At 69.7% G+C, this 115,343-nt stretch carries 96 protein-coding genes, 1 tRNA gene and 2 pseudogenes (1 of these 99 running past the window's edge); 61 read left to right on the top strand and 38 right to left on the bottom strand.

Features of this window, described 5'->3' with window-relative positions; translation table 11 throughout:
- Positions 1-108: 108 nt before the first annotated feature.
- Together OP79_RS25780 and OP79_RS25785 are read right to left on the bottom strand one after the other, a co-directional pair.
- Positions 109-1,482, bottom strand: coding sequence for a M1 family metallopeptidase (locus OP79_RS25780; RefSeq protein WP_425428610.1), 1,374 nt, complete (start codon positions 1,480-1,482; stop codon positions 109-111).
- Positions 1,483-1,744: 262 nt separating this feature from the next.
- Positions 1,745-5,620: a Pls/PosA family non-ribosomal peptide synthetase gene (locus OP79_RS25785; protein ID WP_033323310.1), complete on the bottom strand. Its 3,876-nt coding sequence runs from the start codon at positions 5,618-5,620 to the stop codon at positions 1,745-1,747.
- Positions 5,621-5,981: 361 nt separating this feature from the next.
- On the opposite strand from OP79_RS25785, the gene OP79_RS25790 reads away from it, so the two are divergent.
- Positions 5,982-6,677, top strand: coding sequence for a DUF2637 domain-containing protein (locus OP79_RS25790; RefSeq protein WP_051744928.1), 696 nt, complete (start codon positions 5,982-5,984; stop codon positions 6,675-6,677).
- Between the two features lie 131 nt (positions 6,678-6,808).
- On the opposite strand, the gene OP79_RS25795 is transcribed toward OP79_RS25790, so the two are convergent.
- Positions 6,809-6,893 (bottom strand) — tRNA-Leu (locus OP79_RS25795).
- A gap of 187 nt (positions 6,894-7,080) precedes the next feature.
- Here OP79_RS25795 and OP79_RS25800 point away from each other — a divergent pair.
- The 3 genes from OP79_RS25800 to OP79_RS25810 all read left to right on the top strand — a co-directional run bounded on the left by OP79_RS25800 (position 7,081) and on the right by OP79_RS25810 (position 9,657).
- Entirely contained in the window at positions 7,081-8,406 is a 1,326-nt protein-coding gene (locus tag OP79_RS25800; RefSeq protein WP_033323500.1) for a M20/M25/M40 family metallo-hydrolase, read from the top strand.
- 172 nt (positions 8,407-8,578) lie between these two features.
- A complete protein-coding gene (locus tag OP79_RS25805; RefSeq protein ID WP_033323312.1) occupies positions 8,579-8,812 on the top strand; it encodes a chaplin in 234 nt (77 codons plus the stop codon).
- Positions 8,813-8,952: 140 nt separating this feature from the next.
- The gene (locus OP79_RS25810) at positions 8,953-9,657 is read left to right on the top strand and encodes a chaplin (RefSeq protein ID WP_033323313.1); all 705 of its coding nucleotides are present in this window, start codon (positions 8,953-8,955) and stop codon (positions 9,655-9,657) included.
- An 85-nt stretch (positions 9,658-9,742) separates the two neighbouring features.
- Here the strand turns inward: OP79_RS25810 and OP79_RS25815 are convergent, their stop codons facing one another.
- Complete coding sequence (locus tag OP79_RS25815) at positions 9,743-9,931, bottom strand: DUF5703 family protein (protein ID WP_033323315.1); 189 nt, start codon at positions 9,929-9,931, stop codon at positions 9,743-9,745.
- 47 nt (positions 9,932-9,978) lie between these two features.
- Between OP79_RS25815 and OP79_RS25820 the strand changes: the two genes are divergently transcribed.
- Entirely contained in the window at positions 9,979-10,713 is a 735-nt protein-coding gene (locus OP79_RS25820; RefSeq protein WP_033323317.1) for a hypothetical protein, read from the top strand.
- Between the two features lie 132 nt (positions 10,714-10,845).
- Here OP79_RS25820 and OP79_RS25825 read toward each other — a convergent pair whose 3' ends face one another.
- Both OP79_RS25825 and OP79_RS25830 read right to left on the bottom strand, forming a co-directional pair.
- Positions 10,846-13,176: an ATP-dependent DNA helicase gene (locus OP79_RS25825; RefSeq protein WP_033323501.1), complete on the bottom strand. Its 2,331-nt coding sequence runs from the start codon at positions 13,174-13,176 to the stop codon at positions 10,846-10,848.
- A 17-nt stretch (positions 13,177-13,193) separates the two neighbouring features.
- On the bottom strand, positions 13,194-14,177 hold the full coding sequence (locus OP79_RS25830; protein ID WP_033323319.1) for an aldo/keto reductase: 984 nt from the start codon (positions 14,175-14,177) through the stop codon (positions 13,194-13,196).
- A gap of 175 nt (positions 14,178-14,352) precedes the next feature.
- Between OP79_RS25830 and OP79_RS25835 the strand changes: the two genes are divergently transcribed.
- The 6 genes from OP79_RS25835 to mshC all read left to right on the top strand — a co-directional run bounded on the left by OP79_RS25835 (position 14,353) and on the right by mshC (position 20,061).
- Positions 14,353-15,405: an LLM class F420-dependent oxidoreductase gene (locus tag OP79_RS25835; protein ID WP_033323320.1), complete on the top strand. Its 1,053-nt coding sequence runs from the start codon at positions 14,353-14,355 to the stop codon at positions 15,403-15,405.
- Positions 15,406-15,638: 233 nt separating this feature from the next.
- Positions 15,639-16,427, top strand: coding sequence for a hypothetical protein (locus OP79_RS25840; RefSeq protein WP_033323321.1), 789 nt, complete (start codon positions 15,639-15,641; stop codon positions 16,425-16,427).
- Positions 16,428-16,564: 137 nt separating this feature from the next.
- Complete coding sequence (locus tag OP79_RS25845; RefSeq protein WP_033323323.1) at positions 16,565-17,251, top strand: histidine phosphatase family protein; 687 nt, start codon at positions 16,565-16,567, stop codon at positions 17,249-17,251.
- A 99-nt stretch (positions 17,252-17,350) separates the two neighbouring features.
- Positions 17,351-17,941: a DUF3090 domain-containing protein gene (locus OP79_RS25850; protein ID WP_033323325.1), complete on the top strand. Its 591-nt coding sequence runs from the start codon at positions 17,351-17,353 to the stop codon at positions 17,939-17,941.
- The gene (locus OP79_RS25855) at positions 17,905-18,720 is read left to right on the top strand and encodes an SCO1664 family protein (protein ID WP_051744929.1); all 816 of its coding nucleotides are present in this window, start codon (positions 17,905-17,907) and stop codon (positions 18,718-18,720) included. The genes OP79_RS25850 and OP79_RS25855 overlap by 37 nt, the downstream gene beginning before the upstream one ends.
- 111 nt (positions 18,721-18,831) lie before the next feature.
- Positions 18,832-20,061 carry a cysteine--1-D-myo-inosityl 2-amino-2-deoxy-alpha-D-glucopyranoside ligase gene (mshC, locus tag OP79_RS25860; RefSeq protein WP_033323329.1) on the top strand — a complete coding sequence of 410 codons (1,230 nt, stop codon included), beginning with the start codon at positions 18,832-18,834 and terminating at the stop codon, positions 20,059-20,061.
- Positions 20,062-20,138: 77 nt separating this feature from the next.
- Here mshC and OP79_RS25865 read toward each other — a convergent pair whose 3' ends face one another.
- The 6 genes from OP79_RS25865 to OP79_RS25890 all read right to left on the bottom strand — a co-directional run bounded on the left by OP79_RS25865 (position 20,139) and on the right by OP79_RS25890 (position 27,300).
- The gene (locus OP79_RS25865) at positions 20,139-21,137 is read right to left on the bottom strand and encodes a PAC2 family protein (RefSeq protein WP_033323331.1); all 999 of its coding nucleotides are present in this window, start codon (positions 21,135-21,137) and stop codon (positions 20,139-20,141) included.
- A gap of 157 nt (positions 21,138-21,294) precedes the next feature.
- Positions 21,295-21,966, bottom strand: a complete 672-nt coding sequence (locus OP79_RS25870) for a FadR/GntR family transcriptional regulator (protein ID WP_033323333.1) — start codon at positions 21,964-21,966, stop codon at positions 21,295-21,297.
- A 161-nt stretch (positions 21,967-22,127) separates the two neighbouring features.
- Positions 22,128-23,744 carry a glycerol-3-phosphate dehydrogenase/oxidase gene (locus OP79_RS25875; RefSeq protein ID WP_033323335.1) on the bottom strand — a complete coding sequence of 539 codons (1,617 nt, stop codon included), beginning with the start codon at positions 23,742-23,744 and terminating at the stop codon, positions 22,128-22,130.
- A 50-nt stretch (positions 23,745-23,794) separates the two neighbouring features.
- Entirely contained in the window at positions 23,795-25,333 is a 1,539-nt protein-coding gene (gene glpK / locus OP79_RS25880) for a glycerol kinase GlpK (RefSeq protein ID WP_033323337.1), read from the bottom strand.
- Between the two features lie 118 nt (positions 25,334-25,451).
- On the bottom strand, positions 25,452-26,240 hold the full coding sequence (locus OP79_RS25885; RefSeq protein WP_033323339.1) for an MIP/aquaporin family protein: 789 nt from the start codon (positions 26,238-26,240) through the stop codon (positions 25,452-25,454).
- A 295-nt stretch (positions 26,241-26,535) separates the two neighbouring features.
- Positions 26,536-27,300, bottom strand: a complete 765-nt coding sequence (locus OP79_RS25890) for an IclR family transcriptional regulator (RefSeq protein ID WP_033323341.1) — start codon at positions 27,298-27,300, stop codon at positions 26,536-26,538.
- 291 nt (positions 27,301-27,591) lie between these two features.
- Between OP79_RS25890 and metH the strand changes: the two genes are divergently transcribed.
- From metH to OP79_RS25910, 4 genes are all read left to right on the top strand, one after another.
- The gene (metH, locus tag OP79_RS25895; RefSeq protein WP_033323343.1) at positions 27,592-31,110 is read left to right on the top strand and encodes a methionine synthase; all 3,519 of its coding nucleotides are present in this window, start codon (positions 27,592-27,594) and stop codon (positions 31,108-31,110) included.
- Positions 31,111-31,327: 217 nt separating this feature from the next.
- The gene (locus tag OP79_RS25900) at positions 31,328-32,023 is read left to right on the top strand and encodes an HAD family hydrolase (protein WP_033323345.1); all 696 of its coding nucleotides are present in this window, start codon (positions 31,328-31,330) and stop codon (positions 32,021-32,023) included.
- Between the two features lie 474 nt (positions 32,024-32,497).
- Positions 32,498-34,102, top strand: coding sequence for an ABC transporter substrate-binding protein (locus OP79_RS25905; protein WP_033323346.1), 1,605 nt, complete (start codon positions 32,498-32,500; stop codon positions 34,100-34,102).
- A gap of 94 nt (positions 34,103-34,196) precedes the next feature.
- Positions 34,197-35,780 carry an ABC transporter substrate-binding protein gene (locus OP79_RS25910; protein ID WP_033323348.1) on the top strand — a complete coding sequence of 528 codons (1,584 nt, stop codon included), beginning with the start codon at positions 34,197-34,199 and terminating at the stop codon, positions 35,778-35,780.
- Between the two features lie 93 nt (positions 35,781-35,873).
- On the opposite strand, the gene OP79_RS25915 is transcribed toward OP79_RS25910, so the two are convergent.
- Entirely contained in the window at positions 35,874-36,545 is a 672-nt protein-coding gene (locus OP79_RS25915) for a response regulator (RefSeq protein WP_016639462.1), read from the bottom strand.
- Between the two features lie 14 nt (positions 36,546-36,559).
- The gene (locus OP79_RS25920) at positions 36,560-37,636 is read right to left on the bottom strand and encodes a RecB family exonuclease (protein ID WP_078492008.1); all 1,077 of its coding nucleotides are present in this window, start codon (positions 37,634-37,636) and stop codon (positions 36,560-36,562) included.
- Between the two features lie 183 nt (positions 37,637-37,819).
- Here OP79_RS25920 and OP79_RS25925 point away from each other — a divergent pair, with 183 nt between their 5' ends.
- From OP79_RS25925 to OP79_RS25935, 3 genes are all read left to right on the top strand, one after another.
- Positions 37,820-39,370, top strand: a complete 1,551-nt coding sequence (locus tag OP79_RS25925) for a site-2 protease family protein (protein WP_033323351.1) — start codon at positions 37,820-37,822, stop codon at positions 39,368-39,370.
- A gap of 56 nt (positions 39,371-39,426) precedes the next feature.
- Entirely contained in the window at positions 39,427-40,329 is a 903-nt protein-coding gene (locus tag OP79_RS25930) for a tRNA (adenine-N1)-methyltransferase (protein ID WP_033323353.1), read from the top strand.
- A gap of 191 nt (positions 40,330-40,520) precedes the next feature.
- A complete protein-coding gene (locus OP79_RS25935) occupies positions 40,521-41,096 on the top strand; it encodes a hypothetical protein (protein ID WP_033323354.1) in 576 nt (191 codons plus the stop codon).
- 57 nt (positions 41,097-41,153) lie between these two features.
- On the opposite strand, the gene OP79_RS25940 is transcribed toward OP79_RS25935, so the two are convergent.
- On the bottom strand, positions 41,154-41,459 hold the full coding sequence (locus tag OP79_RS25940) for a ferredoxin (protein ID WP_033323356.1): 306 nt from the start codon (positions 41,457-41,459) through the stop codon (positions 41,154-41,156).
- A 254-nt stretch (positions 41,460-41,713) separates the two neighbouring features.
- On the opposite strand from OP79_RS25940, the gene arc reads away from it, so the two are divergent.
- The 6 genes from arc (at position 41,714) to prcA (ending at position 47,736) form a co-directional block, all read left to right on the top strand.
- Positions 41,714-43,480: a proteasome ATPase gene (gene arc, locus OP79_RS25945; RefSeq protein ID WP_033323358.1), complete on the top strand. Its 1,767-nt coding sequence runs from the start codon at positions 41,714-41,716 to the stop codon at positions 43,478-43,480.
- A 234-nt stretch (positions 43,481-43,714) separates the two neighbouring features.
- Positions 43,715-45,226, top strand: coding sequence for a depupylase/deamidase Dop (dop, locus tag OP79_RS25950; RefSeq protein ID WP_078492010.1), 1,512 nt, complete (start codon positions 43,715-43,717; stop codon positions 45,224-45,226).
- A 165-nt stretch (positions 45,227-45,391) separates the two neighbouring features.
- Positions 45,392-45,610: a ubiquitin-like protein Pup gene (locus OP79_RS25955; RefSeq protein WP_033323361.1), complete on the top strand. Its 219-nt coding sequence runs from the start codon at positions 45,392-45,394 to the stop codon at positions 45,608-45,610.
- 304 nt (positions 45,611-45,914) lie between these two features.
- A complete protein-coding gene (locus OP79_RS57140; RefSeq protein ID WP_245685450.1) occupies positions 45,915-46,091 on the top strand; it encodes an endonuclease domain-containing protein in 177 nt (58 codons plus the stop codon).
- A complete protein-coding gene (gene prcB / locus OP79_RS25965; RefSeq protein WP_033323365.1) occupies positions 46,043-46,888 on the top strand; it encodes a proteasome subunit beta in 846 nt (281 codons plus the stop codon). The genes OP79_RS57140 and prcB overlap by 49 nt, the downstream gene beginning before the upstream one ends.
- Positions 46,889-46,956: 68 nt before the next feature.
- Positions 46,957-47,736: a proteasome subunit alpha gene (gene prcA, locus OP79_RS25970; protein WP_033323367.1), complete on the top strand. Its 780-nt coding sequence runs from the start codon at positions 46,957-46,959 to the stop codon at positions 47,734-47,736.
- Between the two features lie 63 nt (positions 47,737-47,799).
- Here prcA and OP79_RS25975 read toward each other — a convergent pair whose 3' ends face one another.
- Positions 47,800-48,816 (bottom strand): LacI family DNA-binding transcriptional regulator, encoded by a 1,017-nt coding sequence (locus OP79_RS25975; RefSeq protein ID WP_033323369.1) that lies wholly within the window; start codon positions 48,814-48,816, stop codon positions 47,800-47,802.
- A gap of 108 nt (positions 48,817-48,924) precedes the next feature.
- On the opposite strand from OP79_RS25975, the gene OP79_RS25980 reads away from it, so the two are divergent.
- The 11 genes from OP79_RS25980 to OP79_RS26030 all read left to right on the top strand — a co-directional run bounded on the left by OP79_RS25980 (position 48,925) and on the right by OP79_RS26030 (position 60,232).
- On the top strand, positions 48,925-50,184 hold the full coding sequence (locus tag OP79_RS25980) for an MFS transporter (protein ID WP_033323371.1): 1,260 nt from the start codon (positions 48,925-48,927) through the stop codon (positions 50,182-50,184).
- A 9-nt stretch (positions 50,185-50,193) separates the two neighbouring features.
- Positions 50,194-51,555, top strand: coding sequence for a Pup--protein ligase (pafA, locus tag OP79_RS25985; protein ID WP_033323372.1), 1,362 nt, complete (start codon positions 50,194-50,196; stop codon positions 51,553-51,555).
- Positions 51,556-51,664: 109 nt separating this feature from the next.
- Positions 51,665-52,606, top strand: coding sequence for an FKBP-type peptidyl-prolyl cis-trans isomerase (locus OP79_RS25990; RefSeq protein WP_033323374.1), 942 nt, complete (start codon positions 51,665-51,667; stop codon positions 52,604-52,606).
- Positions 52,607-52,669: 63 nt separating this feature from the next.
- Positions 52,670-53,044 carry an FKBP-type peptidyl-prolyl cis-trans isomerase gene (locus OP79_RS25995; protein WP_033323376.1) on the top strand — a complete coding sequence of 125 codons (375 nt, stop codon included), beginning with the start codon at positions 52,670-52,672 and terminating at the stop codon, positions 53,042-53,044.
- Positions 53,045-53,222: 178 nt separating this feature from the next.
- Positions 53,223-54,200: a helix-turn-helix transcriptional regulator gene (locus OP79_RS26000; protein WP_033323378.1), complete on the top strand. Its 978-nt coding sequence runs from the start codon at positions 53,223-53,225 to the stop codon at positions 54,198-54,200.
- A 15-nt stretch (positions 54,201-54,215) separates the two neighbouring features.
- Entirely contained in the window at positions 54,216-55,277 is a 1,062-nt protein-coding gene (locus OP79_RS26005) for a helix-turn-helix transcriptional regulator (protein WP_078492012.1), read from the top strand.
- Between the two features lie 11 nt (positions 55,278-55,288).
- Positions 55,289-55,567: a hypothetical protein gene (locus OP79_RS26010; RefSeq protein WP_033323382.1), complete on the top strand. Its 279-nt coding sequence runs from the start codon at positions 55,289-55,291 to the stop codon at positions 55,565-55,567.
- Between the two features lie 9 nt (positions 55,568-55,576).
- Positions 55,577-55,771, top strand: a complete 195-nt coding sequence (locus OP79_RS26015; protein WP_033323384.1) for a hypothetical protein — start codon at positions 55,577-55,579, stop codon at positions 55,769-55,771.
- 231 nt (positions 55,772-56,002) lie between these two features.
- Complete coding sequence (gene tatA, locus OP79_RS26020) at positions 56,003-56,284, top strand: Sec-independent protein translocase subunit TatA (RefSeq protein ID WP_033323385.1); 282 nt, start codon at positions 56,003-56,005, stop codon at positions 56,282-56,284.
- 47 nt (positions 56,285-56,331) lie between these two features.
- Positions 56,332-57,297, top strand: a complete 966-nt coding sequence (gene tatC / locus OP79_RS26025; RefSeq protein ID WP_033323387.1) for a twin-arginine translocase subunit TatC — start codon at positions 56,332-56,334, stop codon at positions 57,295-57,297.
- A gap of 73 nt (positions 57,298-57,370) precedes the next feature.
- Positions 57,371-60,232 carry a DEAD/DEAH box helicase gene (locus tag OP79_RS26030; protein WP_033323388.1) on the top strand — a complete coding sequence of 954 codons (2,862 nt, stop codon included), beginning with the start codon at positions 57,371-57,373 and terminating at the stop codon, positions 60,230-60,232.
- Between the two features lie 37 nt (positions 60,233-60,269).
- Here the strand turns inward: OP79_RS26030 and atzF are convergent, their stop codons facing one another.
- The 4 genes from atzF to OP79_RS26050 all read right to left on the bottom strand — a co-directional run bounded on the left by atzF (position 60,270) and on the right by OP79_RS26050 (position 67,106).
- Positions 60,270-61,937, bottom strand: coding sequence for an allophanate hydrolase (atzF, locus tag OP79_RS26035; RefSeq protein ID WP_033323390.1), 1,668 nt, complete (start codon positions 61,935-61,937; stop codon positions 60,270-60,272).
- Between the two features lie 173 nt (positions 61,938-62,110).
- On the bottom strand, positions 62,111-65,677 hold the full coding sequence (locus OP79_RS26040) for a 5-oxoprolinase/urea amidolyase family protein (protein ID WP_033323392.1): 3,567 nt from the start codon (positions 65,675-65,677) through the stop codon (positions 62,111-62,113).
- Positions 65,674-66,285, bottom strand: coding sequence for an urea amidolyase associated protein UAAP2 (locus OP79_RS26045; RefSeq protein WP_033323394.1), 612 nt, complete (start codon positions 66,283-66,285; stop codon positions 65,674-65,676). Before OP79_RS26045 ends, OP79_RS26040 begins: the two co-directional genes overlap by 4 nt.
- Positions 66,282-67,106, bottom strand: a complete 825-nt coding sequence (locus tag OP79_RS26050; protein ID WP_033323396.1) for an urea amidolyase associated protein UAAP1 — start codon at positions 67,104-67,106, stop codon at positions 66,282-66,284. Before OP79_RS26050 ends, OP79_RS26045 begins: the two co-directional genes overlap by 4 nt.
- 178 nt (positions 67,107-67,284) lie before the next feature.
- Between OP79_RS26050 and OP79_RS26055 the strand changes: the two genes are divergently transcribed.
- From OP79_RS26055 to OP79_RS26080, 6 genes are all read left to right on the top strand, one after another.
- A complete protein-coding gene (locus OP79_RS26055; RefSeq protein ID WP_033323398.1) occupies positions 67,285-67,908 on the top strand; it encodes a TetR/AcrR family transcriptional regulator in 624 nt (207 codons plus the stop codon).
- Between the two features lie 300 nt (positions 67,909-68,208).
- Positions 68,209-69,840, top strand: coding sequence for a sensor histidine kinase (locus OP79_RS26060; protein WP_033323400.1), 1,632 nt, complete (start codon positions 68,209-68,211; stop codon positions 69,838-69,840).
- Positions 69,837-70,244, top strand: a complete 408-nt coding sequence (locus tag OP79_RS26065; protein WP_033323402.1) for a roadblock/LC7 domain-containing protein — start codon at positions 69,837-69,839, stop codon at positions 70,242-70,244. The genes OP79_RS26060 and OP79_RS26065 overlap by 4 nt, the downstream gene beginning before the upstream one ends.
- Positions 70,241-70,684, top strand: coding sequence for a DUF742 domain-containing protein (locus tag OP79_RS26070; RefSeq protein WP_033323404.1), 444 nt, complete (start codon positions 70,241-70,243; stop codon positions 70,682-70,684). The genes OP79_RS26065 and OP79_RS26070 overlap by 4 nt, the downstream gene beginning before the upstream one ends.
- Complete coding sequence (locus OP79_RS26075; RefSeq protein WP_033323405.1) at positions 70,665-71,285, top strand: GTP-binding protein; 621 nt, start codon at positions 70,665-70,667, stop codon at positions 71,283-71,285. The genes OP79_RS26070 and OP79_RS26075 overlap by 20 nt, the downstream gene beginning before the upstream one ends.
- An 84-nt stretch (positions 71,286-71,369) precedes the next feature.
- Positions 71,370-72,887, top strand: coding sequence for a cytochrome P450 (locus OP79_RS26080; RefSeq protein WP_033323407.1), 1,518 nt, complete (start codon positions 71,370-71,372; stop codon positions 72,885-72,887).
- Positions 72,888-72,894: 7 nt separating this feature from the next.
- Here OP79_RS26080 and OP79_RS26085 read toward each other — a convergent pair whose 3' ends face one another.
- The 7 genes from OP79_RS26085 to OP79_RS26115 form a co-directional block, all read right to left on the bottom strand.
- On the bottom strand, positions 72,895-73,839 hold the full coding sequence (locus tag OP79_RS26085) for an RluA family pseudouridine synthase (protein WP_033323409.1): 945 nt from the start codon (positions 73,837-73,839) through the stop codon (positions 72,895-72,897).
- Positions 73,840-73,843: 4 nt separating this feature from the next.
- Positions 73,844-75,391 carry an amino acid permease gene (locus OP79_RS26090; RefSeq protein ID WP_033323503.1) on the bottom strand — a complete coding sequence of 516 codons (1,548 nt, stop codon included), beginning with the start codon at positions 75,389-75,391 and terminating at the stop codon, positions 73,844-73,846.
- Between the two features lie 205 nt (positions 75,392-75,596).
- On the bottom strand, positions 75,597-76,532 hold the full coding sequence (locus tag OP79_RS26095; RefSeq protein WP_033323411.1) for a LysR family transcriptional regulator: 936 nt from the start codon (positions 76,530-76,532) through the stop codon (positions 75,597-75,599).
- A gap of 323 nt (positions 76,533-76,855) precedes the next feature.
- The gene (locus OP79_RS26100) at positions 76,856-77,566 is read right to left on the bottom strand and encodes a helical backbone metal receptor (protein ID WP_033323413.1); all 711 of its coding nucleotides are present in this window, start codon (positions 77,564-77,566) and stop codon (positions 76,856-76,858) included.
- Entirely contained in the window at positions 77,563-78,126 is a 564-nt protein-coding gene (locus tag OP79_RS26105) for a helix-turn-helix domain-containing protein (protein WP_033323415.1), read from the bottom strand. Before OP79_RS26105 ends, OP79_RS26100 begins: the two co-directional genes overlap by 4 nt.
- A gap of 274 nt (positions 78,127-78,400) precedes the next feature.
- Positions 78,401-81,013, bottom strand: a complete 2,613-nt coding sequence (locus tag OP79_RS26110) for an ABC transporter permease/substrate binding protein (RefSeq protein WP_033323417.1) — start codon at positions 81,011-81,013, stop codon at positions 78,401-78,403.
- Positions 81,006-82,094 carry a quaternary amine ABC transporter ATP-binding protein gene (locus OP79_RS26115; protein ID WP_033323419.1) on the bottom strand — a complete coding sequence of 363 codons (1,089 nt, stop codon included), beginning with the start codon at positions 82,092-82,094 and terminating at the stop codon, positions 81,006-81,008. The genes OP79_RS26110 and OP79_RS26115 overlap by 8 nt, the downstream gene beginning before the upstream one ends.
- A 278-nt stretch (positions 82,095-82,372) precedes the next feature.
- Between OP79_RS26115 and OP79_RS26120 the strand changes: the two genes are divergently transcribed.
- Positions 82,373-83,320 carry a 5'-3' exonuclease gene (locus OP79_RS26120; RefSeq protein ID WP_245685451.1) on the top strand — a complete coding sequence of 316 codons (948 nt, stop codon included), beginning with the start codon at positions 82,373-82,375 and terminating at the stop codon, positions 83,318-83,320.
- Between the two features lie 162 nt (positions 83,321-83,482).
- Entirely contained in the window at positions 83,483-84,322 is an 840-nt protein-coding gene (locus OP79_RS26125; RefSeq protein ID WP_033323421.1) for a siderophore-interacting protein, read from the top strand.
- 564 nt (positions 84,323-84,886) lie between these two features.
- Here OP79_RS26125 and OP79_RS26130 read toward each other — a convergent pair.
- From OP79_RS26130 to OP79_RS26140, 3 genes are all read right to left on the bottom strand, one after another.
- A complete protein-coding gene (locus tag OP79_RS26130) occupies positions 84,887-85,570 on the bottom strand; it encodes a gamma-glutamyl-gamma-aminobutyrate hydrolase family protein (protein ID WP_033323423.1) in 684 nt (227 codons plus the stop codon).
- Positions 85,571-85,595: 25 nt separating this feature from the next.
- Positions 85,596-87,041, bottom strand: coding sequence for an ethanolamine permease (eat, locus tag OP79_RS26135; RefSeq protein WP_033323425.1), 1,446 nt, complete (start codon positions 87,039-87,041; stop codon positions 85,596-85,598).
- 227 nt (positions 87,042-87,268) lie between these two features.
- Positions 87,269-88,015, bottom strand: coding sequence for a FadR/GntR family transcriptional regulator (locus OP79_RS26140; protein WP_051744930.1), 747 nt, complete (start codon positions 88,013-88,015; stop codon positions 87,269-87,271).
- Between the two features lie 77 nt (positions 88,016-88,092).
- On the opposite strand from OP79_RS26140, the gene OP79_RS26145 reads away from it, so the two are divergent.
- From OP79_RS26145 to OP79_RS26160, 4 genes are read left to right on the top strand one after another with little or no spacing between them, the layout of a single operon-like run.
- Entirely contained in the window at positions 88,093-89,457 is a 1,365-nt protein-coding gene (locus tag OP79_RS26145; RefSeq protein WP_033323427.1) for a glutamine synthetase family protein, read from the top strand.
- A gap of 11 nt (positions 89,458-89,468) precedes the next feature.
- Positions 89,469-90,848, top strand: a complete 1,380-nt coding sequence (locus OP79_RS26150) for an aldehyde dehydrogenase family protein (protein ID WP_033323429.1) — start codon at positions 89,469-89,471, stop codon at positions 90,846-90,848.
- Positions 90,845-91,627 carry a 3-oxoacyl-ACP reductase gene (locus OP79_RS26155; RefSeq protein ID WP_033323431.1) on the top strand — a complete coding sequence of 261 codons (783 nt, stop codon included), beginning with the start codon at positions 90,845-90,847 and terminating at the stop codon, positions 91,625-91,627. The genes OP79_RS26150 and OP79_RS26155 overlap by 4 nt, the downstream gene beginning before the upstream one ends.
- A gap of 48 nt (positions 91,628-91,675) precedes the next feature.
- Positions 91,676-92,596 (top strand): DUF2510 domain-containing protein, encoded by a 921-nt coding sequence (locus tag OP79_RS26160; protein WP_033323433.1) that lies wholly within the window; start codon positions 91,676-91,678, stop codon positions 92,594-92,596.
- 40 nt (positions 92,597-92,636) lie between these two features.
- Here the strand turns inward: OP79_RS26160 and OP79_RS26165 are convergent, their stop codons facing one another.
- Positions 92,637-93,839, bottom strand: a complete 1,203-nt coding sequence (locus OP79_RS26165) for an amino acid deaminase/aldolase (protein ID WP_033323435.1) — start codon at positions 93,837-93,839, stop codon at positions 92,637-92,639.
- Between the two features lie 264 nt (positions 93,840-94,103).
- Between OP79_RS26165 and OP79_RS58290 the strand changes: the two genes are divergently transcribed.
- Positions 94,104-95,570 (top strand): hypothetical protein, encoded by a 1,467-nt coding sequence (locus OP79_RS58290; RefSeq protein ID WP_342669554.1) that lies wholly within the window; start codon positions 94,104-94,106, stop codon positions 95,568-95,570.
- On the top strand, positions 95,567-96,784 hold the full coding sequence (mycP, locus tag OP79_RS26175; RefSeq protein WP_051744931.1) for a type VII secretion-associated serine protease mycosin: 1,218 nt from the start codon (positions 95,567-95,569) through the stop codon (positions 96,782-96,784). The genes OP79_RS58290 and mycP overlap by 4 nt, the downstream gene beginning before the upstream one ends.
- Here mycP and OP79_RS26180 read toward each other — a convergent pair.
- Positions 96,781-97,812 carry a serine hydrolase gene (locus OP79_RS26180; protein ID WP_033323437.1) on the bottom strand — a complete coding sequence of 344 codons (1,032 nt, stop codon included), beginning with the start codon at positions 97,810-97,812 and terminating at the stop codon, positions 96,781-96,783. The genes mycP and OP79_RS26180 overlap by 4 nt on opposite strands.
- 150 nt (positions 97,813-97,962) lie before the next feature.
- Between OP79_RS26180 and OP79_RS26185 the strand changes: the two genes are divergently transcribed.
- Positions 97,963-98,694, top strand: coding sequence for an SseB family protein (locus tag OP79_RS26185; RefSeq protein WP_033323508.1), 732 nt, complete (start codon positions 97,963-97,965; stop codon positions 98,692-98,694).
- Positions 98,695-98,749: 55 nt separating this feature from the next.
- Here the strand turns inward: OP79_RS26185 and OP79_RS26190 are convergent, their stop codons facing one another.
- Positions 98,750-99,106 (bottom strand): DUF1844 domain-containing protein, encoded by a 357-nt coding sequence (locus OP79_RS26190; protein WP_033323439.1) that lies wholly within the window; start codon positions 99,104-99,106, stop codon positions 98,750-98,752.
- 424 nt (positions 99,107-99,530) lie between these two features.
- Between OP79_RS26190 and infC the strand changes: the two genes are divergently transcribed.
- From infC to OP79_RS26240, 10 genes are all read left to right on the top strand, one after another.
- Positions 99,531-100,166: a translation initiation factor IF-3 gene (infC, locus tag OP79_RS26195; RefSeq protein ID WP_078492013.1), complete on the top strand. Its 636-nt coding sequence runs from the start codon at positions 99,531-99,533 to the stop codon at positions 100,164-100,166.
- Positions 100,167-100,300: 134 nt separating this feature from the next.
- The gene (gene rpmI, locus OP79_RS26200) at positions 100,301-100,495 is read left to right on the top strand and encodes a 50S ribosomal protein L35 (protein WP_033323442.1); all 195 of its coding nucleotides are present in this window, start codon (positions 100,301-100,303) and stop codon (positions 100,493-100,495) included.
- Between the two features lie 97 nt (positions 100,496-100,592).
- On the top strand, positions 100,593-100,976 hold the full coding sequence (gene rplT / locus OP79_RS26205) for a 50S ribosomal protein L20 (RefSeq protein WP_033323444.1): 384 nt from the start codon (positions 100,593-100,595) through the stop codon (positions 100,974-100,976).
- Positions 100,977-101,117: 141 nt separating this feature from the next.
- Complete coding sequence (locus OP79_RS26210) at positions 101,118-101,960, top strand: TrmH family RNA methyltransferase (RefSeq protein ID WP_033323446.1); 843 nt, start codon at positions 101,118-101,120, stop codon at positions 101,958-101,960.
- Positions 101,961-102,042: 82 nt separating this feature from the next.
- The gene (locus OP79_RS26215; protein ID WP_033323448.1) at positions 102,043-103,188 is read left to right on the top strand and encodes a sensor histidine kinase; all 1,146 of its coding nucleotides are present in this window, start codon (positions 102,043-102,045) and stop codon (positions 103,186-103,188) included.
- Positions 103,189-103,367: 179 nt separating this feature from the next.
- Complete coding sequence (pheS, locus tag OP79_RS26220) at positions 103,368-104,498, top strand: phenylalanine--tRNA ligase subunit alpha (protein WP_033323450.1); 1,131 nt, start codon at positions 103,368-103,370, stop codon at positions 104,496-104,498.
- A complete protein-coding gene (pheT, locus tag OP79_RS26225) occupies positions 104,498-107,008 on the top strand; it encodes a phenylalanine--tRNA ligase subunit beta (RefSeq protein WP_033323452.1) in 2,511 nt (836 codons plus the stop codon). Before pheS ends, pheT begins: the two co-directional genes overlap by 1 nt.
- 203 nt (positions 107,009-107,211) lie before the next feature.
- Complete coding sequence (locus tag OP79_RS26230) at positions 107,212-108,453, top strand: PP2C family protein-serine/threonine phosphatase (protein WP_051744935.1); 1,242 nt, start codon at positions 107,212-107,214, stop codon at positions 108,451-108,453.
- Between the two features lie 283 nt (positions 108,454-108,736).
- The gene (locus tag OP79_RS26235; protein ID WP_033323453.1) at positions 108,737-110,077 is read left to right on the top strand and encodes an NsdA family TPR-like regulatory protein; all 1,341 of its coding nucleotides are present in this window, start codon (positions 108,737-108,739) and stop codon (positions 110,075-110,077) included.
- 120 nt (positions 110,078-110,197) lie between these two features.
- Positions 110,198-110,743 carry an NUDIX hydrolase gene (locus tag OP79_RS26240; RefSeq protein WP_033323454.1) on the top strand — a complete coding sequence of 182 codons (546 nt, stop codon included), beginning with the start codon at positions 110,198-110,200 and terminating at the stop codon, positions 110,741-110,743.
- A 23-nt stretch (positions 110,744-110,766) separates the two neighbouring features.
- On the opposite strand, the gene OP79_RS26245 is transcribed toward OP79_RS26240, so the two are convergent.
- A complete protein-coding gene (locus OP79_RS26245) occupies positions 110,767-111,024 on the bottom strand; it encodes a hypothetical protein (RefSeq protein ID WP_033323455.1) in 258 nt (85 codons plus the stop codon).
- Positions 111,025-111,229: 205 nt separating this feature from the next.
- Positions 111,230-112,102 carry a 3-hydroxybutyryl-CoA dehydrogenase gene (locus tag OP79_RS26250; protein WP_033323456.1) on the bottom strand — a complete coding sequence of 291 codons (873 nt, stop codon included), beginning with the start codon at positions 112,100-112,102 and terminating at the stop codon, positions 111,230-111,232.
- 166 nt (positions 112,103-112,268) lie between these two features.
- Here OP79_RS26250 and OP79_RS26255 point away from each other — a divergent pair.
- Positions 112,269-113,381 (top strand): annotated as a pseudogene (locus tag OP79_RS26255) (glycoside hydrolase family 10-like protein); the annotation flags it as partial.
- Between the two features lie 278 nt (positions 113,382-113,659).
- On the opposite strand, the pseudogene OP79_RS54105 reads toward OP79_RS26255, so the two are convergent.
- The 3 genes and pseudogenes from OP79_RS54105 to OP79_RS26265 all read right to left on the bottom strand — a co-directional run.
- Positions 113,660-113,791: pseudogene (locus OP79_RS54105) on the bottom strand (alcohol dehydrogenase); the annotation flags it as partial.
- Positions 113,792-113,801: 10 nt separating this feature from the next.
- Positions 113,802-114,449 (bottom strand): response regulator, encoded by a 648-nt coding sequence (locus tag OP79_RS26260; RefSeq protein ID WP_033323457.1) that lies wholly within the window; start codon positions 114,447-114,449, stop codon positions 113,802-113,804.
- Positions 114,446-115,343: the 3' portion of a sensor histidine kinase gene (locus tag OP79_RS26265; RefSeq protein ID WP_106972478.1), read on the bottom strand. Its footprint extends 350 nt past the window's final position; 898 of the gene's 1,248 nt are visible here — the last part of the coding sequence; its start codon lies off the right edge, out of view — the gene reads right to left on this strand; it ends in the stop codon at positions 114,446-114,448. Before OP79_RS26265 ends, OP79_RS26260 begins: the two co-directional genes overlap by 4 nt.

Raw genomic sequence — 115,343 nt, forward strand, 5'->3', positions numbered from 1 at the left:
ACCCAGGGGCGCGGGGAACGGCGCGAGCAACCACACTCAACCCGCAGCCGCCCAACCGCCGGAGGCACCCCGCGGGGAACGGCGCGACCAGCCACAACGAACCCGCAGCTACCCCGCGCCACCCGGAGGGTAAGGCGGCCGAGCCGGAATCCCCACGCCGGAGGCGGACGGCAGCGGCGGCAGCGCCGTCTCGTGCAGCCAGGCGGAGAACAGGTCGTCCAGCGAATCGGCCGCGTACCGTGCGACGTGTCGCGTGAACGCCTCCGTCGTCACCGCGCCGCCCCGGTGCAGCGCCCCCCACGCGCGCAGCATCCGGAAGAACGCCTCGTCGCCCAGCGCGCAGCGCACCGCATGCAGCACCAGCCCGCCACGCTCGTAGAGCCGGTCGTCGAACATCAACTTACGGCCCGGATCCGCCAGTTGGAGGTCCTGTGGCAACCCGCTCAGCTTCCGGTGCGCCAAAGCGGCGAGCGCCTGCGCACTGCGTCCGCCCGACCGCTCCGACCACAGCCACTCCGCGTACTTCGCGAACCCTTCGTTCAGCCAGATGTGCCGCCAGTCGGCGATGCTCACACTGTTGCCGAACCACTGGTGCGCCAATTCGTGCGCGACAAGGCGCTCCGAACCCCGCGCACCGTCCACGTGGTTGGCGCCGAACAGGGAAAGCCCTTGCGCCTCCACCGGGACGTCCAGCTCCTCCTCGGTGACGACGACCGCGTACTCACCGAACGGATACGGGCCGAAGACTTCCTCGAACAGCTCCATCATCGCGGGCTGCCGCGCGAAGTCCCGGGAGAACGGGGTGAGCAGATGCGCCGGGATGTGTCCGGCCTGCGGCACACCGCCGAGGCCGGGGTCGCCGAGCAGCACCGTCTGGTACTTGCCGATGGACAGCCCGACCAGGTAGCTGGAGGTGGGTGCCGACTGCTCGTAGACCCAGGTGGTCGTCGAGGCCTTCGTCGTCCGGGTCAGCAGCCGACCGCCCGCCACGACCGAGTACGCGGACGGCGTGGTGATCGACAGCTGGTACGAGGCCTTGTCGGCGGGCCGGTCGTTGCACGGGTACCAGGACGGTGCCCCGACCGGCTGGCTGGCCACCAGCGCCCCGTCCTCCAACTCCTCCCAGCCGAGCCCGCCCCAGGGGCTGCGTACCGGCTTGGGATTGCCCGACCAGTGCACCTCCACCGTGAAGGCGGCCCCGGCCCGGATCGGCTTCGCCGGGCGGATGCGGAGCCGGCCGCCCCGGTGCGTGTAGTGCGGTGCCCGGCCGTCGACCCGTACCCGGCCCACCTTGAAGTCGGCGAGGTTCAGCAGGAACTCGGCGAGCGGCGCCCGGCCCGCTATGGCGTTGAGCCGGGCGGTGCCGGACAGCCGGTTGGGGCCGGGACGGTAGTCCAGGGCGAGTTCGTACCGGTGCACCCGGTAGCGGGCATCCCCGTTCGCCGGGAAGTACGGGTCCGCTGCCACTGTCCGCTGCGCCACTGCTGTGTCCGCTCCCTGCCCTGTGCTCGTACGACGTGCCGGTGCCACCTCCCCGGGCGCCGTACGGGCCGCGCCTAGGGCCTGCCCGGCGGATCATGCCGGAGACGCGGGGTCTGGCACGCACATCTGCCGCGTTGTCGTCAATCGCCGACGCTCCGCGTCGACTCAATCCTCCGCCTTGCAGCTGCACGCACCAGACCCCGCTCACCTCTGCCTACAAGGCGTCCCTTGCTCTCCTCCGACTTGATCCGCCGGACAGACCCTAGGGACGCCATGCTTCGATCGGGTTGCCCAGCCAGCGGGTGTCGTCGGGAACGGATTCCGCCGCCATGACGAGGGATGCGGGTCCCAGTGTGCTGCGGGCTCCGACGGTGCTGCCAGGCAGAACGATTCCGCCCGGGCCCAGGGTGGCGCCCTCACGGAGGACCACAGTATCCGTCCGCAAGATCCGGTCGTGGAAGAGGTGGGTCTGCAGGACGCAGCCGCGGTTCACGGTGGCGGCGTCCTCGAGGGTCACCAGGTCCGTCTCCGGCAGCCAGTAGCTCTCGACCCATACGCCCTTGCCGATCCGGGCGCCGAGCCCGCGCAGCCACAGCGACATCACGGGCGTACCGGCCACGGAACCGGCCAGCCACGGCACGGCCACCACCTCGACGAAGGTGTCGGCCAGCTCGTTGCGCCACACGAAGCCGCTCCACAGCGGGTGCTCACCGGTCCGGTGCCGGCCCACGAGCAGCCACTTCGCCACGATGGACACCAGGCCGGCGACCGCGCCCGCGCCGAGCAGCACCACGCCGCCGAGCAGCCACGCCCACGCGCCCAGCGTGCTGAGCACGGCCACCGTCAGCACGGCCAGCGCGGCCGAGCAGAACACCGGGACGATCCGGCACAGCTCCACCAGACCGCGCGCCCACAGCAGCCGCTTGGGCGGATCGTACGTACGGCTCTGGTCGGCGTCGTTGGTCGCACGCGGCAGCTTCACCGGCGGCAGCCCCAGATACGAGCTGCCCTTCTTGGCCTTCTTCGGCGTCGCGGACAGCACCCCGACCAGGCCGCCGTCCGGCACGGAGCGGCCCGGCGCGGTCATCCCGGAGTTGCCGAGGAAGGCCCGGCGGCCGATCTCCGCCCGCCCGATCCGCATCCAGCCGCCCCCGAGCTCGTACGGAGCGGTCAGTGTGTCGTCCGCGAGGAACGCGCCCTCGCCGACCGTGGTGAGGCTGGGCAGCGCGAGGACGGTGGACACCTCGGCGCCCCGCCCGATCTTCATCCCGAGCAGCCGCAGCCACACCGGCGTGACCAGCCCGGCGTACAGCGGGAACAGCGTCTCGCGGGAGCGGTCCATCAGCTGCGTGACCGTCCAGGCCTGCCAGCCGATCCGGCTGTGCGTGGGATGCGTGCCGGGACGCAGGCCCAGGCTGAGCAGTCGTACGGAGATCAGCAGGAGCAGCGCGTACACGAAACCGAAGGTCAGCGTCGCCGGCACCAGCGCGAGCGCGGCACCCCGCAGGGCCTCGCCGAGCCCGGCGTCCGGAGTGACGAAGACGCTCGTCACGAGGAGGGCGGCCAGCGCGGCGAGCAGCGGCAGCGCCGTCAGGGCGAACCCGGTGGCGCCGTACATGATTCCCCAGTACGTCCCCTTCCGCGGGCGCTCCTTGGGCCAGTCCCGTTTCGCCTTGCCGAGCTTGACCGCGGGAGCGCCCGCCCAGCGCTGACCGGTGGGGATGTGCCCGGACACGGCGGAACCGGGGGCCACCTCGGCCCGCTTGCCGACGCGGGCGCCCGGGAAGAGCATGCCGCGGGTGCCGACCACCGCGCCCGCGCCCACCTTGACCGGGCCGATCTCCAACCGGTCGCCGTCCAGCCAGTGCCCGGACAGGTCCACCTCGGACTCGACGGCCGCACCGCGGCCGAGCTTGAGCATGCCGGTCACCGGCGGCAGCGAGTGCAGATCGACGTCGGGGCCGATCTTCGCACCGAGCGCCCGCGCGTACCGCTCCAGCCAGGACCCGGTCAGCGAGGTCGCACCGCTGAACTCGGCGAGCCGCTCCGCCGTCCACAGCCGCAGATGCACGCTCCCGCCGCGGGGGTAGCGGCCGGGCTTCACGCCCCGCAGCAGCAGCCGGGCACCACCCGCCGCGATCGCGAGACGCCCAGGCGGACTGAAGAACAGCGCCGCCCCGGCAGCGACGGCCCACCAGGAAGTCTGAGGAGCCCAGGGGTACGCGCCGAACCAGTGCAGGGCGTTCCCGAGCGCGGCCAGCGCCACCGTCCAGCGCAGCCCGAGGATCGTGAACAGCGGGACCAGCAGAAGCAGTTGAACGACCTTGGCCCGCAGCGGCACCGGCGCGATCTCGCGGGCGGCGCCGTCGCCCTGCGCGGACTTCTCCAGATGCCGGGCCAGCTTGCGCAGCACGGGGTGCTGATAGATGTCGACCACGGCGGCGCTGGGATAGCGGGTGCGCAGCTTGGTGGTGAGCTGGGCGGCGGCCAGGCTGCTGCCGCCGATCGCGAAGAAGTCGTCCCGCGCGCTGCCCACGGGGATGCCGAGGACCTCGCTCCACTGCTCGGCGAGCCAGGCCTCGGTGCCGTACAGCTGCTCGGCGGGACCGCTCGTCTCCAGTTCGGGCAGCGGCCAGGGCAGCGCGTTGCGGTCGACCTTGCCGGAGGTGCGGGTCGGCAGCTCGTCGACGGGTGCGAGCAGCGGCACCAGAGCGGCGGGCAGTTCGGCGCGCAGCTTCTCGACGGCACTCGCGTGGTCCCAGCCGTCCTGCGTCACCACATAGCCGACGAGCAGCTGATTGCCGCTGCGCGCGCTGCGCACGGCGGCAGCCGCGCCCTGGACACCGGGCAGAGCCTGGAGCGCGGCGTCGACCTCGCCCAGCTCGATCCGCCGCCCGCCGAGCTTGATCTGCTCATCGGCCCGCCCGAGGAAGACCAGCCCCTCCGGCTCGGCCTTGACCAGGTCACCACTGCGGTACGCACGCTTCCAGCCCAACGACTCCAGCGGGGCGTACTTCTCCGCGTCCTTCTCGGGGTCGAGATAGCGGGCCAGACCCACTCCGCCGATCACCAGCTGCCCGCTGGCGCCCATCGGCACCGGCTCCCCGGCCTCGTCGACGACGGCCAGCTCCCAGCCGTTCAGCGGCAGCCCGATCCGGATCGGCTCCTCACCGGTCATCAGCGAGGCGCACGCGACCACGGTGGCCTCGGTGGGCCCGTACGTGTTCCACACCTCGCGCCCCTCGGTCACCAGCCGCTGGACCAGCTCGGGCGGGCAGGCCTCGCCGCCGAAGATCAGCAGCCGTACGTCGTTGAGGGCTTCCGGCTCCCACAGGGCGGCCAGCGTCGGCACCGTGGACACCACGGTGATCTCCTGCTCCACCAGCCAGGGCCCGAGATCGGCGCCGCTGCGCACCTGGGAACGCGGCACGGGCACCAGACAGGCCCCGTACCGCCAGGCCAGCCACATCTCCTCGCAGGAGGCGTCGAAGGCGACGGACAGCCCGGCCATGACCCGGTCGCCGGGCCCGATCGGCTCCTCGGTGAGGAACAGCTCGGCCTCGGCGTCCACGAAGGCGGCGGCGCTGCGGTGACTGACGGCGACGCCCTTGGGCTTCCCGGTCGAGCCGGAGGTGAAGATGATCCAGGCGTCGTGCTCGGTACCGGGCCGCGCGGCGGGAATCTCGCTCTTCTCACCGACGGTCAGCTCGTGCCCGGCCCCGACGACCGCCCGCACTCCGGCCTCGCCGAACACCAACTCGGCCCGCTCGTCGGGGTCTTCGGCGTCCACCGGCACATAGGCGGCGCCTGCGGCCAGTACGGCGAGGATGGCGACGTACAGGTCATTGGTCCCGGAGGGGACGCGTACGCCGACCCGGTCGCCGAGGCCGACCCCGGCAGTGCTCAGGCGTCGCCGCAGGTTCTCGACCTCGACGGCCAGCGCCCGGTACGTCAGGGGGCGACTTCCGTCGTCCAGGGCGAGCTCGTCCGGGTACGAGCGGACGGAGGCCTCGAAGACATCGACAAGGGTGCGGGGAGAGGCCGCGGGGCCCGCGGAGAAACGTGCCGTATTACCGAACTGTTCGCGGATCTCTGCGTCGAGCACACCGAGAGCGCTGCTCTCGTGTATGGCTGTCATCGCGACCTCGCCTCTCGTTCCCGGAAACCTCCGGGGCGCTGGCGGGCCCGCAGGTCTGCCTGGGGTTGTCCGTTTCCAGCTCCGTAACAAGCCGGAAATCCTAGTACGACTCTGGACTCGCCCCTTGCGAGCAGCCACGCGGGAGGTCCGTTCGGGGCTGCCCATCGAAGGCGCCCACCCGCCGTGACCTCACGATCTGCCCCTCGGACGAGAGATCGCCCACACATCGGCCGAAGGCGGACATCTGACGAATCATTAAGCACACCAATATGGGCACATTGCTTTTAAATTGGGCGTATCCAGCTAATTTTCCCCTCGTTGGGGAGTGCATGGCGACGATGAGCACGCAGGGCATGGTGGCATGAGCGGTTACTGGCCTCAGCCCGAGGACGGGTTGGGCAGCACTCGATATCAGTCGGGCTCCTTCGGAGCGGACGTGCTCGACCCCACCGTCCCCGAAGGCCTGCACACCGAGTGGGACTTCGACCATGACCTGACCCGGCTGCTGCAGACCGGTGCCTCCGCCGCACCCGTCTCCGAGACGCCCGCCATCCCGCGCAAGCGGGGCGCCCGTCGCCGGCCGAACCGGCTGGTGCGGAGCGTCCGTTGGTTCCGGAGGCCGTGGCTGAAGGTGCTGAGCCTGTCCATCGCGGCACTGACCGCGGTGACCGTGGGCATGGTGAGCGTGCTCGGCGCGTTGGTCGCCTACGATCCGCTGCGCCGCGTGGCGTCCCCGGGGGCCCATGGGCTGGCCGCATGGTGGCCGCTGCTGGTCTACGGGCCGTGGCTGGTGGCCTCGTTGTCCATCCTGCGGGCCGCGCTGCACTGCCGCCGCGCCGCGCACTCCTGGGCCGTGGTGCTGCTGTTCTCCGCCGTCGCGATGTGCCTGTGTGTCGCCCATGCGCCCAAGACGCCGCTCGCGATGGCGGTGGCGGCCCTGCCGCCGGTCACCGCCTTGCTCTCCTTCCAGCAGCTCGTCCGCCAGCTCACGCTCACCACCCCCGCCAAGCCGGTCCTGCCCCGCCAGCGGCAAGCCGGACGACACGCCACCGACTGACTCCCGCACGCGCCACGCTCCCGGACGAGAGGTCCGGGAGCGGGGTCATTCCGGCTCACCTGCAACCCCGTAAAACAGCTTGTGCGGGCCGAGAATCAGCTCGGCCCGCACAAGTTGGGGTTTACCTTCAGTGTCCGAGGGGGGACTTGAACCCCCACGCCCGATAAAGGGCACTAGCACCTCAAGCTAGCGCGTCTGCCATTCCGCCACCCGGACAAGGTGTTGGTCGTGCGGGAACCACCCCGCGGCGACAGAGGAAACATTACCAGGCTTCCGGAGGCTCCCGATCACGGGCCGGCGGCGTGTGAACCCCGTGTGACGGGCCGGTCCCGGCCTTGGGGGAGGGGCGGTCGGAGAGGGAGGATGAGTGGGAGAAGCAGCAGTGAACCCGGGAGGCAGCAGCGTGAGTGAGTCGGACACGGCCAGGAACATCACCGGTGAGGACGAGGTCGTCGACCTCTGCCGCGAGCTGATCCAGATCGACACCAGCAATTACGGCGACCACTCGGGCCCGGGCGAGCGCAGGGCCGCCGAGTACGTCGCCGAGAAGCTCGCCGAGGTGGGGCTCGAACCGCAGATCTTCGAGTCGCACAAGGGCCGCGCCTCCACGGTCGTCCGGATCGAGGGCGAGGACCGATCCCGGCCCGGGCTGCTCATCCACGGCCACACCGACGTCGTACCCGCCAACGCCTCGGACTGGACCCACCACCCGTTCTCCGGCGAGATCGCGGACGGCTGTGTGTGGGGCCGGGGCGCCGTCGACATGAAGGACATGGACGCGATGACCCTCGCGGTCGTACGCGACCGGCTGCGCAGCGGACGTAAGCCGCCCCGTGACCTCGTGCTGGCCTTCCTGGCCGATGAGGAGGCCGGCGGCAAGTTCGGGGCGAAGCACCTCGTCGACAAGCATCCGGACCTCTTCGAGGGCGTGACCGAGGGGATCGGCGAGGTCGGCGGGTTCTCCTTCACGGTCAACGAGAAGCTGCGGCTGTATCTCGTCGAGACCGCCCAGAAGGGCATGCACTGGATGAAGCTGACCGTGGACGGCACTGCCGGACACGGTTCGATGATCCACCGGGACAACGCCATCACCGAACTCTCCGAAGCCGTCGGCCGGCTCGGCCGGCACAGGTTCCCGGTGCGCGTGACGAAGACACTGCGGCACTTCCTCGACGAGCTGGGCGACGCCCTCGGCACCGAGCTCGATCCGGAGAACATGGACGAGACGCTCGCCAAGCTCGGCGGCATCGCCAAGCTCATCGGCGCCTCGCTGCAGAACACCGCCAACCCGACCCAACTGGGCGCCGGTTACAAGGTGAACGTGATTCCGGGCCAGGCCACCGCGCACGTCGACGGCCGCTATCTGCCGGGCTACGAGGAGGAGTTCCTCGCCGACCTGGACCGGATCCTCGGCCCGAACGTGAAGCGTGAGGACGTACACGCCGACAAGGCGCTGGAGACCACCTTCGACGGGGCCATCGTCGACGCCATGCAGACCGCCCTGTCCGCCGAGGATCCGATCGCGCGAGCCGTGCCCTACATGCTGTCGGCCGGCACCGACGCCAAGTCCTTCGACGACCTCGGCATCCGCTGCTTCGGCTTCGCCCCGCTGAAGCTGCCGCCGGAGCTGGATTTCGCGGGCATGTTCCACGGTGTCGACGAGCGGGTGCCGGTCGATGCCCTGAAGTTCGGCGTGCGCGTACTCGACCGCTTCATCGAGGCGTCCTGAACAATGATGTGTCCCGAATTAACACGCTGAAACGAAACTCCAATAATCGCCTGCGCGTGCGGAGTTGACTGAGAAGGGTGAATGGGCTCATAGGCTCGTAGCTCTATTACTCCCTCCTCGTTACAGGTGGTGCGACCCGTGACCAGGGTCGCATTGCCAACAAGGAGGAATAATGATCAAGAAGATCGTCGCTGCTGCGGCTGCCACTGGTGGCCTCGTTCTCGCTGGTGCGGGAGTTGCGGCTGCCGACGCGGGTGCCCAGGGTGCTGCAGTGCACTCGCCCGGCGTGCTTTCGGGCAACGTCGTTCAGGCGCCGCTCCACGTGCAGTCGAACGTGTGCGGCAACACGGTCTCCGTGATCGGGCTGCTGAACCCCACCTTCGGCAACACCTGCATCAACGCGTGACGTTGTGCCTCACCCCATGAGGGTCTGAGTTCGCGGCCCCGGAGTGCGCGCCACGCGTTCCGGGGCCGCCGACTTTCCGCATTCCGCGTACGTGCACTGGGTGCGTGCGCATTCCTGAAGCAACAAGGCAGGGAAAAGCTATGCGACAGGTCACCCGCAAGGGCCTGATGACCGTGGCGGCAGCCACCGGCGTCCTGGCTGTCACCGGCGGCTACGCGCACGCCGACTCCGGGGCGGACAGCTCCGCCTCCAACTCCCCGGGCGTGCTCTCCGGGAACTCCGTGGAGGCGCCGGTCAACGTGCCGGTGAACGTCTGCGGCAACACCGTGAACGTGGTCGGGCTGCTCAACCCGGCGGTGGGCAACAGCTGCGCCAACGAGGGCGGCGGTTCCGGCAACTCGTCCGGTGACAACTCGTCCGGCGGCGGCTCACAGGCCGACGGACACACCAGTGACTCACCCGGCATCGGCTCCGGCAACCACGTGCAGGTCCCGGTGGACGTACCGGTCAACGTCTGCGGCAACGGCGTCAACGTCGGCGGTATCGGCAACGAGGCCGCGGACAACGACTGCGGCAACACCGGGGGCGGTCACGAGACGACGCCTCCCGGCAACGAGACGCCTCCGGGTGACCCGGAGCAGCCGGGCACGCCGCAGCCGCCGTCCGCGGACAAGGAGCAGGTAGGCGCTTCGACGCCGAACAACCGGGCCGGCGCACAGCCCCAGGGCTCCGCGCAGCTCGCGGCGACCGGCAGCGAGCTGCCGATCGGCCTCGCGCTGCCGGTGGGCGCGGGCGCGCTGCTGATGGGCGCCGTGCTCTACCGCAAGGCACGGGCCGCGGCGTAACCAGGCCCGGAAGGCACCGACCACCTGCTGAAACTTGAGCGGGCCCCGCGGTCGCGGGGCCCGCTCAAGTTTCAGCCACTGCGTGTCACCACGTGGCACGCACCTGGCGGATGATCCGCCGGCGCAACCGCACCCTGCGGCTGCCGTCGGGGTGCAGGCTGAGGCGGTCCAACTCCCAGTGTCCGTACTCCGCATGGTCCGTCAGCAAGCGCGTCGTTTCCTTGCGGGAGACCCCGCGCGGCACGTACACGTCGACAAATTCGTATTCCGGCATCGCATCTATTGTGCGGGCAGAGGCCCGGTACGGATAGCGTCTGCACTATGTCTGATGCTGCGCAGCCCACCGCTGCCGAGGTACGCGCCGCCGCCGAGGCGATCAAGGCTGCGCTCGACCGCCACCTTGCGGCGGTCGAGCGCAGGTCGGGTGAGGACGACCCGGCCGTCTACGAGGCGTTCAACGAGCTGGCTTCGGCCGCCGAGGAGTACGACGAGCTCCTCTACGACCGCTATGACGAGGTCACGCCCTTCGAGATCCCCGGTACGGAAGACACACTGCCGCCGTACACCGGTCCCGAGGAGCCGAACGCGCTGAGCGTGCTGATCCGCCGCGACTACGCCGTCGTGGAGCCGCAGCGGCTGCTGGCGCAGGCCCAGCGGGTGGAGGCCGTGGAGGAGTCGGGGGCGGCGGCCGCGGGCTTCGACGCGGCGGCCGGCACCGTGCACGGTGCGCTGGGCGTCCTGTTCGGCGAGTTCGAGCCGGACGAGATCGCTTCCCGGCACAAGGAGTTCGGCCTGGAGGAGGGCGACTCCACACTGTGGGTCACCGCCGCGGACGAAGCGGCCGAACCCGGCGAATGGCTGGACGCCCCCTTCGAGCAGGCCGACCCCCAGCGGATCATCTGCCGCTTCGACGTCAGCGCGGTCTTCGACGAGGAGACCGACGACGACCTCGACGAGAGCAGCGAGAACGGCCTCGCTCGGTCCCTCGGCCGGGGCCTGGACGACGACGAGGACTTGGAGCCACTGGACGCGGATCGCTTGGACGCGGATCGCTGAAAGCAGGCTGTGCGGGTGGCGGTCACGGGCTGGTCGGCCCGGTGACCGCCACCGGCGTTTTCGGGGCCTCCGCCGGTGGTTCGTGCGGTGCCGGCGGCCCTGTGGGCGCCGCGGTCAGCGCCAGTGCGGGGATCAACCGGCCGTCGGGACCTGGATCTTGAGCAGAGTGGGCAGGCGCGTGGTGCGGGGCTTGGCGGGGATCTCCGCCACCGTGTGGGGCAGGGCCTGTTCGACGCCGTGGACCACGGAGAGGTGGCTTTCGGCGCGGCCGAAGGCTGTGTAGATCCACGGTCTGGTCAGGGTCTGGGCGGCGTCGCCTGGCAGGACCACGATCGCGGCGGGCCAGCGTCGGCCGACTGCCTGGTGCGCGGTGAGCGCCCAGCCGTGGCGTACGGACTGCTCGACCCGCTCCTTCGGTACGACCACGGAGGCGCCCGCGCACTCCAGGTGCAGCCCTTCGGCGTCGGCCTTCACCACGTGGCCGGGCGCCGTACGGCCCGGAGCGGGCGCGTAGGCGATCCGGTCGCCGGGGTCGAAGCCGCCGAAGCGGCCCGGGCCCGGGTTGAGCCGTTCCTTCAGCGCGGCGTTCAGCGCCCGGGTGCCCGCCGCGCCGCCATGGCCCGGCGTGATCACCTGGGTCTGCTCCGCCGGGATCCCGAACGCCCGCGGCACCGAGTCCGCGACCAGCTGCACGGTGCGGTGCACCGCCTCGCCGGCGTCGCGCACCGGGACGATCACCACCTCCTTGCCGGGGGCCTCCACCTGGTTCAACTCGCCCACGCCGATGCCCGAGACCAGCTCACCGATCGGGCCGGGGTCCGGTGTCCGCGAGGCGATCTGCGGGCACACCCGCGCCGCGAGCAGATCGGCGAAGACCCGCCCGGGCCCCGCCGACCACAGCACACCGGGGTCACCGCTCAGCACAAGGCGTGCCCCGTCGGGCAGCGACTCGGCCAGCATCGCCGCGCTCTCCACGTCCAGCTGCGGGGCGTCGAGCACGACCAGCAGATCGGTCCGCAGCATGCCCTCCGCGTCACGGCCAGGGCCCTCGGCCCCGGACAGCAGGCCCGCGACGGTGGCCACGGTTTCGTGGGGCTCGGCTGCCGGCTCCCGCTGCTTGTGCCGCTCCTGCTGCTCGGCCGGCGCGAGCAGTGCTGCGAACCGCTGCCGTCCGTCCACGCTGTGCGTGGCCGCGCACACGCGTAGCCCCACCGTCCGGGCAGCGGCGACCAGGGCCGCTGGTTCCGCGCGGGACGCCTCGCCGCCGGTGTGGAGCACGAGGCCGTGGCCCGCGACGGCGCGAATCAGCTCGGCGGCGGAGCCGGTCGCGGCCGACTCCCAGTCGTCGGCCGAACCACCCTCCTTGGGCAGTGAGTTGACCACGCGCGCGAGCCCGTCGGCGAGGCTCTCCTCGGCGAGCGCGTACCGCTCCAGGCCGATGAGGACGCGTACCGGACGCTCCTGCTCTCCCTCCTCGGCCTCGTCACCGGACTCTCGGGGCGTCACGGGTGTGCCCGGCTCGTCCAGCGCGTCCTGGAAGACCAGCGCGTCCCCCTCGGCGATGGCGCTCTGCACGGCGGCGTCCGGATCCGGCACGGCGCGCTGCGCGAGCGCGGTGCTGAGCGTCGGAGCTTCCAGCGCGGTGTGCCCGACCAGGGCGGCCTGCTCCAGGAGCCATACGGTGACCGCCCGGCCCCGTCGCTCGTCGCCGGGCCCGCACTCCGCGCCGAGCAGCGCCCGCGCGAATCCGTCCGCCTGCTCCGGCCGCACCCCCGCCACGCGCAGCAACTGCCAGGGATCCTCGCGCAGTTGGCCGTGAGCTCCCTCCCCGAGGGCCGCGGTGACCTGCGGTGCGAGCGCTTCGGGTGCGCCGCCCTCGAGGAGTACGGCCCGTACGGCATCGACGGCCTCGGTCGGCACCGGCGCGGCGGCGGACGAGGTCATGGGCTGCGGCCGTCGCACCGGCTCGGGCGCGACCCTGCGCGGCGCCGACTCCGCCTCGCTGAAGACGCTCCCGCCGGGCTTCTCCCCGCTCTCCACCGCTCGCACGGCCGCGAGCAGATCGGCTGCCGTCCCGCTCAGCTTCTTCCCGCTCTCGACGGCCTTCTTCTCGGCCTTCCGCCGCTCGATCCGCTCCCGCAGCTCCCGCTGCGCGGCCAACTCGGCCTCGGCTTCGGACAATTCACCGCCCGCGCCGGATTCCCCCGCAGCGCCAGAGGGGCTCTCCTCGGTATCCTCACGGTCGGTCACGGTGCCGCCTTCACCGGCCGCGCTGTCGGCGGCAGCGCGGCCCTCGACGTCCTCTCGGTCGGCCGCGGCGCCGGCCGGGTCGGCGGCGTCCGCCGCCCCCTCGCCGGAGGCACCCTTCTCGGCTCCGGGGTCCCCGGCCCCGGAGCCCGAGTCGGCCCCCGGGCCGGCGGTCGGCGTCCCGGGCTCGGCTTCCTCCGTGGCAGCGGGCTCCATGCCGGCGGGATCCGTGGTCACAGCGTGCTCCAGTGGTGATCGGGATAGCGGTGCACGGGCGCTGACACGTCGTCGAGCGCTCGGCAGATCTCGTCAGGAAGACTAAGGGCCTCCACTGACAACGCGGCCGTGAGCTGCAGTGCGTTACGCGCGCCGATGATGGGGGCGGCGACGCCGGGCCGGTCGCGGACCCACGCGAGGGCCACCTGGAGCGGTGTGACCGCCAGCCCGTCCGCGGCGGTCGTGACCGCGTCCACGATGCTGCTCGCCGCCTCGTCCAGATACGGCGCGACGAAGGGTGCCAGATGCTCCGACGCACCCCGGGAGTCCGCGGGCGTACCGTTTCGGTACTTGCCCGTCAGTACGCCCCGGCCGAGCGGCGAGGACGGGAGCAGCCCGATGCCCAGGTCCATGGCCGCGGGCAGCACCTCGCGTTCGACGCCGCGTTGCAGCAGTGAGTACTCCATCTGCGTACTGGACAGCCGGGTCCGTATGCCGGGCGCCGCGAGCTGCCAGGTCGCCGCCTTGGCGAGCTGCCAGCCACAGAAGTTGGACACCCCGGCATACCGGGCGCGACCGCTGCTGACCGCGATGTCGAGGGCCTGGAGGGTCTCCTCCAGCGGTGTCTCCGGATCGAAGGCGTGGACCTGCCAAAGATCCACATAGTCCGTGCCGAGCCGTGCCAGCGAGGCGTCGAGCGCGGAGAGCAGATGCCCGCGCGAACCGTCGAAGCGCCGGTCCGGATCCGGCACGCTTCCCGCCTTCGTCGAGATCACCAGATCCCGGCGCGGCACCAGCCCCTCCATGAGCTGCCCGAGCAGATACTCGGCCTCCCCGTCGCCGTACACGTCCGCCGTGTCGACGAGGGTGCCGCCCGCCTCCCAGAACGCCTTCAACAGGTCCGCGGCGTCATGCTCGTCGGTGTCCCGGCCCCAGGTGAGGGTGCCGAGCCCGATCCGGGACACACGCAGGCCGGTACGGCCGAGATGCCTCTGCTCCATGTCGGCTGAGATTACTGGCCCGAAGTCAGTGCGGGGGAACCCTGTGGACAACCAGGATCACCCGAGCCCGAAGCCGTCCCCGAAGCCGTCCCCGCCCGGGCTCCCTGCCACCGGGTCCGAGGGCGCGCTAGGGTGCCGCACAAGGGACGTTACTGATCAGTAAGGGGAATCGGCCATGCAGCTCGGGATCAATCTCGGCTACTGGGGCGCCGGAATGGACGCCGACAATCTCACCGTGGCCAAGGAGGCCGACCGTCTGGGCTACGCGGTCTGCTGGGCCGCCGAGGCGTACGGCTCGGACGCGGCCACCGTGCTCACCTGGGTCGCCGCACAGACCGAGCGCATCGACGTCGGCTCGGCCATCTTCCAGATCCCGGCCCGCCAGCCGGCGATGACCGCGATGACCGCCGCGACGCTCGACTCGCTCTCCGGTGGCCGCTTCCGCCTCGGCCTCGGCGTCTCCGGACCCCAGGTCTCCGAGGGCTGGTACGGCGTCAAGTTCGACAAGCCGCTGGCCCGCACCCGCGAGTACGTCGAGATCATCCGCAAGGCGATGACCCGCGAGCGCCTGTCGTACGAGGGCGAGCACTGGACGCTGCCGCTGCCGGACGGTCCGGGCAAGCCCATCAAGCTGACCGTGCACCCGCAGCGCGAGCACATCCCGCTCTACATCGCGGCGATCGGCCCCAAGAACCTGGAACAGACCGGCGAGATCGCCGACGGCGCCCTGCTGATCTTCCCCTCCGCCGAGCACATGGAGGAGACCACGCTGCGGCACCTGCGCGCGGGCCGCGAGAAGGCCGGCCTGACGATGGACGGCTTCGACGTCTGCCCGACGCTGCCGATCGCCCTCGGCGACGACAAGGACGTGGCCACGCTCGCCGACACCTTCCGCCCGTACACCGCGCTGTACGTCGGCGGCATGGGCAGCCGCAAGCAGAACTTCTACAACCAGCTCGCCCAGCGCATGGGTTACGAGAAGGAAGCCGCCGAGATCCAGGACAAGTACCTGTCCGGCGACAAGGAGGGCGCCGCATCCGCCGTACCGCACGACCTGATCGACAAGACGACCCTGCTGGGCTCGGTCGACCGGATCGCGGACCGGATGAAGTCCTACGCCGAAGCCGGAGTCACCACTCTGACCCTCGCTCCCGCGGGTTTCACGCTCGACGAGCGTCTTGCCTCGCTCCGCGCCGGCACGGAGGCCCTCGAACGCGCCGGACTGTGACACCGGATCGACCGCGGTAGGTTTCTGCGGCCGTGGTGGGGGCTCGGGGGTCTTCCCCGCCACGGCCGTTACGGGAACAACGCGCCGACGGCCCCTGTGGTTACGCGTCGCAGAGGCCTCGGGCGTCCATCGTTCGGCGGATTTGTCCGACACAGGTGTTGCCGCACCCCTGGCAGCGCATTTGACTCGTTCTTTGCGGAGTTCTGGGAGTTCTGCAGAGATTAGGGGCAGTGATGCTTTCGGCCAAGAGTCTGTTTCAGGAGATCCTCGACAACGACGAGTCGTTCCGGCTCTTCTGTTCCATCGCCGCCAGCGGGGAGTCACAGGGGGGCTGGGAGAACGCGCGCATCGCGGCTCTCGTACCGGACAGCGAGCGCGCGCTCGCGCCCAAGATCACCCGCCACGGCGCCGACGAGGACAAGCACGGGCGCATCTTCAACGCCCTCATGAAGAAGCGAGGCCTCGAACCCGTCGAGATCCCGCCCGCCACCGACTACACCATGCTCCTGGAGAACAACGGCATCGGCCTCGCCCACGAGAAGCTCAAGGGCGACCAGGCGCTCACCGTCGAAGACATCATCACCTACCTCGCGCACAGCAGGGTCACCGAGCAGCGCGCCTCCGAGGAGATGGAGCTTCTCCGCAAGCACTTCGCCGACCATCCCGACCTCGGCCGAGCCGTCAAGATGATCTCCAACGACGAGGACAACCACCTCGCGTACTGCCACGAGGAACTGCTGCGTTTCGCGGCGGCGGGCCACGGCCGGTTGATCCAGCGCATCCTGCGCGAGTGCGCGCTCGCCGAGATCCGCATCTACCGGGATGTCAGCCTCGCCGTGATGGCCGGCATGGGGCGCATCCTCGGCTGGTCGAAGGCCAGGTCCGGCGTCCTCGCCGCGGGCATCCACGCCGTCTACCTGTACGAGCGGCTCGGCGGCTGGCGCCGCATGGTCTCCCTGAAGATGCCCGAGCGCCGCGACGCCCTGGGCGGGTCGGCATCGGCGGCCCCCGGGTTCGCGTAACGGCACGATCCACGCGCGCGTGCCGCTCGTACCCGACACGAGTACGGGCACGCGCGTGGAGGCCGACAAGCGACCCTGTGGAACTCCGGTGCCTCCCGGACCGGGACACATCCCGGCGGCGGCTTACGCTGGGCCGCATGCCCACGTTGATCCTTGTCCGGCACGGACGTTCCACCGCCAACACCGAGGGACTGCTCGCCGGGTGGACGCCCGGCGTCTCCCTCGACGAGCGCGGCGCCGAACAGGCCGCCGAGCTGCCCGGGCGGCTCGGCGGGCTGCCGATATCCGAGGTCGTCACCAGCCCCCTGGAGCGCTGCCAGGAGACCCTGCGCCCCCTGCTCGACGCCCGGCCCGAGCTGCGCGCGCACACCGATGAACGCATAGGGGAGTGCCACTACGGCGACTGGTCGGGGCGCAAACTCGCCGAGCTGATGGACGAGCCGCTGATGGAGGTCGTACAGGCGCATCCGTCCGCCGCCGCGTTCCCGGGCGGCGAGTCGATGCGGGCGATGCAGACCCGGGCCGCCGAAGCCGTACGCGAGTGGAACGCGCGCGTGGAGCGCGATCACGGCGCCGACGCCGTGTACCTCATGTGCTCGCACGGCGACATCATCAAGTCCCTCGTCGCGGACGCACTGGGGCTTCATCTGGACCTCTTCCAGCGGATTTCCGTAGAACCGTGTTCCATCACCGCGATCCGCTACACACGGCTGCGGCCGTTTCTCGTACGCCTCGGGGACACCGGTGATTTCGCCTCCCTCGCGCCGCGCGAGGAGCCTCCGGGCGGTGACGCCACGGTGGGTGGCAGTGCGGGCGCACCGTGATCGTCAGCCGCAGTAGGGTGAAGCGGTCGAAGCAGCGCAGCAGTTGTCAGCAGCAGACGCAGTCGATGGCAGAAGCACTCGATCCAATGGAGACAGGACGTGTCCCGTCAGGTGTTCCTCTACGACCCACCGGACCGTTTCGTGACCGGTACGGTCGGGCTGCCCGGGCGCCGTACCTTCTTCCTGCAGGCCACCGCCGGGCCCCGGGTGACCAGCGTGGCTCTGGAGAAGACGCAGGTGGCGGCGCTCGCCGAGCGGATGGACGAGCTTCTCGACGAGGTCGTACGACGTACGGGAGGCAGTGCGGCCGTCCCGGCGGTGGCCCCGACGGAGGTCTCCGACACCGCCCCTCTGGAGACTCCCGTGGAGGAGGAGTTCCGGGTCGGCACCATGGCGCTGGCCTGGGACGGTGACGAACAGCGCATGATCGTCGAGGCGCAGGCGCTCGTCGAGCTGGACGCCGACTCCGAGGAGGACCTCGCCGCCGCCGAGGAAAGGCTCCTGCAGGACGAGGAGAACGGCCCGCCGATGCTGAGGGTCCGCCTCACCGGCGCGCAGGCCAGGGCCTTCGCCAAGCGCGCCCTCGACGTCGTCAACGCGGGCCGGCCGCCCTGCCCGCTGTGCAGTCTCCCGCTCGATCCGGAAGGACACGTATGTCCGCGCCAGAACGGATACCGCCGCGAGGCGTGACGACCACGGCCGAGCTGCTCGCCGAGGGCGAGCTGACGGTGCGCGGCCAGGTGCGTGAGGCCTCCAACGCGGTCCTGCTGTGCGATGTGACGTACGAGGACCGCATCGAGCCCTGCGTCTACAAGCCGGTCGCCGGAGAGCGCCCGCTGTGGGACTTCCCCGACGGCACCCTCGCCCAGCGGGAGGTCGCCGCGTACGAGGTGTCCGAGGCGACCGGCTGGGGGCTCGTCCCCATCACCGTGCTGCGCGACGGGCCGTACGGCGAGGGCATGTGCCAGCAGTGGATCGAGCCGGTGCCCGGCTCTGAACTGCTCGCGCTGGTCGACGGCGAGGAGCCCGGCGAGGGCTGGAAGGCCATCGGGTTCGCCGAGGTGGGTGAGGGGCGTACGGCGCTGCTCGTGCACGCCGACGACGAGCGGCTGCGCAGGCTCGCCGTACTCGACGCCGTGATCAACAACGCCGACCGCAAGGGCGGGCATCTGCTGCCCACCGCCGAGGGGCGGCTGTACGGCATCGACCACGGGGTGACCTTCAACACCGAGAACAAGCTGCGCACGCTGCTGTGGGGCTGGGCGGGGGAGAAGCTCACCCCTGAGGCCGTCGACGTACTCGGAGGGCTCAAGGACGCCCTGGACGGGGCGCTGGGCCTGCGGCTGGCCGAGCTCATCACACAGGCCGAACTGGACGCCACACGCGCGCGTGTCGCCGATCTGCTCACCACGGGACGGCATCCGGAGCCCTCGGGGGAGTGGCCCGCGATCCCGTGGCCGCCCGTGTAGTACGGCCGGCACGGCGACGCACACTGCAGCCGCGTGCGCAAGAAGGCCTTCCCGGCCGCCGGGGTCCGATGCGGTTCGTATACGGAAGATGCGTCCGGTTAGGCTCAAGACATGTATGCCTGGCCCGCTTCTGAGGTCCCCGCCCTGCCTGGACAGGGCCGCGACCTCCGGATCCACGACACCGCGACCGGGGGTCTGATCACCCTCGATCCCGGCCCCGTCGCCCGTATCTATGTCTGCGGCATCACTCCGTACGACGCGACCCACCTCGGTCACGCGGCGACCTACAACGCGTTCGACCTCGTCCAGCGCGTGTGGCTCGACACCAAGCGGCAGGTTCACTACGTCCAGAACGTGACGGACATCGACGATCCGCTTCTCGAGCGCGCCGCCCGGGACGACATCGACTGGGTGGCACTCGCCGAGAAGGAGACCGCCCTCTTCCGCGAGGACATGACCGCCCTGCGGATGCTGCCCCCGAAGCAGTACATCGGCGCCGTCGAGGCGATACCCGGGATCGTCCCGCTCGTCGAGCGGCTGCGCGACGCCGGGGCCGCGTACGAACTCGAGGGCGACGTCTACTTCTCCGTGGAGGCGGACCCGCACTTCGGGAAGGTGTCCGGGCTGGACGCCGCCGCGATGCGGCTGCTGTCCGCCGAGCGCGGCGGTGACCCGGAGCGTCCGGGCAAGAAGAACCCGCTCGACCCGATGCTGTGGATGGCCGCCCGGGAGGGCGAGCCCAGCTGGGACGGCGGTTCGCTCGGGCAGGGGCGGCCCGGCTGGCACATCGAGTGTGTCGCGATCGCCCTCGACCACCTGGGCATGGGTTTCGATGTCCAGGGAGGCGGCTCCGATCTCGCCTTCCCGCACCACGAGATGGGGGCCTCCCATGCGCAGGCGCTGAGCGGGGAGTTCCCGTTCGCGCAGGCGTATGTGCATGCGGGCATGGTGGCGCTCGACGGCGAGAAGATGTCGAAGTCCAAGGGCAATCTGGTCTTCGTGTCGAAGCTGCGGCGCGACGGAGTCGACCCGGCGGCCATCCGGCTCGCCCTGCTCTCGCACCACTACCGGGCCGACTGGGAGTGGACCGACCAGGTACTCCAGGACGCCCTCGCGCGGCTGGAGCGCTGGCGGGCCGCCGTGTCGCGGCCCGACGGACCGGCCGCCGACGCGCTCGTCGAGGAGATCCGCGAGGCCCTCGCGAACGACCTGGACGCGCCCGCCGCGCTCACCGCCGTCGATCGCTGGGCCGCGCTCCAGCAGGAGCAGGGTGGCAGCGACGAGGGGGCCCCCGGCGTCGTATCGCGTGCGGTGGACGCGCTGCTCGGGGTGGCCCTGTAAGGCCGGCGAACAGGTTCGGAAGCTACCGAGGGCGGTGCGCCGCGTGCGCACCGCCCTTGTGGTTCCGCTCTTTCGGTTCAGTCCTCCGACGAGTCGTCAGCCGAGCCCTCGTCATCGGCCCCCGGGCGCTGCGGCTTCGGCGGCCGGGGACGGCCGCCCGGGTTGTCCCTCAGGAACGGGGCGGGATCGCCACTCTCCGTGGCATGCCCGCCGGCCTGGCCCGCCGCCGGGCCGTTGCCGTCCCGCCGCCGCAGATAGCGCTCGAACTCGCGGGCGATCGCGTCGCCCGAGGCCTCGGGAAGCTCGGCGGTGTCCCTGGCCTCCTCCAGCGACTGAACGTACTCGGCGACCTCGCTGTCCTCCGCGGCCAGCTGGTCCACGCCCAACTGCCAGGCCCGCGCGTCCTCGGGCAGCTCGCCCAGCGGGATACGCATGTCGATGAGGTCCTCCAGGCGGTTGAGGAGGGCCAGCGTCGCTTTCGGGTTCGGCGGCTGCGAGACGTAGTGCGGGACGGCCGCCCACAAGGAGACCGCCGGTACGCCCGCGTGTGTGCACGCCTCCTGGAGGATGCCGACGATGCCTGTCGGCCCCTCGTACTTGGTCTCCTCAAGGTCCATGGTGCGGGCCAGGTCCGCGTCGGACGTGACGCCGCTGACCGGGACCGGACGCGTGTGCGGGGTGTCGCCGAGCAGGGCGCCCATGATCACCACCAGCTCCACGCCCAGCTCATGGGCGAAGCCCAGGATCTCGTTGCAGAACGAGCGCCAGCGCATGGACGGTTCGATACCGCGGACCAGGACCAGGTCACGCGGCTTCTCGCCGCCGACCCGGACCACGGAGAGCCGGGTCGTCGGCCAGGTGACCTTGCGTACGCCGCCGTCCAGCCACACGGTGGGCCGGTTGACCTGGAAGTCGTAGTAGTCCTCGGCGTCGAGCGCCGCGAAGACCTCGCCCTTCCACTCCCTGTCGAGATGCGCGACCGCGGTGGAGGCGGCGTCGCCGGCGTCGTTCCAGCCCTCGAACGCGGCCACCATGACCGGGTCGACCAGCTCGGGAACCCCCTCGAGCTCGATCACCCAGCGCCTCCTTCCGACGTGCCCTCACGTACGCCCCAACCTTACGGCGTGCGTACAGGGCGCCCGCAGCCCCCTTGCACGGGGGAGTGAACGCATCACTGCCCCGTTCGCCACCCCGGAACACCCCCAAGTCATCCGAGCTGTGATCGCCCGTCCCTCACAGGGTGCTGCGCAGCCACTGCTCCACGCTCGCGATGTGCACCGTCGCCCAGGAGCGGGCCGCCTCCGCGTCGCGGTCGCGCAGGGCCGCGAGGATCGCGCGGTGCTCGTGCAGGGTGCGGCTGACCGCGTCCTCCTGGGTCAGCCCGCGCCAGATCCGGGCCCGCGTGGTGGGCCCGGAGAGACCGTCGAGGAGCGAGCAGAGCACGGAGTTGCCTGAGCTCTGCACGATGCCGCGGTGGAACTCCAGGTCGCAGGCCACGAGTTCCTCCACCGAGGGCTCGGCGCCCAGCGCGTCCAGCTGGGCCGTGAGCGCGTCGAGTTGCTGCTTGCTGATGCGCAGGGCGGCCATCGAGGTCGCGGCCGGCTCCAGGATGCGGCGTACGGCCAGGAACTCCAGGACCGTGTCGTCGCGGTGGAAGTCGACGACGAAGCTCAGCGCCTCCAGCAGAAGTTGCGGGTCCAGGCTGGTGACGTACGTGCCGTCGCCCTGCCGTACGTCCAGGATGCGGATCAGGGACAGCGCCCGTACGGCCTCCCGCAAGGAGTTGCGGGACAGGCCCAGATCGGCGGCGAGTTCGCTCTCCTTGGGGAGTCGGTCGCCGGGGCGCAGCGCGCCGGAGACGATCATTCCCTTGATCTTTTCGATCGCCTCATCGGTGACTGCCATGGCGGGCCTCCCTGTCGATCAGACATGTCGCTCAGACATCCGATGTCTCATTATGGGGCCTCGATGGCCCTGGTGAGGCCCGTGCGGGACGAGCAAACACGACATGGGGGAGGGGCGGCTCCACCGGGTGGAAGCCGCCCCTCGGGCCGGAGTGCGCGCCCCTACTTCTTGTCGAGAAGATCCTGCACGTGGCCGCGGACCTCGTCCGTCGCGAGCCCGCGGATCGTCAGTGTCGTACGGCGGCGCAGCACGTCGTCCGCCGTCTCGGCCCACTCGTTGTCCCGGGCGTAGACGACCTGTGCCCAGATCTCCGGGGCGTCCGGGTGGACCCGCTCGGCGAGCTCCGGGTCGTCGTTCGCGAGGCGGGCGATGTCGAAGGCCAGCGAGCCGTAGTGCGTGGCCAGGTGCCTGGCGGTGTCCGGCGCCATGCGCGGACCCGGTGCCGGGTGGTCGACGAGCAGGCGGTGCGCGACCGCGCGCGGGTTGGCGACGCCCGGCAGCGGCAACTTCTTCGGCAGCTCGGAGACCGGCTCGAAGTCCTCGCCGAGCGGACGGCCCGGCAGCGACTCCAGCTTCTTCATGACCGTACGGCCGATGTGGCGGAAGGTCGTCCACTTGCCGCCCGCGACGGACAGCATGCCGCCCGCGCCCTCGGTGACGACCGTCTCCCGCCTGGCCTTCGAGGTGTCGCCAGGACCACCGGGCAGGACGCGCAGACCCGCGAAGGAGTACGTGATCAGGTCACGGGACAGCTGCTGGTCGCGGATCGAGAAGGCGGCCTCGTCCAGGATCTGCGCGATGTCCTTCTCGTTGACCGCGACGTCCGCGGGGTCGCCCTCGTACGCCTCGTCGGTCGTGCCGAGCAGCAGCATGTCCTCCCAGGGAAGGGCGAAGGTGATGCGGTACTTGTCGATCGGGGTGGCCAGCGCCGCCTTCCACGGCGACGTCCGCTTGAGCACGAGGTGCGCGCCCTTCGACAGACGTATGGAAGGCGCCGCGTTCGCGTTCTCCATCCGGCGCAGATGGTCCACCCACGGCCCTGTCGCGTTGAGTACAAGCCGCGCCGACACCCCGAACTCGCTGCCGTCGAGGCGGTCGCGCAGCTCGGCGCCGGTCACCCGGCCCTTGGTGAAGCGCAGCCCTGTGACCTCGGCGTGGTTCAGTACGACGGCACCCGACTCGACGGCCGCGCGGACCGTCATCAGCGCCATCCGGGAGTCGTTCATCTGGTCGTCGCCGTACACGGCCACGGCCTTGAGGTTGTCCGTACGCAGCTCGGGCACGTCCTGCGCGGCCTTCGACGGCGAGAGCAGATGCCCGACACCATCACCGAACGCCGACAGTGCGGAGTAGGCGAAGACGCCCGCCCCGAGCTTCGCCGCGCCGTGCGGCCCGCCCTTGTACACGGGGAGGTAGAACGTGAGCGGATTCGCCAGGTGGGGGGCCACCTGGCGGGAGACCGCACGGCGCTCGAAGTGGTTCTCCGCGACCAGCTTCACCGCGCCGGTCTGCAGATAGCGCAGACCGCCGTGGAGCAGTTTGGAGGAGGCGGAGGAGGTGGCACCGGCGAAGTCGCCGGCGTCGACCAGCGCCACCCGCAGCCCGGACTGCGCGGCATGCCAGGCGGTGGAGATGCCCAGGATGCCGCCGCCGATGACGAGGAGGTCGTACGTCGCCTTGGAGAGCCGCTCCCGGGTCTCGGCGCGGCTCGGGTGAAAGCCGGAGGCCGGGCGCGTACCGAGGGCAGGTACGGACTGCAGGGTGGACTGACTGGTCATGCGGATTCTTACTCCTTGTCAGAGCTTCTCGGAGCGCTGGTCAGCTCTCGTCAGCTCTCGTCCTCGAGCCAGCCCATGGTCCGCTCCACGGCCTTGAGCCAGCTCTTGTACTCGCGGTCGCGGGTCTCCGCGGCCATGTTGGGGGTCCACTCGGCGGCCCGGCGCCAGTTGGCGCGCAGGTCGTCGGTGCTGTTCCAGAAGCCGACGGCGAGACCGGCGGCGTAGGCGGCGCCGAGGCAGGTGGTCTCGGCGACCATCGGGCGCACCACGGGGGCGTCCAGGAAGTCCGAGAGGGTCTGCATCAGCAGGTTGTTGGAGGTCATGCCGCCGTCGACCTTGAGGGCGGCCAGTTCGACGCCGGAGTCCTTGGTCATGGCGTCGCTGATCTCACGGGTCTGCCAGGCGGTGGCCTCGAGAACGGCGCGCGCGATGTGCGCCTTGGTGACGTACCGGGTCAGGCCGGCGATCACACCGCGGGCGTCCGGGCGCCAGTACGGGGCGAACAGGCCGGAGAACGCCGGGACGAAGTAGGCGCCGCCGTTGTCCTCCACCGACGAGGCCAGGGTCTCGATCTCGGCTGCGGTGCTGATCAGGCCCATCTGGTCGCGCATCCACTGCACCAGCGCGCCGGTGACGGCGATGGAGCCCTCAAGCGCGTAGACCGGCGCCTGGTCGCCGATCCGGTAGCCGACCGTGGTCAGCAGACCTGAGTACGAGTTGATGATCTTGTCACCGGTGTTCATCAGCATGAAGGTGCCGGTGCCGTACGTCGACTTGGCCTCGCCCTCGGAGAAGCAGGTCTGGCCGAACAGGGCCGCCTGCTGGTCGCCGAGCGCGGAGGCGACCGGGATGCCGCCGAGAAGGTCGCCCAGCTTGCCGCCGGTGATCTCGCCGTACACCTCGGCGGAGGAACGGATCTCGGGCAGCATCGCCAGCGGGACACCGATGGACTCGGCGATCTTCTCGTCCCACTCCAGCGTGTGCAGGTTCATGAGGAGGGTGCGGGAGGCGTTGGTGACGTCGGTGACGTGGTGGCCGCCGTCGACACCGCCGGTCAGGTTCCAGATGACCCAGGAGTCCATGGTGCCGAAGAGGATGTCGCCGGCCTCGGCGCGCTCGCGCAGGCCCTCGACGTTGTCGAGCAGCCAGCGTGCCTTCGGACCGGCGAAGTACGAGGCGAGCGGCAGGCCCGTCTCGCGACGGAAGCGGTCCTGGCCGACGTTGCGGCCGAGTTCCCTGCAGAGGGCGTCGGTACGGGTGTCCTGCCAGACGATGGCGTTGTGGACGGGCTCACCGGTGTTCTTGTCCCAGAGCAGCGTGGTCTCGCGCTGGTTGGTGATGCCGATGGCCTTGATGTCGTCACGGGTGATACCGGCCTTCTCGATGGCACTGGCCACGACCTCCTGGACGTTGGTCCAGATCTCGGCGGCGTTGTGCTCGACCCAGCCCGGCTTGGGGAAGATCTGCTCGTGCTCCTTCTGGTCGACGGAGACGATCCGGCCGTCGCGGTCGAAGACGATGCAGCGGCTGGAGGTGGTGCCCTGGTCGATGGCGGCGATGAAGGGGCCTGCGGTGTGGGCGTCGGTCACGGTGTGCTCCCTGAAATTCCGTGGTCAAAGGGGCGGTCTGAGAAGCTGGCTCACTGCGCTGGTCTACGGTTCGCTTGCGGCTACAAGTGAACGTACGGCGCTGAGGGGCCGTGCCGCTCTAAGCAAAAGCGACGTTGTAGATACCTGCGGCGATCGCTCCGCCGATCAGCGGACCGACGACCGGGATCCAGGCGTAGCCCCAGTCGGAACCGCCCTTGTTGGGCAGGGGCAGCAGGGCGTGGACGATACGCGGGCCGAGGTCACGGGCCGGGTTGATGGCGTACCCGGTCGGACCGCCCAGCGAGAGGCCGATGCTGACGACCACGAGCGCGGTGATCAGCGCGCCGAGGGTGCCGAGGCCCTTGCCCTCGCCGTTCAGGCCCTGGGTGAGGATCGCGAGCACCAGCACGATCGTGCCGATGATCTCCGTGGCGAGGTTCTGCGCGGCGATCCGGATCTCGGGACCGGTGGAGAAGATGCCGAGTACCGGGCCGGCCGCCGCCTCCCGCGCCTCGACGGACTTGGTGTCCTGCGCGCCGGGCCCGCCGACGATCTCGCGGTCGGTGAGGTGGGCGTGGAACTGTCCGTAGTACGCGACCCAGACCAGCGCCGCGCCGATCATGGCGCCGAGGAGCTGTCCCGCCCAGTAGGTGGGGACGTCGCCCCACTCGCCGTCCTTGATGGCGATGGCGAGCGTGACGGCGGGGTTCAGGTGGGCACCGGAGAGGGGTGCCGAAGTGTAGACGGCGGTGAGTACCGCGAAGCCCCACCCGAAGGCGATGGCGAGCCATCCGGCGTTACGCGCCTTGGAGGCCTTCAGCGTGACGGCGGCGCAGACCCCGCCGCCGAGGAGGATGAGTATGGCGGTACCGATGGTCTCGCCGATGAAGATGTCGGAGCTGGACACCCGCGACTCCTTTGTCCTTCGTCCAGGGGAATGCCGAACCCCGGGTCCCTCCGGTGGTCCGTGCTCTCAAGGATGAGAGCGGTGCCGGCCCTTGGCGTCGTCACACTCTAGCGCGTATTGCCGGTAGGTGTTCGACAATGCCGACCGTTGGACGCGAGTCTTGTCCCAGGCTCAGCGGCACGTCAAGAGCTCTGTTGCCGAATCTCTCGCCGACCTCGTGATCGTTACTGAATGAAAGAGGGCCGGGGCATCGTCGATGCCCCGGCCCTGACTCCTGCTGGTCTCCTGTGGACGCTCAGAACCGGGCGGCGCCCAGGTCCCGCGACACGGCGCGGGCGCAGTCGCGCACCGCCGCGATCAGCTCGGGGCGCAGCTCCCCGTTCGCACAGATCCGCTCCACGGCCCCGGTGACGCCCACCGCGCCGACCGGCATCCGCCGCCGGTCGTGGATGGGCGCGGCGACGGACGCGACGCCCTCCCAGGTCTCCTCCACGTCGGCCCCGTACCCACGCGCGCGGGTGATGTCCAGGACCCCCTCGAACGCGTCCAGTTCGGTTGTCGTGCGTGCGGTGAACGCCTTGCGCTCACCCTCCACGACCTCGCTGTGCGCCACCGGGTCGTACGCCGTAAGCACCTTGCCCAGCGCCGTGGAGTGCAGCGGCTGCATGGCACCGACCTCCAGGACCTGACGGCTGTCGTCGGGCCTGAAGACGTGGTGCACGATCAGCACTCCGTGCTGGTGCAGGACCCCGAGGTAGACGCTCTCGCCGCTGGAGCGGGCCAGATCGTCGGTCCAGACGAGGGCACGCGCGCGCAGCTCGTGGACGTCCAGATACGTGGTGCCGAGCCGCAGCAGCTCCGCGCCCAGTTGGTAGCGCCCGGAGGCCGTGTCCTGCTCGACGAAGCCCTCCTGCTGGAGCGTGCGCAGTATCCCGTGGGCCGTGCCCTTGGCGAGACCGAGCGAGGAGGCGATGTCCGACAGGCCGAGCCGTCGCTCACCGCCCGCGAGGAGCCGCAGCATCGCGGCCGCCCGTTCGAGCGACTGGATGTTCCGTGCCATCGCAGTCCTGCCTCCGTCCCCTTCGACCGTCGACATGCGGGCTCCGGTGCCGCCGTTCGACAATGCTGAACACTATCGGTCGTTGCCGACCTCCGCTAATGGGTGGCCGTCAGTTGTCGTCACAGGTTCCGGACAGGTTCCGGCCGGATTCTCACCGGCGCCCCGTCCGTCACGCCCGTCCGTCCTGCGGACTCCCCTGACCGTTCGAACCGCTCCCGGCTACCCTGGCTTGGTGCGCCTTCCGCCGGAAGCCGCATAGCCGACAGCCGTCGCACCACAGGGAGCCCTTTCATGGCCTCGTCGCCAACCCCTTCCGCCGACAGCCGGACCCGCATCACCGCCCTTCGCGAGGCGCTCGCCACCCGTGTGGTGGTGGCCGACGGCGCCATGGGCACGATGTTGCAGGCCCAGGACCCGACGCTCGAGGACTTCGAGAACCTCGAGGGCTGTAACGAGATCCTGAACGTCACGCGCCCGGACATCGTTCGCTCCGTCCACGAGGAGTACTTCTCCGTCGGCGTCGACTGCGTCGAGACGAACACCTTCGGCTCGAACCACTCGGCTGCCGGCGAGTACGAGATCGCCGACCGGATCTTCGAGCTGTCCGAGGCGGGCGCCCGGATCGCCCGCGAGGTCGCCGACGAGTTCGGCGCCAAGGACGGTCGCCAGCGCTGGGTCCTCGGCTCGATCGGCCCGGGCACCAAGCTGCCGTCGCTCGGCCACATCGCGTACGACGTACTGCGTGACGGCTACCAGCAGAACGCCGAGGGCCTGCTCGCCGGTGGCGCGGACGCCCTGATCGTGGAGACCACGCAGGACCTGCTGCAGACCAAGTCGAGCCTGATCGGTGCGCGCCGGGCGATGGATGCCGTGGGCGTGAACGTGCCGCTGATCTGCTCGCTCGCCTTCGAGACCACGGGCGTCATGCTGCTCGGTTCGGAGATCGGTGCGGCACTGACCGCCCTGGAGCCGCTCGGCATCGACCTGATCGGCCTGAACTGCTCGACCGGCCCGGCCGAGATGAGCGAGCACCTGCGCTATCTGGCCCGCCACTCGCGTACGCCGCTGATGTGCATGCCGAACGCCGGGCTGCCCATCCTCACGAAGGACGGCGCGTACTTCCCGCTGACACCGCCCGAGATGGCCGACGCCCAGGAGAACTTCGTACGCGATTACGGCCTCTCCCTGATCGGCGGCTGCTGCGGCTCGACGCCCGAGCACCTGCGCCAGGTCGTCGAGCGGGTACGCGATCTGGCCCCGGCCGAGCGCCACCCACAGCCCGAGCCCGGCGCCGCCTCCCTCTACCAGACCGTGCCGTTCCGTCAGGACACCGCGTACATGGCGATCGGTGAGCGCACCAACGCCAACGGCTCGAAGAAGTTCCGCGAGGCCATGCTGGAGGGCCGCTGGGACGACTGCGTGGAGATGGCCCGCGAGCAGATCCGCGAGGGCGCCCACATGCTCGACCTGTGCGTGGACTACGTCGGCCGCGACGGCGTCGCCGACATGGAGGAGCTGGCCGGCCGCTTCGCCACCGCCTCCACGCTGCCGATCGTCCTGGACTCCACCGAAGTCGACGTCATCAAGGCCGGGTTGGAGAAGCTCGGCGGCCGCGCGGTCATCAACTCGGTCAACTACGAGGACGGCGACGGCCCCGAGTCCCGGTTCGCGAAGGTCACCAAGCTCGCCCAGGAACACGGTGCCGCGCTGATCGCGCTGACCATCGACGAGGAGGGGCAGGCCCGTACCCCGGAGCACAAGGTCGCGATCGCCGAGCGGCTGATCGCCGACCTGACCGGCAACTGGGGCATCCACGAGTCGGACATCCTCATCGACACCCTGACCTTCACCATCTGCACCGGTCAGGAGGAGTCTCGGGGTGACGGCATCGCCACCATCGAGGCGATCCGCGAACTCAAGCGCCGCCACCCGGATGTGCAGACCACGCTGGGCCTGTCGAACATCTCCTTCGGCCTGAACCCGGCCGCCCGTGTCCTGCTCAACTCGGTCTTCCTGGACGAGTGCGTCAAGGCGGGCCTGGACTCGGCGATCGTCCACGCGTCGAAGATCCTCCCGATCGCCCGCTTCACCGAGGAAGAGGTCCAGACGGCCCTCGACCTGATCTACGACCGCCGCGCCGAGGGATACGACCCGCTCCAGAAGCTCATGGCCCTGTTCGAGGGCGCCACTACCAAGTCCCTGAAGGCGGGCCGTGCCGAGGAACTGGCCGCCCTGCCGCTGGACGAGCGCCTCAAGCGCCGCATCATCGACGGCGAGAAGAACGGTCTCGAACAGGACCTGGACGACGCACTCCAGGAGCGCCCTGCCCTGGACATCGTCAACGAGACGCTGCTTGACGGCATGAAGGTGGTCGGCGAGTTGTTCGGCTCCGGCCAGATGCAGCTGCCGTTCGTGCTCCAGTCCGCTGAGGTGATGAAGACCGCGGTCGCCTACCTCGAACCGCACATGGAGAAGGTCGAGGGCGACGAGGCCGGCAAGGGCACCATCGTGCTCGCCACCGTGCGCGGCGACGTGCACGACATCGGCAAGAACCTGGTCGACATCATCCTGTCCAACAACGGCTACAACGTCGTCAACCTGGGCATCAAGCAGCCCGTCTCCGCGATCCTGGAGGCCGCCGAGGAGCACAAGGCCGATGTCATCGGCATGTCCGGCCTCCTGGTCAAGTCCACGGTGATCATGAAGGAGAACCTGCAGGAGCTCAACCAGCGCAAGATGGCCGCCGACTACCCGGTGATCCTCGGCGGGGCGGCCCTGACCCGGGCGTACGTCGAGCAGGACCTGCACGAGATCTACGAGGGCGAAGTCCGCTACGCCCGCGACGCGTTCGAGGGCCTGCGTCTGATGGACGCGTTGATCGGTGTCAAGCGGGGTGTGCCGGGAGCGTCCCTGCCCGAGCTGAAGCAGCGCCGGGTCAGGGCCACCGCCCCCACCGTCGTCGAGGAACGCCCCGAGGAGGGCGCTGTCCGCTCCGACGTGGCCATCGACAACCCCATCCCGGAGCCGCCGTTCTGGGGAACCCGCGTCATCAAGGGCATCCAGCTCAAGGAGTACGCCTCCTGGCTGGACGAGGGCGCGCTGTTCAAGGGTCAGTGGGGCCTCAAGCAGGCGCGTACGGGCGACGGGCCGACGTACGAGGAGCTGGTGGAGACCGAGGGCCGGCCGCGGCTGCGGGGACTGCTGGACCAGCTGCAGACCGGGAACCTGTTGGAAGCGGCCGTCGTCTACGGCTACTTCCCGTGCGTGTCCAAGGACGACGACCTGATCCTGCTGGACGAGGCGGGCAACGAGCGCACCCGCTTCACCTTCCCGCGCCAGCGCCGTGGCCGTCGGCTGTGCCTGGCCGACTTCTTCCGCCCTGAGGAGTCCGGCGAGACGGACGTGGTCGGCCTCCAGGTCGTCACCGTCGGCTCCCGGATCGGCGAGGAGACGGCGAAGCTGTTCGCCTCCGACGCCTACCGCGACTACCTCGAACTGCACGGTCTGTCCGTGCAGTTGGCGGAGGCCCTGGCGGAGTACTGGCACGCGCGCGTGCGGTCCGAACTCGGCTTCGCCGGTGAGGACCCGGCCGAGGTCGAGGACATGTTCGCGCTGAAGTACCGAGGCGCCCGCTTCTCGCTGGGCTACGGCGCCTGCCCGGACCTGGAGGACCGCGCCAAGATCGCCGAACTGCTGGAGCCTGAGCGGATCGGCGTCCAGCTGTCCGAGGAGTTCCAGCTCCACCCCGAGCAGTCCACGGACGCGATCGTCATCCACCACCCCGAGGCGAAGTACTTCAACGCCCGCTGAGGCGGACTCGCGAGGGCACGCCGACGGACGACTGCGAGGGCACCCGACAGGCCCCGAGGGCACGCTGAGATGGCCCCACGGCGGGTCTGGAGTGTGCCCTCGCACACGTCGGTCAAACGCGGCGCTTCCGCGGCGAGAGTCGTACACTGGTCGGTCCAGCGCAGGCCGGTTCCTCACCAGGAGCCGGCCTTCTCGTCCCTCTCGGAGGTGTGCCCGGATGACCAGTACGGTCCCCGCACTCGGTACTCGTACGGCCGAAGGCTCCGCCCTGCAGGCCGTGCTCCTCGACATGGACGGAACCCTGGTGGACACCGAGGGCTTCTGGTGGGACACCGAGGTCGAGGTGTTCGCGCGCCTCGGCCACCGGCTCGACGACTCCTGGCGGCATGTCGTGGTCGGCGGTCCCATGACCCGCAGCGCGGGTTTCCTCATCGAGGCCACCGGAGCCGACATCACCCTCGCCGAGCTCACGGTGCTGCTGAACGACGGATTCGAGGACCGGATCAGCCGCGCCCTGCCGCTGATGCCGGGCGCCGCGAGGCTGCTCGCCGAGCTGTCCGCGCACGAGATCCCCACGGCGTTGGTCTCCGCCTCGCACCGCCGCATCATCGACCGCGTACTGACCTCGCTCGGCCCGGCGAACTTCGGGCTGACCGTCGCGGGGGACGAGATCGAGCGCACCAAGCCGCACCCCGACCCGTATCTGCTCGCGGCCAGGGGCCTCGGCGCGGACCCGGCCAGATGCGTGGTCATCGAGGACACCGCGACGGGTATCGCGTCCGCCGAGGCCGCGGGCTGCCATGTGGTGGCCGTGCCCTCCGTCGCGCCGATCACCCCGGCCGTCCGGCGCACCGTCGTGCCCTCGCTGGAAGAGGTCGACCTGTCTTTCCTGCGCGGGCTGCTGACGGTCTGAGGGACGGCCAGGACTGCTTGTGGACGGGAATGTGACGGGCGCTCACCGCGCGTGAAAAGTTGAATACGAGAGAAAACTGGAAAGCAGTACGTGTGCAGGCCACCCGAGTAATTCAATCTTCATCGGAAGGTTGAATTACGGGGCCGCCCAACCCAGTTGAGCCTGTGATGTTCACCACCCATGGACAGGGTCGACATGGGGGCCGCGATATGCCGTAAGTCCCTTACTGGCGGTACGGAACGTGTCCTTGTGTCCCGTTTGATGGAACCGTGCACGAAACCTTCCGCTGTCGGGTTTTCAGTGCGTCCACGCCCGGTTTCGCAGCGTGATGGGAAGTCAACTCCGGTATTGGCGAGCCCTCCTGCTGGTGCGGACTAATCTCATTGGCGAGAACCTCGTCGTAACACCCGTGACCCGCTTGCGACACCCCGGCATGCCGGGTTCACGGATCGAAAGCTCTGGAGAACTTCGAGCATGAACCGTAAGACCTTGGTGCTGCCGGCCGTGATCGGCCTGCTCGCCCCGGTCCTCGCCGGCTGCGGCGGGTCCATCGGCGGAGGCAGCAGCGATGACGCCATCGTCGTGGGCACCACCGACCGGTTCGCAGCCTCGAAGGAGGCACCCGCCCCGCTGGACCCGGCGTACGCGTACGACGTCGGCACCTGGAACGTCCTGAGGCAGACCGTCCAGACGCTGATGACCCTGCCCGACGGCGGTGGCGACCCCCAGCCCGAGGCCGCCCAGCGCTGCGGCTTCACCGACACCGGCAACGAGCGGTACGCGTGCACCCTGCGCTCGGGCCTCAAGTTCGCGAACGGTGACCCCGTGACCGCGGACGATGTGAAGTTCTCGATCGAACGCGCGCTGCGGATCCAGGCCGACAGCGGGGTCTTCGCACTGCTCTCGGGCATCGACACCGTCGAGACCCAGGGCGACCGCGAGGTGATCTTCCACCTCAAGACCGCCGACGCCACGTTCCCGTTCAAGCTGTCGACGCCGGTCGCGGGCATCGTCAACCCTGACGACTACGACAAGAACAAGCTGCGCGACGGCTTCTCGGTGGACGGCTCCGGCCCGTACACCCTCGAGGCCGAGGTCAAGAACGACGAACTCGTGAGCGCCGTCTTCACCAAGAACCCCAACTACCAGGGGCAGTCGAAGGTGAAGAACGACAAGGTCGAACTGCGCTCCTTCGACAGCGCCGACGCCATGGGTGCCGCGCTGAACAAGGGCACCATCAACGTGATGACCCGCACCATGTCGCCCGCGCAGATCAGGAAGCTCCAGAACGCCAAGTCCACGGACATCGACCTGATCGAGCAGCCCGGCCTGGAAATCCGCTACCTCGGCTTCAACACCAACGACCCGTCGGTGAAGTCCAAGGCCGTCCGTCAGGCGATGGCGCAGGTCATCAACCGCGGCCAACTCGTCTCCGACGTGTACGGCACCGGCGCCGACCCCCTGTACTCCATGGTGCCGACCACCGTCACGGGCCACGCCAACTCGTTCTTCAACAAGTACGGCGAGCCCGACACCGCCAAGGCCAAGGCCCTGCTGTCCGAGGCGAACGTCACCACGCCGGTGAAGCTGACCCTGCACTACACGGACGACCACTACGGGCCCGCCACCAAAGAGGAGTTCGAGCTGCTGAAGAAGCAGCTGAACGACAGCGGACTGTTCGAGGTCGACGTCAAGGGCGAGAAGTGGGCGACGTTCCGCCCGAACGAGCAGAAGGGCAAGTACGAGGTCTACGGCATGGGTTGGTTCCCGGACTTCCCCGACGCCGACAACTACCTCGCGCCGTTCCTCGACAAGAACAACACCATCGGCTCGCCCTACACGAACAACGAGATCCGAGGCGCCCTGATCCCGGAGTCCCGTCGGCAGGCCGACCGGCTCACCGCGTCGCGGAGCATCGAGGAGATCCAGAACATCGTCGCCGAGGACGTCCCCATGCTGCCGCTGTGGCAGGGCAAGCAGTACATCGCCGCACGGGACGACATCACCGGCGCCGAACGGACCCTCAACTCCACCGCCACGCTCCAGCTTTGGGAACTGGGCCGCGGCGTCGGCAGCTGACCCAACACACCGTCAGCAGCCGACCCCGCACGGCGAAAGCGGCTGACCGGAATTCACCGCCGGATTTCTCAGACCAACGACAAGGCACACGTACGTGAACATGCGCACCAAATGGTCGGTTCTGTCCACCGCGACGGCGCTGGCCGGCACTCTGCTGACCGGCTGCGGCTCCCAGGGGGGTGAATCCGGAGGCACCGGCTCGTCCGTCGTCATCGGGATGACCGACGACGTCCTGGCCACCGATCCCGCCTCGGGCTACGACCCGGGTTCCTGGCTGTTGTTCAACAACGTCTTCCAGTCCCTGCTGAGCTTCCCCAAGGGCGGCACAGAACCGGAGCCGGAAGCCGCGAAGTCGTGCTCCTTCACGGACGAGGACACCAGGGTCTACGAGTGCACCCTGCGCGACGGTCTGAAGTTCAGCAACGGTGACGAACTCACCTCCGAGGACGTCAAGTTCTCCTTCGACCGCATGATGAAGATCGACGACGCCGACGGCCCCGCGATCATGTTCCCCATGCTCGACAAGGTCGAGACTCCGGACGAGAAGACGGTCGTCTTCCAGCTGAAGGTCCCCGACGCCACCTTCCCCAGCAAGATCGCCTCCGGCGCCGGCTCGATCGTGAACCACCGGGAGTACGACGCGGACGGGCTGCGCGAGGACGGCAAGGCCATCGGCTCGGGCCCGTACCAACTCGACTCCTTCAGCGAGGACGAGGCTGTGTTCTCGGTCAACGAGAATTACGAAGGCAACGCCGACGTGCAGAACTCCGGCGTGACCCTCAAGTTCTTCCACGGCGACCGCTCACGCCTGCGCAAGGCCCTCACCGACACCAAGGTCGACGTCGCCTACCGCGGTCTCGCCGCCCAGGACGTCGCGGACGTCGAGAACGACACGTCCACCAGCCGGGGCATCGAAGTCATCGAGGGCTCCAGCGCCGAGGTGCAGCACCTGGTCTTCAACACCCAGGACCCGGTCGCTGGCAAGCTGAGCGTCCGCAAGGCGATCGCCCACCTCCTCGACCGCGAGGCCCTCGTCGAGAAGGTCTACGACTCCACGGCGACACCGCTGTACTCGATCATCCCGGCAGGCATCACCGGCCACAACACGGCCTTCTTCGACACCTACGGCGCCCGCCCCTCGCGCACCAAGGCCGAGGACGTGCTGCGCGCCGACGGCATCACCGACAAGGTGAAACTGACCCTCTGGTCCACGCCGACCCGCTACGGCCCGTCCACGGACCAGGAGTTCGAGGCGATCGCCAAGCAGCTCAACGCCAGCGGCCTGTTCGACGCGAGCGTGAAATCGGTCGCCTACGACCAGTACGAGAAGGACATCGAGGCCGGCAAGTACGGCGTGTACGTGAAGGGCTGGGTGCCGGACTACCCCGACCCGGACAACTTCACGGCCCCGTTCTTCGGCGAGGGCAACGTGCTCGGCAACGGTTACACGAACTCCACGGTCACCGGGCGGCTCATCCCCGAGACCGCCGCCCTGAGCGACCGCGCCTCGACCGAGCAGCAGTACGGGCAGCTCCAGGACATCGTCGCCGATGAGGTCCCGGTCCTCCCGATCTGGCAGGCCAAGCAGTACGCGGTCGTCCGCGACAACGTGTACGGCCTGGAGTACTGCCTCGACGCGTCGACCGTGTTCCGGTTCTGGGAGATCAGCAAGGACTGACGGTCTGACGGTTGTGCGTATACGGCGATGGCCGCCCCTGTCTTCGGAAGGGGGCGGCCATCGCCGTAGAGCCGTACAACGGTGCGCCGTCGGTCACTGCGCGCCGGGGCGCACCAGTCCGCTCTCGTACGCGTACACCGCCGCCTGTACGCGGTCACGCAGGCCCAGCTTGGTCAGGACGTGGCCCACATGCGTCTTGACCGTGGTCTCGCTGACGAAGAGGTCCGCGGCGATCTCCGCGTTCGACAAGCCGCGGGCCACCAGCTTCAGCACCTCCACCTCGCGCTCGGTCAGCGTGTGCAGCGTGTCCGGCACCGGCTCGTCGCCCGAGGGCAGATGGCCCGCGTACTTGTCGAGCAGCCGGCGCGTGATGCTCGGCGCGAGCATCGCCTCGCCCGCGGCGACCACACGGATCGCCTGCACCAGCTCGTTGGCCGGGGCGTCCTTGAGCAGGAAACCGCTGGCGCCCGCGCGCAGCGCCTCCACCACGTACTCGTCGAGGTCGAAAGTGGTCAGCACCAGGACCTTCGCGGGGCCGTCCCGGCCGGGGCCGGTGATCTGCCGGGTCGCCTCGACACCGTCCATCCGCGGCATACGGATGTCCATCAGAACCACATCGGGCTGCAGGGCACGTACCTGGTCGAGTGCCTGGAGGCCGTCTCCGGCCTCGCCGACGACCGCGATGTCCTGCTCCGCCTCCAGGATCATCCGGAAGCCGGTTCGCAGCAGCGGCTGGTCGTCGACCAGTAGGACACGGATGGCCACGTAAGTCTCCTTCGCTAGTCCGGCCCTATTCTGCCCTGTTGGGCTCCGCCCGGATCGGCCGCCCTGACCGGCAGCGACTGCATGTCCCGGGGGGCAACCCCCGGACCCCCGGCCGAACCCGGCTCGGCCACCCTCACCGGCAGCGACTGCATGTCCCGGGGGACAACCCCCGGACCCCCGGCCGAACCCGGCTCGGCCACCCTCACCGGCAGCGGATACGGCGGGGGAGTGCCGCCGAATTCCGGGCATACCGCCTGGTGGTCGCACCAGCCGCAGAGCTTGGTGGGCCGCGGTCGCCAGTCGCCCGTCTCGGTGGCCAGCCGGATCGCGTCCCACAGCGCGTGCAGCTTGCGCTCGACCCGCTCCAGGTCGGCGACCACCGGGTCGTACGTCAGCACATCACCGCTGCCGAGATAGACGAGCTGGAGGCGGCGCGGGACAACCTTCTTCAGGCGCCAGACCACCAGGGCATAGAACTTCATCTGGAACAGCGCGCCCTCGGCGTACTCCGGTCTTGGCGCCTTGCCCGTCTTGTAGTCGACGATCCGCACCTCGCCCGTCGGCGCGACATCGACCCGGTCGATGATCCCGCGCAACTTCAGGCCCGACTCGAGCTGGGCCTCCACGAACAGCTCGCGCTCGGCGGGCTCGAGGCGGGTCGGGTCCTCCAGCGTGAACCAGCGCTCCACGAGCTGCTCGGCCTCGGCGAGCCAGCGCGCCAGCCGCTCGCCCGCCGCCTGCTCGTCGGCGTCGGCGAACAACTCGGCCAGCTCCGGCTTCGCCGCGCGCAGCCGGTCCCACTGACCGGGGATCAGCGACTTCGCGCGCGGCACCGTGCGCTCGGTGGCCGGGGCATCGAAGAGCCGCTCCAGGACCGAGTGCACCAGCGTGCCGCGCGTGGCCGCCTCGCTCGGCTTCTCGGGCAGCTTGTCGATCACCCGGAAGCGGTACAGCAGCGGACACTGCATGAAGTCCCCGGCACGCGAGGGCGACAACGAGGCCGGAGGTACAGCCACGGCGGCCCTGGACCCGGTGCCGGAGCCCGTGCCGCTGTCCGGTTGCGCGACGCCGTCGCCGGTACTGGTTTCCATGCCGACAGACCTTACGGCCCGCCACTGACAACGCGACACACAGTGACCTGCGTACGGGCGCGACCGCCCGGGAAACAGTGGGGGTGCCGGGCGAAACGCACCGCGACAGCCGCATACCATCGACGGCAGAACCTCTCGTTCTGCATGATCGTGAGCGGGAGACGCGTCGAACGAGGGGACATCGTGGACGAGAGCGGCGGGAGCGGGCAGCCGCGATCCGGGACGGACGAAGCGACCGAGCACCCCGCGGTGCCGGACGCCACCACCGCACGCCCGGGCCCGGACGCGGAGCCGGCGAGCGGCGACACCCGCCCAGAGCCCACCGACTCCACCGCCCCCAACGGCCCGACGGACACGGTGACTTGGGAAAAACAGCCCACGCCCGCACACCGCTCCGGCACGACGGGGGACACCACGGGGCCCTCGGCCACGGACTCCCTGGCCGGAGGCCCGGACGGTTCGACGGAGCCGGCCAAAGCCCGCCGAGGCGAGGACACGGACGGCCCCGGTGACGGTGGCCCGGACGCGCGGCCCCCTGCCGGAGGCGGCGGCTCCGGACCCCAGCCGCCACCGCGCGGCAAGGGGCCCGGTGGCGGGCTGCTCATGGGCCGTCCCTTCGGGGTCCCCGTGTACGTCGCGCCCAGCTGGTTCCTCGTCGCGGCGCTCATCACCTGGGTCTTCGGCGGCCAGCTCGAGCGTGTACTGCCCGAACTCGGTGGCGCCCGCTACCTCGTGTCCCTCTTCTTCGCGGTCGCCTTCTACGCCTCCGTACTCGTCCACGAACTGGCCCACACGGTCGCCGCCCTGCGCTTCAAACTGCCGGTGCGCCGCATCCAGCTGCAGTTCTTCGGCGGCGTCTCCGAGATCGAGAAGGAGTCCGAGACCCCGGGCCGCGAGTTCATCCTCGCCTTCGTCGGCCCCCTGCTCTCCCTCGTCCTCGCCGGCCTCTTCTACCTCGCCCTGCTGACCGTCGAACCGGGCACCGTCCCCGGCGTACTGCTGGCCGGCCTGATGATCTCCAACCTGATCGTCGCCGCGTTCAACCTGCTCCCCGGCCTGCCCCTCGACGGCGGCCGTATGCTCCGCGCCGTCGTCTGGAAGATCACCGGCAAACCGATGACCGGCACCATCGCCGCCGCCTGGGTCGGCCGCGCCCTCGCGATCTCCGTACTGATCGGACTGCCCCTGCTCACCCAGTCCGGCGCGCTCGGCGGCGAAGCCCAGGACATCGGCGGCATGGACACCGTCATGGACGCCCTGCTCGCCGCGATCCTCGCCGCGATCATCTGGACCGGCGCCGGAAACAGCCTCCGCATGGCCCGCCTCAGGGAACACCTCCCGGAGCTGCGCGCCCGCTCCCTCACCCGCCGCGCCGTCCCCGTGGAGACCGACACCCCGCTCTCCGAAGCGCTGCGCCGCGCCAACGACGCCGGTGCCCGCGCCCTGGTCGTGGTCGACGCCCACGGTGAGCCCCTCTCCCTGGTCCGCGAGGCCGCCATCGTCGGCGTACCGGAGCACCGCCGCCCCTGGGTCGCGGTCAGCGGCCTCGCCCAGGACCTCACCGACGGCATGCGGATCTCCGCCGAACTCGCGGGCGAGGAACTCCTCGACGTCCTGCGGGCCACCCCCGCCACCGAATACCTGGTGGTGGAGGAGTCCGGCGAGATCTACGGTGTCCTGTCCGCGGCCGACGTCGAGCGCGCTTTCGTCAAAGCCATGGCCAGGCCCAGCTGACCTCGGGGCACGCGCGCGTGGTCTACGGCCTCCGCCCAGGCCGGTAGGCTGGTCACATGTCCGAACCGACCGGTGCCGCCCGCCGACGCGGGCCCTTCAAGGTCGGGGACCAGGTCCAGCTCACTGACCCCAAGGGACGCCACTACACGTTCACGCTCGAAGCCGGGAAGAACTTCCACACCCACAAAGGGTCCTTCCCGCACGACGAGCTGATCGGCGCCCCCGAGGGCAGCGTTGTCCGCACCACGGGGAACGTCGCCTACCTCGCGCTGCGCCCCCTGCTCCCCGACTACGTCCTGTCCATGCCCCGCGGCGCCGCCGTGGTCTACCCCAAGGACGCGGGGCAGATCCTGTCCTTCGCCGACATCTTCCCCGGCGCCCGCGTCGTGGAAGCCGGCGTCGGCTCCGGCTCGCTCAGCAGCTTCCTGCTGCGCGCCATCGGCGACCACGGCATGCTGCACAGCTACGAGCGCCGCGCCGACTTCGCCGAGATCGCCCAAGCAAACGTGGAGCGCTACTTCGGCGACCCACACCCCGCCTGGCAGCTCACCGTCGGCGACCTCCAGGACAACCTGAGCGACACGGACGTCGACCGCGTCATCCTCGACATGCTCGCCCCCTGGGAATGCCTGGAGGCCGTCTCCAAGGCGCTCGTCCCCGGCGGCATCCTGTGCTGCTACGTCGCGACCACCACCCAGCTCGCCCGGACCGTCGAGTCCATCCGCGAGATCGGCTGCTTCAACGAGCCGACCGCCTGGGAGTCGATGATCCGCAACTGGCACATCGAGGGCCTCGCCGTCCGCCCCGACCACCGCATGATCGGGCACACCGGCTTCCTGCTCACCGCCCGCCGTCTCGCCGACGGCGTCGAGCCGCCCATGCGCCGCCGCCGCCCCGCCAAGGGCGCGTACGGCGAGGACTACACCGGCCCGAACGCCGACGGAGGCACCGGCCGCTGAGGCGGCCCCGTGCCGCACCCAACGCGCAAGTGCCGTGGTCGAGTTCCCGAAACCCCTCGGGAACTCGACCACGGCACTTTTCTGTTGACACCGCGACAGGAAAGCGCACCCCGCCGTTCCTCCTCACTGTGACGTATGGCACCATGCTGGCCACCCCCACCGGCACAGCCCTCACAGGAGACACATCTCTCGTGCAGCAATCCGCCGTCCCGGAACTGGCACACACCCACGCCCGCCCGATCCACTGGGTCGCCACAGCCACCGCCCTGGCCGGAGTCGTCGCAGCCTCCGCCTTCCTCCAGCCCGACCAGGCCACCGCCGCCCAGCCCGGCCGCGGCGCACAGGCCGCCCCCGCCGCCACCGCGCCACCCGATCCCAGCGGCGTCGACTTCCCCGTGGAGTGCGGCCCCACCAAGGTCGTCGTGCAGAAGAAGGCCTCCGGAGACCTCGACGGCGACGGTCGCCCCGAGACGGTCGCCGTGGTCCGCTGCGACGCGATCGCGGGCGCCCCGCCCAGCGGCGTGTACGTACTCACCCAGGCCGCCGGCACCACCGAACCCCGCATCGTGGCCACCCTGGTCGACCCGAAAGACCGCCTCACCGTCACAGACTTCGCCGTACGTGACGCCTCCGTCACCGCCACCCTGCTCGGCTACTCCTCGCCCGACGTCCCGCGTTGCTGCCCGGACGTGGACGAACGCGCCAAGTGGCAGTGGAAAAACGGCACATTCGTCCGCTCTGTCCCTGCCGGCGCCCAGAGCATGTGACCAAAGAGACATACGGGAGCGGCCCGGAACGCAAAGTGACTTGACGTAACCGTCGAACTACTCCGCGTCCGGGCCGTACACCTCGGTCTTGTCCGAAACCCGACGCACATGGATGCACTCACCCGGGCACTCCTTCGCGGAGTCGGCAACATCACGCAAAAGCGTCAGGGGCACGGGCGTTGAGGCTCCCGGAGCCTGCAACAACTCCTCGCCGGACCCCTTCACATAGGCCAGTCCGTCGATGTCCAACTCGAAAACCTCGGGTGCATACTGGGCACAGATGCCGTCGCCGGTGCAGAGGTCCTGATCGATCCACACCTCCAGGTCCTCGCCGCCGACGCCGGCCTCTTGCTGAACGCTCATGACTCCTGCCGATCCTGTGCCGAGCGAACCGGAATAAAACGCAAGTCGGCCCAGCTCTGACGGGTGTTGAACACTTCGACCCTACCTCCGCCCGCTTCCCAACCATGTTCAGTGGGTATTTCCCTGGCATGAGGGAGAGCGCAAGGGTGAAGATCGGACACACCCCTACCGTCTTTGTGATCTAGGGGTTTCAATCGACACCCACCCAGGTAGGGTCTGGAAGCGTCCAGCTCCCCTTGGAGGAGGTGAGGACCGTGGCAGCCCACGACGACGACATGAACCGCGGCATCCGCCCGGGACGAGGGTCCGAGGACCCCGCCGGGCAGATTGCCTATCTTGAGCAGGAGATCGCCGTCCTGCGACGTAAGCTCGCCGACTCTCCGCGACACACGAGAATTCTCGAAGAGCGGATCGTCGAGCTGCAGACCAACCTGGCCGGCGTGTCCGCGCAGAACGAGCGGCTCGCCAACACCCTCCGAGAGGCCCGCGACCAGATCGTGGCCCTCAAGGAGGAAGTCGACCGGCTCGCACAGCCGCCGGCCGGCTTCGGCGTCTTCCTCGTGGCGAACGAGGACGGCACGGCCGACATCTTCACCGGGGGCCGCAAGCTCCGGGTGAACGTCAGCCCCAGCGTCGAACTCGAAGAGCTCAGGCGCGGCCAGGAAGTGATGCTCAACGAAGCGCTCAACGTGGTCGAGGCCATGGAGTACGAGCGAGTCGGAGACATCGTCACCCTCAAGGAAATCCTCGAGGACGGCGAGCGCGCCCTGGTACTCGGGCACACCGACGAGGAACGGGTGGTACGACTCGCCGAGCCGCTGATGGACGTCACCATCCGCCCCGGCGACGCCCTCCTGCTCGAACCCCGATCCGGCTACGTCTACGAGGTCGTACCCAAGAGCGAGGTCGAAGAACTCGTCCTCGAAGAGGTCCCCGACATCGGCTACGAACAGATCGGCGGTCTGGGCAACCAGATCGAAATGATCCGCGACGCAGTCGAGCTCCCGTACCTCTACCCCGACCTCTTCAAGGAGCACGAACTGCGGCCGCCCAAGGGCGTCCTGCTGTACGGGCCTCCCGGATGTGGCAAAACACTCATCGCCAAGGCCGTCGCCAACTCACTGGCCAAAAAGGTCGCCGAGGTGACCGGACAGGCCACGGGCAAGAGCTTCTTCCTCAACATCAAAGGCCCCGAGCTTCTCAACAAATACGTCGGCGAGACCGAGCGACAGATCCGCCTCGTCTTCCAGCGCGCCCGTGAGAAAGCCAGCGAGGGCACACCCGTCATCGTCTTCTTCGACGAGATGGAATCCCTCTTCCGCACCCGTGGATCAGGCGTCAGCTCGGACGTGGAGAACACCATCGTCCCGCAGCTGCTCGCCGAGATCGACGGCGTGGAAGGCCTGCAGAACGTGGTCGTGATCGGCGCCTCCAACCGCGAGGACATGATCGACCCCGCCATCCTGCGCCCAGGCCGCCTCGACGTGAAGATCAAAATCGAGCGTCCGGACGCCGAAGCGGCCAAGGACATCTTCCAGAAGTACCTCACCGAGCGCCTCCCCCTCCACCCCGAGGACATCGGCGAGCACGGCGGCGACAAGGGCGCCACGGTCCAGGGCATGATCCAGACCGCGGTCGAGCAGATGTACGCCGAATCCGAGGAGAACCGCTTCCTCGAGGTCACCTACGCCAACGGCGACAAGGAAGTCCTCTACTTCAAGGACTTCAACTCCGGCGCCATGATCGAGAACATCGTCGGCCGAGCCAAGAAGATGGCCATCAAGGACTTCCTGGAACACAACCAGAAGGGCCTCAGGGTCGCCCACCTGCTCCAAGCCTGCGTCGACGAGTTCAAGGAGAACGAAGACCTGCCGAACACCACCAACCCGGACGACTGGGCCCGCATCTCCGGAAAGAAGGGCGAACGGATCGTCTACATCCGCACCCTCATCACCGGAAAGCAGGGCGCAGACACCGGACGCTCCATCGACACGGTGGCGAACACCGGTCAGTACCTGTAAAAGACAGGGCGGCTGCGGGTGCCCTCACCGGGTACCCGCAGTCGACTGTTTTTCAGGGCACCACCGGAGCGGAGCAATGACGCAAATGATCTCCCCACCAGCGCAAAGGCGTTCTAGGCTCTTCCATACCGCCGAGTCGCGCAGTGCGGGGACGGGCACCGCACACGCACCGGAGCGCCAGCGGTACTTGAGCGGCGCCCCCGACCGAGGGCGCCGCCGGGCAAGGAGGGCCGCATGACTGTACGGCGAGTAATGGGCATCGAGACGGAGTACGGGATCTCCGTCCCCGGCCACCCCAACGCCAATGCCATGCTCACCTCGTCCCAGATCGTCAACGCCTACGCGGCGGCGATGCACCGGGCGCGCCGCGCCCGCTGGGACTTCGAGGAGGAGAACCCGCTGCGGGACGCCCGAGGCTTCGACCTCGCCCGCGAGGCCGCCGACGCCAGCCAGCTCACCGACGAGGACATCGGCCTCGCCAATGTCATCCTCACCAACGGGGCACGGCTCTACGTCGACCACGCACACCCCGAATACAGCTCACCAGAGGTCACCAACCCACGGGACGCAGTCCTGTGGGACAAGGCCGGCGAGCGCATCATGGCAGAGGCCGCCGAACGAGCGGCCCAGCTCCCAGGCGCCCAGCCGATCCACCTCTACAAAAACAACACCGACAACAAAGGCGCCTCCTACGGCACACACGAGAACTACCTGATGAAGCGGGAAACCCCCTTCTCAGACATCGTGCGCCACCTCACGCCGTTCTTCGTCTCACGCCAGGTCATCACCGGCGCAGGCCGCGTCGGCATCGGCCAGGACGGCCACGAACACGGCTTCCAGCTCAGCCAGCGCGCCGACTACTTCGAAGTCGAAGTCGGCCTCGAGACGACTCTCAAGCGCCCGATCATCAACACGCGCGACGAACCGCACTCCGACGCCGAGAAGTACCGCCGCCTGCACGTGATCATCGGCGACGCGAACCTGTCGGAGATCTCCACGTACCTCAAGCTGGGCACGACCGCCCTGGTCCTGTCCATGATCGAGGACGGCTTCATCGCGGTCGACCTCGCCGTCGACCAGCCCGTACGCACCCTCCACCAGGTCTCACACGACCCCTCACTGAAGCGCCTGATCACGCTCCGCAGCGGCCGCACACTCACCGCAGTCCAACTCCAGATGGAGTACTTCGAACTCGCACGCAAATACGTCGAAGAGCGATACGGCTCCGACGCGGACGAACAGACCAAGGACGTACTCACACGCTGGGAAGACGTCCTCGGCCGCCTCGAAAGCGACCCCATGAGCCTCGCTGGCGAACTCGACTGGGTCGCCAAACGCGAGCTCATGGAAGGCTACCGACGCCGCGACAACCTCGAATGGGACGCGGCACGACTCCACCTCGTCGACCTCCAGTACGCCGACGTACGCCCCGAAAAGGGCCTCTACAACCGTCTGGCGGCCCGCGGCAAGATGAAGCGCCTCCTGAACGACACAGACGTGGAACGAGCCCGCACCAAGCCACCAGAGGACACCCGCGCCTACTTCCGCGGACGCTGCCTCGAGCAGTACGCGGACGACGTCGCAGCCGCCTCCTGGGACTCGGTGATCTTCGACCTCCCCGGCCGGGACTCGCTCCAACGCGTACCAACCCTCGAGCCGCTTCGCGGAACGCGTAATCACGTGAAAGAGCTCCTGGACCGCTGCCGTACCGCAGAAGACCTGGTCAAGGTCCTCTCCGGCGGCTGAACGAACCCGGCAGGCCCCACCAGCGGAACGAGGCCGGCGGGGTGGAAAGGGCGGCGTCCGGGAATCATGAAGGTGGTCCCCGAACGTTGTAGCAACTGCGGGGCCAATGTCGGACCCTGCTTGTAGGGTCTGATCAAGAACGTCGAACCGAGCGGGGTGAGGGTTATGGCGACCAAGGACACCGGCGGCGGCCAGCAGAAGGCAACGCGTTCCACCGAGGAGGTCGAGGAGACTGCGCAGGACGCGCAGGCATCGGAAGACCTCAAGGAACGCCAGGAGAAGCTGAGCGACGACGTGGACTCCGTCCTGGACGAGATTGACGATGTCCTCGAGGAGAATGCCGAGGACTTCGTTCGGTCATTTGTCCAAAAAGGTGGGGAATAGGGGTTAATGTCCGATTCTCTCGGGCGGGAGAAGTGCTCTCGCTGTCAGAGGGTCCAGTCACGGGACGCCTTCGCGTAACAAGGCGTCTCGTGACGGGCTCCAACCGCGCTGCAGAGAGTGCTGGGCGGAGAGTCGGCAAAGGCATCAGAACGCACGTGGGAAGAACGTCCGACACCTGGTAAGGCGACCCAGGGACGAGGGTCTACCTGAAGCGCCAGTACGGCACGACCGGCGCCCAGCGCGCCGAGATGATCGCCTCCCGGACGGGCTCCGCGTGATCAGTCCAAAGGCTCCGGTCATTCATGTGGATCACTGCCACGAGACGGGTAGGGTCCGAGGCGTACTGTGCTTCAGCCGCAACGCCGCGCTGGGGCAGTTCAAGGATCGGCCCGACGTCATAAGGCGGGCTGCGACATACGTGGAAGGAAACGCGTGGAAGCCAACACTCGTAGCACCGGGCGTCTACCGGCTGCCTTCCTGACGCCCGGTTCGTCGTCCTTCATGGACTTTCTGTCCGATCACCAGCCCGAGATCCTGCCGGGGAACCGGCAGTTGCCCGCTGTCAAGGGAGTGATCGAGGCGCCGCACGGCACCACGATCGTGGCCACCACGTTCCCCGGCGGTGTCGTGCTAGCCGGTGACCGGCGGGCCACCATGGGGAATGTCATCGCGCAGCGGGACATCGAGAAGGTGTTCCCGGCTGATGAGTACTCGGCGGTGGGGATCGCGGGTACGGCGGGTCTGGCTGTTGAGATGGTGAAGCTTTTCCAGTTGGAGCTGGAGCACTTCGAGAAGGTCGAGGGTGCGCAGCTCTCCTTGGAGGGCAAGGCGAACCGTCTGTCGACGATGATCCGGTCGAATCTCGGCATGGCCATGCAGGGTCTCGCCGTGGTGCCGATCTTCGCGGGGTTTGACGTGGATCGCGGGAAGGGGCGCATCTTCTCGTACGACGTTACGGGTGGTCGTTCCGAGGAGCATGGTTTCGCGGCGACGGGTTCGGGTTCGATCTTCGCGCGTGGTGCCATGAAGAAGCTGTACAGCGAGGACATGACCGAGGAGCAGGCCACGACGTTGGTCGTGCAGGCTCTGTATGACGCGGCTGATGACGACTCGGCGACCGGTGGTCCTGATGTCGCGCGTCGGATCTATCCGCTCGTCACCGTGATCACCGATGACGGGTTCCGCCGTCTCACGGATGAGGAGTCCTCTGAGATCGCCCGCTCGATCCTGGAGCGGCGTATGGAGCAGCCTGACGGTCCGCGTGCGGCGTTGCTCTGACTGCGGCCCTTGTGGGCCCCTCTTGTCCAGGTGATCGAGTGACTTCCACAGAAAGGGACGGATAGCCGGTGTCGACGCCGTTCTATGTCTCACCTCAGCAGGCCATGGCCGACCGGGCGGAGTATGCGCGCAAGGGCATCGCCCGTGGCCGCAGCCTGGTTGTGCTGCAGTTCGCCGACGGCATTGTCTTCGTCGGCGAGAACCCGTCCCGTGCGCTGCACAAGTTCAGCGAGATCTATGACCGGATCGGCTTTGCGGCCGCCGGCAAGTACAACGAGTACGAGAATCTCCGCATCGGTGGTGTTCGCTACGCCGACCTGCGGGGTTATACCTACGATCGTGACGATGTGACTGCTCGCGGTCTGGCCAATGTGTATGCCCAGACGCTCGGCACGATCTTCTCCAGTTCGGCGGAGAAGCCGTATGAGGTGGAGCTTGTGGTGGCCGAGGTCGGGGTGACGCCCGATGGTGACCAGATCTACCGGTTGCCGCACGATGGGTCGATCGTGGACGAGCATGGCTCGGTCGCGGTCGGTGGTAACGCCGAGCAGATCAGCACCTATCTGGATCAGCGTCACCGGGACGGTATGACTCTGGCCGAGGCGTTGAAGCTGGCCGTTCAGGCCCTGTCCCGCGATACCAATGGCAGCGAGCGGGACATTCCCGCGGAGCGCCTTGAGGTGGCGGTTCTGGACCGTACGCGTCCGCAGCAGCGCAAGTTCAAGCGCATTGTGGGCGGCCAGTTGTCCCGCCTGCTGGAGGGTGACAGTTCGGACGGGGCTGGGGACGCCGCCGAGTCCGATGGGTCTGACGATGCCGATGGGTCGGACGCGTCCGACGAGAAGTAAGTCCGCCAGTCGTCACCTTGCGCCCCGGTCCCGCCTCGCAGCGGGGCCGGGGCGCGTCGGCGTTCAGGATGGGCGTGGTGGCGCTGTGGAGCCTCGTACGACGAGTTCGACGGGGATGTTGCCTTCCGGTGGTGTTTCGCCTTCCAGGACGGCGAGGAGGGCTGTCATGCCGCGTTCGCCGAAGAGTTCGGCGTCGAGGCGGACGGTGGTGAGTTCGGGTTCGATGGCTGTGGCGAGGGCCAGGTCGTCGAAGCCGGTCACGGAGATGTCGTGGGGGATGCGCAGGCCGAGGTGGCGGGCGGCCTTGTAGGCGCCGACGGCGAGTTTGTCGTCGTCGCAGATGACGGCGGTGGGCCGGGGCCCGGGGGCGCGCAGGGCGTCTTCGGCCGCGGCACGTGCCCCTTCGATGGTGATGGGCGCCTTTGCCGTGCGTACGTCGGTGCCGGTTCGTTCTGCCACGCGGGCGGCGAGTTCCCGGGCGCGTACGTCGAAGGTCCAGGAGTCGATGTCTGCGGCGAGGTGGAGGAACCGGCGGTGGCCCAGTGTCAGCAGGTGTTCGGTGATCTGGCGCATGCCGTCGGTGATGTCGAGGTTGACGGTGGTGGCGCCCAGGCTGCCGGCCGGGTCGCTGTCCAGCATGACGAGGGGGAGGTCGTCGCCGCGGATTTCTGTGAGGGCTTCGGAGGCCATGGAGGAGGCGATGACGCCGTCCAGGGCGGCTCGTGCGGAGGCGAACGGGTCGCGGGCAGGGCCGATGCCTTCGGGTGAGGGGTACAGGACGACGCCGAAGCTGTGTTTGGCGGCGATGCGGGCGGCTCCTTCGTAGACGGCGGCGAAGAACTCGTTGGTGAGTGCGGGCACTACCAGGAGGGCTGTTCGTGCTTGGCCGAGCCGTAGGTTGCGGGCGGCGAGGTTCGGCCGGTAGCCGAGTTCCCGTGCGGCCTGGCGTACTCGTTCGGCTGTTGTCTCGGAGACTCGTCCGCGCCATTTGTCGCCCAGTACGAGGGAGACGGCGGCCTGGGAGACTCCGGCGGCCTGGGCGACGTCGCGGCTCGTGGGGCGGGTGCTTCCTCGTGCCACCGTCGACCTGCTCTTTCTGCTGGACTCGCGGACTGGCCACATGGTACGTATGACCAAGGAAGTTATACGTACAACGTCAGCTGCCACGGGCTACGAGAAGGGCGTGACATGGCCGCGCGTTACCTGGAGATCCTCAGAACGAGGCACGCCGCTCGGCTGCTGGCCGGCACTCTTGTGGGGCGGCTGCCGAACGCCGTGGCCGCGATCGCCGTCCTGCTGTTCGTCCGCGCCGAGGGCGGCAGCTACAGCCTCGCCGGCGCGCTGGCCGCGGTGTACGGGGTGTCGAATGCCGTGGGGCAGCCAGTTCTCGGGCGTCTGGTGGACCTCCTCGGGCAGCCGCGTGTGCAGCTGCCTGCCGCGCTCGTCTCCGCCCTCGGTATGGCGGTGTTCGCTTTCACGGGCATCGGGGCGCTTGCGCTCGCGTACGTCCTGATGGTGGTCGCCGGGTTCTTCACGCCGCCTCTGGAGGGCGGTCTGCGGGCGTTGTGGCCCACGGTCCTCCGTAAGGAGGACCAGGTGCACACGGCGTATGCGATGGATGCCGTGGCGCAGGAAGTCATGTTCACCGTGGGGCCGTTGCTCGTCACGCTGTGCGTGTCGCTGTGGTCGGCGCAGGCCGCGCTCCTTGTGTTGAACGTCATAGGGGTGCTGGGCGCGCTCTCCGTGGTGGTGTCGCGGCCTTCGCGCGCGTGGCGTTCGGCGCCGCGTGAGGCGCACTGGCTCGGTGCGTTGCGCTCGGCCGGTCTGCTTGTCCTGCTCGGCGCGTTCCTTTTCGTGGGCATCGCGCTGGGCTCGATCAATGTCGCGGCGATGTCGTACGCGGACGACAACGGCGGGGATGTGACGTACGGCTGGCTGATGGCGGCCATCGGGCTCGGCGCGCTCGTCGGGGGCACCGTGTACGGGGCGCGGCAGTGGAGCGGTGCGCCGGAGCGGCGACTGCGGATGCTGGTCACGCTTCTGGCGGTGTTCTACGTACCGCTGACGCTGACGCCGGGTGTGGTCGCCATGGCGGTGCTGATCGCGCTCTCCGGGGTGTTTCTGGCGCCCTGTATCGCCTGCTCGTTCGTCCTGGTCGACCGGCATGCGCCGAGGGGCACCGTCACCGAGGCGTTCTCCTGGCTTGTGACGACGTTCACGGTGGGGATGTCGGTCGGAACGGGGCTTGCGGGACCGGTCGTCGAGTGGGGTGGCGCGGTGTCGGGCTTCGCTCTGCCGGGTGTCGCGGGGGCCGTGGCGCTGCTTGTTCTGCTGGCCACGGGGCGGGTCCTCGCAGCTACGGGCAGCGGTGCGGTGGTTGAAGTCGCATCGGAAAATGATCGAAACGGTGCACCCGAACCTCGTTTCAGCACAGGGCATCAGGCGTAATGTTCAGTCATGGACCGCCGCATTTTCGGGCTGGAGAACGAGTACGGCGTCACGTGTACGTTCAGGGGACAGCGTCGACTGTCCCCCGACGAGGTGGCGCGGTACCTCTTCCGCCGTGTCGTGTCATGGGGCCGCAGCAGCAACGTCTTTCTGCGAAACGGCGCCCGCCTCTATCTCGACGTGGGGTCACATCCGGAATACGCCACACCGGAATGTGACAACGTGACAGAACTCGTCACCCACGACAAGGCCGGCGAGCGCATTCTGGAAGGACTCCTGGTAGACGCCGAACGACGCCTGCACGAGGAAGGAATCGCGGGCGACGTCTACCTCTTCAAGAACAACACCGACTCGGCGGGCAACTCCTACGGCTGCCACGAGAACTATCTGGTGGCCCGCCACGGGGAGTTCTCCCGGCTCGCGGACATCCTCATCCCGTTCCTCGTCACCAGGCAGCTTCTGTGCGGTGCCGGCAAGGTGCTGCAGACCCCGCGTGGCGCGGTGTACTGCGTCAGCCAGCGGGCCGAGCACATCTGGGAGGGCGTCTCCTCGGCGACGACCCGTTCCCGGCCGATCATCAACACGCGTGACGAACCCCACGCGGACGCCGAGCGCTACCGTCGCCTGCACGTCATTGTGGGCGACTCGAACATGTCCGAGACGACCATGCTCCTCAAGGTCGGCGCCACCGATCTCGTACTGCGCATGATCGAGGCGGGCACGGTGATGCGCGATCTGACCCTGGAGAACCCGATCCGGGCGATCCGCGAGGTCAGCCATGACATCACGGGCCGCCGCAAGGTGCGCCTGGCCAGCGGCCGTGAGGCCTCCGCCCTGGAGGTGCAGCGCGAGTACTACGAGAAGGCGGTGGACTTCGTCGATCGGCGCGGCATCCGCACCGGCACCGTCGAGCAGGTCCTCGAGCTGTGGGGTCGCACGCTGGACGCGATCGAGGCCGAGGACCTCGACCGGATCGGCACCGAGATCGACTGGGTGATGAAGTACAAGCTCATCGAGCGGTACCGCGCCAAGCACAACATGACGATGTCGCATCCTCGGGTCGCGCAGATAGACCTCGCGTATCACGACATCCACCGTCGTCGAGGGCTGTACTACCTGCTGGAGAAGAGGGGACAGGCCACCCGGATCTGCAATGACCTGAAGATCTTCGAGGGTAAGTCCGTGCCGCCGCAGACCACTCGGGCGCGGCTGCGTGGCGACTTCATCCGGCGGGCGCAGGAGCAGCGCCGGGACTTCACCGTCGACTGGGTCCATCTCAAGCTCAATGACCAGGCACAGCGCACGGTGTTGTGCAAGGACCCGTTCCGTTCCGTCGACGACCGGGTGGAGAAGCTCATCGCGGGCATGTAGGCGCGCATTGAGGGGAACCGGCCACGGGCTCCGTACGTTCTCGTACGGAGCCCGTGGCACACCTTAGGGTGGCGGGCAACCACAGTGCCGTCTGAGATCTGAGGAACACGTGCGCCGAATTGCCGGCCTTCTCGTCCCCCTGCTGCTGCTCTCCACAGCGGCCTGCGGAAGTGATGACGACAAGGGCTCCGACTCCACCGCCGCGAAGAACGGAGTGCCCGCGATCACCAAGGGCACCGAGTTCGGGAAGAAGCCGACCATCGCCAAGGGGGAGGGGACTCCGCCGAAGGGGCTGAAGGTCGAGGTCATCAGTGAGGGCGACGGCGCGAAGCTGGAGAAGGGCGACGCCACCGAGGTGAACTACCTCGGGCAGGAGTACGACGAGGCGAAGCCCTTCGACAACAGTTTCGACCGGGGTCAGCCGTTCTCGCTCACGCTGGGCGGCGGCAGCGTCATCCCGGGCTGGGAGAAGGGGCTGGAGGGCCAGAAGGTCGGCAGCCGTGTCGAGCTGGTCATCCCGCCGGACCAGGGGTACGGGGCGCAGGGTCAGGGCGACATCAAGGCGAACGCCACGCTGGTCTTTGTCGTGGACATCGTGAAGGGCACGAAGATCCCGGCCTCGGCGAAGGGCACGGAGGTCGCCCAGGAGAACATCAGCCTGCCCAAGGTCGGCACCAACACCGACGGCAAGGAGCCGAAGGTGACCATGCCGAAGGACGTCGACCCGCCGAAGAAGCTGGTCTCCAACTACGTGCTGGAGGGCGACGGTGCCGAGGTCAAGGGGACCGACAGTGTGGTCGTGAACTATTCCGCTCTGCTCTGGGAGGGCGGCAAGCAGTTCGACAGCACCTACAAGACGGGCAAGACCCAGACCTTCCCGCTGGACCAGCTGACGATCAAGGGTCTCAAGAACGGTCTCGTGGGCAAGAAGGTCGGCAGCCGGGTGCTGCTCGTTCTGCCCCCCGACCAGGCCTTCGGTGCGCAGGAGACACAGGGCATCCCGAAGAACTCCACGCTTGTCTTCGCCGCCGACATCCTGGCCGTGATGTAAGACTGGGCAGGTTGCCCAATCATTCGTCAGGCATGACGTACGTACGACACAGGAGCCAGTGCAGTGAGCATCGAGAAGCCCGAGATCGACTTCCCGGGCGGCGAGCCCCCGGCCGACCTCGAGATCAAGGACATCTGGGAGGGCGACGGGCCGGTCGCGAAGGCCGGCGACTTCGTCAAGGTCCACTACGTGGGCGTGGCCTACTCCAGCGGCGAGGAGTTCGACGCCTCCTGGAACCGTGGTACGCCGCTGGAGTTCCAGCTCGGCGTCGGCCAGGTCATCTCCGGCTGGGACCAGGGTGTGCAGGGCATGAAGGTCGGCGGGCGCCGTCAGCTGACCATCCCCGCCCACCTCGCGTACGGCGATCGCGGTGCCGGTGGCGGCCGTATCGCGCCGGGCGAGGCGCTGATCTTCGTCTGCGACCTGGTCGCGGTCTGATTTTCGCGGGGCCGGCCCGCGAGTGGCTCGCGGGCCGGTCCTCGTACGCCGTGTGATCTGGTCCGACCAGACCCGATCAGCTGGGGCCCATGCCTGTCGGGCATGGGCCCTCGGCTTTTGCCACGACACTCCGGAGCGGTACGGTCATCGATCGGAAGCACCATAGGGAAGGGCGTCGATGGCCATTGCCAAGGCCGAGCGGCTGATGAACCTGGCGCTGTGTCTGCTCGGGACGCGGCGGCCGCTCAGCAAGCGTGAGCTGCGCGATTCCATCGAGGCTTACGTCGAGGCCTTCAGGCCGGGCAGCGGCGCGACCGGTTCGGACGATTCCTTCAACCGGATGTTCGAGCGCGACAAGGACGATCTGCGCGAGCTGGGCCTGGTCATCGAGACGGTGGAGAGCCTGGACGGCGAGGTCGGCTATCTCGCCCGCCGGGACAGCAACCGCCTGCCGCCCATCGCGCTCGACGCCGAGGAGGCCGCCGCCCTGGGCCTGGTCGCCAAGGTCTGGCAGCAGGCCCGCCTCGCGGGCGCGGCGAGCGGCGCCCTGCAGAAGCTGCGTGCGGCCGGACTGCCGGAGGACGTCGACCCGTACGAGGCCCATGGCGCCCTGGAGCCGCACATCCCCGTGCACGAGGCGGCCTTCGAACCGCTGATGCTGGCCTGTCGCGACCGCCGTCCCGTCTCCTTCGACTACCGCAAGGCCACCGCCGCCCGCCCCGAGCCCCGCATCGTCGAGCCCTGGGCGCTGGAGTGCTGGCGCGGCCACTGGTACCTGGCCGGCTGGGACCGCGACCGGGGCGCCGAGCGCGTCTTCCGGCTGTCGCGGATCACCGGCAAGGTCCGTAACCGGAGCGGGAAGTTCACGGCCGAGGTGCCCGATGTCGTCACCGTGCGGGAGACCGTCGCGAGCTGGGCCGGAGAGACCGCCGACCGCTCCGCGCTGATCCGGCTCCGCAGCGGGGCGGGCTACCCGCTGCGCGCCAAGGCCGTCTCCGTACGGGAACTGGGCGATGGCTGGGACGAGTTGGAGATTCCGTACGGGCATGGCCTGGACGCCTGGCTCGTGGAGTTCGGGCCCGATGTGGTGGTCCTGGAGCCCGCCGAGTTGCGGGCCGATGTCGTGGACCGGCTGCGCGCCGTGGCCAAGGGCTGAGGGGGCGTAGGAGAAGTGGCGGGAAAACCGGTCAGGCCAGTGAGTGCCATCGACCAGACGCGGCGGATGCTGTCCCTGGTGACGTATCTGCGGGAGCGCCCCGGTGCGCGCGTCAGCGATGTCGCCCGGGCCTTCGGGATCACCGAGGACGAGCTGATCTCCGACCTCGATGTGCTGCCGCTGTGCGGGACCAGTTTCCGCGGTGGCGATCTGCTGGACATCGACACCGACGGTGACCGGATCTGGTGGCGCAACCCGGGCGCCCTGGGTGCGGAGGCGGCCGAGCCGCTGCGGATCGCCGCCGACGAGGCGACCGCGCTGCTGGTGGCCGCCCGGGCCGTGTCCACCCTGCCCGGGCTGCGTGAGGGCGACCGGCAGGCTCTGCTGCGGGCCACCGCCAAGGTGGAGGCCGCGGCGGGCGAGGCGGCGGGTGCCAGCGCCCGGTTGTCGGTGACGTTCGAGTCGGAGGGCGGGGTCTTCGCGGACGTCGACCGGGCGATCTCCGAGCGGCGCCGGCTGTGGATCCGCTACTACTCGCCCGGACGCGATGAGCTCAGCGAGCGCGAGATCGACCCGATCCGCCTGGTCAGCGTCGGCCACACCTACGTGGAGGCCTGGTGTCGCCGCTCCGAGGCGCGGCGCACCTTCCGGCTCGACCGGGTCGCGGAGATCCGCATCCTGGACGAGCCGTCCGCGCCGCCCGAGGTCGAACTGCGGGACCTCTCCGAGGGGCTGGTGCAGCCCGCCGCCGAGGATCCCGAGGTGGTCGTCGAGGTCGGGCCGGGCGGGCGCTGGGTCGCCGAGTACTACCCGCACGACAGTGCCGATGAACTCCCGGACGGCGGGCTGCGTATCACCCTGCGTGCCTCCGATCCCGCCTCGCTGCGCCGCCTCGCGCTGCGGCTCGGGCGGGACGGCCGGATCGTCTCGCCGCGGGAGGTCGCGGACAGCGCCCGGCAGGCGGCACGCGAGGCGCTCGCGGCGTACGACGTGCCACAGGGCGTGGTGGGGAGTGTCACTGAGGGGCCGCACGGAGTTCAGGACGGGCTGTACGGCAGGCAGGAGCAAGGGCTGTGAGCAGGTCGGCGATGTCTGATACGCAGGGAATGTCCGTGACGTCCGCGTTCTCGGGCATGACGAGAGTGGATCCCGTGGTCTTCAAGGCCGCCTGCCCCGACTGCCGCGCCCACTTCGAACTCTCCGCGAACGCCTTGCGCCTGGCGATCGGCGCCACACCGAAGACGACCTTCTACTCCTTCACCTGCCCCGAGTGCGAGGCGGCGGTGCGCAAGCCGGCCGGTGAGCGGATCGTGGAACTCCTCACCGGCGGGGGAGTGCGGACCCTGCGGCTGCACTCAACCGTCTAGGGGCGGCGCATGTTCTGGCCAATGCTCGCGATCGCTGTGGGTTTTCTGGGAATCGCCGTGCTCGGCGTCCTCGCTGTACGGGTCTTCCTGGAAGCCGAGCGCCTGGGCAGGCAGGTCACGGACTCGGCACATCGGATCAGCCGCGCGGCAGAAGACCTGGAACGGGCCTCCGCGACCGCGGCGCGTTCTGTCGATGCGCTGTGAGCCGCTCCTGCCGGGCGCTTTGAGTCATTCCGGCCTGTCAACTTCTCATCCGGGGCAGGTACGCTCAAGAGCGCGGCCCAGGGACGAGGCGCTGGCCGAACATGGAGTATGCACAGGCATTGCCTGACGTTTACTCCTGCGGGTTACGATCGCCCACAGCCGATGGTCGGATGATGTCCGACCAGCCGGACACAAGGACTTCCTGTCGCCTCGGTGAAGAAGGTAAAAGCTATGGGTAACCTCGGCCCCACCGAGATCATTCTCATCCTCGTCGTCGTCATCCTGCTGTTCGGCGCGAAGAAGCTTCCGGACATGGCTCGCTCGCTCGGCAAGTCCGCGCGCATCCTCAAGAGTGAGGCCAAGGCGATGAAGTCGGAGGGCCAGGACGACACCACCGCCGCTTCCGCCCCGCCGAACGGCGAGACTCCGGCTCAGCGCACCATCCAGGCCGCTCCCGGTGACGTGACCAGCTCCCGCCCGGTCGCCGAGCCGACGGACACGACCAAGCGCTGACGCAGGGCCGGTGACCTCCGGCCCGCCGCACGAGATGGGAACGTGGGTTGCTGAAGTCTGCCCGCAAGAACGAAGAGAAGGATCCCGAGGGACGGATGCCCCTCGTGGAACACCTTCGCGAGCTCCGCAACCGGCTCGCCAAGAGCCTGCTGGCGGTCGTCGTCACCACGATCGTCTCGCTCATGTTCTACAAGGACATCATCCAGTTCTTCACGAATCCGATCCTTCAGGCCGTGGGATGCGATCTGAGCTTCGAGGAGTTGCAGGAAACCGGTACCAGCACCTGCGCGCGCATCGTGCAGAACGGCCTGCTCAGCCCGTTCTCGCTGGCGCTGACTGTTTCCTTGACTTCTGGTGTGGTGCTCGCGACGCCGGTGTGGCTTTACCAGCTGTGGGGTTTCATCGCTCCTGGTCTCCACAAGCACGAGAAGAAGTACTCGCTCGCCATTGTTGGCACGGGTTTTCCGCTGTTCCTGCTGGGCGCGTACTTCGCATACTGGTCGCTGCCGAAGATGGCGGAGGTGATGCTCCAGTTCTCCATCATCGGGAGCGACAACCAGCTGCCCCTGGATGAACTGATCCAGCTCATCCAGCGCATGATCATCGTCTTCGGTCTGGCTTTCCAGCTGCCACTGCTGCTGGTCATGCTGAACTTCGGAGGCGTCGTCTCGGGCTCGAAGATGCTCGGCTGGTGGCGCGGCATGGTCATGGGTATCACCCTCTTCGCCGCAATCGCCACGCCCAGCACCGACCCGATCTCGATGCTGGCGCTCGCCGTGCCGATCTCGCTGCTGTACTTCGTCGCCACCGGCATCGCCCTGTTGAACGATCGGCGTCGGGCACGGCGTGACGCGGAAGGGCCCGCAGACGACGAGGCCTCCGAACTCGATCTCACCCCCGAGGACATCGGCGAGATCGAATCCGTCTCGGCCACCCGCGCCCTGTCGGCGCAGCCGGACTCCGACCGTCGGCGCGATCCGGACCGGGTCAACGGCTACGACGACGTGACCTGACAGACGCGCACCGGGACCGGCCCCGCGTACCTGAGCTGGGTGGATTCCCGGTGTGCGGGGTCGGATCCGGATAATGATCGTCCTGTTGTCAGTGGCTGACGGTACGCTCGAAAGCACGATGACAGAGGATCTATCACCGGCCGAGCGGTACGCGGCAGCGCGGCAGCGCGCTGTCGAGCAGGCCACGGCGCTCGCGTCCTTCCGCGAGATGTACGACTTCGGCCTCGACCCCTTCCAGATCGAGGCCTGTCAGGCACTCGAAGCGGGCAAGGGTGTGCTGGTGGCCGCGCCCACCGGCTCGGGCAAGACGATCGTGGGCGAGTTCGCCGTCCACCTCGCCCTCCAGCAGGGCAAGAAGTGCTTCTACACCACGCCCATCAAGGCACTGTCGAACCAGAAGTACACCGATCTGGCGCGTCGTTACGGCGCCGAGAAGGTCGGCCTGCTCACCGGCGACAACAGCGTCAACTCCGACGCCCCGGTGGTCGTGATGACCACCGAGGTGCTGCGCAACATGCTCTACGCGGGCTCGCAGACCCTCCTCGGCCTCGGCCACGTCGTCATGGACGAGGTGCACTACCTCTCCGACCGCTTCCGCGGCGCCGTCTGGGAGGAAGTGATCATTCACCTCCCCGAGTCGGTGACCCTGGTGTCGCTCTCGGCGACAGTGTCGAACGCCGAGGAGTTCGGCGACTGGCTCGACACCGTCCGCGGCGACACCGAGGTGATCGTCTCCGAGCACCGCCCCGTGCCGCTGTTCCAGCACGTGCTCGCCGGACGCCGCATCTACGACCTCTTCGAGGAGGGCGAGGGCCACAAGAAGGCCGTCAACCCCGACCTCACCCGTCTGGCCCGCATGGAGGCCACCCGGCCCTCCTACCAGGACCGCAGACGGGGCCGCAACATGCGCGAGGCCGACCGCGAGCGCGAGCGGCGGCAGAGATCGCGCGTATGGACACCGGGCCGCCCCGAGGTCATCGAGCGGCTCGACTCCGAGGGGCTGCTGCCCGCCATCACGTTCATCTTCAGCCGCGCCGCCTGCGAGGCCGCCGTCCAGCAGTGCCTGTACGCGGGCCTCAGGCTGAACGACGACGAGGCACGGCACAAGGTCCGCGCCCTCGTCGAGGGACGTACGTCCTCGATACCGGCCGAGGACCTGCACGTCCTGGGCTACTACGAGTGGCTGGAAGGCCTGGAGCGCGGCATCGCGGCCCACCATGCGGGCATGCTGCCGACGTTCAAGGAGGTCGTCGAGGAACTGTTCGTACGCGGGCTGGTCAAGGCCGTGTTCGCCACCGAGACCCTCGCCCTCGGCATCAACATGCCCGCCCGTTCCGTGGTGTTGGAGAAGCTCGTCAAGTGGAACGGCGAGCAGCACGCCGACATCACACCCGGCGAGTACACCCAGCTGACCGGCCGCGCAGGCCGCCGTGGCATCGATGTCGAGGGCCACGCCGTCGTGCTGTGGCAGCGCGGCATGAGCCCGGAGCACCTCGCAGGCCTCGCGGGCACCCGTACGTACCCGCTGCGCTCCAGCTTCAAGCCGTCGTACAACATGGCGGTGAACCTCGTCGAGCAGTTCGGCCGGCACCGCTCGCGCGAACTCCTTGAGACGTCGTTCGCACAGTTCCAGGCCGACAAGTCGGTCGTGGGGATCTCCCGCCAGGTGCAGCGCAACGAAGAGGGACTTGAGGGCTACAAGGCCTCCATGACCTGCCACCTGGGCGACTTCGACGAGTACGCGCGACTGCGTCGCGAACTCAAGGACCGCGAGACCGAGCTGGCCAAGCAGGGTGCGGCGCAGCGGCGAGCGGAAGCGGCCGTGGCGCTGGAAAAGCTCAAGCCCGGCGATGTGATCCATGTGCCGACCGGCAAGTTCGCGGGGCTTGCGCTGGTGCTGGACCCCGGGTTGCCCGCCGGGCGGTCCAACGGCCACCGCGGCTTCGAGCACCACGACGGGCCGCGGCCCCTGGTCCTCACCGCCGAGCGGCAGGTCAAGCGGCTCGCGTCGATCGACTTCCCGGTGCCCGTCGAGGCGCTGGAGCGGATGCGCATCCCGAAGTCGTTCAACCCGCGCTCGCCGCAGTCGCGCCGCGATCTCGCCTCCGCGCTGCGCACGAAGGCCGGGCACATCGTTCCCGACCGGCACCGCAAGCGGCGCGCCGATGCCGCCGACGACCGGGAGATCGCCCGGCTGCGCACCGCACTGCGCGCACACCCCTGCCACGGGTGCAACGACCGCGAGGACCACGCCCGTTGGGCCGAGCGCTACCACCGGCTGCTGCGCGACACCTCGCAGCTGGAGCGGCGCATCGAGGGGCGGACGAACACCATCGCCCGTACCTTCGACCGCATCGTCGCGCTCCTGACCGAGCTCGACTATCTGCGCGGCGACGAGGTCACCGAGCACGGCAAGCGGCTCGCCCGGCTCTACGGAGAACTGGACCTGCTCGCCAGCGAGTGCCTGCGCGCCGGTGTCTGGGAGGGCCTCGCGCCGGCCGAGCTGGCCGCGTGCGCCTCGGCGTTGGTGTTCGAGGCCCGGGTCAGCGACGACGCTCTCGCACCGAAGGTGCCGTCCGGCAAGGCCAAAGCCGCGCTCGGTGAGATGGTCCGCATCTGGGGTCGCCTTGACGCCCTGGAAGAGGACTTCCGGATCAGCCAGACCGAGGGCGTCGGTCAGCGCGAGCCGGACCTGGGCTTCGCCTGGGCGGCGTACGAATGGGCCTCCGGCAAGGGACTCGACGAGGTGCTCCGCGAGGCCGAGATGCCCGCCGGCGACTTTGTGCGCTGGTGCAAGCAGGTCATCGACGTACTCGGCCAGATATCGGCGGCGGCACCGGTTTCCGGCACCAAGGACTCCACCGTGGCGAAGAACGCGCGCAAGGCTGTGGACGGGATGCTGCGGGGGGTCGTCGCCTACTCGTCGGTGGGGTGAGCCGGCGTTCGTCCGTCGGCACCGGCCGGTTCGCGTATCAGTCGCCGAGCGACTCCAGGTACGCGCGCCAGCCCCCGTACTCCGTGATGTCCCGCGCATCGTCGAGCGCGCCCGGCTCGCACAGGAATCCCGGTACATCGCTGCCGTCGGCCAGCGTCACCCGGCCCAGCGTCATCGGCCGGGGCAGCGCGGCGGTGAGGCGGCCGAGGCCCTCGGCGGGCAGTTGCCACACCTCGGCCTCGATCGCGGCTCCGTCGGCGCCGACGTGGACCAGGCCCGGCTTGGGCGGGTCGGTGGCCAGGGCGTGCAGCCGGTAGACGGGTGCGGTCTTCGTCGTACGTTCCAGCTGGGCGCCCAGCGCGAGGAGTTGCCCGTTCAGGGGCTGGTCCGACAGGTGCGCGCCGAGTACGGCGAGGCGGACGGGCAGCGCTTCCAGGGTTCGGGCGATGTGGACGAGACGTTCGTCGGTGAACGCGGGGCCGATCAGCATGACGCCGAAGGGGAGCCCCGCCACCTGGCCCGCAGGGACGGCGACGGCGGCCAGGTCGAAGAGGTTGGTGGAGTTGGTGAAGCGGCCGAGGCGGGCGTTCGTGCCCAGCGGGTCGGCGGCCACCTCGGCGAGGGTGGGATGGCCGGGCGCGGTCGGCAGGAGCAGGGCGTCCGCGTCGCCCAGTGACTCCAGTGCGCGGGTGCGCAGGGCTGCCAGACGCTCCTGGTCGGCGAAGAGCTGGTGGGCCGGGATGTCCCGGGCGCGGGTGATGATTCCGGCGACCGTGGGGTCCAGGCCGTCGCCGCCCTCGGAGAGCAACTTGTCGACAAAGCTCCCTATGGCTGTGTAACGCTCGGCCACGAAGGCTCCCTCGTACAGCATCGTGGCGGCCGCCGTGAAGGGGGCGAGGTCGATGGTGCGCAGCTCGGCGCCTGCGGCCCGTAGTCGGGTCACGGCTGCCTCGTATGCCTGTGGCCAGCCCTCGTCCATTTCGCCGAGCTGGTCTCGGGGCGGTACGGCTATGCGCCAGGGGCCCGGGGTGCGCTGGGGGAGTGCGGGGAGTTCTCGGGCGGGTGGGGAGGTCATGTGAGTGAGGGCCTGTTCCGCCTCCGGGAGGGTGCGCGCGAAGACCGTTACGCAGTCCAGGGATGCGCAGGCTGGGACCACGCCCTCCGTGGGGACGAGGCCTCGGGTGGGTTTCAGGCCGACGATTGAGTTGAACGCGGCGGGGACGCGGCCGCTGCCCGCGGTGTCCGTGCCCAGCGCGAAGTCGACGATGCCGAGCGCTACCGCTACGGCTGAGCCGGAGCTGGAGCCGCCGCTGATTCTCTGCGGGTCGATGGCGCCCCGCACGGCGCCGTGGGGGGAGCGGGTGCCTACGAGGCCTGTGGCGAACTGGTCCAGGTTCGTGGTGCCGAGGGCGATTGCACCTGCCGCGCGTAGGCGGGCGACCGCCGGGGCGTCTGCCTCCGGCTGGTACGCGTAGGAAGGACAGCCGGCGGTTGTGGGGAGGCCTGCTACGTCGATGTTGCCCTTTGCTGCGAACAGTCGCCCTGCGAGGGGGAGGTGTTCGCCTGCGGCCACCCGTGCGTCGATCTCGCGGGCCTCTGTCTCGACCTCCGCCATTGGGCGCAGGTCGATCCAGACCTCGGGGCGGTCCACCGTCTTGATGCGGGCGTAGGCCAATTGGACTCGGGTGACGGTGGAGGGCGACATCTGTGCTCCTTGCTGGGGTTTCGTTGTCGACTGCGGCCCGGTGGCCGGTCTGTGCCCACCCGTTCCGCCCTGCGGAACGACTGCCCACAGACCGGCGGAATGCCTGCCTACAGACTGGCGGGAGCCTGCCCACAGACGGGCGGGACGCCTGCTCACACACCACCAGGCGCGTGTCAGCTCGTGGGCGTGAGTACCAGTAGGGCCGTGCCCGCCTCCACCTGGGCGCCCGGCTTGGTGAGGATCTGTGTCACCACGCCGTCCATCGGTGCGTGCACCCTTGACTCCATCTTCATGGCTTCCAGGGCGAGGAGCGGCTGGCCCATGGTCACCTCGTCGCCCCGGGCGACGTTCAGCTGCCAGACCGACGCGGCGAATTCGGCCTCCACCAGGTGGCCGCCCGGTGGGACCGTCACCTCCGGCGGTGCTGGTGCTGGAGCTGAGGAGGTCTCCGCCCTGGTGAACTCGCCCGATGCCTCCCAGGCGTCCCGTTCCGCCGCGAAGGCGGCGCCCTGGCGGGTCCTGAACTCGGCGATCGAGTCGGCGTTCTCGGTCAGGAACGCCTCGTACTCGGCGAGTGAGAAGACGTCCTCCTCGATCTGTGGCACGAAGCGGCCCGAGATGATGTCGGCCCGTAGTTCCAGCAGTTCGTCCGGGGTCACCGGGTACCACTTGATGCGGTCGAAGAAGCGCAGCAGCCAGGGGGAGCCGGGTTCGAAGGCGCCGCGTTGCTGCCAGCCGGACCAGACCTGGGTCGTGCGGCCGACGAACTGGTAGCCGCCGGGGCCCTCCATCCCGTAGACGCAGAGGTACGCGCCGCCGATGCCGACGGAGTTCTCGGCGGTCCAGGTGCGGGCCGGGTTGTACTTCGTCGTGACCAGGCGGTGGCGGGGGTCCAGGGGTGTGGCCACCGGGGCGCCCAGGTACACATCGCCCAGGCCGAGGACCAGGTACTCGGCGTCGAAGACCGTCCGGTACACGTCCTCCACCGATTCCAGGCCGTTGACCCGGCGGATGAACTCGATGTTCCAGGGGCACCAGGGCGCGTCGTCGCGGACGCCCGCCATATAGCGGGCGATCGCCTCGCGGGTCGCCGGGTCGTCCCAGGAGAGGGGGAGGTGGACGGTGCGGGACGGCACGACCAGCTGGTCCGTCGAGGGCAGCGTGGCCACCAACGACCGTACGGACGAGAGGAGTTGATGCTGGGGCAGGCGGCGCGGATCCGTCTGGATCTGGAGGGAGCGGATGCCCGGCGTGAGGTCGGTGACTCCCTCGATGCGGGCCTTTGCCACCGCCTCCATCAGGGCGTGCACCCGCATGCGCAGCGCCAGGTCCAGCTGCATGGGCCCGAACTCGACCAGCAGATGGTCGTCGCCGCTGCGGCGGTACGTCACGTCGCCGTCCCGCGCCAGCACGCCACCGTCCACGATCGCGGGCCGCGCCGCACCTTCCCCGTCCACCGGTACGAAACGCACCGTGTCCCCGGGACGCAGCTGGCCGAGCTTCCAGCGCTCCGCGCTGAGGACTGTCGCCGGGCACACGAACCCGCCGAGCGAGGGGCCGTCGGGACCGAGCAGGACCGGCATGTCGCCCGTGTAGTCGACGGCGCCGACCGAGTATGGGGTGTCGTGGATGTTGGAGGGGTGCAGGCCCGCCTCGCCGCCGTCGGTGCGGGCCCAGCGGGGCTTCGGACCGACCAGCCGTACGCCCGTGCGTGCCGAGTTGAAGTGCACCTTCCAGTCGGCCGCGTAGAAGTCGTGGATGTCCTGCTCGGTGAAGAACTCCGGTGCGGCGTGCGGGCCTTCGAGCGCGCCCACATGCCATACGGCGCCGAACACCGGCCTCCCCCAGCTAACGCTGGGAGGTACCCCCATCTCGCTTCGCTCGCCCTCCGGCACCACCGCCCCCGAGGACGCGACCGCGCCCCCGTGCAGCACGTCCCCGGTCCGCAGCGCCCGCCCGCCGTGGCCGCCGAACCGGCCCAGCGTGAAGGTCGAGGCGCTCCCCAGGAACGCCGGGACATCCAGGCCGCCCGCGAAGAGTACGTACGTCCGCAGGCCGTGCTCGGCAGGAGTGCCGATCTCCAGTACGCCCCCTGCCGGTACCGTCACCGGCTCCCACTGCGCGACCGCCCCGCCGTCGACCGTCACCGCCGCCGGAGCACCCGTGACACACACCGTCGTCGTGTGCGTGAACCTCAATGACGGTCCTCGCAAGGTGCATTCGAGGCCGGGTGCGCCCTCGTCGTTGCCCAGCGCGCGGTTGCCGAGCCGGAACGACAGGTCGTCCATCGGCCCGCACGGCGGCACGCCCACCTGCCAGTAGCCGGTCCGCCCCGGCCAGTCCTGGACCGTCGTCAGCGTCCCGCCGGAGACGACCTCGATACGCGACGTCGGGTCGCTCACGCCCGCGAGCGTCGCCGTCGAGTGTGAGGCCCTCCGGAAGTCGTCCGACGCGAGCGCCGCCCGCACCAGCCCCAGGTTCGTCTCGATGCCGTCGACCCGGGTCCCGGCCAGCGCCTCGTCCAGCCGTGCGAGCGCCTGCGCACGGTCGGAGCCGTACGCGACGAGCTTCGCGAGCATGGGGTCGTACGACGTGGTGACCTCGCTGCCGGTCTCGACCCAGCCGTCCACGCGTACGCCAGACGGAAATTCGACCCGGGTCAACAGGCCCGCGCTGGGCCGGTGTTCACGCGAAGGATCCTCGGCGTACACGCGGGCCTCGACGGCATGACCGCGCGGCTCCCCAGGGTCTCGTACGACATCGAAGTCCCCGCGCGCCAGACGCAGCATCCACGCGACGAGGTCGACGCCATAGATCTCCTCGGTGACCGGATGTTCCACTTGGAGCCGGGTGTTGACCTCCAGGAAGTACGCCTCCTCGCGCACCGCGTCGTACACGAACTCGACGGTTCCGGCCGAGCGGTAGTCGACCGAGGCGCACAAGTCCCGAGCCGCGGAGGCCAGTTGTTCGCGTACGTGGGCGGGGAGGCCGGGTGCGGGAGCCTCCTCCACCACCTTCTGATTGCGGCGCTGGAGCGAGCAGTCGCGGTCGCCGAAGGTGACGACGCGGCCCGCGCCGTCGCCGAAGACCTGCACCTCGACATGGCGGGCCTGCTCGACGAGCCGCTCCAGGAACACCCCGGCCAGGGAGAAGGAGGCCGCGGCGACGCGCTGCACCCGGTCCCAGGCATCGGTCAACTCATCGGCATCGCGACATGCCGACATACCGATCCCGCCCCCGCCACCCGTGGCCTTGAGCATCACCGGGTAGCCGATGCGGTCCGCGGCCACCAGAGCCTCGTCCAGCGAGGCGAGCAGTCCCGTGCCCGGAGCGAGCGGCACCCCGGCCGCCTCAGCCGCCGCCCGGGCCGTGTGCTTCGCCCCGAACAGCTCCAGTTGCTCGGGCGTCGGGCCCACGAACACGATCCCCGCCTCCTCGCAGCGCCGCGCGAACGCCGCGTCCTCGGAGAGGAAGCCGTAGCCCGGGTGGATCGCTCCGGCACCCGTGTCCTTCGCCGCCTTCAGGACGAGATCGGCGTCGAGATACGACTCCTTGGCGGGTGCCGGGCCCAGCCGGACGGCTTGGTCGGCCAGGCGCACATGAGGTGCCGAGCGATCGGCGTCGGAGTACACCGCGACCGTACGCAGGCCCAACTCCCGTGCCGTACGCATGATCCGGACCGCGATCTCGCCCCGGTTGGCTACGAGGAGCGTGTCGAAGGACGTTCCTCCCTCGCTCATCGGGCGCCCGCCTCACCGATGGTCATCTCCACGGCCGTCGGCTCGAAGCCGTTGCAAGGGTTGTTGATCTGCGGGCAGTTGGAGACCAGGACGAGTACGTCCCGCTCGGCGCGCAGCGTCAGCTTCAGGCCCGGGGCGGAGAGACCGTCGACGATGCCGAGGGTGCCGTCCTTCTCGACCGGCACGTTCATGTACCAGTTGATGTTCGAGACGAGATCGCGCTTCCCGAGGCCGTACCTCGCGCCCTCCGCGAGGAAGTTGTCGACGCACGCGTGCTGCGACCAGGTGTGGTGGCCGTAACGCAGGGTGTTCGACTCCTTGGAGCAGGCGCCGCCCACCGTGTCGTGTCGGCCGACCTCGTCCTCGACCACGGTCATCAGCGGGGTGTGCTCGTTGGACATGAGCACACTGCCGGTGGTCAGGAAGATGTTGCCCTGGGCGTGGATCGTGTCGGGCGCGCTGTAGCGGACGGCCGTGTCATGGGCGTCGTACGCGAGGAAGTCGACGGCCTGGTTGCCGTGCAGGTCGGTGATGGTGAGCGTCTCGCCCGTCCGCACGAGGGCGGACCAGGCGGAGCGGGCCGGGACGACGGTCGTGGTGGCGGTCATGCGAGCCCCCTCGCGGCAAGGAATTCGGCGGTGTTGAGGAAGGCTCGGCGGCCCTCGGGGGAGGCCTCCCACAGCGGGTCGCCGGGTGCGGTGGCCTCGGCGCGCCAGGCCAGCACCTCCAGCGGGGTGCTGGTGTAGTCGGCTCGCGGGTCGGCCGGGTGGGGCACATTGGCGAGCAGCACCGTGACGTCCTGCTCGGCCCGGAGCGTCACGCTCGCGCCCTCTCCGGCCGAGCCGGTGAAGTCGAGGGCGCCGTCGTCTCGTACCTCCACGCCCTGGAAGAAGGACAGGGAGGGAGGGAGATCCCGGGGTGCGAGACCGTTCTTCGCGGCGGCCAGTTTGAACAGCTCACGCCCTGCCGGAGACGCGGACTGCGGCGTCCCGTCCCCGTACCGCTCCGTGTTCCGTACGAGGGTGGAGGTGCCGCACAGCGCGTCGTGCCGCCCGGAGGTGTCGGCGATCACCGAGGCGAGCACGCGGCCCTGGTCGGAGAGGAGCAGCCGGTCCTCGCCGAGGTAGGCGTTCCACTGGATCTTGACCGTGTCCGCGACGTTCAGTCGTTCCCAGGGGCGGTCGGCGGCGAACAGGAGGAGATGCGCGCAGGCATCGCCCCTGAGGTCGGTCAGCCGCAGCTCCGTGCCGCGGGCCAGCACCCTGTGCGTGTAGTTGCCGCCCGCCACCGTCTCCGCCCACACCAGATGGCCCGCCTCGCAGGGCGGCGCGGGCCAGGCGCTCGCCGGGACGACCGGCATCGCCTCGGCGCGGGCGCCTTCCTGTGCGCGGGCGTGCGCCCGGGCTCCGTACGTGGTCGCTGTCGCCATTGCGGGACCTCCGGCTCGGCAGGGGCGGTCATGTCCGTACGTCATGTCCGTACGCAATTTCTGTCGCCCGACAGAAATTAGGAGCCGGGCGAGTCCGCGCCATTGCCCCGGCGTTGCCGCTCCGTTACCGATGTCTCACCGAGATCGTCGTCCGGGGCCGTGTGCGACGATCGAAGACATGGGCACCAGCGGACGACGAGTGGGCAGGCCACGGGCCGAGCGGCGACCGGACAGCGGTCTCTCGCCACGTGACGAACTGCTCGCCGCCGCCGCGGAGTTGTTCACGACGCGTGGGTACGCGGCCACGACCACCCGGGCCGTCGCCGAGCGGGCGGGCATGCGGCAGGCGTCGATGTACCACTACGTCTCCGGCAAGGAGGAGCTCCTCGCCGAGCTCCTGGAGTCCACCGTCACCCCCTCGCTGGCCTTCGCCCGGGAGCTCCTCGCCGAGGACATGACTCCGGCCGAGGGCAGGTTGTGGGACCTGTGCCGCACGGACGTCGAGCTGCTCTGCGGCGGTCCGCACAACCTCGGCGGGCTCTATCTGCTGCCCGAGGTACGCGCCGAACGCTTCGCCGGCTTCCATGCCGTACGGGCCGAACTCAAGGACACCTACCGGCAGTTGCTCGCCGCGACCGAGGCGGGCGGCGCGCTCGCCAAGAGTGAGCTGGATCTGCGGACGGACCTGGTGTTCGGGCTGATCGAGGGAGTCATCCTGGTCCACCGCTCCGACCCCGACCGGCCCGTGACGGCCTTCGCCGAAGCCACCGCGGACGCGGCGCTGCGCATCGCGGGAATCTGAGCTGGAATTCGCCTCGGCGAGCCGGGCCTCACCCCTTCTGATGAGGGGTTTTCGTGCACTCGTACACAGTGACGCATCGTGTTCGAATAGTGCCTGAGCGTATAAATGGGGCTGAGCGTACTCCTGTCGCGCGGGCGATTTCAGGCGCTTGCTGAATATGACTTGGCGATGATCTGGTCGGACTAAGCTCGCCCGCGGCGCCCCGAGTTGCGGCGTATTCGTGCGCTTGTTCCCCAATGTTCCGAAGATCCAGAGAACTCCCCCCCCAGATCCCCAGCCGATTTGTCTTAGAGGGCATACATGGTGAGTGTTCAATCGCCTCCCGTTGGCCGTGAACTTCCTTACGCCCGCGTGCTGTTGCTGCCGGCCATGCTGATGGCCGCGGCGTCCGGAGCCGCTGTCGCCGTCGTCACGGAAGCGGCCCGGGTCGCCGTCGGCTGGTGCGGAGGCATCGCGACGCTCCTGGTGATCGCGACCGTGGCCGAAGCGGTCCGCCGCGGGCGCCTCGTCCGTGCCGTCCGCGCCGAACTCGCGCGCCGCACGGCCTACTTGGACCAGCGCATCGCCGCCCAGGACGACGAGATCTTCCACCTCGGCAAGGAGCTGCTGCCCGCCGCGCTGTACCGGCTGCGCAGTGGCGATTCCCCCGATGAGGCGATCCGCAAAACCGCCGAGGCGGACCCCGCCGTCCGGGAACTCCCCGAATCCCAGCGTGAGTTGCTGCGCATCCTGCTGTCGATCGTGGACCACGAGGAAGCGATGCGCGACGCTTCGCAGCGCGCCTTCGTCAATATCGCCCGGCGCGTCCAGGCGATCGTCCACCAGCAGAACAAGGAACTGCGCGAGATGGAGGAGGACCACGGGCGCAACCCCGAGGTCTTCGACGACCTGCTGCGCATCGACCACGGCACCGCGCTGATCGGCCGCCTCGCCGACTCCATCGCCGTGCTCGGCGGCTCCCGCCCGGGCCGCGTATGGCCCAAGCCCGTACCGCTCTACAGCGTGCTGCGCGGTGCCATGTCCCGAATTCTGGAGTACCGGCGCATCGAGCTGCACTCCATCGCCAAGGTCAACGTCGACGGCCCGTCGGTCGAACCGGTCATCCACGCCGCCGCCGAACTCCTCGACAACGCCACGCGCTACTCGCCGCCGCAGACCAAGGTGCACGTCACCGCCGTCGAGGTGCAGACCGGCGTCGCCATCGAGATCGAGGACGCCGGCGTCAGCCTCAGCGAGGAGGCGCGCCGCCGGGCCGAGGGCATGCTCGAGAAGGCCCAGGTCGGCATCGACCTCAACGACCTCGGCGAGGCACCGCGGCTCGGCATGGCCGTCGTGGGCCGCCTTACGCAGATGTACAAGATGCAGGTCTCGCTGCGGCAGTCGGCGTACGGCGGGGTACGCGCCGTGATCGTCGTGCCCCGCGACATGCTCACCGAGGAAACCGAACCCGCCTCAGGCCTCGCCCACGGCATCGGCGCCTCCTCCGTGCCCAAGGTGGACTTCGGCGGTGTCGAGGGACCGGAGCGCAAGCCCAAGCGGCGCCGTCCCACCACCGGCCCCCGTATCCCCGACTCGGTGGCCGCGATGGAGGACGACGTCCCCGAGGTGACCGAGTGGACGGCGAACGGTCTGCCGCAGCGCCGCAGCCGGGTCAAGATCCCGTTCAGCCAGCGGATCGCCGAGGCCCGGGCGGCAGAGGCGGAGGCGGAGGCCGCGCGCAAGGCCGGCCGACCCGTCATCGACTGGTCCGCCTCCTCCACCGCGGCGCAGCCCGAGCCGAAGAAGGACGAACCCGAACCCGGCCTGTGGGTCGAGGCGTTCATGGCCGGCCTGAAGGGCGGAAACGACGGCCAGGACGACCAGGACAAGACAACAGGCGCGAAGAACACTCCGGCCCCTGCCGAGGCCGATGACGAGGGGGACCTCAAGTGATCCAGCAGCGAGCCAACTTCGACTGGATGCTCAAGGAGCTGTCCGACGGGGTGCAAGGGACCCGGCAGGTCGTCGTGCTCTCCGCTGACGGCCTGCGCATCGCCCGGTACGGCGGTGATCCCGACGCCGCCGACCGCATCGCCGCGGCCTGCGCCGGACTGCAGAGCTTGGCTGCGGCCGTCGCCACCGAGATCCCGGACACCGACGGCCGGATGCGGATGGTGATCATCGAGATCCACGGCGGCTACTTCTACATGATGGCCGCGGGCCCGGGCGCCTATCTCGCCGTCCTCGCGGACGAGACCGTCGACGCCGGGCTCATGAGCAACCGCATGCGCGACCTCGTCGTACGGATCGGTGCCCACCTGACGAGTCCGCCCCGGCGGAACGGGACGGCCGTATGATTCCTCCGCAACGACGACGGCGATCCCCCAAGGAACCGCCGGAGCACAGTCCCGAGCAGGTCCCGGAGTCGGCACAGGTGTCGGCGACAGGAGAGGGGCAGGGCGAGGCGAGCCAGCCGGGCAGGCTGTACATCCTCACCGGCCAGGTCGAGGACGGCGATCGTGCCCCGCTCGACCTGGTGACCCTCATCGTGGCGAGTGACGACGCGCCGCCGCCCACCGCCCAGCCGGAACAGTCGGCACTGCTCCAGCTCTGCAGGACCCCTCTGTCCGTGGCCGAGCTCTCGGCCTATCTCGATCTGCCGTTCAGCGTGGTGACCGTACTGCTGACGGAGCTGCTGGCGGCCGAACTGGTACAGGCGCGAGCCCCGATCGTCCGCTCGGAGCTGCCCGACCGTTCCCTCCTCGAAGCGGTGATGCATGGACTTCAAAAGCTCTGACACCATCACGGGTCCTCGCGCCGAGGACCATCTTCCGCACACGGCGCAGGCCGCCGTGAAGATCGTGATCGTGGGTGGTTTCGGCGTCGGCAAGACGACCATGGTGGGCTCCGTCAGCGAGATCAGGCCGCTGACCACGGAAGAGACCATGACGCAGGCCGGCGTCGGAGTCGACGACAACTACGGCTCGGACAGCAAGACGGCCACCACCGTGGCCATGGACTTCGGCCGCATCAGCATCACCGAACAGCTGGTGCTGTACCTGTTCGGCACCCCCGGCCAGGAGCGCTTCTGGTTCCTGTGGAACGGGCTGTTCGAGGGCGCCCTGGGCGCGGTCGTACTGATCGACACCCGGCGCCTGGAAGTCAGCTTCGACGTCATCGGCCGCCTGGAGGAGCGCGGGGTCCCGTTCGTCGTCGCCGTCAACGACTTCCCGGACGCGCCCCGTTACCCCATGGAGGACCTGCGCGCAGCGCTCGACCTTCCCGAAGAGATCCCCATCGTGAAGTGCGACGCGCGCCGCAGGGCCTCCAGCCGTGACGTGCTGATGACCCTGATGCGCTTCCTGCACTCGATCGCCATGGCCTCCGCGCCCGCCTGATCTGCCCGTCAACTGCCAAGCCGACGACACCACTTCAGCTTCGAATTCGACCCCAGCTTCACCCCAGCTTCGAAAGCGACCACCGTGACGCCTGAACCCCACTCCCGAACCGGTAGGGACGACCCCGGTATGTACGACCCCACGCCAGGCCCGCCGCCGGGCTGCCCGGCCCACGGCATGGGCCCCGGCGGACTGCGCCGCCTGTACGGCCCCGAGGCGGAGGACCTGGGAGCCCTGTACGAGAAACTCCGCGCCGAACACGGCAACGTCGCCCCCGCGCTGCTCCACAACGACGTGCCGATCTGGGTGGTGCTCGGCCACACCGAGAACCTGCACATGGTCCGCACCCCCTCGCAGTACACCCGCGACAGCCGCATCTGGAACCCCCTCCGGGACGGCACGGCGGGCCCCGACCACCCGCTCATGCCCCTCTTCGCCTGGCAGCCCATCTGCGCCATGGCCGAGGGCGACGAGCACCTGCGGCTGCGCGGGGCGGTCATGGGCGCCATGTCGACCATCGACCACCGCGGCATCCGCCGCTCCATCAACCGCTCGACGCAGCTCCTGGTCAACCGCTTCTGCGAGGACGGCAGCGCCGACCTGGTCAGCCAGTTCGCCGAGCACCTCCCGATGGCCGTGCTGTGCGAGATCCTCGGCATGCCCGAGGAGTACAACGACCGCATGGTGCACTCCGCCCGCGACATGATCAAGGGCACCGAGACCGCGATCGCCAGCAACGAGTACGTCATGGGCGCCCTGAACCGGCTCACCCTCCGCCGTCGTGCCCAGCCCCAGGACGACTTCACCAGCCACCTCATCAGGCATCCGGCAGCGCTCACCGACGACGAGGTGGCGCAGCATCTGCGGCTCGTACTGATCGCCGCGTACGAGGCCACCACCAACCTCATCGCCAACGTGCTGCGCATGGTGCTCACCGACCCGCGCTTCCGCGCCCAGCTCAACGGCGGCCAGATGACGGTGCCCGAGGCGGTCGAGCAGTCCCTGTGGGACGAGCCGCCGTTCAGCGCCGTCCTGGGCTACTTCGCCAAGCAGGAAACCGAGTTGGGCGGTCAGCGGATCCGCAAGGGCGACGGGCTGCTGCTCGGGATCGCACCCGGCAACGTCGACCCGCGCGTCCGCCCGGACCTCACGGCCAACATGCAGGGCAACCGCTCGCACCTCGCCTTCAGTGGCGGCCCGCATGAATGCCCCGGCCAGGACATCGGCCGTGCCATCGCCGACGTCGGCGTCGACGCGCTCCTGATGCGGCTGCCGGACGTCCGACTCGCCTGCGAGGAACACGAGTTGCGCTGGACCACGTCCATCTCCTCCCGGCACCTGGTGGAGCTCCCGGTGACGTTCATGGCGAAGCCGCCGCAGGACGACACGCAGCAGCCCGGCGCACATCCCGCCGGCCGGCGGCCGCGTGCGGACTGGCAGGTCACCACGCCCGCCCCGGCGTCCGAACCCGCCCCGGCACCGCAGCCTGCGACTCCCCAGTCCGAGTCCCAGTCCGAGTCCGAGGCCGTGGCTCCGGCCGCAGGGCCCGAGCGCCGCCTCGGTGCCTGGCGGCGCTTCGTCCGCTGGTGGCGCGGCTACTGACGGGGCGTCACCGAACGGCCCAGTTCTCGTACGCGGACCACGCCTCCAGCGTCCGGCCGCTCACGAACGAGTGGCTGCGCCCCGTGATCGGATCGGTGAACTCCAGCACCCGCGCCAGCAGTTGGAGCGGGCGCCGGAAGTCACCGGCCGGTACGGGGCCGGTCACCACCGGGTAGAGGGGGTCGCCGAGGATCGGCACACCCAGCGCGTTCATGTGCACCCGCAGCTGGTGGGTCTGACCGGTGCGGGGCAGCAGCCGGTAGCGCGCGCGTTGGTCCCGGTGCTCGACCAGCTCGACCCGGGTCACGGCGTTCGGCTCGCCCGGCACCTCGCGGGCGGCCAGGACCCCGCGCTCCTTCTCGATCCGGCTGCGCACGGTGCGCGGCAGCGTCAGCGACTCCCGGTACGGCGCGACCGCCTCGTACTCCTTGCGTACGAGGCGGTCGCGGAACAGCGACTGGTACGCGCCGCGTTCCTCGGGCCGCACCGTGAACAGCACAAGGCCGGCGGTGAGCCGGTCGAGCCGGTGCGCGGCCGTGAGTGCGGGGATGCCCAGCTCCCGCCGCAGCCGCGCGAGAGCCGTCTCGGCGACATGGCTGCCGCGCGGCGTCGTGGCCAGGAAGTGCGGCTTGTCGACCACGACGATGTGCTCGTCGCGATACACGACATCGAGGCCGAACGGCACCGGCACCTCGTCCGGCAGCTCCCGGTGGAACCACACGAACATCCCCGGCACATACGCCGCGTCGGCCGCCACCGCCCGCCCGTCCGCCCCGACGATCAGCCCCGCGTCGAGCATCCCGTCGATCACCCCGGCTCCTGCCGCGAGCCGCTCCACCAGATGCTCCCGCACGGTGCCCCACGCCCCCTCGACCGGCAACCGCACCCGCACCGGATCCACCCCCGCACGCTGCGGCAGGGGAGCGGGCGGAATCGGTTTCCTACGTCTCACCTGGTCAAGCGTACGCAGCGGTCTCCGCGACCGTGGTACGCGCCCTGTACACCCGATAGGCGCCGCCGAGGACGAGCGTCACTCCGAGAAACAGCACGGTGAACCACTGGAAGTACCAGTGCCCGCCCGCCGGGTCGTACACCTCCGCGCGGGGCCAGGCGAGGTTGATCGTCATGAACAGGCCGTAGAGCAGGGCGAGTGCGTTGACGGGGACGCCCCAGCGGCCGAGGGAGAAGTACGGGCGGCCCGTTTCGTCGGTGCCTGCGGCTTCTTCGGCTGCGAAGTTGCCGCGCAGGCGCTGCCAGAGGAGCGGTCCGGTCACCATCGCGTACGCGAGATAGAGCATCACGATGCAGGTGGTGCCGATGGCGAGGAACGCCTCCGGCGAGGCGAAGTTGAGGAGCAGGAGGGCCGCGGCGAGGACGCCGACGACCAGGGCGGGGGCGCTCGGCATTCCGGTGCGCGGGTTGACCTTCGCGAGCCGTCGGGAGAACGGCAGCTGGCCGTCGCGGGCCATCGAGAACAGCATGCGGCAGGCCGCCGTCTGGATCGCGAGGGTCGCCACCGCGATGGCCACCACCACGTCGGCGAGCAGCAGCCGGCCCACCCCGTCGCCCAGACTGCTGGTCAGGACGTAACTCAGGCCCTCGACGCCGAGCCGGCCGTCGGTCAGGCTGGGCGCGGCCAGCAGACCGCCGAGGATGATCAGTCCGCCGAGCAGGCCGGCCGCACCGAGCGCGGTGAGGATCGTACGGGGCGCGGTACGCCGCGGATGGTGCGTCTCCTCGCTCATCTCACCCGCGCTGTCGAAGCCGATCATCACGTACGCCGCCGCGAACGAACCCACCAACAGCGCCCCGAAGAGGCCCGACTGGGCGGCCGTTCCGGTGTGGAAGGTGATGCCGGGGGAGCGCTCGGAGTGGGTGAGTAGGAGCACGATGATCAGGACGGCGCCGATGATCTCGGCGGTGACGCCTACGCGGTTGATCAGGGACATCACACGGATGTCGATGACGTTCACGAAGGTCGTCAGGACCAGCAGGAGCACCCCGAACAGCGCCGCGTTGGCCGCGCCGCTCGCGGAGGTCGGCGCCGGGTCGTCGCCGATCAGCTGGAAGCCGGACCAGATCGCGGGCAGCACCATCTGCAGGGCGAGCGCCGCGGCGGCGACCACCACGATCTGCCCGATCACCATGATCCAGCCGGCGAACCAGCCGAACGTGAGGTTGGAGAGCCGGGACGACCACTGGTAGATGGCACCGGAGATCGGATAGCGCGCGGCCAGTTCCGCGAAGCAGGCGGCCACCAGCAACTGGCCGATCAGCACGGCCGGCCAGGCCCAGAAGAACACCGGGCCGCCAAAGGTGTAGCCGAACGCGAAGAACTGGAAGACGGTCGTCAGCACCGAGATGAAGGAGAACCCGGCGGCGAACGAGGCGTAGCGGCCCAGGCTGCGATGCAGTTCCTGGCGGTAGCCGAACTCGGCGAGGGAGCCGTCGCCGGGGGAGTCCGGGGGCTCGGAATGGACGTCGGAGGGGGCGGTCGTCGTCACGGCGGCACCTGCCTTGGGCACAGGGGAGCGGAATGGGGAGTGCGGAATTCCTGTCGGGCGACAGAAATTAGGCAGCGGCTGTTTCGCTCGCATGACGCGGTCGTGTCTGCCGGGGGCCGAAGTCCTCACGTCGTTGCGGATGTTGGAAAACGCGATCCATCAACCCGCACCCGACAACGAACCGAACGACCACGAACCCACCAGCTCAGCCGCCGGAGGCGACCGTCAGCGACAGAAGATCTCGCGCCGGCCCCGTAGGCCGATGCCCCACCGGCCACACCGCACGAAGCGCCCGACTGAGGCGTACATCCGCGACGGGGATCTCCACGAGCCGGCGAGCCGACAGCTCCTCGCCGAGAGCGAGCTCGCTCAGGACCGCCGGCCCCGCGCCGCTCACCGCGGAGGCCTTGACCGCCGTAGTGGACGAGAGCTCGATCAACGGCCGAGCGAGTCCTCCGAGCGCCGCGTCCAGCACCTGACGCGTCCCGGAACCCTTCTCGCGAAGGATCAGCGGCGTCGCCGCCAGCTCCGTCGCCTCGAGCGGCCGACGCCGCCGCGCCCACGGATGCCCGGGCGCCGTCACCACGATCAGCCGGTCGTGGGCGATGACCGCCGAGTCGAGCCCGGTCGGCACGGACAGCCCCTCCACGAAGCCGAGATCGGCCTCGTCGGCGAGGAGCCGCTCGGCCACGACAGCGGAGTTCCCGGCGTGCAACGACACGGCCGTGTCCGGACGCTGGGCGCGCAGCGCGATCAGCCACCCCGGCAGCAGATACTCCGCGATCGTCATGCTCGCGGCCACCCGCAACCGCGAGTCACGCCGGTCACGCAACGCCTGCGCCCCGGCATCGAACGCCTCCGCCGCCTCCACGATCCGCTGCGCCCAGTCCGTCACCAGCGCACCGGCGTCCGTGAGCCGCGACCCCGTGGGTGAGCGGTCCACCAGAGCCACGCCCAACTGCCGCTCCATCGACCGGATCCGGCTGCTGGCCGCCGGCTGCGTGATCCCCAGCTCCCGCGCCGCCCGCCCCAGACTCCCCAGCCGTGCCACAGCAAGCAGCAACTCCAACGCTCCGAGTTCGGGCACTCGCCGGGCGAGGCCTCCGGTGGGCCCGGGAAACTCCTGTTCAGCCGCACTCATAAGCCCACTCTATGTGGGAGCGCCACTGCCTCCGGCGGTTGGGCGGGGCGCCCACGGGGGTGGTGGGTTGGGTGCGTCTGGCGGGTGCGGGTTGAGTGTGGCTGGGCGCGCAGTTCCCCGCGCCCCTTGGGTGGGTGGGGGTGCGGGGCCGCGGTCCGGTGCGTCAGCCCGTCGCAGGCCGGGCATACGGCCCTGGCCTGGTACAAGGCCCTGGTCCTCCGAGACCGAAGCTAAGCGACGGGCATACGACGCACCGGCCCACGACCCCTCCCGCCGGAGGGAGGCTGCGGGTGCGTGGGGGTGCGGGATCTTCGGGAAGCTGCTCAACCGGTGGAGGCAATTGCTCTGCCGAGTACTCCAGGCGCCTCGGCCAATGAAGGGCCGTACCAAGTGAGATGCCGTCCGCTGACCAATGCGCAAGGTCGGCCCTCGAATGCCTCGGGGCCGTCCTCGGCTGTGAACCGGTACGGCTCGTCCGGTAGTACCACGAACTCGGCGGTCTGCAACTCCTTGATGGGTACGCGCGGATAGCGCTCCGGGTGCGTCGCGTACACGTTGTCCACGCCCAGCCGCGCCAGTACGTCACCCGCGAAGGTGTCCCGGCCGAGCACCATCCACGGCCGCCGCCAGATCGGCACGGCCGCACGGAGGCGGTGCTCCGGCACCGGAAGGGCCGCCCAGACCGCCTCCGCCTCGTCCAGCCACCGGGGCCGCCCCCGAACCCCGCATGCCCCAAGCACCCGCTCCAGCTCATGAAACGCCTGCGGTACATCCCGCACTTCGGTCACCAGTACCTCGAGCCCCGCTTCCCGCAGGGCGGCCAGATCCGGCTCCCGGTTCTCCTCCTCGTTGGCGATCACGAGATCGGGTGCGAGCCGCACGATCCGCTCGACGTCCGGGTTCTTCGTGCCCCCGATCCGTACGACATCGAGATCGACGGGATGAGTGCACCAGTCCGTCGCCCCGGCCAGCACGCCCGGCGCCGAGGCGGCCACCGCCTCCGTGAGGGACGGCACCAGGGACACCGCCCTCACCGCTGTGTGTCCTCCGCCGCCTCGATGTGGTCCGCGACCGCCACGACCAGTACGCGGGTGTCCGGCACGGTCGCCCGCCAGCGGTGCCGTACGCCACCGGTCATGTACAGCGTGTCGCCACGCCCCAGTCGGTACGCGCGGCCCTCCGCCTCGACCTCGACGGCGCCGTCCGCGACGTACATCAACTCGTCGTTGCGGTGCTGGAATTCGCGGCCCGCGTCGTGGTCCCCGCTGAATTCCATGGCGTGCAGCTGGTGGTGACCGCGTACCAGGGGGCGCACAAGGGGCTCGTGGGTGAACTCGGAGTCGTCGGAGCGCACCACATCCACGCTGCGCGCCGGGTCGGCGGCGGCGAGGAGTTCGACGCAGGTCGTCCCGAGGGCGTCGGCGACGCGCTGGAGGGAGCGCATGCTGGGCCGGGCCCGCTCGTTCTCGACCTGGCTCAGGAAGGGCACCGACAGTCCGCTGCGCTCGGCGACGACGGCGAGGGTGAGCTCCAGTGCCCGGCGCCGCCGCCGGACGGCCGCGCCCACCCGAAGGGCATCTTTGTTGTCGTCCATCGCTTCGGCTCCCTCCTGTGCGTCGTCGGTGCAGGGTCGGTGCGGGCGGCTCGGTGACGGCCCGCTCTTCGTACGTCTGGGGTACTACATACGAAGAACGTACGAGCCAATGTCTCCCGATGTTTTGTTTGCACCCTACGCACGTTCGGCAAACCGTTTCATGCGCCTGTCACAAGGCCGTAAACAAAGGGGTGGACTTTCGTCGCACCGGAACCACACGGTCCCGGCGGGCGAAGCCCACCCCTTGGCCGACTGCTGCCGTACTACCGCACTGCTACGGAGTCATCCGGCTCACCATGTCCGGGTGCTCCTTCAGCCACGCGGCGACGGCCTCCTCCTCGTTGCCCTGGCCGCGGTCCTTGATCTCGGCCTCCAGGGTGCCGAGCTCGTCCTCGCTCATCTTGAAGTTCTTGATCCACTTCGTGAGCTGCGGGTACTGGTCCGGGAACGCCTTGTTGGTGATCGTACGGATCGTGTTCCCCTCGCCGAACAGCTTCTTCTCGTCCGACAGCTTGGTCAGCTCGTACTCGCTGTAGGCCCAGTGCGGGGACCACAGGACGGCGATGATCGGCTCCTTCTTGGCGTACGCGCGCTTCAGCTCGGCCAGCATCGCGGGCGTGGAGCCGTCGACGACCTCGTACTCCTTGTCCAGGCCGTAGCCCGGCAGGACGTCCTTCTTGAGCAGGTTCATCTCGCCGGTGCCCGGCTCGATGCCGATGATCTTGCCGCCGAAGGTGTCGGCCTTGCCCTTGAGATCCGCCAGGGACTTCACGTCCTTCACGTACGAGGGCACGGCGAGCTCCAGCGAGGTCGGCTGGTACCAGGTGCCCAGGTCTCTCAGGTTGTTCTTGTACTTGTCCCAGTAGTTCGCCTGGGCGTACGGCAGCCACGCGTCGAAGTTGACGTCGATGTCGCCGGTGGACAGGCCCGTGTAGACCGGACCGACGTCCATCTGCTTGAGGTTCAGCGTGTAGCCGCGGCGGGCCAGGACGTTCTTCCACAGGTAGGTGACGGCGACGTTCTCGTCCCAGGGGAAGAAGGCGACGTCCACCGGACGCTTCGCCTCCGCCAGGTCGCCGCCCGTGGAGTTCTCGACCGGGGCCAGCTTGTCGACGACGCCGGGGTTCGACTTCAGCCAGGCCTTCACGGCCTGCGGCTGCTTGCCCTCGCCCGCCTTGTTGATCTCCGCCTCGAGGCTGGTGAGCTGCTTCTCGGTCATCTTGAAGTTCTTCAGCCACTGACCGACGACCGGGTTGTCCTCGGTGAAGCCCTTGCGGGAGACCGTGTGTACCCCGTCGCCCTTGCCCCAGGCGCCCTTCGGGTCCTTGAGCTTGGTCAGCTTGTAGTCGTTGTACGCCCAGTGCGGCGACCACAGCGTGACGACGATGGGCTCCTGCTTGGCGTACGCGCGCTTCAGCTCGGCCAGCATGGCCGGCGTGGAGCTGTCGACGACCTTGTACTCCTTGTCGAGCCCGTAATCCCCCAGCACCTTGCTCTTGAGCAGGCTCATCATGCCGGCGCTGGATTCGATGCCGGTGATCTTGCCGCCGAACTCCGAGGCCTTGCCTTTGAGGTCCTCCATGGAGTCGATGCCCTTCATGTAGGAGGGCACGCTCAGCTCCAGGGACGTCGGTCCGTACCAGGAGCCCAGGTCTTCGAGCTGCTTGCCGTACTTCGTCCAGTACTGCTCGTGGGTGGTCGGCAGCCAGGCGTCCGTCTGGAAGTCGATGTCGCCGCCGGCGAGCGAGGTATACATCGGGCCGGCCTCGAGCTGCTTCGCCTCGACCTCGTAGCCTCGTTCCTCAAGGATCTCCTTCCACAGGAAGGTGGAGGCGACGCCCTCGTCCCACGGGATGTAGCCGATGGTGATCTTCTTGCCCTGGCCGACGTTCGACGAGTCGGCGGCGGTGGTCTCGGAGTTCGTACCGCCGAAGACGCCCATGCCGCCGGCGACCAGGGCGAGCACGACGACGCCGATCATGGCCACGGCGGGCCGGGGGCGGTAGGTCCAGATCTTCAGGCCCTGCGCGGCACGCACCTTGGCGAGGGCCCGGCGGCCGAGCGGCGAGACTTGGGTGCCCAGCGAGCTGGTCATACGGTCCAGATAGATCGCCAGGATGACGATGGCGACGCCGGCCTCGGAACCCAGGCCCACGTTCAGCTGGCCGAGGGCCTCGTTCACGTCTCCGCCGAGCCCGCCGGCGCCGACCATGCCCGCGATGGCGGCCATGGACAGGCCCAGCATGATGACCTGGTTGACGCCGGCCATGACGGTGGGAAGCGCCAGCGGCAGCTGAATGCGCAGCAGGGTGTTGCCGGGGGTGGTGCCGAACGCGTCGGCGGCCTCGACCAGTTCCTTGTCGACCTGGCGGATGCCCAGCTCCGTCATCCGGACGCCGGGCGCCAGCGCGAAGATCATGGTGGCCACGATGCCCGCGGGGGCGCCGGTGCCGAAGAACAGGATCGCCGGGATGAGGTAGATCATCGCGGGCAGCGTCTGCATGAAGTCGAGCACCGGCCGGACCAGGTTGCTCACCCGGTCGGAGCGCGCCGCCCAGATGCCCACGGGTACCGCGACGGCGAGCGCGATGATCGTCGCCACGAGGACGAGCGACAGGGTCACCATCGCGTTCTCCCACAGTTCGAGGGAGTCGATGAAGGCGAATCCCACGAAGGTGAGGACACCGGCGGACGTGCCGCGCAGCCAGAACGCGATCACGGCGAAGATGCCCGCGAGGAGGAGCGGCTCCGGGGCCTGCAGGACGGCGTTGATTCCGTCGTACGTGCCCTCGAAGACGGTCTTGAAGAAGTCGAAGAGCCACGCCATGTTGCTGAGCAGCCAGTCGACCGTGTCGTTGACCCAGTCGCCGAAGGGGATCCTAGGCACCGGTCTTCACCACCTTGACAACCTTGTCACGCGGTGCGTCACAGGGCCTGGGCTCGCCCTGCTCGTCCCCGAGGAAGCCGATCAGCCGCTGCCGCGGTACGACTCCGACGAGCTTCTGCTTCTTGTCGAGCACCGCGACCGAGTGCGGCACGCGGGCGCTGATCGCGCAGAGGTCCACGAAGGAGCTGTCGGGCCGCGCGGTCTCACAGCCGCAGTCCGCCTCGTCGCCCCGCAGGTTCGTGTCCATGACGGCGTCGGCCGTGAGGACGCGGGAGCGGTCGACGTCCTTGGTGAAGGAGGCGACGTAATCGTTTGCGGGGCGGACCAGGATGTCTTCGGCGGTGCCGATCTGGACGATGCGGCCGTCGCGCATCACGGCGATACGGTCGCCCAGGCGCATGGCCTCGTTGAGGTCGTGCGTGATGAAGACGATGGTCTTCTTGAGCTTCTTCTGGAGCTCGATCAGCTGGTCCTGCATATCGCGGCGGATCAGCGGGTCGAGGGCGCTGAAGGACTCGTCCATCAGAAGCAGGTCGGCGTCGGTGGCCAGCGCCCGGGCCAGCCCCACGCGCTGCTGCATACCGCCGGACAGCTCGTCGGGCCAGGACTTCTCCCAGCCGGCAAGACCGCACATGGCGAGGGCGTCGGTGGCACGCATCTCGCGCTCGGCGCGCGGTACGCCCTGCACCTCCAGGCCGTACGCGGCGTTCTCGAGGACGCTGCGGTGCGGGAACAGCGCGAAGTGCTGGAAGACCATGCTGATCTTCTTCGAGCGGACCTCGCGCATCTCTCGGTCGCTCAGCGCGGTCAGGTCCTGACCGTCGAAGAGCACCTGACCCGCGGTGGGCTCCAGCAGTCCGTTCAGCATGCGCAGCAGCGTGGACTTGCCGGACCCGGACAGACCCATGACGACGAAGGTCTGGCCCGGTTCGACCGTGAAGGACGCGTCGATCACCGCGGCGGTGGTGCCGTCGGCGCGCAGTTCCTCACGGTCACCCCCTTTGCGGAGTCGCTCGACCGCTTTCTCGGGTCGTCTGCCGAACACCTTGTAGAGGTGTTCGGCTTGCAGCCTGGATGACACTTGTACCTCTCAAGTCGAACGAAGACGGCCCGCCTCCCCCGCCGGCGGGCCGTGGAGTGACGCGGGTTCCGCCCGCTCGTCCGGTCTCCTTTGGTCCCTGTTTGTCAGGTGTGGTTGAAAACGGGACCGGCTTCGCTCCGGATCGGCACCTGCCCCCGGTTGTCTGGACCAAACGCAAGAGTGCCCCAGTTCACAGGGTGTTTACGTTTAACGAGTAGCGGCGTTCCGTTTCACCGGCAGACCACTCCGGACAGTGACTGTCAGTGGCGTACGGCATGATGCTTGGCGTGACGCAGCAGACGCAGCCTTCTCGCCGAATCATGCTTCTCGACACCGCTTCGCTGTACTTCCGCGCCTATTTCGGAGTCCCGGATTCCGTGAAGGCCCCGGACGGCACACCGGTGAACGCGGTGCGGGGACTGCTCGAATTCATCGACCGGCTCGTGCGGGACCGCCACCCGGACGATCTCGTGGCGTGCATGGACGCGGACTGGCGGCCCCAGTGGCGCGTAGACCTGATCCCCTCCTACAAGGCGCACCGTGTCGCTCAGGAGCGCGAGGCGGGCCCGGACGAGGAGGAGGTGCCAGACACCCTCTCGCCCCAGGTGCCCGTCATCGAGGAGGTCCTGGACGCGCTGGGCATCGCCCGCGTGGGGGTCGAGGGGTACGAGGCGGACGATGTGATCGGCACGTTCACGGCCCGCGCCACGGGCCCGGTCGACATCGTCACCGGCGACCGCGACCTGTTCCAACTGGTCGACGACAAGCGGCAGGTGCGGGTGCTGTATCCGCTCAAGGGCGTGGGCAGCATGCAGCTCACGGACGAGGCGCTGCTGCGCGAGAAGTACGGGGTGAACGGTCCGGGGTACGCGGATCTGGCGCTGCTCCGCGGCGACCCCAGCGACGGGCTGCCGGGTGTGCCGGGCATCGGCGAGAAGACGGCCGCCAAGCTGCTGGCCGAGTTCGGCGACCTGGCCGGGATCATGGCGGCGGTCGACGACCCGAAGGCGAAGCTCACGCCCTCGCAGCGCAAACGCCTCGACGAGGCGCGGCCGTACGTGGCTGTCGCGCCCAAGGTCGTCAAGGTGGCCGACGACGTGCCGCTGCCGGTGGTGGACACGGCACTACCGAGTGCGCCCCGCGACCCGGCGGCCCTGAAGGGGCTTGCGGCTCGCTGGGGTCTGGGCGGCTCACTGCAGCGACTGCTGGTGACGCTCGGATCGTGAGTCGTGACAGCCTGCACTTCGCTCTTCCGAGCCAGGCTTTCGCCATTTCTAAAGGTGTGGTCATCAACACCCCAAGCGTGGTCATCGACTTATCAAGCGCGAGGTGTTAACTAGAAGGAGGTGCTAACTTAGGTAAGCCTTAGTAAATTTCGGGAGGCCGTCATGGCAGAGCGTCCGGCACGCAGGGTTCCGAAGCCCCACTCCGCGCGGGTGGTCCGCACGGAGCGGCTCACCCCGCATATGCAGCGCGTGGTTCTCGGCGGCGAAGGCCTCGCCGAATTCTCCGCGGGCAGCAGCACCGATCACTACGTCAAGCTGTTGTTCGGGGCGGAGGGTGTGACGTATCCAGAGCCCTTCGACATGGCCCGGATCCGCGAGGAGTTCCCGCGCGAGCAGTGGCCGGTGACGCGTACGTACACGGTGCGTGCCTGGGACCCCGAGCTGCGTGAGCTGACGCTCGACTTCGTGATCCATGGCGACGAGGGCCTCGCCGGACCGTGGGCCATGCGGGTCCAGCAGGGCGAGATCGTACGGTTCCTGGGTCCCGGCGGGGCGTACGCGCCCGATGCCGACGCCGACTGGCATCTGCTGGCCGGGGACGAGAGCGCGCTGCCCGCCATCGCCGCCTCCCTGGAGGGGATGCCCGACGGCGCCAAGGTGTACGCCTTCGTCGAGATCGAGGGCCCGGACGAGGAGCAGAAGATCGCCTCCGACGTGGAGGTCGTCTGGCTGCACCGCGGCGACCGGCCGATCGGCGAGGCGCTGGTCGAGGCCGTACGGGCGCTGGAGTTTCCGGAGGGCCGGGTGTGCGCCTTCGTGCACGGCGAGGCAGGCTTCGTGAAGGAGTTGCGCCGACTACTGCGCGTCGAGCGCGAGATTCCGCGCGAGGATCTGTCGATCTCCGGCTACTGGCGACTCGGTCATAACGAGGACGGCTGGCAGGCGGCGAAGCGGGAGTGGAACGCGCAGGTGGAGGCTGAGCAGGAGGCCTCCGGCGGTTAGGCGGGTGGGGTTCGTTTTTGGGTGCGGGTTGGTGGGTGGCTGGTCGCGCCGTTCCCCGCGGGGGGCCTCCGGCGGTTGGGCGGCTGCGGGTTGAGTGTGGTTGCTCGCGCCGTTCCCCGCGCCCCTTGGGTGGGTGGTGGGTGCGGGGTCGTGGGCCGGTGCGTCAGCCCGTCGCAGGCCGGGCATACGACCCTGGACGGGTACAGGGTGCGGGTTCTCCGAGACAGAACCTAAGCGACGGGCATACGACGCACCGGCCCACGCCCCCTCCCGCCGGAGGGAAGCCGCGGGAAGTTGGGGGTGCGGGCTTCCCCGGGGCGCCCGGGTAGGCGCAGGCTTTTAGGGGCGCGGGGCTGTATCGATTTGCGGCTCCGCCGCGATGGGGGGTCCCCCCGCTCGAGCGCAGCCGAGAGTGGGGGAGCGACCAGCCACGACGCACCCGCAGCCGCGACACGCAGTGTCGCCCCCCACCCCCTGGCGGGGGCCTGGGGCGCAGCCCCCCACGCGGCGGAGCCGCAAATTGATACAGCCGGGAAGGGGCGGGGCTGGGGAAAGAAACCCTGTTCAGGCGGAGGCGCGGATCAGGCCCTCCATCACCCGGACGTCGTCCCCCATCTCGGGGTGCCACTGGACCCCCAACACCCAGCCCGGACCCGAGAGTTCCAGCGCCTCCACTGTTCCGTCCGGTGCGTGGGCCGAAGCCGTGAGGCCGGAGCCGAGGTGGTCCACGGACTGGTGGTGGTAGGTGGGGACCGAGGTCTCCTCGGGCACCAGGCCGGCGTAGAGGGAGCCGGGAACGGGCTTCACGGTGTGGCGGCCGAAGACGCCGACGACCTCGGCATGCCCCTCGATGTGCTGCACGAGCGTCCCGCCGAGGGCGACGTTCAGGAGCTGCATCCCTCGGCAGATCCCCAGCAGCGGAGTGCCGGAGGCCAACGCGGCGTCGATCAGGGCGAGTTCCCAGCTGTCCCGCTCGCGGGCCTCGGGCCCCGTACGTGGCTCGCGCACGGCGCCGTACCGTGCCGGATCCACGTCCGGGCCGCCCGCGATCACCAGCCCGTCGAGCCGGGCCACGGCCGCGGCGGCGTGCGCGGGATCGTCAGGCGGCAGCATCGCGGCCAGCCCGCCCGCGTCCCGCACCAGCCGTGGGTACCCGACGGGCAGCAGCGCCGCCTCCAGCTCCCACACGCCCCAGCGCGCGGACTCCAGATACGTACTGACTCCGATCAGCGGCCTGCCGCCCACCATGAACCCCTTTTCGTGGTCTCCTGGATCAGTTCCGCTCCAACTCTGCCTCGGCGGCCGCCAGCGCCGCGAATTCCTCCTCCGGTGCCTTCGCCACCAGGTGCTTGCGGCTGTAGAGGCCGAAGTAGGCGACCGCCACCACGTAGACCGCGAGCGCGATGAACGCCGCCGTCACGTCCACCAGGAACGTCGCCACCAGCGCGGAACACGCCAGCACCAGCGCCACCGAGGACGTCAGCACACCGCCCGGCGTACGGTACGGCCGCTCGAGGTTCGGTTCGCGGCGGCGCAGCACGATGTGCGAGAGCGACATCAGCGCGTACGAGATGGTGGCGCCGAAGACCGCCACGTTCAGCATGCGTGCCCCGTCGCCCGTCGCCGCGGCCAGCGCGAAGCCGATCGCGCCCGGTACCAGCAGGCCCAGGTAGGGAGCCTTGCGGCTGCTCGTCAGGGACAGGAAACGGGGCAGGTAGCCGGCCCGCGAGAGCGCGAAGAGCTGACGCGAGCCCGCGTAGATCAGGGAGAAGAACGACGCGACCAGGCCCGCGAGACCCGCGTAGTTGACGATCCGGCTCAGTGCTGTCGCCTCACCGTCGGGCTGGAGCGCCTCGACGAGTGGGTTGCCCGCTTCCTGGATGGCGTCCGAGCCGCGCGCCCCGGCGGCGGCGAAGAAGGTGAGCAGTGCCAGGACCACCAGGATGCCCATCGACCAGCGGATCGCCTTCGGCAGCGTACGCGCCGGGTCCTTGGTCTCCTCGGCCGCGAGCGGCACGCCCTCGACCCCCAGGAAGAACCACATGCCGAACGGGAAGGCGGCCCAGATGCCCAGCAGCCCCATGGGCAGCCAGGAGCTGGACCCGAAGGCACTCTCGTCCACCGCGATGTCGTCGAGGTTCGAGGCGTCGAAGTCCGGGAACGCGCCGACCGCGAACACCAGCAGCGCCACCACCGCGATCCCCGTGACGACGAAGCTGAAGCGCAGCGCCTCACCGACGCCCCACAGGTGGATGCCGATGAAGATCACGAAGCAGGCCAGGTACACCGGCCAGCCGGAGGTGAGCCCGAACAGGCCCAGCGACTCGACGTAGTCGCCGATGAAGATGGAGATGGCGGCGGGCGCGAGGACGTACTCGATGAGGATCGCCGTGCCGGTCAGGAAGCCGCCCCAGGGCCCGAGGGCCCGGCGCGCGAAGCCGTAGCCGCCGCCTGCCGTGGGCAGGATGGAGGACAGCTCGGCGAGCGCGAAGACCATGCACGTGTACATCAGGCCCATGAGGACCATGGCGATCCCGAGGCCGCCGAAGCCGCCCTCGGCGAGTCCGAAGTTCCAGCCGGAGAAGTCGCCGGAGACGACGTACGCGACGCCGAGGCCGGTGAGCAGCAGCCAGCCGGCGCTGCCCCGGCGCAGGGCTCTGCGCTCCAGATAGTCGTCCGCCTCCGGGGCGGCGGGTGGGTTGGTGGAATCGGTGGACATGGGCGGACTCCCCACGGGGCGGCGGACGCTCGGGCGGAAGGGGCCGCCAGGCACACGAAAGACCCCGGCAGCGCGGTGACACACAATGGAACGGATCCATACCTTTGCGGGCCATGGGGTCAGAAAGCAATAGCTGTGCGTTACATGCCCGTTAATCGGGTCTCGCATCGGGAGGCCGTGGTACGTGCCATGAGTCCCGAAGCCGGGTCAGCGCGCCAGGCGGCGCGTCACGTGAGGAAGCCGCGCAGCAGGGCCGCCGTGCCCGCGCAGTGCTCGCGCATCATCTCCCGCGCACCGTCCGCGTCCCCGTCGAGCACCGCCTCGACGATCGCGGTGTGCTGCTGCTGGGAATGCTCCAGGTTCCGTACCAGGAGCGGGATGCAGTCGAGAAGGTCGTTCATGGTCGCGCGTACAGCCGCGTACTGGGCGGTGAGGCTCGGGGAGCCGCACAGTTCGGTGAGCGTGAGGTGGAGGAGCGTGTCTAGGCGCCGGTACTCCGCGAGCGGCGCGTCATGGGTGCGGGCGAGGGCCTCGCGCAGGCGCGCGGACTGGCCGGCGGACAGGCCGTGGGTCGCGCAGAGGCCGGCCGCGCCCACCTCCAGGACCTCCCGGAAGCGCAGTACGTCCTCGATGTCCACGCCCTCGACCCGGCGGCGCAACTCGGCCTCGCCGGGCGCCTCGGTCCTGGGCCGGACGAACGTGCCGCCGTACCGCCCGCGCCGCGACTCGACCAGACCCTGGTCCTGGAGCACCTTCAGCACCTCGCGCAGCGTCACCCGGCTGATCCCGAGCCGTTCCGCCAACTCCCGCTCGGCAGGCAGCCGTTCACCGCCGGGTACCAGACCGAGCCGGACCACCTGGAGGATCTGCTCCAGTGCCTCCTCGAAGCCGTTGCCCGCGCGGACCGGCCGCAGGACGGGCGCCAGCTGATCGCCCGGCCGGTCGTTCACGCCGCGCGCATCCGGCTGCGTCATATGGCCGTGCCCCCTTCCCAAGCAATGGTTCTCGGCAATACCTTATGGCTCTCGGCCGACCGAAGGAGGCCTTTCCCGTGGCCCATCGCACATCACCCCTCAGTGTCGAGGAGTTGCACGCACTCGTCGCGAGTGGCGAGATCGACACTGTCGTCCTGGCCTTCCCGGACATGCAGGGGCGACTTCAGGGCAAGCGGTTCGCCGCGCGCTTCTTCCTGGACGACGTCCTCCAGCACGGTACGGAGGGATGCAACTACCTCCTCGCGGTCGACACCGAGATGAATACGGTCGACGGGTACGAGATGTCCTCCTGGGACCGCGGCTACGGCGACTTCGCCATGCGTCCGGATCTCAGCACGTTGCGCAAGGTGCCGTGGAACGCCGGTACGGCCATGCTCATGGCTGACCTGGCCTGGAACAACGACGCGCCCGTCGTCGCCGCGCCCCGCCAGATCCTCCGCCGCCAGCTGGAGCGCCTCGCCGAACTCGGCTACACCGCGCAGGTCGGCACCGAGCTGGAGTTCATCGTCTTCAAGGACACCTACGAGCAGGCCTGGGACGCCAACTACCGGGGGCTGACCCCGGTGAACCAGTACAACATCGACTACTCGGTGCTGGGCACGGGCCGTGTCGAGCCCCTGCTGCGGCGTATCCGCAACGAGATGCAGGCCGCCGGGCTGACCGTCGAGTCCGCCAAGGGCGAGTGCAATCCCGGGCAGCACGAGATCGTGTTCAAGTACGACGAGGCCCTGGTCACCTGCGATCAGCACGCCATCTACAAGACGGGCGCCAAGGAGATCGCCGCCCAGGAGGGCGTCTCGCTCACCTTCATGGCGAAGTACAACGAGCGCGAGGGCAACTCCTGTCACATCCACCTCTCGCTCGCGGACAAGGACGGCCGCAATGCCATGGCCGGCGACGGGCCCGGCGGCATGTCCGACGTGATGCGGCACTTCCTCGCCGGACAACTGGCCGCACTCAGGGACTTCTCCCTGCTGTACGCGCCCAACATCAACTCGTACAAGAGATTCCAGGCCGGCTCCTTCGCGCCGACCGCCGCCGCCTGGGGCTACGACAACCGCACCTGCTCCCTGCGTGTGGTCGGCCACGGCCGCTCGATGCGCTTCGAGAACCGGCTGCCCGGCGGCGACGTCAATCCGTACCTGGCCGTCGCGGGACTCGTCGCGGCCGGTCTGTACGGCATCGAGCAGCAACTGGAGCTGCCGGAAGCGTGCACCGGGAACGCGTACACCGGCGAGTACGAGCACGTCCCCACCACCCTGCACGAGGCCGCCGAGCTCTGGGAGAACAGCCCCATCGCCAAGGCCGCCTTCGGGGACGAGGTGGTCGCCCACTACCGCAACATGGCCCGCGTCGAACTCCAGGCCTTCGACGCCGCGGTGACCGACTGGGAGCTGCGCCGCTCCTTCGAACGCATGTGAGAGGTCCGTCCGTGTCGTACGAGCATGAGCTCCAGGTCCTCAATCCGGCGACGGAGGAGGTCATCGCCACCGTCCCGGCCGCCGGCGCCGAGGACGTCGACTCCGCCGTCGTACGGGCGGCGAAGGCGCAGTCCGGATGGGCCGCCCTCGCGCCGGGTGAGCGGGCCCGGCTGCTGCGCCGCTTCGCCGTCGTCGTCGACGAACACCTCGAGGAACTCGCCCAGTTGGAGGTGCGGGAGGCCGGACACACCATCGGCAACGCCCGCTGGGAAGCCGGCAACGTACGCGATCTGCTCGACTACGCGGCCGGGGGAGTGGAGCGGCTGACCGGGCGGCAGATCCCCGTCGCCGGCGGGCTCGACGTCACGATCCTCGAACCCCTCGGTGTCGTCGGTGTGATCGCGCCCTGGAACTTCCCGATGCCCATCGCGGCCTGGGGCACCGCTCCGGCGCTCGCGGCGGGCAACGCGGTCATCCTCAAGCCCGCCGAGACGACCCCGCTGACGGCGCTGCGGCTGGCCGAACTCGCCCTGGAGGCCGGGCTTCCCGAGGGGTTGTTCCAGGTGCTGCCGGGCGTGGGTTCCGTCGCGGGCAACGCGCTCGTCGAGCATCCCGGAGTGGCGAAGATCGTCTTCACGGGATCAACGCCCGTGGGCAAACAGGTGTTGGCCAAGGGCTCGGCGCTCCTGAAGCCCGTCACCCTCGAACTCGGCGGCAAGAGCCCGAACATCGTCTTCGCCGACTCCGACATCGAAGCCGCCGCCGCGGCCACCCCCATGTCCTTCCTCGACAACTCCGGCCAGGACTGCTGCGCCCGCACCCGCATCCTCGTCCAGCGCTCGGCGTACGACCGCTTCCTCGAACTCCTCGCCCCCGCCGTCGAGTCCGTCCTCGTCGGCGACCCGGCCGACGAGAAGACCGCGATGGGCCCGCTGATCTCCAAGGCTCAGCTGGAACGCGTACATTCGTACGTCACCGACGATCTGCAAGGCATCCGCGGCACCGCCCCCGAAGGCCCCGGCTTCTGGTTCCCGCCCACCGTCCTGACCGGAATCGAGCCGCACGCGCGCGTGGCCGTCGAGGAGGTCTTCGGACCGGTCGCCGTCGTGCTGCCCTTCGACGACGAGGCGGACGCGATCCGGCTCGCCAACGCCACCGAGTACGGACTCTCCGGCTCCATCTGGACCCGGGACGTCGGCCGGGCGCTGCGCGTGTCCCAGGCCGTACGCGCCGGGAACCTGTCCGTCAACTCCCATGCCAGCGTCCGCTATTGGACCCCGTTCGGCGGCTACAAGCAGTCCGGGCTCGGCCGCGAGCTCGGCCCGGACGCGCTCACCGCCTTCACCGAGACCAAGAACGTCTTCATCAGCACGGAGGGCCCCGCACAGTGACCGACGAAACCATCTGCCGCCGCCTCGTCGGCCGCACCGCCGTCATCACCGGTGCCGGCAGCGGCATCGGCCTCGCCACCGCGCGCCGCCTCGCCTCCGAGGGCGCCCATGTCGTCTGCGGAGATGTGGACGAGCAGCGCGGCAAGGGGGCCGCCGAGGAAGTGGGCGGGATCTTCGTGAAGGTCGACGTCACCGACCCCGAGCAGGTGGAGGCGCTGTTCAAGACCGCGTACGACACCTACGGCTCGGTCGACATCGCCTTCAACAACGCGGGCATCTCGCCGCCCGACGACGACTCCATCCTGGAGACCGGCCTCGAGGCCTGGAAGCGGGTCCAGGAGGTCAACCTCACCTCCGTGTACCTGTGTTGCAAGGCCGCGATCCCCTACATGCGGCGCCAGGGCAAGGGTTCCATCATCAACACGGCGTCGTTCGTGGCCCGGATGGGTGCGGCGACCTCCCAGATCTCGTACACCGCCTCCAAGGGCGGCGTCCTCGCCATGTCCCGCGAACTGGGCGTGCAGTTCGCCCGCGAGGGCATCCGCGTCAACGCCCTGTGCCCCGGGCCGGTCAACACCCCGCTCCTCCAGGAGCTGTTCGCCAAGGACCCGGAGCGGGCCGCGCGCCGTCTCGTGCACATCCCGGTCGGGCGGTTCGCGGAGGCCGAGGAGCTCGCCGCTGCGGTCGCCTTCCTCGCCAGCGACGACTCGTCCTTCGTGAACGCCACCGACTTCCTGGTGGACGGCGGGATCGCGGGCGCGTACGTCACACCTATGTAGACGGCCGTGTACTGACGGTTCAGGGGCGCTTACAGTGCCGGGATGAGCATGACGCCCCCGCCCGGCTGGTACCGCGATCCCTCGGCGCCGCATGTCGAGCGCTGGTGGGACGGCACCAGGTGGACCGAGCACATGCGCGCCCCCGAAGCGCCCCAAGCACCCACGGCACAGCCCGGGTTCGCTCCCACACCCGGCGGCTCCGGCCGTGCGAAGGTCATCGCCCTCGTCGCCGCGGCAGCCGTCCTGGTCGCCGCGATCGTCACCGGAGCCGTCGTCCTGAACCGGGACGACGGCTCTCCCGAGGCGAACACCACCCCGGCGCCCGAGTCGTCCGCGCCCGCCGGCGACCCGCCCACGCCCACGCCCTCGGAGTCCACCTCCGAACCGTCCGCCGACGACCCCTCCGTGGTCGTGGACGAGCTCAACGGCATCACCTTCCCGCTCCTCGACGGCTGGGTCAGACCCGAGTACGTCGCCGAGGACAACGTCGTCCTGACCACGCCCGACACCTACACCTGCCCGGGCGACGACGGCCTGTGCCGCCACGGCAGGGTCATCTCGCGCACGGTGACCGCGAACGACGAGAAGTCCCCCGAGGCACTCGCCAAGGACGACATCTCGGAGGCGGCGGACCAGGCGTACGACCGTGACCAGCTCGACCGCCGTCCCTACGGCGGCATCACGTCCAAGAAGCTGGTCGAGCAGGGGCCGGTCGCGGTCGCGGGCCGCACCGGATACTTCGTGCGCTGGCAGGTCAAGACCGAGAAAGGGCCCGGGGGTTACGTCCAGTCGCTGGCGTTCCCGTCCAGCGTTGGCTCCCAGGCACCGGTCATGGTGCGGTTCGTCTTCGACGCCGGTCAGGACGGGCCGCCGCTCACCGACATGGACAAGATCACCAAGGGAATCCGGCCGGTGGACGACGGGGACACGAGCGGAGGGGTGGGCAGCAGCGTCGGTCCCACGCGGTAGCGCGTACGGCTGATCGCGGGTGTGTCTGCAGCGTGTGTGTCTACAGGAAGGTGTGGCCTTCCCCTCGATACGTCGGGACCGTCGCCGTCACCGTCTCGCCCTCCACGAGGTGCAACACCTCGAACCGCTCGCACAGTTCACCGGCCTTGGCGTGCCGGAACCACACCTTGTCGCCGATGAGCAGATCGTCGGCGGGGGAGCCGAGCAGCGGTGTCTGTACCTCGCCGGCTCCCTCCTGGGGGTCGTACCGCAGCCCCTCGGGGAGGTACGGCTCGGGCAGCCGGTCGAGTCCCGCCGCACCCGAGGCCGGGTAGCCGCCGCCGAGCACGGTCACGACGCCCACGCCCGGCCTGCGGACGACCGGCTGGGCGAAGAGCGCGGCCGGACGCCCGCTGAACGAGGTGTAGTTGTCGAAGAGACGCGGGACGTAGAGCCCCGATCCGGCCGCGATCTCGGTGACCGAGTCCTCGGCGGCGGTGTGCTGGACGCTGCCCGTGCCGCCGCCGTTGACGAACTCGAGGTCCGGCGCCACGGCCCGTACCGCACGCACGACCTCGCCGCGCCGCTGGGCCAGCTCCTTGCGGGCCGCGGCCTGCATCAGCCGGATGGCACGCGAGCGCAGCGGCCGTCCGCGCAGGGCGTCGCCGACACCGGCGATGTGCCCCTCGTACGCCATGATCCCCACGAGCCGGAAGCCGGGCCGCCGGGCCACCGCGCGGGCCATCTCGGCGACCTGGGCGGGGGAGTGCAGGGGCGAACGGCGAGCGCCGACGCGCACCCGCCCGCCGAGCAGCTTCAGCGAGGTGTCCAACTCCAGGCAGACGCGCACCACTTCGCGTCCGCCGTCCCGGGCGTCGTCGATCAGCTTCAGCTGCGCCGGGTCGTCGACCATGACGGTGACGGAGGCGGCGAGTTTGGGGTCGCCCGCCAGTTCCGCGTACGCCTTGCGGTCGGCGGACGGGTAGGCGAGCAGTACGTCCTCGAATCCGGAGCGGGCCAGCCACAGCGACTCGTCGAGCGTGAACGACATGATCCCGGCGAAGCCGTCCCGGGCCAGGACGCGTTCGAGAAGGGCCCGGCAGCGTACGGATTTGCTCGCGACGCGTATGGGCTTGCCCGCCGCTCTCCGTACGAGATCCTCCGCGTTGGCGTCGAAGGCCTCCAGGTCCACGATCGCGACGGGGGCGTCGAGGTGAGCGGTGGCCCGGTCGTAGCGGGCCCGGTCTGCGCTGCGGCCGGTCATGCCCCGAAGCCTGCCAGACGTGATTACCGCAGGGTAGGGGGACGTTCCGGGCAGATGCCGCGGGCCCGCGTACTGATTCCCACTCGCACAGTGTCAGCCCGTAGAGTGACGCGCACGCAGAAAGGGAACGGTCCGGGAGGAGTTCCTTTGGCGGGCCGGTTGCCCGAGTACGAGGAAACGGGGGGTGCATTGAGCACGGAAGCGCGTCGTACCCCCGTCCCCCCACGTCCGTCGACTCCGCCGGGCGGAGCTCCGGGCACACCGGTGGACCAGCCCTCCGAGGAAGCCGAAACGACGGGCCCGCTGCCGAGACGCGACCCCGAAGGCTCGCCGCGGAGGCCCGGCATCGCGGGGGCACTGCCCGGGGGTGGGGCGGCTCCGGCACGTGGGTTCGACGAGGACGGCCGCCGGGCCTTCGAGGGGTACGACGATCGCGAGACCCCACCGGTCGGGCCGCTCCGTTTCCCGGACCTCCGGCCCACCGACAGCCGGCAGCGGCCCCCGGCAACGCCACCGCCTCCGCCCGCCTCGGCCCGCTTCCCGGACACACCGCCTTCGGCGACTGGTTCCCTGCCGCGCGTCGAGAGCCCGGGCGTCCCACCGCGCCCGGCCACCGAGCCGCGCTCGACCACCAGGAGCGGCGACGGCCTACTCGTACCGCCGCCCCCCGTCGCCGAGCCGAAGGCGACAGTCACCCCCCAGCGCGTGGCCCCCGGCTTTCCCCAGCGCCCCTTCGCACCGCCGAGGCCGAGTGTCCCGGCACCTCCGGTCGTCCCGCCCCGGCGTGCGAGCGTGCCTGAGGAGACCTTCAGCGAGACCACGAGACGGCTTCGGCCCATTCCCGCCGAGCCGCCCGCCGATCCCCCGTCGAAACCGGACCCGGCACCGGTCGGCGCTCCCGCCGGACGCCCCTTCGTCTCGCTCGCGCCCCCGGACACGTACGACGACACCGCGCGGCTGCGGCCCATAGGGGCCCGAGTCCGGCCCCGGGTCGCGGCTGCCGCGGCCTGTGTCGTACTCGGGTTCGGGCTCATCGGGGGTGCGGTGGCCGGGAGTTGGCTGACCGGAGACGGTGGAGGGGACGCCGGGGCGCGGGACTCGTTCACGGCGGCCGGGGATCTCTGGCACAGCGTCCCTGTGGACGAGCTCTTTCCGCCGACCGTGGAGGGAGAGGGCGCGGGGCCCGGTGGAGCCGACCGTACCTGGACCCGTATCGCCGTCGCCCCGGACAGCGGTTGCGCGGACGCCTTCGACCCGCTCCTGCGCAAGGCCCTCGCCCCGGCCGGCTGCCTGCGCCTCCTGCGCGCGACGTACACCGACGCGACCCGCAGCCATGTCACCACCGTCGGCCTCCTGTTCACCAAGGCTGACTCCGCGGCCATGGGCGTGCTGAGCAGCCAGTTCGCGGACGAGGGGCTCGATGGGCGGCGCGACCTGATGCCCCGCCCGTACGCGGCGAAGGGCACCGTCGCCGCAGGGTTCGGCGACGACCAGCGCGCGTCCTGGACGGTGTCGGTCCTGACCGACGCCCCCGTGGTCGTCTACGCCGTCTCCGGCTTCGCCGACGGCCGCGCCGTCACCGAGCCGCAGCCCGCCGAGGACGCCATGAAGACCGACGCCACCACACCGCCCGCCCAGGCGGGCCTCGGCCACGACGCACAAGGCCTCGCCGACCGCATCGAGCGCGGCCTCCGCAAAACCGTCAACTCGGCCACGGAGAAGCCGTCATGACCCGTAAGGCCCGTAAGAACACAGGCTTGGGCGGCGCCCGCAGGACCGGAGTCCTCGCCGCCCTCCTCGCCGCATCGCTCGCCCTCGTCCCGCCCACCACCGCCCACGCCGACGGCATACGCGCCCAGCAGTGGGCCCTGGAAGCGATGCGCGCCAAGGAGGCCTGGCAGACGACGAAGGGCGAGGGCATCACCGTCGCCGTCCTCGACACGGGCGTCGACGACCAGCACCCGGACCTCGCCGGCAACGTCCTCGCCGGCAAGGACATGGTCGGCTTCGGCGCCGGCCGGGGCGACCGTGCCTGGGCCCGTCACGGCACCGCGATGGCGGGCATCATCGCGGGCAACGGACACGGTCCCGGCAACGCCGACGGCGTCATGGGCATCGCCCCCGAGGCCAAGATCCTCCCCGTCCGCGTGATCCTCGAAGACGGCGACTCGGCCCGCGGCAAGGCCCGCAACACCCGCGGCAACGCCCTCGCCGAAGGCATCCGCTGGGCCGCCGACCACGGCGCCGACGTCATCAACCTCTCCCTCGGCGACGACTCCAAGTCCGCCCACCCCGAGGCCACCGAGGACGCCGCCGTGCAGTACGCCCTGAAGAAGGGTTCCGTCGTCGTCGCCTCGGCCGGAAACGGCGGCGAGAAGGGCGACCACATCTCGTACCCGGCCGCCTACCCGGGCGTCATCGCCGCCACCGCCGTCGACAAGTACGGCACCCGCGCCTCGTTCTCCACCCGCCGCTGGTACGCCACCGTCAGCGCACCCGGCGTCGACGTCGTCATCGCCGACCCGGACCGCAAGTACTACGAAGGCTGGGGCACCAGCGCCGCCTCGGCCTTCGTCTCCGGCGCCGTCGCCCTCATCCGCGCCGCCCACCCGAACCTGGCCCCGGCCCAGATCAAGGAGCTCCTGGAGGACACGGCCCGCAACGCCCCCACCGGCGGTCGCGACGACTCCCGCGGCTTCGGCTTCGTCGACCCCGCGGCCGCCATCGAGCAGGGCGGCAAGCTCAAGCCGGAGGGGCTGAGCTCGGCCGCGTACGGCGACAAGTACTTCGGCTCGGGCCCGGACACCCCGGACGAGGACTCCTCGACCGGCTGGGCGGGGCCCGTCGCGGGCGGCCTCGGCGGGGCGCTCCTGATCGGCGCGGTCCTGCTCTGGCGCGGCCGCCGCGAACCACACCACACGACTGACGGCGACCCCGACTACTAGACGTCCGCATCCCGCAGCGACGACACCGCCGCCCTCGCCGTAGTCTCCACCAGCGAAATCCCCTTCGCCTTCGTGGAGTTGCCCTGCGACAGCGCCGCGACGAGATACCCGTGCCCGTCCACCGTCACCCGCCCGATGCTGTTGATGACCCACAGCCCGGTCTGACTGCGTGGCAACCACCCGTTCTTCAGGGCGAATTGGGACCCGGCGGACCCGGCGGACCCGTCAGCCGCGTCTTCGGCTTGTTCGGATCCGACAGCCGACACTCCCCAGTCCTGGCCCACCGCGATGTCCCCCATGAGCCCTCGCAGATACGCCCGCGACGCCTCACTCAGCTCCGAGTCGTCCCCGAACACCTGCTCAAGCAGGGTGAGTTGATCGACCGCCGTGGTCTGCGTCAGCCCCCACAACGCCCCGTCCCCGCCCTCGGTGCCACTGAGCCCGAACCGCTCGTTCGCCGCCGCCAGACCCTCCGCCCGCCCGATCGCGTCCCACAGCTCGCTCGCCGACACATTGTCGCTGTTCTTGATCATCGCGGTGGCGTACGCCTTCTCCGACGCCGTCAACTCCCGCCCCGCGTCCTGCGCCTGGAGCAACAGCACCGCCAGGATGTCGACCTTGACGATGCTCGCGGTGTCGAACGCCCCGTCCCCGTACACCGCACTCTCCCCGGACTCCGGATCAAGCACCGCCACCGACACCTCCGCGCCGTCCTCCACGGCCACGGACTCCATCGCCTCGGCGAGCAGTGCGTCCCGGTCCACCGCAGGAGTCGGGGTGGGGGTCGGACTCACAGCCGCCGCCACGGATTCCACTGCCGCCTCCGGGGTCCGAGATGCGTCCGCTGCCTGCGCGCCCGCGGTGGGCGCTGCCGAGGACGATACGAGACCGCCGGGCGCTTGCGCCCGCACGTACGAGGACCCGGAGGCCGTGACGCCGACAAGCACGATGGAAGCCACACCGGTGTAGAGGAGAGGCCTGCGCCAGGACGGGCGGGCGCCGGGCCGACGAACTCTCTGCGGGTCCATCCCGCGATGCTGGGGCCCGGCGCTGTGTCTCCGGTTAGCCGCACGTCAGAAACGTGTAAGGGATCGCTGAGAAAACCCTGAGCCAGGTGAACAACGTGTTTCCAGGGCCGCGGAAAGTCTGTGAGCGAGACCCGCATAGAGTCGATGACCGTGGCGAACAAGAACATTCCCGACTCCGGCTTCTCCGACGACGACGGCTCCGCCGACCCCCGGCTGAGCGCCGCGCTCGCGGCCTGGGCCGAGGACCGGTCCGCACACGCGCCGGTCCTGGAGGCGCTCAAGGGCGCCCGGCTACTCGTACCCGTCGTGGCCGTCCTGGGGGAGATCGAGGAGGACGAGAAGGGCTTGCGCCGCGAGAAGACCAGCGACATGGCCGTCCCCACGCTCAAGGCCGGCACCCGGACCGCCCTGCCCGCCTTCACCTCCACCGAGTCGCTCGCCCGCTGGGACCCGGCGGCCCGCCCCGTCGCCGTACCCCTGCACCAGGCCCTGCAGGCCGCCGCCCACGAGAAGGCCGACACGATCGTGCTCGACCTCGCAGGACCCGTGCCGTACGAACTCACCGGCCCCGCCCTGCTCGCCCTCGCCGAGGGCCGCACCAGCACGGACCCGCTCGCCGACCCCGCCGTGACCGACGCCGTACGCGCCGCCGTCGCCGCCGAGCCCGCCGTCCTGCGCGCCCACCTCGGCCCCGGCCAGGCCGACGGCACCCTCGCCCTCGTACTGGACCCCTCCGCCACGCCCGCCGAGACCGCCCGCTCCGTCGCCCGCCGCCTGGCCGCCGACGACACACTGAGGGCCCGCCTGGTACGCGGCCTCGACCTGGCACTCCTGCCGACCGAGGCGACCCCACCGGGCGAGCCCCTTTACGTACGGCCCTGAAGCCCCGTACGCCTCTCGTTTCTCGTACGTCCGTCGTACGTCTCCGGAGTCGGCCTCAGCCGAAGACCGGACCCGTGTACTTCTCGCCCGGCCCTCGGCCCGGCTCGTCCGCGACGACCGACGCCTCGCGGAACGCCAGCTGCAGCGACTTCAGGCCGTCGCGCAGCGGCGCCGCGTGGAAGGAGCTGATCTCGGTCGCGCTCGCGTCCAGCAGCCCGGCCAGTGCGTGCACCAGCTTGCGCGCCTCGTCCAGGTCCTTGTGCTTCTCACCCTCCTCCGTCAGACCGAGCTTCACGGCGGCGGCGCTCATCAGGTTGACGGCGACCGTCACGATCACCTCGACCGCCGGGACCTCGGCGATGTCGCGGGTCATGGCGTCGAAGTCGGGGGTCTCAGGAGGGGTGTCACTCATGCTCCACACGATAGGCCCGGCGTCCGGCGGCCCCGACCGCAGGTGTCTCCAGGGGTTCCTGGAGACCTGACTAGCCCGAATTAGCGGTTTCCGGAGGGCGCTGCTAACCTTGTGTAACGACCGGTCGGACGCGCCAGGAAACACGCAGCGTGCCCGACCCGCAAGTGGAGGCTCCGATCTCCCACCTGGCCGTCCTCCGGGACGGCGGGTCACCCGGTCAGGCGGCCACCATCGTTCCGTACGGACGATGGAGCCGCAGGATATGCGCCCCGCGGGCTACCGCGGCGGTGCTCCGGTTGTCATTGGAGCCCCGCCTGCGTCCCGTCCGGGGCATTTTTCATGGCTCCCGATGGTTGGTCCCAGTTGAAGAGACGTACGCGAGCTGTCTGCCAGACAGCCGTGTGGTGCTAACCGAGGAGGATCCATCAGCGCCGAGCCCCGCATCAACGACCGGATTCGCGTTCCCGAGGTGCGACTTGTCGGTCCCAGCGGCGAGCAGGTCGGAATTGTTCCGCTTGCCAAGGCCCTGGAGCTTGCGCAGGAGTACGACCTCGACCTTGTCGAGGTGGCCGCGAACGCACGTCCGCCGGTCTGCAAGCTCATGGACTACGGGAAGTTCAAGTACGAGTCGGCCATGAAGGCCCGTGAGGCGCGCAAGAACCAGGCGCACACGGTCATCAAGGAGATGAAGCTCCGGCCGAAGATCGACCCGCACGACTATGACACCAAGAAGGGTCACGTCGTCCGGTTCCTCAAGCAGGGCGACAAGGTCAAGATCACGATCATGTTCCGTGGTCGCGAGCAGTCCCGGCCGGAGCTCGGCTACCGACTGCTGCAGCGTCTCGCGGAGGACGTGGCCGACCTCGGGTTCGTGGAGTCGAACCCGAAGCAGGACGGCCGAAACATGATCATGGTTCTCGGTCCGCACAAGAAGAAGACCGAGGCGATGGCCGAGGCCCGCCAGGCGCAGGAAGCCCGGAAGGCGGAAGCGAAGGCCAACCCTGGCAAGTCGCAGAACGTCGCCGAGGAAGCTCCGGCCGAGGCTTCCGCCGACGCCTGATTCCGGGGCGCAGGTCCTGGGGTCCAGGTCCCTGGACGAAAGTCCGGGGATGCCAACCGATACATCTGACGTTCCGCCGTGCCCGGTTTCACGACCGGGCATCGGAACGCCACTGACGAGGAGAGAACGGCGCTATGCCGAAGAACAAGTCGCACAGCGGTTCCAGCAAGCGCTTCAAGATCACCGGCTCCGGCAAGGTGCTCCGTGAGCGCGCCGGCAAGCGCCACTATCTCGAGCACAAGTCGTCCCGTCTGACGCGTCGCCTCACCGGCAACGCCGAGATGGCCCCGGGCGACGCCAAGAAGATCAAGAAGCTTCTCGGCAAGTGACGTCAGGAACGCATCGCGTACCTGATCTCTGACCGGGACCCAATCGATTTCGGGTCGTGTGAGTCCAACCACGGCCCCGCTACAAGGAGTTAATCAAGTGGCACGCGTCAAGCGGGCAGTCAACGCCCACAAGAAGCGCCGGGCGATCCTCGAGCAGGCCTCCGGCTACCGCGGTCAGCGTTCGCGCCTGTACCGCAAGGCCAAGGAGCAGGTCACCCACTCGCTGGTCTACAACTACAACGACCGCAAGAAGCGCAAGGGCGACTTCCGTCAGCTGTGGATCCAGCGGATCAACGCCGCTGCCCGCGCCAACGGCATCACCTACAACCGCTTCATCCAGGGCCTCAAGGCCGCGAACGTCGAGGTCGACCGCAAGATCCTCGCGGACCTCGCCGTCAACGACGCCAACGCGTTCGCCGCGCTCGTCGAGGTCGCGCAGAAGGCGCTGCCGTCGGACGTGAACGCGCCGAAGGCGGCGTGACGCTGCGCTCGGCTTCAGCCGCGTACGTAACGTCAACCGAACCCGCAGGCTGCCCACCGCCTGCGGGTTCGAGTGCGTCCGGGGCCGGCGGGGGCGAGAAACCACACGAACCCCCTCCGCCATCCCACCGAAGGTGAACCCATGCCATCCGCCCCCGAGTTGATCTCCCCGCGCTCCACCCGTGTGTCCGCCGCGCGGCGGCTCGCCAAGCGGAACTTCCGGGGCAAGGAGCGGCTGTTCCTCGCCGAGGGGCCGCAGGCCGTGCGGGAGGCGGCCGGGCATCGGGGCGGCACCGAGCCCACGCTCGTCGAGCTGTTCGCGACCCTCGATGCCGCGGAGCGGTATGCCGACATCGTGGGGGAGGCCCGGGATGCGGGAGCCCGTGTGCACCTCGCCGACGAGGACGTGATCGCGGACATCTCCACGACCGTCACCCCGCAGGGCCTCGTCGGGATCTGCCGGTTCCTGGACACGCCGTTCGAGGAGATCCTCGAGGCCGGGCCCAGGCTGGTCGCCGTACTGGCGCATGTACGGGACCCCGGGAACGCCGGAACCGTGCTGCGGTGCGCGGACGCCGCGGGAGCGGACGCCGTCGTCCTCACCGACGCGTCCGTGGACGTCTACAACCCCAAGGCGGTGCGGGCGTCGGTCGGTTCGCTGTTCCATCTGCCCGTCGCCGTCGGGGTGCCCGTGGCGGACGCCGTCGCGGGGCTCAAGGGTGCCGGGGTGCGCGTACTGGCCGCCGACGGGGCCGGTGAACACGACCTGGACGACGAACTCGACCGAGGCACCATGAGCGGGCCCACCGCCTGGGTGTTCGGAAACGAGGCATGGGGGCTGCCGGAGGAGACGCGTGCGCTGACGGACGCCGTGGTGCGCGTACCCATTCACGGAAAGGCCGAGAGCCTGAACCTCGCGACCGCCGCCGCCGTATGTCTCTACGCGTCCGCCCGTGCGCAACGCACCCGCGGTGCACGTCCCTGAGGGGGTCCGTTCCGTCACTATGAGCTAGTAGGGTGACGGGCTCGGGGGCCCACTCGCCAGGTCCGAGAGGTGGGGTACGGGGATGAGTGTCGGAACGAGCGGTGCGAAAAGGGCACTGCGAGCACGGGACGTGCACAGCGCACCCGCGTCCCTGCGCGGTGATCTCACCGACCTCGGCATCGACCCCGACGACCTGCCCGACGGACTGGTGATCGCCGACGAGCGCGGCCGCATCATCTGCTTCAACGCCGCCGCCGCCCGCATCACCGCCGTTCCCGCCGCCGACGCGCTCGGCCGACAGCTGGAGTGGGCGCTCCCGTTAGAAGACCTGGAAGGCCGCCGCTGGTGGCAGCTGACCGACCCGTACGGCGGCCTCGCGATCCGCGTCGGACAGCCCGAGCGCAACCTGCTTCTCCCCGGCGGCCGCGAGGTCCTGGTCTCCGCGCGCTACATACGCACCGCACCCACCGGCCCCGTCCGCCGCGTCGTCGTCTCGCTGCGCGACACCGAGGCCCGCCGCCGCACCGAGCGCAGCCACGCCGAGCTGATCGCCACGGTCGCCCATGAACTCCGCTCGCCGCTCACCTCCGTGAAGGGCTTCACGGCGACCCTGCTCGCCAAGTGGGAACGGTTCACCGACGACCAGAAGAAGCTCATGCTGGAGACCGTCGATGCCGACGCCAACCGCGTCACGCGCCTGATCGCCGAGCTTCTCGACATCTCCCGCATCGACTCCGGCCGCCTCGAACTGCGCCGCCAGCCCGTCGACCTGGGCGTCGCCGTCGGCCGGCACATCCAGGCGTACGTGGCCTCCGGCCAGTCCGCCGACCGCTTCCTGCTGCGCATCGGCCAGCCGCTGCCCGACCTGTGGGCCGACCCCGACAAGGTCGACCAGGTGCTCAGCAACCTGATGGAAAATGCCGTGCGGCACGGCGAGGGAACCGTCACCATTGACGTAGAGCCCGCCCCGTCGCCCCGCGAAGCGGAGGACGCCGGTACGTCGGTCACAGTGAGCGACGAGGGCCCCGGCATCCCGGAGGAGTCCATGAACCGCGTCTTCACCCGCTTCTGGCGGGGCAGCAAGCGCGGTGGCACCGGCCTCGGGCTGTACATCGTCAAGGGCATCGTCGAAGCCCACGGCGGCACCATCACGGTCGGCCGCGCCCCCGGCGGCGGCGCCCAGTTCCGATTTACGTTGCCCGTGGGCACCCCGGCGTATCTGCTGTAACGCCGACGAGGCCCCACGGGCGCATTCGTACACCCCGCGGCCCTCGGACGCCCGGTCCGAGAGAAGCCCGTACCCCCGTTAGACTCGGCCTTTGGCACCTTGCGTCCCCGTTTCAGGGACGACGCGTCCCCCGAGTCGTGACGGGACCTTCAGCCAGCCAACCGGAAGCACGGGAAGAGATGTCGGCACCGAACAAGTCGTACGACCCTGTAGAGGTCGAGGCACTGAAACCGGAACAGATCGAGCGCATGCGGGACGAGGCGCTCGCCGCCTTCGCTGCCGCGGACTCGCTCGACGCGCTCCACGAGGCCAAGGTCGCCCACACCGGCCCCACCTCGCCGCTGGCGCTCGCCAACCGCGAGATCGGCGCCCTGCCCCCGCACGCCAAGGCGGACGCCGGCAAGCGTGTCGGCCAGGCCCGCGGCGCCGTGAACAAAGGGCTCGCCGCCCGCCAGGCCGAGCTGGAGGCCGAGCGCGACGCCCGGGTGCTGGTCGAGGAGGCCGTGGACGTCACGCTGCCGTACGACCGCGTCCCGGCCGGCGCCCGGCACCCGCTGACCACCATGATGGAGCGGGTCGCGGACGTCTTCGTGTCCATGGGATACGAGATCGCGGAGGGCCCCGAGGTCGAGGCCGAGTGGTTCAACTTCGACGCCCTGAACTTCGGCCCGGACCACCCGGCCCGGCAGATGCAGGACACTTTCTTCGTCCAGGGCCCGAAGGGTGCTGACAGCGACGGCGAGTCCGGGGTCGTACTCCGGACCCACACCTCGCCCGTGCAGGCCCGCGCCATGCTGGACCGTGAGCCGCCGGTCTACGTCGTCTGCCCCGGCCGGGTGTTCCGCACGGACGAGCTGGACGCCACGCACACCCCCGTCTTCCACCAGATCGAGCTGCTGGCCGTCGACGAGGGCCTGACCATGGCGGACCTCAAGGGCACCCTCGACCACATGGTCCAGTCGCTCTTCGGCGCCGACATGAAGACGCGGCTGCGCCCGAACTACTTCCCGTTCACCGAGCCGTCCGCCGAGATGGACATGCTCTGCTACGTCTGCAAGGGCGAGTCCGTCGGCAACCCCGACCGCTCCTGCCGCACCTGCTCCAGCGAGGGCTGGATCGAGCTCGGCGGCTGCGGAATGGTCAACCCGCGGGTGCTGACCGCCTGCGGTGTGGACCCGGAGAAGTACAGCGGATTCGCCTTCGGGTTCGGGATCGAGCGGATGCTGATGTTCCGCCACAACGTCGAAGACATGCGAGACATGGTCGAGGGTGACGTCCGGTTCACCCGGCCGTTCGGGATGGAGATCTGATGCGGGTCCCGCTTTCTTGGCTGCGGGAGTACGTCGACCTGCCGGCGACGGAGACCGGGCGCGACGTCCAGGCCAAGCTCATCGCTGCCGGTCTCGAGGTCGAGACCGTCGAGCAGCTCGGCGACGGCCTCAAGGGGCCGCTCGTCGTCGGCAAGGTGCTGACCATCGAGGAGCTGACGGAGTTCAAGAAGCCGATCCGCTTCTGCACCGTCGACGTCGGCCAGGCCAACGGCACCGGCGAGCCCCAGGAACTCATCTGCGGTGCCCGCAACTTCGCCGTCGGCGACAAGGTCGTCGTGGTCCTGCCGGGCGCGGTGCTGCCCGGCGGCTTCGAGATCTCCGCGCGCAAGACGTACGGCAGGACCTCGCACGGCATGATCTGTTCCAGCGACGAACTGGGCATGGGCGACGACGGCAGCAAGGGCATCATCGTGCTGCCGCCGCAGCACGAGGTCGGCACCGACGCGATCGAGCTGCTCGAACTCGTCGACGAGGTCCTGGACATCGCGGTCACCCCCGACCGCGGCTACTGCCTCTCGCTGCGCGGTGTCGCCCGCGAGGCCGCCATCGCGTACGGGGTGCCGCTGCGCGACCCGGCCCTGCTGGACGTACCGGCGCCGAACGAGTTCGGCTACCCGGTCGAGGTGTCCGACCCGCTCGGCTGCGACCGCTTCACCGCGCGTACGGTCACCGGCCTCGACCCGGAGGCGCGTTCCCCGATCTGGCTCAAGCGCCGCCTGCAGAAGGTCGGCATGCGCCCGATCTCGCTGACCGTCGACATCACCAACTACGTGATGATGGAGCTCGGCCAGCCGCTGCACGCCTACGACCGCAACCTCGTCCAGGGCGCGATCGGTGTGCGCCGGGCCGAGCCGGGCGAGAAACTCACCACGCTCGACGGCGTCGTACGCACGCTGGACGCCGAGGACCTGCTGATCACCGACGACCGTGGGCCGATCGGCCTCGCGGGCGTCATGGGCGGCGCCAACACGGAGATCGCGGACCACGAGGACGAAGCCGGTACCACCGAAGTCGTCATCGAGGCCGCCCACTTCGACCCGGTCTCCATCGCGCGTACGGCCCGCCGTCACAAGCTGGCCTCCGAGGCGTCCAAGCGCTTCGAGCGCGGCGTCGACCCGCTGGCCGCGTCCGCCGCGGCCCAACGGACCGTCGACCTGCTCGTGCTCCTCGCGGGCGGCACCGCCGAGGCCGGCGTCACCGAGGTCATCGCGCCCTCCGCGCCGCGCACCATCACCATCCCGGTGGACCACCCGGACAAGGTCGCGGGCGTCGTCTACGGCCGCGAGACCGTCGTACGCCGTCTCCAGGAGATCGGCTGCGACGTCTACGGGCAAGACCGGCTGATCGTCACCGTGCCGTCCTGGCGGCCCGACCTGACCGACCCGAACGACCTGGCCGAAGAGGTCATCCGGCTCGAGGGCTACGAGAACCTGCCCTCGACCCTGCCCAAGCCCCCGGCAGGCCTGGGTCTGACGGACCGGCAGCGGCTGCACCGCCGGGTCGGCCGCGCGCTGGCCGGAGCGGGATACGTCGAGGCGCTGAACTACCCGTTCATCGGGACCGAGGTGCTCGACCAGCTCGGTCTGGAGGCCGACGACCCGCGCCGCACCCTGGTCAAGCTGGTCAACCCGCTCTCCGACGAAGAGCCGGCGATGCGCACCACTCTGCTGCCGGGTCTGCTCGGCGCGCTGCGGCGCAACGACGGCCGGGGCTCGCACGACCTGGCGCTCTTCGAGACCGGCCTGGTCTTCCGTCCGACCGGCCAGGAGCACAAGGCCGAGCGCCTGCCCGTCGACCGGCGTCCCACCGACGAGGAGGTCGCCGGAGTCAACTCCGCGCTGCCGCGCCAGCCTCGCCGCGTCGCCGTCGTCCTTGCGGGCGCCCGCGAGCAGGCCGGCTGGTGGGGCAAGGGCCGTCCCGCCGACTGGGCGGACGCCGTCGAGGCGGCGCGTACCGTCGCCCGCGAGGCCGGTGTCGAGCTGACCGTGCGCGGTGACCAGCACGCTCCCTGGCACCCGGGCCGATGTGCCGCGCTGTACGTCACGGTGAACGGCGAGGAGACGCTCGTCGGTCACGCCGGTGAGCTGCACCCGCGGGTCATCAAGGCGCTGCACCTTCCGGAGCGCAGCTGCGCCATGGAGGTCGAGCTCGACCTCCTGGAGCAGGCGGGCACCGGCGCCCTTCAGGCGCCGCGTATCTCCGCCTTCCCGGTCGCCACGCAGGACGTCGCGCTGGTCGTCTCGCGGGACGTTCCGGCGGCCGACGTGGAGACCGCGCTGCGCGAGGGCGCCGGTGAACTCCTCGAGTCCATCCGGCTGTTCGACGTCTACGAGAGCGAGCAACTCGGCGAGGGGCACAAGTCCCTGGCGTACGCGCTGCGCTTCCGCGCCGACGACCGCACGCTCACCGTCGAGGAGGCCTCGGCCGCCCGTGACGCGGCGATCACCCTGGCGGGCGAGCGGACGGGGGCGGTGCTGCGCGGGGCGTGACTCCGGCACATGCCTGCTGACCTGCGATGAGGGGCCCATCCGAAGCTACGGAGGGGCCCCTCACTCATTCGGGTGAGAATTCGGTGCCAACGGGTCATTCGGGTATGGACGCCGAAAGAATCGATCCGGTCGATCGGCCGTCCAAGAGCGCCGACCAGGGAAGGCCCCGCGACCGCCGTATCGCAGCCTGGGGGTCTGTCGGCATGATCCGTACCATCGCCCGGGGCGGCACGCGCGTCGGTGCCTCCCGTGCGTGGCGGACACTCGTTCTCGTCCTGCCGGGCCTCTGGGTCGGCACCGTCGTCCTGTGGGAGGTCCTTCACCCCACCGGGGCCCAACTGATCCAGCTCCTCGCCGCCGCCCCTGCCATCGCCTGTGCCGGCACGGGCCGCCGCTCGTGCGTACTGCTGGGCGGTCTGTGCGCGGTCTTCGCGCTCGTCCCGATCGGCTCGGCGGGCCGGGACGAGAGCATCGGCACCCGCTTCGGCACGTTCGCGGCCATCCTCGCCGTCGTCATCGCCAGCTATCTCACGGCCGGGCGCCGCGCCCGGCTGCAGCGTGAACTCGAAAGCGCCCGAGCCGTCGCCGACGCCGCCCAGGCCGTGGTGCTCCGTCCGCTGCCGCCGCGACTCGACGGACTCGCCCTGGCCGCCGGGCAGTTGTCCGCGAGCCAGGGCGCGGCGGTGGGCGGCGATCTGTACGAGGTGATGGCCACGACGCACGGGGTGCGGGTGGTCATGGGAGATGTGCGAGGCCACGGTCTGGCCGCGGTCGGAACGGTCGCGGCGCTGCTGGGCAGCTTCCGCGACGCGGCCCATGACGAGGCCAAGTTCGCCGACGTGCTGCGCCGCCTGGAGCGCGCTCTGGACCGGCACCTTCGGGAACGCTCCCGCCACGAGCATCCGGCGGCCACCGACAAGGACCCGCAGAGCCCGGTCGCCGAGGACTTCGTCACCGTACTGCTGCTGGAAATCCGCGAAGACGGAGAGGTGCACGCCCTCAACTGCGGCCACCCCTGGCCGTATCTGCTCACCCCAGGCCGAGCGAAACCGTTCGCCCAAGCCGAACCCCTGCCCCCTCTGGGCCTGTTCCCACTTCCCACCGAACTCCCGGCCATGGACTGCGGCCAACTCCGGCCCGGCGAGGCCCTGTTCCTCTACACGGACGGCGCAGAGGACGCACGTGATGGCACAGGCCGCTTCTTCCCGCTGCCGACGGCGCTGACCGAGGCTGCCAAGGCGCACCCTGTCGCCCCGAGGGACGTACTGCGCGACGTCTTCACCGCGCTCCAACGACACACAGCAGGAAGACCTTCGGACGACATCGCGGTGCTGGTGTTGCGCAACGACCGCGCCCCGTCAGGGGCGCGGGGCTGTGACATAGGCGGCTCCGCCGCCGGGGCGCGACAAGCCACGACGGACCCGCAGCCGACAACCAACTTGTAGTCCCCTCTGCTCAGTCGCCCTGCTCAACCAGTGGACACGACACCGCCCGCCCAAGCCACGGAGTGTCGGGCAGGCAGCTGGGCGGGCGGCGCGAAGACGGGCCACCGTACTGTACGAGGGGGAGCCGGCGGCCCGGCCGGCCTCTTTGCGAGGCAGTTCAGTCAACCGGCCGGAAACTCTCCGCAACAGCGCGCGCACAGCGCGGATTCGAGCACTCCGTTCACACCCCGTGTGAAGACGCACGCACTACTCTTTTCCGCACCGAGCCACCCGGAGGGCATCCATGCAGCCCAACACTCTGCTCGACGCGATTCTCGACGAGGCCGGGATATCCCACGCGGGACTCGCCGCCCATGTGAACCAGGCGGGGCGCAGCCGTGGCCTGGCACTCCGTTACGAACACACCGCCGTGGCCCGGTGGTTGAAGGGCCAGCGCCCGCGCGGCCAGGTGCCCGACCTGATCTGCGAGGTGCTCGCCACGCGCTTGCAGCGCCCCGTCACACTCGACGACATAGGCCTCGGCGTACCCGGCGAGTCGGCCTCTCCGCACGGCACGACCCTCTCCGGATTCGTCGAACGGGCCACCGCCCTGTGGCGATCCGACGAACAGCAGCGCCCGCACATCCTCGGCGCCCCCGCCGTCACCGGAACGCCCGCCGTGATGCCCGTATGGGAATGGGAGAACCCGCCCGAGGACACGGACGTCTCGCGCGGCGGACGGCAGCGGGTGAGCATGGCCGACATCGAGATGCTGCGCGCCGCCCGCGCCCACTACGAGCAGATGTACCGCAAGGCCGGCGGCATCGCGACCCGCAGCCGTATCGTCGGCTTCCTCAACTCCGAGACCGCGCCGCTCCTCAGAGGCAGCTACACCGACGCCACCGGCCGCCAGCTCCACCGCGCGACCGGCGGGTTGGTGGCGATCGTGGGCATCTGCGCGTACGACTCCGATGCGCACGGCCTCGCCCAGCGCTACTTCCACCAGGCGCTCAGGCTCGCAAAGGCCAGCGGTGACCGGGGACTTGGCGCGTACGTCATCGCCCTGCTCGTCAACCAGTCGTTGTTCATGCGCGAGTACCGGCAGGCCGTCGCGTTCGCCGAGGCCGCGCTGCGCGCCGCGGGACGGCACATCACACCGGCGCTCGCCTCCGACCTCTACGCGATGCAGGCCAAGGCGTACGCACACCTCGGCGACGGCAGCAGCGCCCTGTCCTGCATCCGGCGTGCGGAGTCGGCCGCCGAACGCATCCGGCGCGGTTACGAGCCGGACGAGACCGGCTATGTCCAGCCGGGCCTGGTCAACGTACAGGTGGCGGAGGCGCTGCTCAGCCTCGGTGATCTGACCGCCGCTCAGGAGCATGCCGCGGCTGCCGTGGACACTCCGGCGCACGACCGGGGGCGGGTGCACCGGCTCGCCATGCTCAGTCAGATCGAGCTGCGTCAGGGCAATGCGGACAAGGCGGTGGTCACCGCGGTCGAAATGGCCGAGCAGGCGCGGGGAATGGAGTCCCAGCGGCTGCGTGACAGACTGCGGGCGGTACGCGAGCACCTGGTGGCCAGTGACTGCGCGGGGACGTCCGAGGCCGCCGAACTCATCGCCGGGGCACTGCGCGTACCGCTGTAGGGAGAGCCCCGGGCACTGCGCCTACCGCCGCGAGCGGACCGCCGGCGGACCACCATGAGTCTGCTGTGAAGACGCTCCTGCTGCGATATTGCCATCTACTCGGCGGAAGGTGGCAGAACCGTGCAGTGGACGAAACGGAACGAACAAACTGTGTATGCAAACCGCTGGTTCAGCGTCAATCTCGCGGACGTGGAACTGCCGGACGGTCGGCACCTCGACCACTTCCTGATACGGCTGCGGCCCGTCGCCGTGGCCACCGTGGTGAACGAGGCCAACGAGGTGCTGCTGCTGTGGCGGCACCGTTTCATCACCGACAGCTGGGGGTGGGAGCTCGCGGCGGGCGTCGTCGAGGACGGCGAGGACATCGCCGTCGCGGCGGCCCGCGAACTCGAGGAGGAGACCGGGTGGCGGCCGGGACCCCTGCGCCATCTGATGAGCGTCGAGCCCTCCAACGGGCTCACCGACGCCCGGCACCACATCTACTGGGCCGACGAAGGCGCGTACATCGGACACCCCGTGGACGACTTCGAGTCGGACCGTCGGGAATGGGTTCCACTCAAGCTCGTCCCCGACATGGTCGCCCGCGGAGAGGTCCCGGCCGCCAATATGGCAGCCGCGCTGCTCCTCCTGCACCATCTCAGGCTCGGGCAGGACGCTTTGCCCTGAATCCCCCCACCGCGTCCTGTGGCCTAGTGGCCCAGAGCCTGCCAGACCGCCACGGCGAGTGCGCCCACGGCCGTGACGACCGCGACTGCGCGCAGCGGCCAGCGGGTGTGTTCCAGTGCGACGACGCGTGCGCTGAGGTCGTCGAGATCCTTGGCGGTCTGTTCGGCGCGATGACTGAGCAGAGCCTGTCCTCCCTCGACGCGGGCATGCGCCACGTCGAGGCGACGGCGTAACTCTGCGAGTTCTCCATGGACCACGGGATGCTCCGGGTCGGCGGTCACGAGTCCGCTCCTTTCAGTAGTCGTCACATCCCTTACGTGCGCACGGAAAGTCAACCGGCCTTGGTGGGCAGCTGGGGAGCGTGTGCGAGGGGCATATGCGGGCTCGGTGCGCACACGGTGTGTGAATGGCGCGGGCCCGGCGCTCGGAAGAGGGCCGGGCCCGTCGGCCTGAGACGTACTGACCGTGGTCGGTACGAGGATGCCGCTAGGCGTAGGTGTAGAAGCCGGAGCCCGACTTCCGGCCCAGTCGGCCCGCGTCGACCATGCGCTGGAGCAGCGGGGGAGCGGCGTACAGGGGCTCCTTGTACTCCTCGTACATCGAGAACGCGACCGACGCGACCGTGTCCAGGCCGATCAGGTCGGTCAGCTTCAGCGGGCCCATCGGGTGGGCGCAGCCCATCTCCATGCCGTTGTCGATGTCCTCGCGGCTCGCGATGCCCGACTCGAACATCCTTATGGCGGACAGCAGATACGGGATCAGCAGGGCGTTGACCACGAAACCCGAGCGGTCCTGGGCCCGGATCGAGTGCTTCCCCAGGATCTTCTCGACCAGCGACTGCGCCCGGCCGATCGTGACCTCGGAGGTGGTGAGTGCCGGGATCAGCTCGACCAGCTTCTGCACGGGGGCCGGGTTGAAGAAGTGGATGCCGATGACCTGGTCGGGACGCGAGGTGGCGACGGCGAGCTTCACCAGGGGGATGGAGGAGGTGTTGGAGGCGAGGATCGCTTCCTGACGGGTCACCACCTGGTCGAGTACCTGGAAGATCTCGGTCTTCACCATCTCGTTCTCGACGACGGCCTCGATCACCAGGTCGCGGTCGGCGAACTCGCCCAGATCGGTGGTGAAGGTGAGCCGCGCCTGCGTGGCGGCCAGCTCCTCCTCGGAGATCTTGCCGCGCTCGGCGGCTTTGGAGAGCGAGTTGTAGAGCCGGGTCCGGCCGATCTCGAGTGCCTCGCCGGTGGTCTCGGCGACCATCACATCGAGCCCGGCACGGGCGCACACCTCGGCGATGCCCGCTCCCATCTGGCCGCAGCCCACCACTCCGACACGTGAGATGTCTCCGAAGGTGTCCGTCACATCGTCCCTTTCGCTGTTCCACGGGGGTGGCAGGACCCCGGGGGCGCCTGCTCCATTCGTGAACGTTACTCTCGGGGTCCCGATGATCGATCGTGCGGGTGCGGCATGCTGTCCGCCCGGAAGCGATACGTGAGCAGGCCGATCCGGTGCGTATGGGGGGAAACCCATGGGGCGAGTGACACGTAGGGCGTTCGCGGGAGTGATGCTGGCCGGGCTCACGGCCGCGGGAGGCGCGGCGGCCTGGGGCGCGACGACCGGCGACGAGACGGACGAGAAGGACGGGGCCCGGCGCCGCGCCGGTTCCGGTGAACTGCGCGGCATGTGGCTGTCGACCGTCACCAACCGCGACTGGCCGTCCAAGACCGGGCTGACCGCCGCCGAGCAGCGCTCCGAACTGCTCGAGCATCTCGACACGGCAGTACGCCGCCGCCTCAACGCGGTGATCTTCCAGGTGCGCCCCACCGCCGACGCTCTGTGGCCCTCGCCGTACGAGCCCTGGTCGCAGTACCTCACCGGTGTCCAGGGCGAGGACCCCGGCTGGGACCCGCTCGGCACCGCGGTCGAGGAGGCGCACGCGCGCGGCCTGGAACTGCACGCCTGGTTCAACCCGTACCGCATCGCCAACCACGCCGACCCCACCAAGCTGGTCGCCTCCCACCCCGCCCGCGAGCACCCCGACTGGGTCGTGCCGTACGGCGGGAAGCTCTACTACAACCCGGGGTTGCCCGAGGTCCGCGCCTTCGTCCAGGACGCGATGCTCGACGCGGTGAAGAAGTACGCCGTCGACGCCGTGCACTGGGACGACTACTTCTACCCGTACCCGGTCGAGGGCGCGGTCTTCGACGACGACGCGGCCTACGAGCAGTACGGCGGCGACTTCGAGGACCGGGCGGCCTGGCGGCGGGACAACATCGACAAGCTGGTGCGCGAGACGGCGGCCCGCGTGAAGAAGGTCCGGCCGGGCACGGAGTTCGGGATCAGCCCGTTCGGGGTGTGGCGCAATGCCGCGACGGACTCGCTCGGCTCGGACACCCAGGCCGGTGTGCAGACGTACGACGACCTGCATGCGGACACCAGGAAATGGGTGCGCGAGGGCTGGATCGACTACATCTGTCCGCAGATCTACTGGAACATCGGCTTCGCCGCCGCCGACTACGCGAAGTTGCTGCCCTGGTGGGCGGAGGTCGCCGAGGGCAGCAGGACGCGGTTGTATGTGGGGGAGGCGCTGTACAAGGCCGGGGATCCCGCGCAGCCCGAAGCCTGGCAGGAGCCGGCCGAACCCCGATGATGGAGGGGCGGGCCCCTACCGGGTGCTCACGGAGATCTTGAGCCGGCATTCTGAGTGGGAGCAGGCCCAGATGCTGGGCGTACTGTTCCCCCGCCCTGCGGCTGCCTCGGATGAGCGGCGGCCGCCCCGCTGCCCCGTAGTGGGGCCGGCGGTGGCTTCATCAAGGTCGCGGTCAAAAGACAAGGGGCCAAATCCCCGGGAGATCCTGCAGAGCAGCCGGGCGCAACGCCCGCCGGCAGGCTGAGTCAGGCAGGTTCATTCTTCGCACGGGGCTCGCCGCCCTTGCCGACGGCGTTGTACGTGACGGTCATGCCGCCGGTGCAGTACTGCTCCAGGTCGGCCTTGCAACTGTTGCACTCGCGGCAGGAGTCGACGAGGCAGCCGACGCCCACGCGGTCGCCTGAGCGACGTTCAGTCGATGCGGATGATTCCGCGGCCCAGGGCGGCGGTGACGGCGGCGGTGCGGTCGGCGACGTCGAGCTTGGTGTAGATGTGCAGCAGATGGGTCTTGACCGTTGCCTCGGACAGGCGCAGGGCGCGGGCGATCTGCTTGTTGCTCTGCCCGCGGGCCACGGCGGACAGAACTTCGAGTTCCCGGCCGGACAGGCCGGCACTCCGGTCGCCGCGCATATGGGCGAGGACCTTGGCGGCCACTGTGGGGGACAGTGCGGCTCCTCCCCGGGCGGCGGTGCGCACGGCCTCGCACAGCTCGTGTCGTCCGATGTCCTTGAGCAGGTAGCCGACCGCGCCGGCATCGATGGCGGCGGTGATGTCGGCGTCCGTGTCGTAGGTGGTCAGGACGAGGACCCGCACCTCGGGGTGGGCGGCGCGGATGGCGGCGGTCGCGGCGGTGCCGTCCATGCCGGGCATCTGCAGGTCCATCAGGACGACATCGGGTGCGAGTGATGCGGTCCGGCGCACTGCCTCGGCACCGGTGGCGGCTTCGCCGACGACCGTGAGGTCGGGCTGGGTGGCCAGCACGGCGGCCAGCCCGTCGCGGACCACGGGGTGGTCGTCTGCGAGGAGGACCCGGATCGAGGGAGTGGTCGAAGTGCTCATGACGCCGGGGCCATCCGCTGGGTACCGGCCGCGGGTGACGGTGCGGAGGCCGAGGGCTCGACCGGGACGGAGACCGAAGGCTCGATCGGGAGCGGCACCGTGATGGCGACGGTCGTACCCTCGCCCGCGACGCTTTCCAGCGCGAACGTGCCGTCCAGGGCGGCGATGCGCTCGCGCATGGTGATCAGGCCGATGCCGACATGCCGGGCGGCGGGTGCGAAACCGGTGCCGTCGTCCTGGATGTCGATGGCCAGGGCGTCGCCGAGGTAGGACAGCGTGACCGACACGCTCGCCGCGTGGGCGTGCCGCCGGGCGTTGGTCAGCGCCTCCTGCACGACCCGTAGCAACTCGCCCTCGCTGCTGGCAGTCAGGGCGACCTGTCGGCCGGTCACGACCGTGTAAGCCTCGATGCCGGTCTCCTCCGTCAGCCGGGCGGTGAGCTCGCGGACCGCTTCCGCCAGGTGCGTGCGGTCCAGCGGCGCCGGGCGAAGGGCCTGCACGAGGCGGCGGCTCTCGACCAGGTTGTCCCGGGCCGTCCGCATGGCCTGCTCGACGCGGCGGGCCGCTGGAGAGCCGGGCGGCAGGTCGTCGCGTGCGGCGTCCAGCAGCAGGGAGATGGACGCGAAGCCCTGGGTCAGGGTGTCATGGACCTCTCGGGCCAGGCGCTGACGTTCGGCCAGGGTGCCCGCCTGACGTTCCGCCGCCGCTCGTTCCGCCTGGGTGGCGGTGAGTTCGTCCAGGAGCCGCTGCCGCTTGTGACTCTCGTGGTCGAGGGTGGCGACGTAGCAGACGATGGTGACCGCCAGCGCGGCACCGAGCACGCAGCCCGTGAGCGTTCGCACGTCGGCGGAACCGTCCGTGGTGAAGCGCTGCCACGACCAGGCGCTGCCCAGC

Origin of the sequence: Streptomyces yerevanensis (assembly GCF_000716805.1) — a bacterium.
Lineage (GTDB): Bacteria > Actinomycetota > Actinomycetes > Streptomycetales > Streptomycetaceae > Streptomyces > Streptomyces flaveus.

Coding starts and splice junctions, on each gene's coding strand:
- OP79_RS26140 (WP_051744930.1), bottom strand. CDS start 88,015: ATGACGCAGCCGGATGCGCGCGGCGTGAACGACCGGCCGGGCGATCAG.
- pheS (WP_033323450.1), top strand. CDS start 103,368: ATGTCGGCACCGAACAAGTCGTACGACCCTGTAGAGGTCGAGGCACTG.
- OP79_RS26190 (WP_033323439.1), bottom strand. CDS start 99,106: ATGAGTGACACCCCTCCTGAGACCCCCGACTTCGACGCCATGACCCGC.
- OP79_RS25870 (WP_033323333.1), bottom strand. CDS start 21,966: ATGGCAGTCACCGATGAGGCGATCGAAAAGATCAAGGGAATGATCGTC.
- OP79_RS25830 (WP_033323319.1), bottom strand. CDS start 14,177: ATGGAGCAGAGGCATCTCGGCCGTACCGGCCTGCGTGTGTCCCGGATC.
- OP79_RS25940 (WP_033323356.1), bottom strand. CDS start 41,459: ATGAGCGTTCAGCAAGAGGCCGGCGTCGGCGGCGAGGACCTGGAGGTG.
- OP79_RS25815 (WP_033323315.1), bottom strand. CDS start 9,931: ATGCCGGAATACGAATTTGTCGACGTGTACGTGCCGCGCGGGGTCTCC.
- OP79_RS25855 (WP_051744929.1), top strand. CDS start 17,905: ATGTCCGCGCCAGAACGGATACCGCCGCGAGGCGTGACGACCACGGCC.
- OP79_RS26070 (WP_033323404.1), top strand. CDS start 70,241: ATGATTCCTCCGCAACGACGACGGCGATCCCCCAAGGAACCGCCGGAG.
- OP79_RS26215 (WP_033323448.1), top strand. CDS start 102,043: ATGAGTGTCGGAACGAGCGGTGCGAAAAGGGCACTGCGAGCACGGGAC.
- OP79_RS26015 (WP_033323384.1), top strand. CDS start 55,577: ATGTTCTGGCCAATGCTCGCGATCGCTGTGGGTTTTCTGGGAATCGCC.
- OP79_RS25920 (WP_078492008.1), bottom strand. CDS start 37,636: ATGGAAACCAGTACCGGCGACGGCGTCGCGCAACCGGACAGCGGCACG.
- OP79_RS26075 (WP_033323405.1), top strand. CDS start 70,665: ATGGACTTCAAAAGCTCTGACACCATCACGGGTCCTCGCGCCGAGGAC.
- OP79_RS25845 (WP_033323323.1), top strand. CDS start 16,565: ATGCCCACGTTGATCCTTGTCCGGCACGGACGTTCCACCGCCAACACC.
- OP79_RS25905 (WP_033323346.1), top strand. CDS start 32,498: ATGAACCGTAAGACCTTGGTGCTGCCGGCCGTGATCGGCCTGCTCGCC.
- OP79_RS26040 (WP_033323392.1), bottom strand. CDS start 65,677: ATGAGCGAGGGAGGAACGTCCTTCGACACGCTCCTCGTAGCCAACCGG.
- OP79_RS25785 (WP_033323310.1), bottom strand. CDS start 5,620: ATGACAGCCATACACGAGAGCAGCGCTCTCGGTGTGCTCGACGCAGAG.
- OP79_RS26030 (WP_033323388.1), top strand. CDS start 57,371: ATGATCGTCCTGTTGTCAGTGGCTGACGGTACGCTCGAAAGCACGATG.
- OP79_RS26000 (WP_033323378.1), top strand. CDS start 53,223: ATGGCCATTGCCAAGGCCGAGCGGCTGATGAACCTGGCGCTGTGTCTG.
- OP79_RS25835 (WP_033323320.1), top strand. CDS start 14,353: ATGCAGCTCGGGATCAATCTCGGCTACTGGGGCGCCGGAATGGACGCC.
- tatA (WP_033323385.1), top strand. CDS start 56,003: ATGGGTAACCTCGGCCCCACCGAGATCATTCTCATCCTCGTCGTCGTC.
- pafA (WP_033323372.1), top strand. CDS start 50,194: ATGGACCGCCGCATTTTCGGGCTGGAGAACGAGTACGGCGTCACGTGT.
- OP79_RS25790 (WP_051744928.1), top strand. CDS start 5,982: ATGAGCGGTTACTGGCCTCAGCCCGAGGACGGGTTGGGCAGCACTCGA.
- OP79_RS25820 (WP_033323317.1), top strand. CDS start 9,979: ATGTCTGATGCTGCGCAGCCCACCGCTGCCGAGGTACGCGCCGCCGCC.
- OP79_RS26045 (WP_033323394.1), bottom strand. CDS start 66,285: ATGACCGCCACCACGACCGTCGTCCCGGCCCGCTCCGCCTGGTCCGCC.
- OP79_RS26180 (WP_033323437.1), bottom strand. CDS start 97,812: ATGGACCCGCAGAGAGTTCGTCGGCCCGGCGCCCGCCCGTCCTGGCGC.
- eat (WP_033323425.1), bottom strand. CDS start 87,041: ATGTCCACCGATTCCACCAACCCACCCGCCGCCCCGGAGGCGGACGAC.
- OP79_RS26230 (WP_051744935.1), top strand. CDS start 107,212: ATGATCCGTACCATCGCCCGGGGCGGCACGCGCGTCGGTGCCTCCCGT.
- OP79_RS25955 (WP_033323361.1), top strand. CDS start 45,392: ATGGCGACCAAGGACACCGGCGGCGGCCAGCAGAAGGCAACGCGTTCC.
- OP79_RS26060 (WP_033323400.1), top strand. CDS start 68,209: ATGGTGAGTGTTCAATCGCCTCCCGTTGGCCGTGAACTTCCTTACGCC.
- mshC (WP_033323329.1), top strand. CDS start 18,832: ATGTATGCCTGGCCCGCTTCTGAGGTCCCCGCCCTGCCTGGACAGGGC.
- atzF (WP_033323390.1), bottom strand. CDS start 61,937: ATGTCGCCCTCCACCGTCACCCGAGTCCAATTGGCCTACGCCCGCATC.
- OP79_RS25840 (WP_033323321.1), top strand. CDS start 15,639: ATGCTTTCGGCCAAGAGTCTGTTTCAGGAGATCCTCGACAACGACGAG.
- OP79_RS26165 (WP_033323435.1), bottom strand. CDS start 93,839: ATGACCGGCCGCAGCGCAGACCGGGCCCGCTACGACCGGGCCACCGCT.
- metH (WP_033323343.1), top strand. CDS start 27,592: ATGGCCTCGTCGCCAACCCCTTCCGCCGACAGCCGGACCCGCATCACC.
- OP79_RS26105 (WP_033323415.1), bottom strand. CDS start 78,126: ATGGACGACAACAAAGATGCCCTTCGGGTGGGCGCGGCCGTCCGGCGG.
- OP79_RS25875 (WP_033323335.1), bottom strand. CDS start 23,744: ATGACCAGTCAGTCCACCCTGCAGTCCGTACCTGCCCTCGGTACGCGC.
- OP79_RS26160 (WP_033323433.1), top strand. CDS start 91,676: ATGACGCCCCCGCCCGGCTGGTACCGCGATCCCTCGGCGCCGCATGTC.
- OP79_RS25890 (WP_033323341.1), bottom strand. CDS start 27,300: ATGGCACGGAACATCCAGTCGCTCGAACGGGCGGCCGCGATGCTGCGG.
- OP79_RS26260 (WP_033323457.1), bottom strand. CDS start 114,449: ATGAGCACTTCGACCACTCCCTCGATCCGGGTCCTCCTCGCAGACGAC.
- OP79_RS25930 (WP_033323353.1), top strand. CDS start 39,427: ATGTCCGAACCGACCGGTGCCGCCCGCCGACGCGGGCCCTTCAAGGTC.
- OP79_RS25810 (WP_033323313.1), top strand. CDS start 8,953: ATGCGACAGGTCACCCGCAAGGGCCTGATGACCGTGGCGGCAGCCACC.
- OP79_RS26010 (WP_033323382.1), top strand. CDS start 55,289: ATGTCTGATACGCAGGGAATGTCCGTGACGTCCGCGTTCTCGGGCATG.
- OP79_RS26095 (WP_033323411.1), bottom strand. CDS start 76,532: ATGAGTGCGGCTGAACAGGAGTTTCCCGGGCCCACCGGAGGCCTCGCC.
- OP79_RS25825 (WP_033323501.1), bottom strand. CDS start 13,176: ATGGAGCCCGCTGCCACGGAGGAAGCCGAGCCCGGGACGCCGACCGCC.
- pheT (WP_033323452.1), top strand. CDS start 104,498: ATGCGGGTCCCGCTTTCTTGGCTGCGGGAGTACGTCGACCTGCCGGCG.
- OP79_RS26130 (WP_033323423.1), bottom strand. CDS start 85,570: ATGGTGGGCGGCAGGCCGCTGATCGGAGTCAGTACGTATCTGGAGTCC.
- OP79_RS25900 (WP_033323345.1), top strand. CDS start 31,328: ATGACCAGTACGGTCCCCGCACTCGGTACTCGTACGGCCGAAGGCTCC.
- OP79_RS26125 (WP_033323421.1), top strand. CDS start 83,483: ATGGCAGAGCGTCCGGCACGCAGGGTTCCGAAGCCCCACTCCGCGCGG.
- rpmI (WP_033323442.1), top strand. CDS start 100,301: ATGCCGAAGAACAAGTCGCACAGCGGTTCCAGCAAGCGCTTCAAGATC.
- OP79_RS26050 (WP_033323396.1), bottom strand. CDS start 67,106: ATGGCGACAGCGACCACGTACGGAGCCCGGGCGCACGCCCGCGCACAG.
- OP79_RS25980 (WP_033323371.1), top strand. CDS start 48,925: ATGGCCGCGCGTTACCTGGAGATCCTCAGAACGAGGCACGCCGCTCGG.
- mycP (WP_051744931.1), top strand. CDS start 95,567: ATGACCCGTAAGGCCCGTAAGAACACAGGCTTGGGCGGCGCCCGCAGG.
- OP79_RS26120 (WP_245685451.1), top strand. CDS start 82,373: ATGCTTGGCGTGACGCAGCAGACGCAGCCTTCTCGCCGAATCATGCTT.
- OP79_RS26055 (WP_033323398.1), top strand. CDS start 67,285: ATGGGCACCAGCGGACGACGAGTGGGCAGGCCACGGGCCGAGCGGCGA.
- OP79_RS25805 (WP_033323312.1), top strand. CDS start 8,579: ATGATCAAGAAGATCGTCGCTGCTGCGGCTGCCACTGGTGGCCTCGTT.
- OP79_RS26235 (WP_033323453.1), top strand. CDS start 108,737: ATGCAGCCCAACACTCTGCTCGACGCGATTCTCGACGAGGCCGGGATA.
- dop (WP_078492010.1), top strand. CDS start 43,715: ATGACTGTACGGCGAGTAATGGGCATCGAGACGGAGTACGGGATCTCC.
- OP79_RS26210 (WP_033323446.1), top strand. CDS start 101,118: ATGCCATCCGCCCCCGAGTTGATCTCCCCGCGCTCCACCCGTGTGTCC.